Raw genomic sequence first — 93918 nt, 5'->3', positions numbered from 1 at the left:
CTTCCTCGGAATTCACGATACCGTAATGGCCCGAGTGGCTGCGGTGCACGAACGCCCGCGGCGAACTCACATCCTTCCCGTCGGAACCTGCCCCATGCGTGGTGGCATTCTCGAGGCGAACCAGCCCGTCACTGGCATCGCCCGCAGCCCACGACGAGATGCCGCCGGCCACGGTGTAATCGCGCGAATCGGTGCCCACAAGGTTGAAAATACGCTCGGGCGGAAAGTTTTTCACGACCGAGACGTCATCACCCTTAGGCACAGCAAGGTATGAGGCCATCTTCTCGCGATTGAAGTTATTGATGTCCCCGAACGAAAGCCAACCCGGCACATTGCGCACGATACGCATGTCAATGCCATTGTGAGGCGTGGCATAGGTAAAAACTTTGTCTACGGCGTTGCGCGCTTCCGCCGAGCTGAGTTTCGTATTTTGCAGAAAGGCCCGGCAGATCAGCCCTCCCATGGAGTGGGCCACGAGATACACCCGGAAGTCTTTGGGCGTGATCTTGTTGTCCTTGTTCGCACAGACCTTTTCGCGCAGGCGCAGAATGAGATTGCCCAGGCCTTTGGCGAAATGCTCAATGGGCGGCGTCTTGCCATCCCCGAAATCATTCGAGGCCTCATCGTAATAACGATAGATAATAATGGAGCGGTATGGAACGGCATAGTCGGTGCGCTCCGCAGCCACCAGATCATCACCATCCACGAAGACATCCTCATACTCGTGATCGCTCATTAACCGCACGAGCGGCGACTCGAAGTAAAAGCGCTTGACGTCGCCGGTCCATGCCACGCGGGACTTAGTCGAGCCGATATTAAACCCCATGTACGGGTCAGCCACCGTTTCCTCAATCTCGCTCTGAGTGGCGGCAAAGCCGCGGACGTAGATAATCGGGTGGTAAGGATGCTGCGCGGATGTGGGCATTAAGATTCCTCCGATGTTAGGGTTGCGCGAATGTCAGTTCAAACGAACCTGCTTTTTCGGATTGCCTCTAATCGCAGGCTCTGAAATGGACGAATGTTGATTTTTGGTCAATTGATGAGATTAGTCAAGTTGTGGATTCTGTGAAAGAGGAACAATCGGATCATCGTGAAATCAGGAAGATTTTGAATTTCTTCACAGTCCTTGATTGCGCATCAACCACGCATGGACCCTCACATGCTTCATCTCCACAGCCGATGGAATCCGATCAGGATTTTTTCTTATCCCCCACCCAACCACATGATGCCAATCTCCGCATTGAAAATGAGGAATTCCCCAGCGGGAAGGTTCAGATCTTGGAACAGGCAACAGCCATCCGTTATCAGATGCCGTTAGTCCATGACCACCTGGGCGAGATTTTCACTTACGAATTTGATGCCCAGCCCAATGCCAGTGCATTTGGCAGTTTATATTGGAACACGATCGGCAATCTGGAAGAAGATCTCTTTTATTGTTTTGTGGAAGATCTCATTCGAGAACAGGTCCATCGTGGGCAGGATGAAGAGGAGACCTTGCTGGAAGTCTTGATGCGCCCCTTTGGCCAACAACAATTCTGCCGGAGGTCGAGGCCCTCCCTCGGCACCCGTCCAACAACGCGCCAGGATCAATATCATCCAGCAACTAGGGCAAGGGCCGTTTCATACACCTGAAGCGCAGGATGCGCTTATGGACGACCGCCAAAAAGCGCAACCCAATGAACGGGGAACAGCCCTGACTCAACTTGCAAAATTGGCGATAAGGGAAAACTTTGAATGTGCATAGTCATCCTTTGTAGCCCAGCCCCTACCAACAATCATGCTTCAAACGACCATAGACGCCAAGCTCATCTTTTCCTGAACTTCCCGCCCTGCAGGTTCCACAGTCGATTCAGGAATTCACCCCGCCCGCCTCAACAGATAATATCCTGCAGCCCCACCGACCAGGGAGGCCATCAGAATTCCCAACTTGGCTTGGAGGATTAATGCGTCATCGCTGAAAGCCAGCCCGGTAATGAACAGGGACATCGTAAATCCCACCGAGGCCAGCATCGCAGCACCAAAGAGGTGCCTCCAGCCTGTCTGTTCCGGAAAGGAGGCCCACTGAAAATGGATCAGGATGTAGCAGATGGCCATGATGCCGAGCACCTTTCCACCCAGCAGTCCGAAGGCCACACCTAATGTGACGGGACGGATTAATTGATCCAGGATGTCTGGTGGAAAGCTGATCCCCGAATTTGCCAAGGCAAAGACCGGCATCACCACAAACGCCACGAAGGGATGCATGGCGTGTTCCAATCGTTGCAGCGGAGTCAGTGCCTCCCTGGCCACCGCGCGAATGTCTTCCAGTATATGAAGTTGTTCATCGGTTACCAGGGTCACGTTATTGCTTTTTGCGTCCTCGAACCTGTCGCCCAAGGCATTGATGCGTGAAACGAATCCTTTGTCCGAGATCTTCACATTGGCAGGAATGGTGAATGCAGCCAGCACGGCGGCAATGGTGGCATGCACCCCCGACAAGAGAAAGGCCAGCCATAGGCCCCCGATTCCCAGCAGTCCATACCACAGAATGTTGCGGACCCCCAGCAGGTTGGACGTCACCAGCAGGATCATGAATCCCGCACCAGCTGCCAGATTTATGAAGTCGATGTGTGATGTATAAAAAACCGCAATGACCAGCACGGCACCAAGGTCGTCCGCGATGGCCAGGGCAGTGAGAAACACTTTAAGCGATAATGGGACCCTGTTGCCCAAGAGGGAGATAATGCCGAGCGCAAAGGCGATATCGGTCGCCATGGGTATGCCCCATCCGTCGCTCGCGTCGCCTGATGGATTGAACGCCAGGTAGATCAACGCCGGCACAACCATCCCGCCTACCCCCGCAGCGATCGGGAGCAGAGCATCACGAGGGTTCCTCAGTTCACCCGCCATGATCTCGCGTTTTAGTTCAAGCCCGATCACAAAGAAAAACACGGCCATCAGCCCATCATTGATCCAATGATGCAGTGTCTTGCTGATAAGAAAATCATTGAAACCGACTGAGAATTCGTTGTGCCAAAGATGGTGATAGGCATTCGCAAATGGTGAATTGGCCAGAACTAGTGCCACCAAGGCGGCAACAAACAGCACTATGCCACTGGTGGTCTGCCTGCCAAGAAAGCTGGTAAGCGGGTCCGTCACCCAAATGTCGATAGGAGTTTTCTTCATATTCCGAAACTGCCAGGAAGAGCGGGAATGCGAAAGCAGATGCCTTACCGATAGTTTGTGACACCGGTACCGGCCCTAGGCCTTGCTGATTTCCTTGAGCGAGAAGTCTATCACCAGGAACAATGGCATCATCTCCCACACCCATGGACAAGGGACACGATACAAGCAACCCGGACCGTGAGTATTCAAATCTGCGATGGATTTAATCTCAGATTGAGAAACCTGAGACTCAGCAAGATTTTTCCCCCTCTTAGTTGTCTTTATAAACTTCCACCTTCTTCCCTGCTATTGCCCCATATGAGAGGGAAGATTTTTCGGTAGGAGATCTTTTTTGACGTAGCCCTTGGGAGGATCAAATTCCTCCACCGATACCGATTTTTCCTCCACTCCAGTCAACCGGCTTTCTGTGACAATGGTTCCATTGGAGAAAATTCTCGTCAATACCGGGTAGCCTTCGATCTTGCCTATTGATTCCAAAAACGACGCTGGGCCTCCCCCCCCTTTGAATGCCCCCTGCCATACCTCCTGAGAAAAGGCAGCCATATCAAGAAACACGCCTCGAGCTTCCTGACTACCGGGAACCTGTTTCCAATCGCTCACGCAATGTTCTGCGACTTTTTCCTTTTCCCGCCAGGTTTCATATTTCACACAGGGGTAGCCATTAATGGTTTGACTTTCGCTGGTTTTTTTTACCTGCATCTCGACCTTCCCGCCCATCATGGCCGGATTGATCCCCTGACCGGCAAACATCTTCTCCATCATCGCTCGTCGCTCGGGTGGCATGCTCTTTAACATTTCCTGCATTTTTTCCATGGCCGGGTTGATCTGTTGACCAAGATTGACCATCGTGGCCTTGTCCATAGCACGCCAGGTGCGATCTCCATGATTGATCAGCAGAATTTCCTCCCGATCGCCTCGATAAATGACCGTGGATTGAGTGTTCCCTTCATCATTTATCGTCATCTTCAGTTTCTTCCCGTCGACCGTCATCGCGTCGTTTCTGGAAGGCACTTCTGCCCGATTGGGAAAGGTCGTCTCGACATGAAAAACCACGCCTGCACAGACCGTCGTCTGGATACCCAGCACCAACCCGCTCACAAGAACAAAAACCTTCACCATATCAACCTCCTTACGCATGACAGATGGAACAGCCTGTTGCTTTAACATGGGGGAAACGCTGAGTCCCGTCAATCTCTCAAAATTCAACCCAATTCACAAGTCTTTTTCGTGCTGAGGATGCCTCATCGACCCTGTCCCCCTACTACTTTGGTCCCACCAATAACCATTTTTACTGAGGGGAGCTAGGAATTGGTTTACCATTCCTGGTAAAAGAACTATGGACAGGAAACGCTCGTTAGGCGACCACCCCACATAACCGACAGGCAGACATCCCTCAAAAAGAGTCACGAGTGGTCGTGACCTTTCACGGTTTCGTCATCATGGTCAGGGACCATATGCTGCCCGGCGCGACAAGACCAACGGGTCGCGGGGTAGGACAAAGGTAAGAAGGCCCAGTCTCTTTAAGGTGAGGCCATCCAGCCCAAGGAAGCCGGTTCAATCAGAACCATCCCTTCTTCTCGTCTTTAACGAACATCACATACCGACAGACCGGCTCAAGTCGGCCTACACACAACTCAGGACCGCATCCAGAAAGGTTGCAAAACCGTCATGAAACACGACACGTCCAATCCACCCACAGCTCCTACTATGAAGGGCTTTTCACCAGGTTTTGCCGCTCTTGGCCTTGAAGCGGCGCTGCTGACCACGCTCGAGGCGTTAGGATATGAAGAGCCCACCCCTATCCAACGCGAAGCCATTCCACCGCTTTTGGCGGGAAAGGATCTCCTGGGGCGTGCCGCAACCGGAACTGGAAAAACCGCTGCCTTCACCCTTCCCCTCCTCCAGCGCCTGGCCCATTCGGCCAAGCAGCCGAACCCTTCAGCCCTTATTCTCGTGCCCACACGCGAATTGGCGATACAAGTCTGCGAGGCTGTCCAGCGTTATGGGAAACAGCAACACATCGCCATCCTCGCCGTCTATGGTGGACAGGCCATCCGCCCACAGCTCATCGCATTGAAACGCGGGGTCGATATCGTCGTGGCCACTCCAGGACGGGCACTGGATCATATCCGACGCAAAACCCTTCAGCTCAAGGACCTTCAGATTGTGGTGTTGGATGAGGCCGATGAGATGCTCAATATGGGCTTCGCCGAGGATCTGGATGCCATCCTGAAGCAAACGCCCTCAACCAGGCAGACCGCACTGTTTTCAGCGACCATGCCTCCCCGCATTGCCTCAATCGCACGCCAACACTTACGAAATCCCATTGAGATTCAGATCATTAAGGAACCGGTAAAGGCCGGGGTGGCCCCTCGCGTGCATCAGACCGCCTACCTCGTGGCCAGGCCACATAAAGTGGCAGCACTGGCCAGAATTCTGGATATGTCCAGTCCAAAGTCCGCGCTGGTGTTTTGCCGAACACGCTTGGAGGTTGATGAGTTGACCTCTATGCTTAATGGCCGGGGGTACCGGGGAGAAGGCCTGCATGGCGGTATGAACCAGGCTCAACGCGATCGGGTGATGCAATCGTTCCGCGCCGGTAAAACAGAGTTGCTTGTCGCCACAGACGTAGCGGCCCGAGGGCTTGATATTCCGCACGTCTCACACGTGGTGAATTACGATGTTCCGTCCTCTCCCGAAGCCTACGTCCATCGTATCGGGCGAACTGGACGCGCCGGACGGGCCGGTGAAGCCATTACACTCGTCGAATCACGCGAACGCTGGCTGCTGCAAAATATTGAGCGCCTGACCAAATCAAAAGTCGAAATGGGCACACTCCCGACGGTGGCCGACCTTCAAACTAAGCGGCTGGAACAGATCGGCGATTCCATTCAAGATATTCTCAAGGCCAAGGACTTTGAACAATTCCGAGCCGTGGTCAATACCCTCACTGAAAAATTTGACCAGGCGGATGTCGCCGCTGCCGCGATTCAATTGGCCTACGGGTCAAAGACGGGCGATCGAGTTGAAGAGGACATTCCTGCCATACGGGACCGCGCACCTGACACATCCCAGACGGCCAGACGGCCAAGGCGAGGACCATCCGATTACCCAGAGGCTCCAAGAGCCCTCAGAGGCGGAGGAGGTGGCGGTAGGCCGGTCGGGAGACGAGAACGCCACAGTCAATCCACAAGCATGGCGACCTTGCATGTCAACGCCGGTCGAATGGCAGGAGTCCGGACAGGAGATCTGGTCGGTGCCATTGCCAACGAGGCCGGGATCAGTTCAAATGTGATTGGCCCCATCAAAGTCTCCGATCAATTCTCTCTGGTCAAAGTGCCGGAAGAGCATGTCCATGGGATCATCAAGGCTCTTGGCCGAACCAGAATTAAAGGGCAAAAAGTCACCATTCGCCTCTACAAAGAATAAGAGCAACCGGCAAGGGATGGCACGGACATGGCGTCATACCTATCGCTCTGAATTGAGTACATTTCATGCCTAACGGAATGACCATTCTTGATGTGCGTGACCGGATAGCCATGGCCCGGTCAGTCACGGTTCTTACCGGTGCGGGAATTTCCGCAGATAGCGGCGTGCCGACGTTTCGGGGACCCGAAGGCTTGTGGAAAAATTTTCGGCCTGAGGAACTGGCTTCACCTGAAGCCTTTGCCCGGGACCCCAAACTGGTTTGGGAATGGTATAACTGGCGACGTGAATTGGTCGCAACCAAACACCCGAATGCGGCACATGAAACTCTCGTTGAACTTGAACGACGAATTGAACACTTTTGGCTTATTACGCAGAACGTCGATGGGCTTCATGCCCTGGCCGGCTCCCAACGTCTTTCGGAAATCCATGGCAACATCTGGAAAGTGCGTTGTACACAATGCAACCGGATTTCGGCCAACCGCGATCTGCCTCTGGTCTATCCACCAAACTGCACGGACTGTTCGGGGTTGTTGCGCCCCCATATTGTGTGGTTTGGAGAGTCATTGGATCAGGAAGATTTGAACCGCAGTTATCAGGCATTGCGAACATGTGATATTCTTCTCATTATTGGGACTTCAGGCGTGGTCTATCCGGCTGCATCATTTGCTCCCATTGCCAAAGATGGTGGCGCCCTGGTGGTCGAACTGAATTTGGACCCGACGCCCAACTCCTCCGTTGTGGACGTGTCCTTTCAAGGCCGTGCCAAAGACTTGGTGCCACTCTTGCGCCAAGGCACCTGATCGCACCATTTCTTGACTCCCTTCGTGGGGGTTTGTTACGTTTTTTGTTTAGGGATTTTCAGTACTTACGTTTGGAGCATGGCATGCAATTGACGATCAATGGTAAACCCGAAACCCTGGAGGTTTCTACCGTGCTAGACGTCTTGAAAACCAAAGATATTGACCCGCAACTCGTTGCTGTGGAATTGAATACGCAGATGGTTGATCAGGAGCAACTGGGAACCACCTCACTGAAGGATGGCGATAAACTGGAATTTTTGTTTTTCATGGGCGGTGGCGCGTGAGTGCCGCATTTCTTCGGAATATTACGGATGGGATTGGGCATACTCCGTTAGTACGATTAAACCGGCTCTCCCCTCCGGGAGGAGCCCTCATTTATGGGAAGGCGGAGTTTTACAATCCCGGCGGCAGCGTCAAAGACCGCATCTGCCTGAATATGATTGATGAGGCAGAGAATAAGGGACTGCTCAAGCCCGGTGGCACCATTGTGGAACCGACCAGCGGCAATACCGGCATCGGATTAGCCTTGGTGTCTGCCGTTCGGGGCTATAAACTTGTTCTGGTAATGCCGGAGGGGATGAGCCTGGAACGGGCCAGCCTGCTCTCCTCCTATGGCGCGCAGTTGGTGTTGACTCCTGCTCGAGAAGGGATGCGAGGTTCGATTAAAGAAGCAGAAAGTATTTTGGAGCAAAATCCCGAATACTTTATGCCGAACCAGTTTTCTAACCCGGCCAATCCAGCCATTCATCGAAAGACAACGGCGTTGGAAATCTGGGAGGCCTTGGAGGGCAAGGTGGATGCATTCGTCGCGGCCGTGGGGACCGGCGGAACGATTACCGGCTGCGGAGAACTGTTCAAAGAAAACAATCCTTCGGTCAAGGTGATTGCGGTCGAACCAACAGGCTCTCCCGTGTTATCCGGAGGAGAACCCGGGCCGCACAGGATACAAGGAATCGGCGCGGGCTTCGTTCCCAAAGTTCTGAATCGGTCCCTCATCGATCAAATTATGACCGTGACGGATGAAGAGGCTTACCAAACCACGAAGCAACTTGCCAGGAAGGAAGGGCTCCTGGTGGGAATATCTGCAGGGGCCAATGTGTTTGCCGCGCAAAAGGTCGCGGAAGCCTTAGGCCCGAATAAAAATGTTGTCACCATTCTCTGCGATACAGGCGAACGATATCTGAGCATTGAGAAATATTTTAATATTTAGTGCATGTCCACGGAGCCCCTTCCATGAAGGAAGAATCAAGATGAGGCGGACAACTTCCCTCCCTCAACAAGAAAAGGATTACTGAGATGTGCAGGGCAAACGGCTTTCGGAGAATGATTCCCGGGTCAAATAATCATTTTTGAATATCAAGCTCACCTCATTCTCCTCGGATAGCGGGGATGAACCAATAAATAAGCACCTTAAAAGGTCAGAGGTCATATGAGTTTCACAGAAGACCAAATTACTCGATATAGCCGCCACATATTACTGCCGGAAGTGGGCGGCAAGGGCCAGAAAAAGCTGTCACAAGCGAAAGTCTTTATTGTCGGCGCGGGAGGCTTGGGCTCCCCGGTGGCCTATTACCTTGCTGCTGCCGGCATTGGCACCATTGGATTGATTGATAGCGATGTGGTTGATCTCTCCAACCTTCAACGACAAATCCTTCACCATACCCCTGATGTGGGACGGTCTAAAGTCGTTTCGGCCAAGGAAAAAATTCAGGCGATAAACCCTGATGTCCAGGTCAACATCCATGAAGAACGCATGACGTCTCGCAATGCTCGAGAATTGATTAACCAATATGATGTTGTCATTGATGGGGTCGACAACTTCCCCGCAAAATTTTTGATTAATGATGCCTGTTACTTGGAGAACAAACCGCTTGTCCATGGAGGAATTCTCCGGTTTGAAGGACGAGTCTTCACCATTATTCCGAATCAATCCGCCTGTTATCGTTGTGTGTTCAAAAATCCCCCGCCGGCCGGAGTCGTCCCTACTTGTCAGGAAGCCGGGATCATCGGGGTGGTTGCCGGACTCATTGGGACGATTCAGGCCACAGAAGCCATTAAACTCATCCTCAACATTGGAACGCCATTGACGAACCGCATCATGGATTTTGACGCACGCACCACCGCGTTTCGAGAAATTCGCGTCAAACGGAATCCCTCATGTGCACTGTGCGGCCCAAATCCTTCGTTGACGGAACTCATCGACTATGAACAAGAGGCGTGCCAACTTCAACCATCGGCTACAACGCTAACCAACGGATAAACCCCGCCGCGTAAAAGGGGAGGATGATGCTATGAAAAAAATGCTAGCTCTGGTGTGTCGGGAGTGCGGGAAAGAATATCCTACGCAGGATATTCATGTATGCGAATTGTGCTTTGGGCCACTGGAAGTCAAATACGATTATGCCGCCATTAAACAGGTCATGACGCGTGAAAAAATTGCATCAGGCCCTCACAGCCTTTGGCGATATGTGGATCTGCTGCCCGTGGAAGGCACGAATTTCATCGGTCTTCATGCCGGATTTACCCCGCTGGTTCATGCCAAAAACCTGGGGGCATTCCTCGGACTCGACAACCTGTACATTAAAAATGATTGCGTCAATCATCCGACGTTGTCGTTTAAGGATCGCGTGGTGGCCATCGCCTTAACTCGGGCCAGAGAACTTGGATTTGAAACCGTCGCCTGTGCCTCAACCGGCAATCTGGCAAATTCCGTGTCGGCCCATGCAGCTTCGGCAGGAATGAAATGCTATGTGTTCATTCCCGGAGACCTGGAAGCTGCGAAGGTGCTGGGTAATCTGATTTATCGTCCAAATGTCGTGGAAATTGAAGGAAATTATGATGATGTCAATCGGCTCTGCAGCGAAATCGCGGGAGAACGTCACTGGGCCTTCGTCAACATCAACATCCGCCCCTATTATGCTGAAGGATCGAAAACGTTGGCCTTTGAAACTGCCGAGCAATTAGGATGGCGGGCTCCGGATCAAGTCGTGGTGCCCATGGCTTCGGGATCATTGCTGACAAAAATTTGGAAAGGCCTCAAAGAATTTGAGAAATTGGGCCTGATCGATTCAGTGAACACCAAGGTGAACGGGGCCCAAGCAGAAGGCTGCTCTCCCATTGCCACGGCATTTCGAGATGGCCGGGATTTCTTTAAACCGGTGAAACCACACACCATTGCCAAATCGCTGGCCATTGGGAATCCGGCGGATGGATACTACGCATTAAAAACCGCCGCGGAAAGCCAAGGGGCCATGGACGCCGTCACCGATGATGAAATAGTGGAAAGCATTAAGCTTCTGGCTCAAACTGAAGGGATTTTTGCTGAAACCGCCGGAGGGGTCACCATTGGTGTCCTTCGCAAATTAGTGAAACAAGGGCGCATTCAAAAAAATGATGTGACCGTGGCCTATATTACCGGGAACGGACTGAAAACTCAGGAAGCGGTCGTCGATGCCGTCGGACGCCCCTTTCGCATCCCACCCAGTCTCAGTCACTTTATTAAGACTTTTGCCATAGAGGAGTCAGCATGATTAAGGTCAGAATTCCCACTCCCTTGCGCCCCATGACCGGGGGAAAAAGTGAAGTGGAAATCGCAGGGAACACGGTGTCGGAAATAATTGACAACCTGGGCTCTGCCCATCCCGGCATTAAGGAACGGGTCTATGATGAACAGGGAGAGGTTCGCCGATTCATCAATATCTATGTCAATGAGGAAGATATCCGGTTTTTAACCGGCAAAGACACCCCACTGAAAGACGGAGATGAAGTCTCCATCATTCCCGCAATCGCAGGAGGTTCATGATGGCCAAACTACGCTTTCACATTCGCTATCCCGAAGATAAAATTCCTTCTCCCATTCTGTATGAGATCGGTCAGGAATTTCAGGTCGTGCCGAGTATTCGACGGGCCGATGTCCGTGAAACCACCGGATGGATGGATGTGGAATTTTCGGGAGAAACTGATGAAATAGACCGGGCTATTCAGGGTCTTCGGCAAAAAGGCTGCATGGTTGATCCGATTGAACTGAACGTCGTCGAATAAGGATTTCGCTTCTCATGGAATTTACTGAATCTCAAATCCAGCGTTACAGCCGTCAGATTATTCTGTCGGAAGTGGGCGGTAAAGGACAGAAAAAATTGCAGGATGCCAAAATCCTGGTGATTGGGGCAGGAGGACTTGGTTCTCCGGCAGCTTTATATCTCGCTGCGGCCGGAATCGGAACCTTAGGTCTGACTGATGGCGATGTCGTGGACTTATCCAATCTGCAACGGCAAATTCTACATACCACCGACCGTATTGGTGTTTCAAAGGTTGAATCCGGCGGGACATTATTAACAGCGCTCAATCCTGAAATCACTCTCAATCTTTACCCGGAACATGTCAGCGTCACCAATATCCTTGCCCTAATTGAGGCCTACGATATCGTTCTGGACGGATCCGACAACTTCTCCACGCGGTTTCTCGTCAATGATGCCTGTTTCTTTGCGAAAAGGACCCTGATTTCCGGGAGCATTTTTCGGTTTGAAGGGCAATTAGCCACGATTAAACCCCATGAAGGCTTTCCCTGTTATCGCTGTTTATATCCGGAGCCTCCACCCGCCGGCCTTGTGCCAAATTGCCAGGAAGCTGGCGTATTAGGCGCCTTAGCCGGGACCATTGGTGTCTTGCAAGCCAACGAGGCCATTAAGGAAGTCCTCGGACTTGGAGAAAGTTTGGCAAAACATCTTCTTCTCTACGATGCCCTGGATATGACATTCCGAAAGGTTGGTCGTCCAAAATCTCCGGACTGTCCTCTCTGTGGACCTCATCCCACCATCACCAAACTTGTGGAACAGGAAGTTTCCTGTACCATCTAGGCCCATGCTTGCCATTCCGTCCAGCATTGTCAAAATCATGATTGCCCATGCGCGGGAATTAGCACCTCATGAATGTTGTGGGATTCTGTCAGGAACCGAAAGCACCATCACCGAATGCTATCGCATTACCAATATTCTGGCTGAGTTATCCGAACAAGAACTTACACGCTTTGACGGAGCAAAATTGTCTGACCTTCAACGGTTATCGCCGGAGGAGCGAGCGGATATCGCCTTTCAGATGGACGCCAGAGAAATGGCCATGGCTCAGCGGGACATTCGTTCGAAAAGTCTCGACCTTTTAGGATTTTATCATTCCCACACATTTAGTCCGGCCAGGCCCTCCCAAACCGATATCACCATTGCCATGGAATTTGAAAGCTACCGGGCCAAACTAAATTTTCCGGAACCATTTCACCTGATTATTTCCTTAGAGCATATGGAGCAGCCGGTGGTCCGAGCCTACCGAATCCAGGAATCCAAGGCCACAGAAGTTCCCATTCACACCCTGCCCTAGCTCTGGCCATCCCAAACATGCCTGCAACTTTTTGGTGGGAACCCCATAGACTTTTTGCCAAGAATATTGCGATAATGAGAAAGGCTTCTCAAAGTAACAACAGGAGAAATTTATGCCAATCCTCCATCACCTGTTTGCTTTTCTGCTAGGGTTGATTGTGTTTTTTCAGCCTGGATCACAGGTGTATGCCGAAGCTTCAACCTCACTCCAGAAGTTCAACAGTCCCATTATGAAAATTGAATCGGACAAAGGCGTATTTTTGATTACGACCGATTCTGGTATTCAATGGGTTCAGGTTGAAGAAGAGGCAAAGATTCAACTGAAGACTTTGGATGTAGGAGATATCATTGACGTGATTGTCGAAATGCGACCAGACCCTACTCCACCATTGGTTAAATCCTGGAAATTAGCCAGAAGTGGTTCTTCCTGTAAAGTGTTCAATGGCAGAACCTGCAGTCCTTAATCCTTTCTCAACGGTAGAATTCTAACCGCCACTTTCCCACGACCTCACTTGAGGCCTATTACCTCAATGAGCCATAGCCCAAAACACCAATTCGTGACAGCTTTTCCGAAGTAGTAAATATTGCCATAACCCATGACCCTCTTTTATAGGGATACATGGTAAGAGCCGGGAACATGATGCTGGGACAGCCATACCTCAATTTCCTTGAGAAAGCTGTGGTATGTTGCAACACCGTAACCCATCTCCTGACCTACCCGAGAGGATAGGAGGAGACACCGAGTTACCAATGAAGAATTTTTCCGATTTCGGTCACCGTGTATCCCCCAAGTGATTCGATTTCCCGCCTGAAGGAGTGACTGACCATCGCATCAAGAAATTGAGACATAGCGGGGTGGGATTTAAGAAATTCGCTACGCATAATCAAGTCATACTGTTCTTCTCGAAGCGGAATGAAACCAAGACCAAAATGACGGGCTGCGGCTTCCACTCCAATGCCCACGTCAGCCATGCCATCTCGAATCAGACGAGCCACTTCGAGATGAGACGGCACTTCGTTGTCATACCCCAGTAACTTTTCTCCGGTTAATCCTGATTTCTGAAGTAGGGTATCCAAAAGAAATCTGGCTCCTGCTCCCACTTCCCGATTGACGAGACGAAGCCCCGACTGGCCAAAATCCTCAACACTACGAATGTGCTTAGGATTTCCCGGGTGAATTAACAGACCTTGAACCCAGGAAGCAAACCGCACTCCGACAAAATTTTGACCGGAAATATGCCGTTTCAGGTAAGGAACATTACTTTGTCCGGATTTCACATCCACAAGATGCAAGCCCGCCATGTGAACTTCTTCCCGTTGAAGCGCACGGAGCGCGTTCGCGCTTCCCATGGTCCAATTCGTGATACCCGCCATGGCGTTCACCTTGCGGACATGCTCCCCGGCGAGAAATAACGCCGGATCGCATCCGGCAATGAGAATCCCCTTTTTGATGACTTCCGGGGAATTCAATAATTGCACCCGTACATATGGCCTTTTCCGGCTGGAAGTTCGCTTCGTCTGCTCCACAGCTACTCCGTCAGCTGGCATCACAAAATTCAACACATCGCCCAGTTCGGCCATCGGCCTGGCCAGTATCCGTGATCCAACGTATGCCAGCTTTACCCTTGCCGGATGACCCAGCGTCGTTGTGCCACTAATGAACTCAGCTTCAACTATTTCTTCTTGATTTAAAAGGATAAAAATATCCTCAACTCGGCACTTCAACGCACGAGCGAACCGTAAGGCAACATTGGTGCTTGGCAAATATTGATTGGCTTCTATGGCATAGACCGCTTGTCGTGTCAGGCCCACGAGGGCCGCTAACTCCGCCTGTGAAATCCCCTGTTTTTTTCGTATATCTCGCAAGCGATTACACACGGATTCTTGAGGCGAGACCTTCGCCCGGACAGAAGCTTTGAGACTTTTAGGGACATTTTTTCTCATGATCGTATTATTCTCATCGAATACTTCCGGGATGACCCATGGTCTCCATAATCTGCTAAAAACTTAGGGATTATCCTTCATCCTCTTTATACCCAACCTCATTGCTAATGACCCAAAGATCTCATTTCCGCCCCCTTACATCCCCTACCGGTCAATTCATGAACACACGCTTACATTTTCATCATCGACAATCGGGAAAGATCGAGAACGATCTCGCCGCTGTGTTCATCTCCCAAAATAGTCTCCCAAATCTTTTTCTCTTTTGGCATCACCGTCTCTTCTGTCTCATAGAGTAAATCCACATCAAGGGGAGCCAGAGAAAACAGTGGATACCGCCGATCATAGATCAGCCCTGCAGGGGGAATTTCATAGCTTGTGCGATGATTACTGATAATGACGTGGAGATGCCCATCCCTCACAAACATCCCTCCAGAGGTCACTTCCCGTTTAGTGGCATTTACCGGGTGGCTGAGGTAAAAGGTGACCAGTTCCTGTGGCACAGCTAATCCTAGTCCCTCCAGTAATCGTGGGGCTAACAATTCAATTTCCTCTTTCATGAAAGCTGGCTCAGGATCCGCAAGGCCACGAAACCACCGGATGGGGCCGGAACGATACTCACGCACCCGCAATCCGTTCAGAGCCTCGATCATTTGACGTCGAGACATGGTGGCAGGATGCTCGTTCAAAGTCTGAGGAACATCAGGGTCGACCCAGGGGGAGACCTCAAGTCGAACAAACGATGTGGGATTTTCATAGACCAGGTAGGAATAGAACGGTGGAGCAACACAGCCCGCGAATAGCCATCCAATAAGTACGCACCAAGGCCAGCCCCACCACCATTTCTTAGGCATTCGCTTCAGGGACACTCATGGTCATTTCAATCCGGTCAGTAGGATTATCATTACCATCCCGCTTGGCATTGACGATTCGATCAACGGTCTCCATGCCACTCACCACCTCACCAAACACCGTATATTGACCATCTAAAAAACTCGAATCCGCTACACATATAAAAAATTGGGAGCCCGCGCTATTGGGATCTTGCGATCTCGCCATCGAGAGCGTCCCTCGTTTATGAGGCTTGGAGCTAAATTCCGCATTGACCCGATAGCCCGGCCCTCCCATTCCATGGCGTGACCGATCCTGATCCTTACTATTGGGATCTCCCCCTTGAATCATAAAGTTGGGGATCACCCGATGAAAAGTCGTGCCGTCATAAAACTTGTCTTTGGCTAGTTTCAGCATATTCTGAACATGATGGGGCGCGACATCCGAGAAAAGCCTTAAGTGGATGTCACCCCAGGACTCGCCGTTCACCTGAATGTGAATAGTGGTTGCCTGATCTTTCTGAGTTGCGTCGCTCATCTCCCGTCCTTTCCGTTACCAGGATTTATTCATAAGGGCCCTTGGGAACCAACTGGATACCCAACCCTTGGCTAATATTCGTCCAATGCGCACCCCCGTCTTGACTTCGGAATGCTCCACTACTGGTTCCGGCATATAACTCACCGGCATCCGATATCGTGAGACTTTGAATAGCCAGGTTAGTCAACCCGGTATTCATGCCCATCCATTCTTGCTGATCAGTCTTCCACCGAAAAATTCCGTTTCCGGTCGCCACAATAATATCTTTATGATCCGGGAGAATGCTTCTAATTGAATCATTGGGGAGATTCCGACTGAGAGACGACCAAGATTGGCCACGATCCGTACTCCGGAAAATCCCCCCATCCTGTGTTCCTAAAAAAATATGTTGCGCTTCATTGACGGCAATGACTCGAAGATAGCGATGTGGCAACCGTTCCCGTGGATCGACAAATATGGATTGAGAGTCCACCCATTTAGAGGGAGAAGCGTGTTGAGTCTCCAGATGAAAGAGACCTTTGCCGGAAGTCGCCGCAAAAAGTTTCCCATCATCCATGATCGCAAGACCGGGAACCAGAATCCGATCCAATCCGGCTCCGACGATAACCCACTGTTGTTCGCCTTCTACCCACCGGTACACCCCGATTCCTGTTCCCGCATATAGGGCATCCCCGTGAACCAAGAATGATTTGACTTCCGCCTCATTTAATCCTGTTCCAATCGATTCCCACGTCGTACCCTTGAGCCCAAGACGATATACTCCGCCACGCATCGTCCCGGCATAGAGGTGCTTCCCGGGAATCACGGCAAGACAGAGCAAAAATGGGTCCGTCAAGCCTCGATTCAACGCCTCCCAGGACTTCCCCTTATCCTGGCTCCGAAATAGCCCCATTCCAAATGACCCGGCATAGACCACTCCGTCTGGAGTCACCACAACGGTTTGAATACTAGGGGCAAACCCTTTGTGGGTATTTTCAGAGTCATCAGGATGAAGAGAGGGAATATTTGATACCGGATATAGCGACGATAACGGAGGACGGCTGTCTCCAAGTCCGGAAAACCCCATAAGCCAGATCGACGCAACCGTGCTGAAAAGACAATTCCATAGAGGCCCCTGCATTCGTGTCCATCGGGTACCTGACCCCATCCGTTTAGTCTTTTTCTTCATCAGCCACTTCCTCATTCCCCTCAGTCGTTTGACTTTTTTCCCCCGCCGGCTGAGAAACACGTCCAAAGACCTTTGCGCCTAAAATGCCTATTTCATACAGGAGGATCAACGGGACAGCCATTAACAACATGGTGAACATTGTCGCATCCGGCGTGATCACGGCTGAAAGTATCAACGACACCAGAGCAGCATGCTTGCGAAAGCGAATGAGGGCAGACGCCTGAATGACCCCGGCACGAGACAGAAGAGAAATGACCAGTGGAATTTCAAACGCAAAGCCAAATGCCAGGAGAAACTTGACGTTAAAGTCGACATAGGTTCCGACGGCTAATTCTGGAGTAATCGCCCGATCCATGCCAAACGTCACAAAAAAGTCGATGACCAACGGCAGGATCACCATATTGCAAAAGGCCAACCCCAAAAGGAAAAATCCCAACCCCAGGAAGAAAAGCGGCACCGCCCATCGTTGTTCTTTCTGAAGCAATGCGGGCTCAATAAATTTCCAAAATTGGTACAGAATGATAGGGACACTGGCAATCACCGCCGCCATAAAAGAAATTTTTATGGAGGCAAATAATGCCTCAGCCGGGGCGTAAAAAATCAGATCATCTTCAAAGGGCCGCTTGAACCAGTCGATCAGAATGGAAGAATAGGAAAACGCTATAACAAAAAACACCATGATCGTGGCTCCCACGATCAGTAACCGGCGTTTAATATCACGAATGTGGCGCTGAAGGGGATGCACCACCGCATTCATGGCCATGGTAGGGGAAAAAGCAGCCATTAGAAAGTGGGGCTTAGCGTGCGAAGCAACCGTTCGGATTATCCAGATGTTTTGGCATTATCACATGAGGCACGATGTTCACGAATAAGAGCAGCCATTCGATCTTTCTTGCCAAGTTTTTCTTTTTGCAAATGTTTTTTAAGAATTTCTTCCTGAGGAGTCAACACATGGTGTTTCAATACCTGCTGGAGTTCCAGATCCAACCGGTGATGGGATTCCTCCAACTCCTGATACTCCACATTGGATGCCCGCAAATTTTCGGCGATTTGTTCGTCCGTCACTTTCGGTGCCCTCCTGTGTTAGTAGTGAATATTGAACTGGTAAGCGTCTCCTCTTTGCATTAGACCTGGACTTCCTCTAGATCATTTTCGACAGAAATTGGCCTGGAAATAGGCTCCAGGATCATAAGGATAGCATCCTCGCTAGGATTCGTATAGTAGGAGCTTCTTCTGCCATATTCCTTAAATTTAAAGAACTCATAGAGTTGTTTTGCCATCTGATTGGAGTCCCGAACCTCCAACATCCCCCGACAACATCCTTGAGCACTCCCAATGCATAATGCTTGTAGAATTAACTGTTTACCCAACCCATTTCTACGAAAATGAGGGTGAACCGCCAGATTTAAAAAGCGGATTTCTTCAAAGATCACCCACACGCAGATATAGGCCAGCAAGGGAATTTCCGGTTGTTCCTTTGGACCCGGAATGACAAGAATTTGGCTGAAGGAATTCCCGTGCAATTCAGCTTCAAAGCTTTTTCTTGACCAGGGAACAGCAAAGCAGGACTCTTCCAGACTCACCAATGCGTCCAGATCAGCCAATGTGGCCAATCGAATGGCCTCAATGTGAAATGGATCAGTATCCACGACACGGTCCTTTGTGAACATCCTTCACTCCTCTATGTCACACGAACAGGTACCAAGAAGTCTCACCCGATGGGATTCAAGCTTTTAGTGTTTGATATTTCTGCATACGATGGCTGAATATAATGTGGGGTGCAGCCTTGAGGAAGGAGAACCCCTCGTTCCAGCAATACCCGTCCTGCCATGCCGGTCCCTTTGGCCGATGGCCATTGCTCCTCAGCAGGAGCTTCGGCAAAAGAGAACCCTTTTGAAAGGAGAGTCTCCCGGTTCTGTATCCACCCATCTCCGAGCACAATGGTCGGTTCGGACAGGGCACCACAGACGTCAATGATGTCCCCGATTTGAGACTCTTTCACGCACACGATCTGTTGATTCTCCCAACGGAACAGTGCCCAATACACTACTCCCTGGCGAATACCGATAGTGCTGAGCAGAGGGAGATCGGTAACAGGATGATTCCAGGCAAGCCCTTCGAGTGTGGAAACTCCAACCAAAGGAATCTGGAAAGCCAGCCGAAAGGCTGTCATTGTCGCTAGTCCCACTCGTAATCCGGTGAAAGTCCCCGGACCAATAGACACCACCAAACCTTCAAGATTTGATAACTGCAAAGAGACCGAAGATAACAGCCTATCGATTGTGGGAATGAGTTGTGGGGTCAGAGGCCGCCCTGACTCACAGTCCAGACTGCCTAACAGCTGTTGGTCCCGAAACACGGCCACACTCTGATGAGAGGTGGCGGACTCTAGAGCTAAAAACAGCATAGAGGTTCTTGACTCCCAACATGCTGATTAGTGGTGGCTTGACGCATAAGGACAACTAGGAGGCCGCATTGACGATAAATTCCTTGAAATGCAGGGTAATGGATCCTCCGCTGGGTCGATAGTCTGTCGCCCGAACCAGAAACGGCAATCGAACCGGTGAGCTCTCTTCGGCAGTGGTAACTGGCACCTCTCGATAATCTTCACATTCCACGGATACGACGATATCATCAAACGAGCGTCGATATTCAATCGATATCAGGTCCATGGTCTGGGCATCCACCCAGGTCCTGACGGTAAAATCGTCTGGAGATGCCGTGGCTGAGGATGGGTTTTGAGGCAGATCGATGCGGTAACGTTCGTTACTTTTCCACACGCGGGCTTCTTTACTTGATCCCCCGGAAATCTTTCCCAACACGGCATCCAGGGCACGAATACTCAGCATCACAGTGTGATCCCATGCTGTACGCTCCTGGGTTTCCTCCATTTTTCCGGTGACCACCTTACCTTCAGCGGGAAAATTCAGTTCATACTCGTTCCCCTTGCGATGAAAATCCATCACGGGCACACCCATTCGAATAAAGCCTTTCAAGTCCAAGACATCGGGTCGCACGTACGAAACTGTCCCAAGAATATTTTGGGAAAAAGGAACGCCGGAACCGGAAATTGACCCGTGAAATAATCCTCGTAGAGTGAGAATGGTCAACTCCTTTTGACGCAAGGATTGAAGTACCTGCTGCTCTTGCCCGTCTTCAAGCGGTCGTAACGATTCTTGTAACATTCCGGCGCATCCGACGAGCAACACCACCGGCAACAGAGCCCATCGACTTGCAGCATTCATCGTAAATAGTCCGCCTGCACGCGCCATTTATGAGGCATGACTGACAACCGTTTCCCAAATGTCGCCAATGTCACGAATCCCCACGACTTCCATGCCAGCCACAGGTTTCCATTGGTTCAGATTCGGCTCAGGCACCACGCAACGTTGAAACCCCAATTTCATCGCCTCACGAATACGCAGGTCCGCATGCTGTACCGGCCGGACTTCTCCGCCTAACCCGACCTCTCCCATCACAACCAATCTTGGGTCCAAGGCCAATTCTCGAAAGCTCGAAAGCACAGCACAGACGATGCCCACGTCCACCGTTGGCTCATCGATCCGAAGCCCCCCCACCACATTCACGTACACATCGTACCCGGCAAAGTGCAACCCGAGTCGCTTTTCCAGAACGGCCAACAACAACGACACCCGATTCACTTCTACACCTTTGGCCATACGTTTCGGCATAGGATAGGTCGTCTCCGCCACCAGTGCCTGCAACTCCACTAATAAAGGCCTAGAGCCTTCCACGCTCGACACGACAACAGATCCGGCGCCATGTCCGATTCGCCCCGTCAAAAACAGTTCTGATGGATTCCCAACCTCGGTCAGCCCCTCATCCTTCATTTCAAAGACCCCGATTTCATTGGTCGGCCCGAACCGGTTTTTCACCGCTCGAAGAATACGATAGCTCTGTCCTTTATCTCCTTCGAAATACAACACCGTATCGACAATATGCTCCAGTAGCCTTGGCCCGGCAATCACGCCTTCCTTCGTCACATGCCCGATAATAAAGATAGGGACATGCGTCCGCTTGGCATACCACATCAGGCGACAGCCAACCTCCTGAACCTGGCTGACACTACCGGGCGCTGATGTGAGTTCCTGAGTAAAGACCGTTTGAATAGAATCGACGACGATGACACCGGGATTCACCTGCTCAGCCACTTTGAAAATTTCTTCCAGGGATGTCGCAGCAGCCACATACAGGTTGGGCGATTGAATACCTATGCGATCCGCCCGCATTTTAATTTGCTGAGGAGATTCTTCTCCCGATACATACAACCCGACCTGTTTGGCCGTTCCCAATGAGGCCAGGGTTTGGAGCAGGAGTGTCGTTTTACCAATTCCAGGATCGCCTCCAATCAAGATCACCGATCCTGGAACCACTCCCCCACCAAGCACTCGATTCAATTCCTCAATACCAGCCTGAAGACGAAACTCCTGTGTCTGCACGATGGAGCTGATGGGAACAGCCTCTGGTGTTCCCCCGGCGACACTTCGCTGTTGGAGAGTTGAAAGATCTCGATCAACCTCCTCCCGTAAGGAATTCCATTGCGCGCATTCAGGACACCGTCCGCTCCAGCGGACGCCTTGATGTCCACATTCCTGACACACAAAACGGGTTTTAGGTCGTACGGCCTTCACCAAAACATCTCCCCTACTATTTATCACATGAGCAGAAAATTATATGGCATGGCGAAATATAAACCTTCATCGTCGGACCATTCGTCCGTCTGCAATTTGCTGAATGTCTTCATCAAAGATGCCGTCGGACACGTGACCAATCATTGAGGACAATGGCCCTGCGTGGAAACCGATCCTCTGTCTGTGGTAGGGGTAAAATCACGGTTTGTAAGCGATTTTGAACGAGAACCTCCGCAAAATCTGCCGTGCGCCCAATGCCACCACTTACTTTTTCCCAACCCTCTGTTTTCAGATCGTGTATGAGATCGATCAATGCCGTGGGCGTCTTCGGAAGGATTCTAATCATTCCTGGGGAAAATTGATGTTCGCGCAGCCAATCCTGAATATCTTCAAGATGCCCTCGCCCGGTCAAGTCCAGATAGACAAGGTTGTAATAAAATTCAGCTAGCTTGCCCAATTCTGCCGCAGCTGCGGGATGGGCATCTCCTAATATTAGCCCGGGATCCTCATAGAGTTCAGGCGGAGGCTGATCCGTGACCAGTTCCCCTTCCACTAACACCGCCAGGTCAATCAGCAATATGGGGCGGCGGCGTTCCCAAGATAAGAGGACCCCTTTTCCTTCGATGGCATCCACTTTCGATGACGTCACTACTTTTACAATGATTGGTAAATTCCCCCGCATACTGGGAGCAAAGTCAATCCGAGCCCACCCTTTCGCGTCGGTATTCGCCTGGCCCACTGTCCGGCCATGAACAATAAATTCCAGGGGCTGATCCGGCAAACCAATTTCCCCTTCTGCCTCAGAATTAGTTAAGCGTGCCTGTAATTGAATGGGCTTTCCTGGAGATGTGAGTAAATCGGTCACTGATAAATTAGCCGCCTGAGCCAACGAGACCTTCAAACCTGTCACGGTCACCAAAAGACTCAAAGCCAAATTTAATATCACAAAGATAACCAAGTGACGATCGCCTTGCTTCATTCTACGGTCTCCATATACCTAGCAGATGTTAAAACAATCCTCTCCCGCGCTTACCAAATGCAAAAGCATCGAAGCCAGCAAAAATGGCAAATTGCATGTAAAATAACCACCCTGTCGGCCAGAAAAGCTTGGAAATGATCATTAAAAGAATCCCACAGACAAGGAAAATATTCCCGCGTTTGACCCCCAAATACAGATGACCGATCCCCGGTAAAATGGAGAGGGTGGCGGCTCCAAGAGCATGCATGGTCTTTTCACGATTATTCATCAAGATCCCCTTACCAAACCATACCATTGGCCTTCGGGAGAGTTCCAGAGATAAGAATCTGCGCTAAAAAAGGATTGAGGCACACTCACAGAACATAAAAAATCTGGAGGGGGGGGGAAGAGGAATTTTTCAGCTTAGGTTCCGCTTACGTAATTCTTCCTGGTAGGTTTTTTGATAGAGGACATCCCACTCTTGAGAACCTTCTGGAATCTGCCGTGCATAAGATTGCAATCGACTCCGAACCTTTTGAACCAGTTCCTCCTCAGCTTTCATGTGCTCGGCCAGCACGCGCTTCACTTCACGAAGGGCGTGAGCAGAATCGCCTATGATCTTCACCTCGGACATTCCTGCGACATTGGTCAAAATCACATGTGCAAGATGTGTCTGTTTTTCGTCGCTAAGGATGGGAGTATTCATCGTCAATCCAGTCGTACGGGCCTCAGATTACATTCTTCTGTCTGCCCTATAAAATAACCCCGCGTTCTTTGATGAGCTTTTGTTTCACCATCGTAAACATTTTCTGATAGTCCGCTCGACCTTCTGAAAACTCTCGTTCAAATTGTTTCAACATGTCCCGAACATCCGCATTCAACCGATCTTCCACCTGCAACTCGGATACAATGGCTGATTCCAATTTTTGAATGACCACTTCAGGTTTTCCCTGAATTTCCAGCAATCCACTTGACTGTAATCGTTCAATAACTGAGACGGCCATCTGATGCACACGAACTTTATTGAGACGCATCAGGTTCCTTCAGGGAGCCGTTCCACTTTCATAAGGGACGCCCCTGTGGCCTCCATCAACACTCTCGGATCACCTATCACTTTTCCAATGACATTCACCCGATCAGCAGGAACCGGATCATCGCCGAGACTCATGGGAGTACGCCCAAAAAAGACGGCCAACATTCCCCCCATTCCCCAAAAAGCCACATCTCCAACTTTGACCTGTGTGGTGGCAACCTCCCGATAATCTTTGACCCCAGGCATGTTGCAATAAAACTCTTCTCCCCATTGATTCACGGGCACCTCAACAGGGAGAGCATCCACCACAGCCTGAGCAGTTCGATTCGGCTTCAGTTGTGCAATGACCTGTATCCCACCGATGGTCATTTTGATTTTCTGTGGACTGAATTCCATATATTCCCGCTTAGGTTTCGAATGAAACACGATCTAAAGATTGCTTCGAATGTAGCTTGTCCTCCTGATGAAATCAAGGTTAGAATTAAGCTCTTTTCCTGTTTAGACTCATGTTACAATCCACATTTCTTTTTTTATCTGGCATTGGAGAATCCACCGAACGCCTCTGGTGGGAGGATGGGATTGGCACATGGGACGCTTTTCTCGAGAAAACTATCGCTCCCCGCATTTCTTCGTTTCGTAAAGCGCAATACGATGAGACCATTCTGGAAGCGCAAAAACAGTGGAAGGTGCAGAATTCCCGTTTCTTCACCCACATCTTGAAAGCACGCGACCACTGGCGCCTTTATCCTAACTTTCGATCTCAGGCTGCGTTTCTGGATATTGAGACAAATGGAATCCCGTTGCCCGATGGCGAGATTACGGTGGTGGGCATTTACGGAAGAGGTCGCATGACAACCTTCATTCAGGGAGAAAATTTATCCGGGGAGCGTTTGCAAGCCGAATTTGCCTCATACGATCTTCTCGTGACCTTCTTTGGCTCAGGCTTTGACCTGCCATTTTTGAAGGCCAAATATCCAGACTTGATGCTTGACCATCCCCATATCGACTTGTGTTTTGCGGCCAGACGCCTTGGATTAAAAGGTGGACTGAAGGCGATTGAGACGGAAATAGGCTGTTATCGCCCGACTTCGCTTGAAGGACTCACGGGGTGGGATGCAGTCCGTCTGTGGGAAGAATGGCAACTCGGACAAGCGGACTCTAGAGAAGTGCTTATCCAATATAACGAAGCAGATTGCAAAAATCTTGAGCCTTTGGCCGACCTTATTTACAACCGTCTGGCTCAACGTCAGGGACTCCCGGAATTCATTGCATCCCTATGACATCAGCGCAACAATCTGACAAGTGGACTGGCATAGGACTGACGGATATTGGTCTGGTTAGAAAACTAAACCAGGACGCTTTTTCGATCGATAACACCCTACAACTATGGGTATTGGCAGATGGAATGGGTGGACATGCCGGGGGAGAATTGGCCAGCCAAATTGCAGTTAAAACCATTCCCGATGTCATTCGAACCCAACTCGCGACTGAAACCTCTGTATACGTTCAACCTGAGAAATTAGAATCGCTGCTGAATCAAGGCCTTGAGTCCGCGAATGAAAGTATTCGACAAGAAGCTGCGGAACATGAACGACTGAAGGGAATGGGGACAACCATTGTCGTGGTGGCAATCAGTCGTTCCCCGAGAGGGTTTCAGGCAAGTGTAGCTCACGCGGGCGACAGCCGGGCCTATCTCTTCAGACAGGGTTCGCTCTCGCTCTGGACAAAAGATCATACCCTCATGGAGGAGCGGTTGGCCCTCAATCTCATCACCCCTGAACAGGTTCGCACACACCCTCTTCGTCATGTGTTGACCAAAGCCCTGGGAATCGATCCTGAGGCACAACCCACCGTTCAGACCTACCCGCTTGAACCCTTAGATCTCATTCTGCTTTGTTCAGACGGGCTCACCAAAATGCTGACTGATCAGGAGATTCAAACTATTGTCGGCCAGGAAGCTCCGCACGCTGAAGCCATATGTCGAACACTTGTGGCGACTGCCAACCAATTAGGTGGAGAAGATAATACGACGGTGGTGTTAATTGGGTTGCGCTGAGGAAGAATATGGAACCAACCTTTAACGGTGAGGTTTTCGAAACATGGCCGACCATCCAAAATATCCCACCGCATCTTTCATATTCGAAAACCACCGTTGGGCTACCCCCATTGACGGATTCGTGACGTATTGAAGCGTAAGCACAATCCGCTCTTCCCCAGCCCCAAGCGGCGTCACGGCATGATGCAATTTATCGCCATTAAAGAAAATATATGTGCCGGGGTCAGTCCTGAGGGATAGTTCTTTAACCTCTCGACCCTGTTCCTTGGTATGGAGACGGCAGACCAGTCGACTGCTGGATTGATCCTGCAAACCCAGTAATACCGTAAATCGTTCGCCCTTGTAATATGAGGTGTCATAATGATACCCGATATGATCTCCCGCCTCGGTATAAAAATACAGCGCACAGGAATGGGGATCCTCTTCAGGACACAGCATTAACGGAACTCCGGCAATCTGGCTCAGGAGGTTGATCCATCCCTGATGCTGATAGAACGCAAGAATTGCGGGAGCAGATTGCTGCAGAAGATAAAAGCTGACACTTCCCCCCTTTTTATGCCCTGGTATAAAGTTTCGATTGATCTGAGGCCGCACGTGCTCGACTTCCCGCATAAACTCCTGAACAACCTGAGTGGGCATGAAATGCTCTAAGACTAAAAACTCACCCTGCTCCCAATACTGAGGCGTGACCTCCTCAAGCTTGAGAGTCTGAATCGTGTCGGTCAACAGTTGATCAATGTCATTTACCGTTGGATTGAGCATATGCAATCTCCTTCATTCCTCCACTCTCCAAACTTTACGCCTATCCCTTTCTTCACTGCCATAATTAACCATAGTTTAACATGACTTCCGCCACATTTTCACGAAACGATAAAACAATAACTTCGGCATCATCCCACACTGACCAACGTTTTGCGGTACATCATACCCTGCATCCAAGGCATCGAGGGAACGCGCTTTGCCTTGATGGAAGACCAGAATCTTCGGATTAAACGGATCGAGGTCCACGATACTGAGAGGACCGTCGCCGTCGATATCGTGGAGAATGTTGTTCACCTTTTTACCGCTTGCATCATCCCAACGAATTACTTTTCATCCATTTTGTTACCGGGTTTTTTGGCTGGGACTATGCGTTAGCTTCAAAGCTAATGGTTGTGGTGGTGTTTTTTGAAAGCCGGATTTTAACAACTCTCTAATGCAGACAATAAGCTATCCACCCGTTCATAAATGGCTACCTGTATGTACCGGCTCATTCGAAATTAGTTAGGTCTTGGCAGGCTTCTTTTTTGGCTTCTGGAGACTGGCGCCCACGTGAGGGCTGCTTCCTCGATCCAGCATTTCACCGGCGGTTTTTCTGATGGTTGGAGTCAGCGTGCCACCACCCAACATGCGAGCAATTTCAGTTTCCCGATGAACTCCAGTGACTTCGTGTACTTTCGTCAGCGTTCGGTCATCTAGCGTGGTTTTCTCAACCACAAACTGTGCATGAGCCTGCGAGGCAATTTGTGGGAGATGAGTGATACAACACACCTGATGAAATTGAGCCAATTGACGCAAACGACTCCCCATGACCATTCCCGCTTCCCCACCAATACCACTGTCAATTTCATCGAAAATCACGACGGGAGTCTGATCATTTTCCGCAAACACGGTTTTTAAGGCCAACATGATTCGAGACAATTCTCCACCCGATGCAATTCGGCCCAATGGCATGAGCGGTTCTCCCGGATTGGGAGCCAGGAGGATCTCAACACGATCCATTCCTGTCAAACCAAATCGATTATCCCCATTGGCCATTTCAATATTACCTTCCACCTCCATTGTCGACATTTTCAGAGCCGCTAATTCCCGCTTAATCTCCTTGACCAAATGCTTCGCAACGGTTTTCCGCCGGTCCGACAATTCTTCAGCCAAGGCCTTCATCGATTCATATCGACTGGTCACTTCTGCTTGCAAATGCGCCACTTGCTCTTCTCCATTTTGGAGTAACGCCAAGTCTTGCTTCAGGATTTGGGTAAGCTCCACTAAATCTTCGATCGGCTTTCCATATTTCTTTTTAAGCCGCTGAAGACCGGCCAACCGACTATCAATCCGATCCATTCGCTCCGGGTCATACTCTATCTGAGTCCGATAATCCCGAAGGTTATCAGTCACCTCACGCAACGCCACCGTCGCAGCTTCCACCAATGGGACCCATGGTTCACCTTGCGCATCTATTTTCGCAAGCTCTTGTACCCACTCCGTCACTTCACCCAAGTGATCCAGAACCGATCGCTCTCCTTCATGTAACGCAGTAAAGGCTTGATTCGATAACTCTCCTAATCGACCGCTATGTTTCAGCCGATGGTATTCCTGGCTGAGCGTCTCTTCTTCTCCAGACTGCAACTGCATCTTGACCAACTCGTCATATTGATATTGAAGGATGTCCTGCCTATTGGCTTGATCCCGTAGCCTCACCACGTATTCATCCAGAGCCGCCTTTTTCTCGAACCATTCCCGGTGCATCTGCTGATAGCGATCTACGACATCCTCAAGATTACCAAACGCATCTAGCATTTTGAGCTGGGTCTTAGGGGATAGCAGTGATTGCTGGTCATGTTGACCATGGATATCTACCAACTGCGGACCGATGTCTTGAATCGTCTGAAGGGAAGCGAGTTGTCCATTGAGGAAATTGCGGTTCTTTCCGGACCGCGACAACATCCGACGAACGATAAGGTCCTGTTGATCGGGTAGGAGGTATCCGTCCCGTTGTAACCTGATCGTAAGAGGGTGAGTGGGGGAGATAATAAAACAGGCTTCTAGCAGGGCTTCGTCAGCACCAAAACGAATATGCTCAGCAGAGGCTCGTCCGCCGGTGAGTAGCACCAGAGCATCAATGAGAAGAGACTTTCCAGCTCCGGTCTCCCCCGTCAAAACAAGAAACCCAGGGGGGAGTTCCAGATGGAGTTGATCGATGAGGGCAAAGTTGGAAATACGCAGCTCGGTCAGCATAACACCGAGTCATCAGCCCTGCTGATCAGGCAGGGGAAGTGGATTGAGCCAGGAGCGAGTCAATGATTTGTTTAAATTGTTGCTTTGGTCTTGCACCAACAATTTTTTCGACAACTTGACCACCCTTGAAAAAGAGAATACTGGGGATACTCATGATTTGATATTGTCCCGCAACTTCTGGGGCATCATCGGTGTTGAGCTTCATGACTTTAAGCTTGCCTTGATATTCCTGTGCGAGCTCATCGACGATTGGGGCCACCATTTGACAGGGTCCACACCAGACTGCCCAGAAATCCACCATCACCACCTCTGAAGATTTCAGCACTTCCCCATCCCAGTTAGTTGCATCGGCTTTGGCCACTAAATCAGACACTGACTGCCTCCTTGGATAAATACGACAAAATGCCCAGGCTATGCTGGCATCCTAAAACCGCTCTTGTCGGACTGTCAACTCACTCATACACGGTTAGCTGGCTAATGAGGGCTCCCCCTGTGATCTGCTGGACCTCTCCACTCCCAAGAAAGGCAGGAACAGAATTCACCACTGCCATTCATCCGGTGCGCCTGTCCACCAGGAATCAGGCTTCAATTCACGCCACCGGGTTTGTTGTGCCCACAATTCATCCGTCCTAGTCCGACTCAATCGATTGGCCATCGCTGCGGTCAAGTCAAATTGTTGCCGAAGGCCTTCATGAATAAGCTCCTGCGCCATACGTGGCATGACATTGGGCGGATCAATGAGATCAAGGATGTTCCGTGTGGTCAAATTCAGCGCCAATTGCTCCACTTTTACATAATCCTCCTGCTTCGCTAATGATCCTAAATAACCATCAATTGCCTGATAAACGTAGGCCAAATAAACATACGCTTCAACCGAGGGATCGCGGTCAATATTTTTTTGGCAAGCCTCCACCGCCCGCCGGTAATCTCCGGCCATCAAATACACTTTAGCGTGAGCGAGAGGTTTAATAGGCAGGATAGATATCTGGTCTGACTGAGCCCAACCATTGGAAAGCGGTAACGTAACCAGAAAAAATACTCCCACTCCGAAACGAACCATCTTTTCCCATGCTCTTTCGCTCGCCGACGAAACCCTCATGATCTCCTCCATCACTAAAATCGTGGAATAGGCACCATCCTCTATAGATTCCCGGGTCGTTCAGTCCATATTTCGCTGATTCGCTTAACCCAGTTTTAAAATTGTCAGATTTTTGATCAGTACGAGCATCTCGAAATCTTCCTGTTTCCAATGCCTATATCAAAAAACCCGTTTTATCTTGTCTTTGATGTCCCGGAACCACGACACAATGCTGAATGGAGGCCACCTGTTATTTATAAAAACACAAAAATCCTAACACCAAACTCCCCCCTACAACACAAGACTCCCATAAAAACAGGCCAATGAACAATCTAAAACATCAATGGCATATACATTGCGAAAGACCTAGTCCAAGAAGCGTTTCATTGAACTTGTCACCTTCATTTTACCAAAAAAACAACAAGCAATAACTTTAAACCCATCACTACCAAAAGGGATAAAATGAAACGAAACCAAACACTTTTGTCTTTTATCCTCATCATCGGTATTGAAACCTTCTCCTTATGCTTAATCCCTGTCTCACCTACTCACGTAAATTCGGCTGATATCGCATGGGTTCTTTCGTCTTCTACGCTTGGATCACCATTACCGCTAGAAATGACCCACTTAAAAGATTCCACCCACAGCGACGACACATTAGCCGCCCTAACTATCTACCTGGAAGCCCGTGGGGAAAGTTTTGCTGGAAAGTTAGCCGTGGCAGCCGTCATTCGGAACCGGATGACTCACAAATACCACAGCGATGGCACGGTTAAGGGCACGGTTCTTCGTGCCAAACAGTTTGAACCATGGATGGGGCGGAATCCAGAGGAAGTGAAATTTGATCAAACGAATCGAATCATGCAAGAAAGTTTGTTAGCCTGGAGGCTTGTGCAAGACGGTCGGAAGGTGGTGGATGGGGCTGTGCTGTTTTATAATCCCCAACTAGTCAAAACTCCCCGTTGGGCTCAGGTCAACCGCAAAGTCGCCAAAATTGGCGGACACGAATTCTTCAATAAGCACACCATTTAACTAGTCATCAGCTACACGCGTTTTTCGTAAATTCTTAGGACGAGGGGCACTGGGTCCCCCATCCTCAATACGTTTCAACTCTATGCGTAAATGTCGGAGTGCACCGGAATGCACCCGACAGACGCCAGATTCAGTAAGACCCATTTGGTAACCAATTTCTTTCATCGTCAATCCGTTGTGATAATAGGATTGAAGTACCTCTTGCTGGCGTGCCGATAATGTCTCAAGCGCCGCTGCCAATGCCGCCTTCATTTCTGCATCCGCACAGGCCACAAAAGGGTCCAGATGGTTAACATCCGGCAAAACATCACGAAGCGTACATTCATCTTCCCCCTGACCAACCGGCTCATCCAGACTAATTAAACGAGGATCACACCCTCCCACTCCCTCTATTTCATCAATAGGAACGCCCAATAGCGTGGCCAATTCCTGTGTAGTCGGTGGCTTACCGTTTTTCTGAAGATGCTCTTCAACAATCTGTCGCACTTGATCTCGGCGAGATCGAACGGACCGAGGAACCCAATCCATGGCCCGAATTTCATCTAACATCATGCCACGGATTCGATATTCGGCAAATGTTCGAAATTTGACATCCCGTGTGGGATCATAGCGCTTTAACGCCGACAACAGACCCATAGCCCCTGCGCTCGTCAAATCCTCGACATCCAGGGAAAAGGGATTCTTGAACGCCATGATTCCAGCCATCCGGCGAATGGTCGGGAGAAACTCCAATAAAATCCGGGTAACATGTTCCTGCCCGAGCTGGTCCTGTACCTCCGTCTGTTCTTCTTTGGCATATCTAACTGAGCCAAGACAAGACGAGTCGAGTTCTTCGACACCAACTGCTGGCTCTGTGAAATGTTGCGCGTCTTCGTTCATATTTCGGCCTTTCCCTTGTGACCAAAAAAAAGCGCCCGATTCCAGGGAATGGGCGCATGAACGAACGCATGGACCTACCAACACAGTTCGGTAACCAGACGAACCCTGACACAACCACGCTCTCAGGGTTTCTTGGCTTTGCGCCCTACCCTCACGGATAGTTTGCCCTTGTCACCTGTTAAATTTTTTATCCGATAACCACAACCTTATGTAAGTGATGAGTTTTGGGAATTTTCCTATCAACTGACTGCCTGGCTGCTTTGGATCGCTCTACCCTTCGAACTCCATCTCTGTGCAGATGTTATCGGATCCAAGTCAGGGGGAGTTAAGAAATAACCTTGCGTGTTCGTGAGAATATTTGACAAATTCATACATTGCACAGCATCAAAAACAAACACTAATGGTAGCGAGCAACCGATGACAAAATTCCCAATCACGCATTCATTGGATCGATCTTCAAGGAAATCGCGAATCCCTCATTTTAGCTTTAAAAAAAGATTAATCCCGATGATCAAAAACATGGCTGTGGCAATCCAGCTACCAATGATCGGCAACACCGCTCCATTGCGTCCTAAGACAATACCCACCGAATGCGCCGCCCAGAAGAAAAACCCAATTGCCAGAGTTTGCCCAAGCCCCTTTGCGACTCCAACCCCACGCTCACCACTTCCTCGAAGACTTACCGAGATCCCTAGCAGTGTCATCACCAGAGGAACGAGGGAGTAGGCAAAACGAGCCCAATAATCAGTTAAAAAACGATGAGGACTATGGCCATCTTCAATTACTCGCTGAATATAGTCATGCAATTGATACAACGACATATGCTCTGGAGACTGAGATAGCCAATTCTGAAAATCTTCAGGCGTGAGGGAAAGGGACAACACCTGCCGTGGCCTCCCCTTCACTTGCATGCGATCTTCCCCTTGAAATGTTCGCTCAATCACATGCTCTATCACCCATTCCTCATCGACAAATGCTGCCCATTCCCCTTCAAGGATTTCCTTGAGACTGAAGCCATCATCAAGTGTGTACTGATGAATACCATTCAAACGAAATCCATCCTCTGTCACCGAATCAATACGCAAAAGGTGATTTCGTCCCACTCGGAGCCACAAACGTTCAGGAGTGAGTAAGAGGGGCTCTGGTTTATTTTGGATCAAGACCGATTGGACATATTCGGCTTTGATATTGGCCAGGGGAATCAACACAGCCGTCAAACTCAGACCCACGACACTCACGAGCGCACCAAAGACAAAAAAGGGAATGGCAATTTGATAAAAACTTAAACCACAACTACGCATCGCCGTGATTTCACGAGTCCGATTCAGCCCACCAACGGTCAAAATTGACGCCATCAGCGCTGCCAGTGGGGCCAGTAAAAAGGCAATTTCAGGAATTCGATAGACAAAAAAGCTGAAAATAACCGTTAAATCTGCATCATATTTCAAAAACTTTCTTAATTTTTCGAAAAAATCCACGACGAGATAAATCGTCAGTACGGTTACAAGACACATCAGGAAAGCCCGGCTGAATTTCCCAAACACATACCAAGAAATTTTTTTCATGATCGAATCTGTTTGAAAAAAATCTTGATCATTGTTTTCGGGCTTGAACAAATAAAAATCCTGTCAGGCAGGCCAGGACGATGTTAGGCATCCACGCGCCGGCAAATGGAGAAATCACCAAAGTCGTCACGAGAAACTCTCCCAACACATTTAATAGATAAAACCCGATGACCACGAGAACCCCAATCGCAAACCCTCCTGCTTTGCCCGACCGCTTCGACACAATTCCGATTGGGACGCCCAATAACCCCAGCACAAAGGTGGCGACCGGAAAGGCCGTGTCTTTATGAAACTCTATTAATCGACGAAGGGCACCAGCATCCGATCCACCTGATTCTTCCAATTGTTGCGTGAGGTCTTCGTAGGTTTTCCGTTTGGTCTTTTCTTTCACTGACGTAAATGGTGAAGAAAGCCAAAAATCATAGGTATCAAAGGTGACCCGATGAAAACTATTGGCATCTTTGGGGATTTGATGGATAGCCCCCCTAAACAGGCGAATGCCAAACTGCTGACGTTCGCTCTGTTTCAACATTTGAAAATTCTCCGCCACAATAATCAAGGGTTGCTCCCGATTACGCTGATCAGAAATAAATACGCCCTTATGGCCGGAGGCATTCTCCGAGTGAGGCACATACACCATGAGTCCGGGAATCGGTTCATTAAACACACCCGAATCAACAGCAAGAGTCAACTCATCTTCGATGACACTCAGGGCCAAAGTCTTCAATGAAACATTGGCCCACGGTTGGCCCCATTGAGAAAGATACACGGTTAAGAGAAATACGATACCGGAAAAGACCACTACAGGAAGGTTGATTCGCCAGAAACTGACCCCAGCGGCTCGAATGGCAATCACCTCATTATCAAACGACAGGCGATTAAATGCCGAAATTGAGGCAATCAAGCAGGCAATTGGTAAGGTCAGGACTAAAAAGGAAGGAAGCAAATGCAGCACAATTGAACCCAAGGCGGCCAAGCTAATCCCTCGGGATACCACTAAGTCCACCAGCCGTAGCATTTCCTTGGTAAAAATGATGAAACACAATCCGGTCAGGCTGGTCAAAAACGGGGGGAGCAACTCAAAAAAAATGTACCGATCAAGTAGTCTGATCAACGGCTTGGACAATACAGATAAATAAAAAGTGATAAAAAATATTGGATGACCAGCATGGCCCCCTCGGCCATTATCAATTAAATATCTGAGACAAATACCCTACAGGCGAGATAGTAGGGAATGAATTTCCTTCTGTCATTTATTGACAGATTCTTCAAACTGTGCTACATCATTCTCGTTTTGGTATATGGGTAAAGAAGTGAGAAGAATATTACGCCGTGAAGCCGAGAGAGGAATGGACTCCTTTTTCGGCTTTTTTTTTAGGCATGCACAATTTCCTACAATATATATCCACAAGTACTTTAAGGAGGAGGGCCATCATGAGAAGTAAGGGAACGGTAAAATGGTTTAATGATCGAAAAGGTTTTGGATTCATTCAAGTTGAAGGTGGGCAGGACGTATTTGTCCATTATTCTGCCCTTCAAGAAGACGGATTTAAATCCCTAAAAGAGGGAGAATCCGTAGAATTTGACCTGGTAGAAGGAGCTAAGGGTCCGCAGGCTGCCAACGTCACAAAATCCGGAATTGGCCAACCCTCTTAAATGCTGAATTTCTGTCGCATTCTTACCTTTATATTTGCTGATGATAAAATGGGTGTAAAGTTTTTTGGCCACTATGGCTCAATTTTTCTTCAAAAAGAATAAGGTAAGAGTATTCATTGATCTGCATCCCTTACCATATGACTTACTGTCAAAGAATGTTAAGAGGTAAATAGCCTGCTAAGCTCTCCTTGACTTCCCTATTTTTCTCCTGGTAGACTTTTCTCGTAAGTCATTGTATTTATTGCAAATTTTTCATATTCAACACAACTGACTCATCAATTTCAGGGGAACAGCATGACAAAACTTCTCGATGCCTTATTTTATGAATATCCGCTTTCTCGAAACATGTTGACCGTAGAAAGTGGGGGGGAGGACTGGGGAGCAGGACAAGACCAGGATGCCAATATTCCACAGGCACCAGACAACTTACGTGCTATCCCTGATCATACGCGCATTACTCTCACATGGGATCCTGTCCCTGAAGCCCTGTACTACAACGTGTATTTCATGACAACCAAAGGCGTTCAAATTAAGCCCAATGAGCTGACGAGACCAGTAGCAGGACATGAGGATTTCATCCCAAAAGTTGGGATTACAAAAGAAAAAGCCAATTATATTGAAGGAGCGATATCTCCCTACGAACATAACGACTTGGCCAATAACTTCTGTTACCACTATGCCATCTCTGTGGTCACAGAAGAAGGTGAAAGTCTATTGTCCGAGGAAGTGATGTCCATTCCCTCTCCCTACCTCTCCGTCATGCAAATCGGGTGTGAAGGTGTCGACGATGGAGAATTCAAATCACCAACCGGCATTGCTATTGATAAAGATGGAAATATTTATGTCGGCGACACAGACAATCATTCGATTCAGAAATTTGACCGATCGGGAAAATTTCTTGCACGTTGGGGAGACGAACCCGACTCAACCGAAGGAAAATTTTACTACCCACGGGGCATCGCCACCTCACCAGAAGGAGAGGTGTATGTGGCCGACAGTGGGAACAATCGCATCCAAAAATTTGATTCCGAAGGAAATATTATCAACGCATGGGGAAAATTTGGTTTTGCCTGGCGGGGGGCCGAAGCAGGGAAGTTTGATGTCCCTTGGGGTATTACCACGGATTCTCAAGGCAATCTGTTTGTCTCTGATACCAGCAATGCAAGAATTCAAAAATTCCTGCCAAACGGCTCCCCTGTGCTTAAGTGGGGCCGTGACGGGGGATATGACGGCGCGTTCTTTTATCCTCGGGGCCTCGCAGTTGACTTTGTCGGGAATATTTATATTGCCGATGAGGGGAACCATCGGATCCAAAAATTTGATGCACGTGGGAACTTTCTTTTGAAGTGGGGAAAGGAAGGTAATGCCCCAGGCCAATTCAAAGCCCCATGGGGAGTCGCCTGCGACCCGTTGGGATATGTCTATATTGTCGACAGCGGAAATCACCGCGTCCAAAAATTTGATTCTAGCGGAACTTATCTAACTTCCTGGGGAAATCGGGGATTAACCGAAGGGCAGCTGAATTTCCCGTCAGGAATTGCAGTAGACAAAGAGGGATATGTGTACGTGATAGACAGCGGCAACCATCGTTTAACCAAGTTTGCCCCAACAGAAGAAGAACTCAATCGAGGCAAACAAGAAAAACGGGTTTCCAGCGATCTTACCGCCCCCATCAACCTTGCCGTTAAACCCGGAGATACGGAAAACATCCTTAGTTGGCTCGAAGTTCCCAATGCCATCAGTTACAACCTCTATTTCAGTACCGAACCACATATATCTACAGATACCTCCACAAAGATTGAAGGCGTGACCACCCCCTATATTCATAGTGGCCTCACGAATGACACGGCATATTTTTATGCCATGACCTCAGTCACTGAAGAAGGAGCAGAAAGCCGGATTTCTGAAGAACAAACCGCTATCCCGGTTCTGATCGACATTTCTGCACCTCAAAATCCTGACATCGTCATAAATCATGGGGCTTACATGACCAATAGTCCTGACATGGTCGCCACCATCTCAGCTAAAGACGTAGATAGCGGAGTGGCCGCCTACTTCATTTCTGAAAATCCCATGACCCCAAGCGGGACCATGCCTGGGTGGGTTGAGGTGGAGCCGGAACAAAAATTTGGAGCCACGATTCCTTTTACCACCTCTCCAACCGATGGCACAAAAACCGTCTACGTTTGGTTTAAAGATGCCAACAATAACGTTTCTGTTCCTGCCAGCACCCATATCCTTCTCAACACGTCCGGGTATATTTGTGCCACAAAGTGGGGAAAACCAGGCCGTGGAGCCTCGCTACTCCATGGAGGAGAATTCATTAGTCCTTTATACGGGCTGACGATTGATCGCCAAGGATCATTGTTTGTGGTTGATAACGGAAACAACCGAGTCCAGAAATTCGACCGTAATGGCAATTTCATCCTACTATGGGGAAGTTTCGGTTCCGCTAATGGCGGTTTCAATAACCCAACCGGTATCGCATGTGATGCGAATGGCAATGTGTATGTGGCAGACACTAATAACCATCGTATTCAAAAGTTTGATGGGAAATTAGGGCATTACATGATGAAGCTCGGATCCCGTGGTAATGGCGAAGGACAGTTTAATGCTCCATGGGGTGTAGCCGTAGACCGGGTCCGCGGGTACCTGTATGTCGTCGATAGTGCGAACTTTCGGATTCAAAAATTTGATGAAACCGGGGAATTTATCATGCAGTGGGGAAGCTTTGGGAATGGGGACGGGCAGTTTTATTTTGCGCGAGGTATTGCGGTGGATCAAACCGACGGAACCGTCTATGTGGTTGATATGGGTAATCATCGGATTCAAAAATTTGATACCAGCTCAAACGTCCTCCCCCAATTACTCACCAAGTGGGGCGGCGGCATTGGGCCTGGCCATGCCAGCAGCGCTCAGGCACAAGAACCGGGACAATTCCGATCGCCCTGGGGTGTGGCTGTAGACGAATCAGGCGACGTATTTATCAGTGATACCGGCAACCAACGCCTCCAAAAGTTTGATCGAGACGGTAACTTTATTACCCAATGGGGCGGCTTCGGCTCCCAGGATGGCCAATTCAACTTTCCCTATGGAATAGGGGCTGACTCCAGAGGACACATTTATTCCGTTGATAGCGGCAATATGCGAGTTCAGGAATTCATGCAGGCAGAGGAAGCCGAAGATCATTTCCAAGAAGAAGAAACGATGGCCTTTATTCCTGAAGCAGCGGAATAGCCACATAGTTCTAGTAGGATCCCCAGGAAACAACCACCCACATTGACCATAGATGCCAACGGGAGGCCCTGTACCCTTTGGCATCTATCTAAGGCCGCACCCGATTTCTTGGCTTGGAATACAGCTAGCTGCTGATCCTGGGTGGTGTGTGTTCTCCCAACCCCATCTGGTATACCAAGAAGGACATTGACTGACTTTTAAAAGAAAATTATGATGAAAGACTTTTCCGCATACCCAATTCGGCAATGGACAGGATACAAGGCCTAACTCATGTTGGAAAAACAATTACGAATAGGGCTCACGTTTGATGACGTGGTGTTGGTGCCACGCCATTCAAATATCATCCCCTCTGAGGTTGATCCCTCCACACACCTCACTCGAAATATTCGAATCAATATCCCCATTTTAAGCGCCGCCATGGACACCGTAACCGAAGGGCGATTAGCTATTGCGATAGCACGTGAAGGCGGGATTGGAATTATTCACCGTGCACTCTCCCCTGACATGCAAGCATCTGAAGTCGATAAGGTCAAAAAATCAGAAAGTGGGATGATCCTTTCTCCGATTACCATCTCCCCAGATCATACAATTCGCGATGCCCACCATCTCATGTCGACCTATCGCATATCTGGAATCCCTGTGACCAAAGATGGCAAATTGGTTGGAATCTTAACGAATCGGGACCTTCGTTTTGAAAACCGTCTGGATCTCAAAGTTTCCCAGGTTATGACTAAAAATAACCTAGTGACTGCTCCTGAAGGCACCGGATTAGACCAGGCCCAGGCAATTCTTCATGAGCATCGCATTGAAAAACTTCCCGTAGTGAATGATCAATTTGAGCTAAAAGGATTGATCACCATTAAAGACATTCAGAAAAAAATCAAATATCCCTTTGCCTGCAAAGATACGCACGGGCGTCTGCGCGTTGGCGCGGCCGTCGGGGTCGGACCCGATGTAGACGAACGGCTGGAACGGCTCACAAAAGCTGGAATTGACCTCATCGTTGTCGATACCGCTCATGGGCACTCTCAAAGCGTCCTGGACAAAGTCAAAGACATAAAATCCCGCTATCCAACCCTGGAGCTGATAGCAGGAAATGTCGCAACTGCTGCTGCCACGCTGGATCTCATTAAGGCCGGAGCAGATGCGGTTAAAGTTGGAGTCGGGCCAGGCTCAATCTGCACCACCAGAATTGTTTCAGGGGCCGGAGTCCCTCAATTAACCGCCGTGGCCGATTGCGCCACCATCGCCAAGAAACACCAAATACCCTTGATTGCTGATGGAGGTATCAAATATTCGGGAGATCTCACCAAAGCCCTCGCGGCCGGAGCCTCTTGCGTGATGATCGGATCACTCTTTGCAGGAACCGAAGAATCTCCAGGTGAAACCGTGTTGTATCAAGGCCGAACCTACAAAGAATACCGGGGGATGGGATCACTGGGAGCCATGGAACGAGGAGGGAAGGATCGCTACTTTCAAGAAGGTCGCGAATCCTCCAAATTAGTTCCTGAAGGTATTGAAGCCAGGGTTCCCTACAAAGGAAATCTCGCCGTCATGGTCTATCAATTAGTCGGAGGGCTGAAGGCAGGAATGGGGTACTGCGGATGTCGAACAATAGAAGAACTCCAACAGAATGCTCAGTTCCTTCAGCTCACCTCTGCAGGGCTGCGAGAAGCCCACGTTCATGATGTGGTTATTACCAAAGAGGCCCCAAATTATCGGGCTGACTAAGATCTGGTTCTGCCCTACAGTCAGTCAGTTCCCGCGTTGACAAATTAACTCGCAGGCTCATGCACTCGCAACACGATACCATTGTCATTCTGGATTTTGGATCGCAGTATACGCAACTCATCGCACGGCGGATACGCGAATTCCACATTTTCTCTGTCATCCTCCCCTCGCAGGCGACGGTTCAGGATATCCTTGCCTACCACCCCAAAGGGGTTATTTTCTCCGGAGGACCGGCCAGCGTTACTCAGGCCCATGCCCCGAAAATAGACAGCCAAATTTTTGACCTTGCCATACCCATTTTGGGCATCTGCTACGGCATGCAATTACTCGCCCATCAATGTGGCGGAACCGTCAACCCCACACCCCATCGTGAATTCGGTCGAGCCGATCTGACCATTGACGACAACACGAATTTATTTCTTGGCCTTGATCCGTCAACCGCATTTCCTGTCTGGATGTCTCATGGGGATTCCGTTCAACAACTTCCACCAGGATTTCATGCGATCGCCCACACGGCCCATGCCCCGATCGCCGCGATGAGATCCTCCCAAAATACACAACAGCTCTTTGGGATCCAGTTTCATCCTGAAGTCATCCATACCCTTCACGGGACAACGATTCTTCAAAACTTTGCACGTCATATCTGCCGCTGCGAGCCAACTTGGACCATGGGATCATTCATCGAACAAGCCGTGACAGACATCCGGGAGACTGTCGGCAGCGGGAAGGTCATTTGTGCACTCAGCGGGGGAGTGGATTCCACAGTGGCCGCTGTCCTGGCTCACCGGGCAATCGGAGACCAATTGACCTGCATCTTCATTGACAATGGCCTTATGCGAAAGAATGAAGTGGCACAATTACAAACGACTTTTGATTCCGCCTATCATCTGAAGGTTCGCATTGCTGACCATGGAGACACTTTTCTGTCAGCACTGGGACGCACAACAGACCCGGAACGCAAACGAAAAATCATTGGTCGTCAATTCATCAAAGTTTTCGAACAGGAAGCGGTCTCTTTAGGCACGGTCAGATTTCTCGTTCAGGGGACACTGTATCCTGATGTGATCGAAAGTCTGAGCGTGAAAGGGCCATCGGCAACAATCAAAACACATCATAATGTCGGTGGCTTACCGAAACGCATGAAATTCAAACTGATTGAGCCTTTTCGAGAATTGTTCAAAGATGAAGTTCGTCAATTGGGATTGGAATTAGGTCTGCCGGATGACATTGTTTGGCGACAACCCTTTCCCGGTCCGGGCTTAGCAATTCGCATCATTGGTTCCGTGACCGCCCAGCGCCTGGCCATTCTTCGTGAGGCGGATGCCATTGTCCGTGATGAAATCGAACGAGCCGGACTATCAAGGATCATCTGGCAATCGTTCGCTGTCCTACTGCCAATCCAGACTGTGGGCGTCATGGGCGACCAACGGACCTACGAATCGGTGGTCGCCATTCGTGCCGTCACCAGTACGGACGGCATGACTGCGGACTGGGGCGTAATTCCCCCAGAGGTATTGGGCAAAATGTCCAATCGAATTATCAATGAAGTGCAAGGGGTCAACCGTGTGGTGTATGACATTAGCTCAAAACCCCCAGCAACGATCGAATGGGAATAGCTATGGCTCAGGCAGAGAAAACAGTTCGTTTACAAAAAATTATCGCCCGTTCCGGCTTCACCTCCAGACGCAAGGCTGAAGAACTTATCCAACATGGTCTGGTCACCGTCAACGGGGAAACGGTCATGACGCTAGGGACCAAAGTCGATCCTGCGATTGACCACATCAAGGTCGAAGGACGCCACCTGAAGTCCCGCCCTCCCGATATGTTTCTCATGCTCAATAAGCCGTTGGGATATATCTCCACGTTACATGATCCCGCGGGTCGCCCTACGATTAAAGCCTTGGTTCCGAAACCTTCCATCCGGTTATTTCCCGTCGGACGTTTGGACTATGATAGTGAAGGCTTGCTCCTGCTTACCAATAATGGTGATATTGCACAAGCCTGCCTTCACCCCGCACATCATGTCCATAAAACATATCTCGTGAAAATCAAGGGTATCTTAGAAGAACCAGAAATTCAAAACCTTCGACATGGACTGATGTTGGAGGACGGGCCCACAGCTCCCGCAAAAGTAAAAAAAGCTGGAAAAGCGGCAGCCAATTCCTGGGTAGAAATTACCATTCATGAAGGACGTAAGCACCAAGTCAAACGCATGTTTGAGCAAATTGGCCATCCCGTGATCCGGTTAAAACGTGTTCAGTTTGGGCCTTTGAACCTTGGAACCCTTCCTCCAGGTCAGACGCGATACTTGACAGATAAGGAAGCGAATGACCTGCGCCATTTACTCATCGCACCTGAATCGCCACGTCCGGCTATCCGGCAGTCGATTAAGAGAACCGAAAAGTTTCCGGCATTCAGACCTGCAGGGCAGTTACGGCCACGTTCGGCAATCACGAATTCCATGAGAAGTAACAGCACCCCATCTCCTTCGGAATCGACGGGGAAATCTCGGCCATGGCTCTCCACTCGTCAGCCTATTCAGAAAGTTGAAAAAGCCCCTTCATCCAGACCGACGGCCAGACCGACAGCTCCTTCACGGCCACCCTCACCAAACCCGGATTCCATCAGAAGGAAGAGCACGCCAGCGCCCGTGGGAACGACCGGCCAAGGAAAGCGCCACGAATCCAAAGATCAGCCGATCAAAAGAACGGAAAATTTGCCTAAATCGGGACCTGCTGGTCAGTTTTGGCCGCGCCAGGGAAATCCAAAACCCACCAGGCGCAAGAAGACGATTTCGACTTCTGGCACAACAAGCAAGGCACGGCCTCGTCGACCAGGCGTCACATCAAAAAGTCGATTCAAGTTTAAAACTTGAGCTTCAGTATTCTTGTTTTCATGTTCTCCCATCACAAGCTGACAGGTGTTGGAAAGGATCCTACAGTTGAAACGATCACATCATTGCGGTGAACTCTCCTTGGATCACGTGGGCCAAACCGTTACCTTGGCCGGCTGGGTGGCCAGCCGTCGCGACCATGGCGGAGTGAGGTTTATTGATCTTCGCGACCGCTACGGACTCACACAAATCGTGTTTGATTCGGAGCATGAGCCCAAGGTACATCAACTAGCCGATCGTCTGCGCAATGAGTACGTTGTCACCGTCACCGGTGAGGTGACGCTACGACCTGAGGGATCAGCAAACCCCCACATCCCGACCGGTGCCATAGAAATACGAACAACATCACTCATCATTCTCAATGAAGCCAAACCCCTCCCCTTTGCACTTGACGATACCATCACCACCTCAGAAACCCTTCGTTTAAAGCACCGGTACCTGGACCTTCGACGGCCAAGGATGCAAGAACTCCTTCAACTCCGCAGTCAGGTGTCGCATCTCGTACGACAATACCTTCACGCCAATCAATTCATAGAAGTCGAAACGCCGATTTTAACGAAAAGCACGCCAGAAGGCGCACGAGATTATCTCGTACCGAGTCGAGTCAACCCAGGCGAATTTTTTGCCCTTCCCCAATCGCCGCAACTCTTCAAGCAGATTCTCATGATCGGGGGAACGGATCGCTATTATCAACTGGCCCGATGCTTCCGCGATGAAGACCTTCGGCTGGATCGACAACCCGAATTTACGCAAATTGATGTGGAAATGTCGTTCGTGGATCAGGAGGATATCATGAACCTGATCGAACAGATGGTCAGACTGGTCTTTAAAGAGACCAAGAGCATTGATCTCCCCACCCCACTGCCTCGGCTGTCCTTTGAAGAGGCCATGGGACGTTATGGAACGGACAAACCGGATCTTCGCTTTGATCTTCAGCTGCAAGACCTGAGTCAATTTGCCGCGACCTGTGATTTTAAAGTCTTTCGGAGTGCAGTGGAAAACGGGGGGATAGTGAAAGCCCTCATCATTCCTGGGGGAAACGCCTTTACCCGAAACCGGATAGACAATCTGATTGATACGGCAAAAGAATTCGGGGCCAAGGGATTGGCCTGGGTCAAAATTAATGAAGAGGGCAATCTGGATTCCTCAATTGCCAAATTCTTCAAGGCTCAAGCCTTACGTGAGGCCCTTCCATCGGCCCATCCCGGGGACCTGCTAATATTTATCGCGGATATGGCTACTACCGTCCATCAAGTCTTGGGCCGACTTCGCTTACTGCTGGGAGAGGAGCTTCAATTGATTGACCGAAACCGGTGGGAACCTTTGTGGGTCATGGATTTTCCCATGTTTGAATATGACGATGCTGCCAAAAGGTATGTTGCCCTGCACCATCCGTTTACGGCTCCTCACCCAAAGGATATCCCGCTTATGGAAACCGATCCTCTCCAGATTCGAACGCAAGCCTATGACCTGGTTTTGAATGGCTTTGAGTTAGGAGGAGGGAGTATTCGAATTCATGCGCCACAAGTTCAGTCAAAAGTCTTTGACTTACTCAACATCTCCAAAACGGAGGCTCGTGAAAAATTTGGATTTCTCCTAGATGCCTTGGAATCAGGGGCACCGCCGCATGGAGGCATCGCACTGGGACTTGATCGATTAGTGATGTTACTCGGCAAGACGGAATCAATTCGGGAAGTGATCCCGTTTCCAAAAACACAGAAGGCTCAATGCCTCATGACCGAAGCGCCATCCACAGTCACACCAGAACAACTCCAGGAACTCGCTATTCGCACAACGGCTAAAAAGGCTGATAGCCCGCTTTAAGCGTTCAGCACATCCAGTATAATGGAATGCAAACCCGTCGCGCCAGCCGGTTGGGGTCTGGTAATTTCCGAAGTTTGGATCCTTCCTTTTGTATCAATAGCCCTGACAAATACCATGTGTTTACCAGGCTTTGGGGGACTCCAATCATAATTCCAGATCACCCACGTTAAAGGAGACAGGGGTGGTTCAATTTCGGCAGACACCCAGGTTTTCTCCTGATCAAAACTCAGTTGAACCTCACTAATGCTCTCAGGTCCCCCGTAGGCAATCCCCCGCAAGCGTTGTCGAAGCCCTTGTAAAGACTGATAATGCCCCGGGCTATCAATGCGGGAAAATACATGAATGGTCCCGTCATCCGTCCAACCTTTTTGCTGCCAGTAGCCCAGGTAATCCCCGTTATAGACTTCGATTTCCGTAATCCACTTCACATTTTTAATCCCGTAGAGACCTGGAACAATCAGGCGAACGGGAAAGCCGTGATCCTTAGGAAGTTTCTCCCCATTCATCAGATAGGCCAACATGACATCATCTTCCATGGCCCTGGCAAATGGAATACTGTCGGAATACCCGTCCGCCGCTCGAAAAATCACATCACGGGCGGTGTCTTCATCAACTCCGATATCTTGCAAAAGTTTTTTGAGGGAAATCCCTCGCCACATGGCGGTCCCCAAGCTACTCCCCCCTGGAAGCGTATCAATGCACATCAGGGTCACAGCCTGATCAAAGGATTCCCGGTTGAGCAGATCACGCCATTTCATGACCACAGGGCGTTCCACCTCCCCTTTGACCACCATTTTCCATTGCTCCACATCCAGGTCACGCGTAAAGTTGTAGGAAGCATCCATGAAATTCACGGTATAAAATTTGTCGTTCGAGGTAAAATACGTGGTCTCCCGTGGAGGAACGGCAAACATCGAACCCATATCGCATCCAGGAAGTCCTAGGCCGAGGGAAGCCAGTCCCCCAAGCTTGAAGAGAGCCCGACGAGTCAGAGGAAAAGAAAAGGGAGAATCGTTTGAAAAGGGCATAGACATTACCCTATTATCTTATACTCTTGCAGCCTTGGACAAGATGTCCCGTTCATTCGATTACACAAATTCACAAGTATAGAGGGATAAATCGCATGCGGATATTCATAACCGGAGGCGCCGGATTTCTAGGAAGCCATTTATGTGAAACGCTGATTCTTCAAGGACATACAGTCATTTGCCTGGACAATCTCCTTACCGGACGTACAGAGAATATCGGTGCACTCATGGGCCATCCGAAGTTCTCATTTATTCACTACAATGTCTGCGATTACCTTCATGTCGACGGACCAGTCGATGCTGTCATGCATTTTGCATCACCGGCGAGTCCACAGGACTATCTGGAATTTCCCATCGCCACAATGAAAGTCGGCGCGTTAGGCACGCACAAAGCCCTGGGCTTAGCCAAGGCGAAACAGGCGCGATTTCTCCTAGCCAGTACTTCAGAAGTGTATGGGGATCCACTGGTCAACCCACAGCCTGAAACCTATTGGGGAAACGTCAATCCCATTAGTCCGCGTGGCGTCTATGACGAAGCCAAACGATTTGCGGAGGCATTAACCACGGCCTATCACCGGTTTCATGGTCTCGATACCCGAATCGTCAGAATTTTCAATACCTATGGTCCACGGATGCGCCCAAAGGATGGGCGGGTGGTTTCCAATTTTATCGTACAAGCGTTACAAGGCCATCCATTAACTGTATATGGCAATGGGTCTCAGACCCGTAGCTTTTGTTACGTCGATGATCTGGTCACGGGAATTATTGCTCTCCTCCACGCCCCGGCAGACGAACTTCGTAAGAATCAAGAATTTCAGGACTCAGTACGTTTCGGATTAACTCAAGCTAACCTCGGATCTATCCATGACCCAGTTAACATCGGCAATCCCCAAGAGCTCACTGTTATGGATATTGCAGAAACAGTGATCAAACTCACCAACTCATCGAGCACGATTACGCAACACCCTCTTCCAATCGACGACCCTAAAGTGCGCCGACCCAATATTGAGAAGGCAAAAACCCTTCTCAAATGGGAACCTCAGATTACACTGAAACAAGGCCTTGAAAAAGCCATCGCCTATTTCCGTTTTCATTTCGACCTTGCCAAGTGAATCACGGATCATGAGGTTGATCGATTTCGCGAAATCTGTTCCCCCTTACATGTCCTCTCCTGATCCTGTTCGGACACATCAACGGGGACTCAACAAGTCCACATATCGCCAAAGCTCCGAACGCAACTAATCTGGGAGAAGTGGACAGAGACACCTTCCCACCATAAAATAAAAACATGCAGAACATTCGTCATGACCACATACTTGAAGGCATTTTAGTCACGCTTCGCGGCTCCCTAGCAGCTTGTCCAGAAGTGGCCGGATCAGAAGTCATGACTTCAACTCTTATCGCAAACTTTCTGCATTCCTATGCACCGGACAAATTATTGACCCATCTCGGTGGCTATGGGATCGCAGCGGTGTATGAAGGACAACATCCTGGGCCAACGGTGATGATACGGTGTGAACTGGATGGCCTTCCTGTAGAAGAAGCAGACAAAAATCAATGGCTCGTTCCCGGAGCCAACATCGCCCACCGCTGCGGGCATGACGGACATATGGCCATCGTAGCGGGCCTGGCACCACTGCTTCATCGCACGTCGCCAAGCTGTGGCCGAGTGGTGCTATTGTTCCAGCCCGCAGAGGAAACAGGGGCAGGCGCACGGGCGATTATCGATGATCCAAATTTTGAGAAGATCCGGCCGGACTACGCCATAACTCTGCATAATCTACCAGGCTTTCCCAGGGGACATATCATCTATCGACGGGGGACATTTGCCAGTGCATCTGTCGGAATGAGAGTTCGTCTCCTTGGGCAAGCGTCCCACGCGGCCGAGCCTGAACAAGCTCGGTCTCCTGCCAATGCGGTAGGACAGCTACTAGCTGAGCTTCCCAGATTGAGCAGAATCACGGACAATCCCTATTGTATGCTCACGCTGACCCATGCCCAGCTGGGGCTTATGTCGTTTGGGCTTACACCGGGAGAAGCGACCGTGTGTGCCACGCTGCGTGCAGCTTCCGCGGCAAGCCTTCGAACCTTGCAACGCGAAGCTGAACAGTGTGTTCGCGATTGTGCCGCAGCGGAACGACTCTTTGCAGAAGTCGAGTGGGTGCAGGATTTTCCGGCGACTGTGAACGATGATGCCTTGGTGGATACCTTGGAGCGCGTATGTCTGGATACGGGAATTGTGGCCATTGAAATTCCCAAACCTTTCCGCTGGTCAGAGGACTTTGGGCATTTTGCCGATATTTGCCCCATCCTTCATTTCGGACTCGGCATTGGTGAGCATGCACCAGGCCTCCATCAGCCGGATTATGAGTTCTGCGACGATACGATCCTGGTTGCCGTGAGTGGCTTTTATGAAATGGTCAAATCGCTGTTGATTGGATATGGAAATCGAGAAGAGAATACCGCGACCGGTACCTGACCAAGTTCGAGACGATCGCCGAAATTACTGGCACAAAACCGATAATTCCAGAGACAACTCTATTCAATACCAAAATCCGGTGGAGGGATCCCCGAGCCGTTTAAGGGTTCGCCTGGAACCCCTTTCCCATTCTTTTGTCACTCCGCCATCCATTTAAGAAACCAGTCCGAAGTGAGGACTGAAGCAATAGACCTTTACCAGATGGATGAGCCGACTATACTGTCCCCCCTTGAAAGTGAGACCACCTTTAAGACCTAACCCAGATCTTAAAGATGGATGGATCCGATGGCACAACGAGGAGCGACCCCATCAAGGGTTGCAATCCCTGAATCATTATCAATATTAGGGGAAACAAGGCTCATTGGTGGCTTGATTTCGGGGGAGCACTACACGACAGCAAAAAGGGGGGAAGCTTGCACGACCATTTCCATTCACCTTCTTAATGTATCTTGCTAATTAGACGGTTCTTCAAGAAAAAAGCGACAAGGCAATCCTCATCGAATCTTCAGGGACTTGGGGGGTGTTGGAGGGGTTGGTGGGGTAGGTAAAATGGTCTCGACCATACCTGTCGATGGGCGAGGAGGTCCTATATCAAATTTTTTTGTTAATGCTGGCGAATCAGTACTTTTCAAGGTTTGAGCAAGACAGATTTGCAGTTGCGCGATTGCTTGTATAGTAAGGGTGGTAGGATCGTCGGCATAATCCGTGGCCAACTTTCGACAAATGGCCCCTTCCACGGCTTCTTTGACTTCGAACAGATCGGCCAAGGCCGGTCCCGTGAAGACCATCAACCCAAATATAAATCCAAAAAACACCGCCCCTGTTCTCATGCGTTATATTCCGGATCAAAGGTGATGAAAAATGTCCATCCCCTACCGTTTTTTTCAACTTAATCCAAGAATGATTCCAACATACAGGGCTCTTATTTCCATCCGCCGCCTAATGCCTTGTAGATTTTCACTGCCGCGATACGAAGTTGCTTGGCAAAATTAATTAATTCGAGATTGGATTGCAGGGCATTCCGTTGTGCAATGAGAACCTCAAGATAGCTTGCCCTGCCATATCTATAGAGTAAGTGTGATGTTTCAACAGATTGTTGCAATACTTCGTTTTGTTGCTTTTTCAGAGTATTGATTTTTCGCAAGTTATGAATATTAGAAAGTTCATTGGCCACTTCAACATAGGCGTTCAAAATTGTTTTCTGATACTGATACATGGCAGTCAACTGATTGGCTTCGGCATTATTGAACTGTGCGTGTAACGCGTTTCTATTAATAAGTGGGGCGACCAACGTGCCTACCGCGGTATAGGCAATTGAGGAAGGCGCCACAAATAAAAAATCGGGATTGAATGCCTGAAACCCAAAACTTGCTGTGATATTAAAGCTTGGGAAAAAAGAGGCCTTGGCTACTTTCAAATCGAACTTACTGGCCTTGATCTGAAATTCGGCTTCACGGACATCCGGGCGGTTTGCCAATAATTGTGAAGGAACACCCGATGAAATCTCATGTAGAATTTCTGTGAAATATTGGCCTTTGGTCCGTTCAATGGGCTGTGGAAAGCGCCCTAACAGAAAGTTAATATGATTTTCAGTGACAACAATTTGTTGAAGGACCTCTTTTTCCAAAATACTGGTATTGAGCACTTGAGCCTTGAATAGCTCCACGGCTAATTCAGTTGCCCTGCCGGCTTCCTTCTGCAGTTCAACCACCTCCAACGATTCGTACTGTGTGTGAAGGGTTTGCCTGATGATATCCAACTCATTATCCAAAGCCCGCAATTCGTTGTAATAAATTGCTACATCGGCAACAAGATTTGACACGACAAAGCTCGTCCCTTCGATACTGGCCAGGAATTTCGAAATGGCTGAACTGCGCTGATTTTGCAACTTGCCCCAAATATCAACTTCCCATGATGACTGTAAGCCCACAAAAAGATCCGGTAAATTAGCGGGAATGGTTTGACCGGATTTAAAGTCGGTCGTCGCGTTCCCTGCCCCATCCATGGTGTAGTCTCCGTATCGGCGAATAGCGGTTCCTACACCCAAACCCATCGTCGGCATCAGGGCACCGGTTGCTGCTCTGACACTTGAACGCGAATTTTCAATTCGCTGCAACGCCATTTGCAAATCAAGGTTATTCTCTATGGCGGTATCAATTAATTTATGGAGGAGCGGATCGACAAAGTAATCTCTCCACTGGATGTCAGCAATATTCGTGGTATCTGTTTTGTCCTTAAAGGTTGTTGGTATTTCGTTTTCCGGAATGGCCAAGTCGGTTTTCAGGCCTGTGCAACCACTGAACGTGACGACAATAACAAAAACAACAAGGTTAGAATACAGTTTATTGTTCATGGGATATGAGCGAAGGGCTGCTAACGTTCGTTGAAATTTGATGGGGCTCCCTGACGATTTCGAGACTATTGGAGTTTTGCCAACCTGCGTGCAAGTTTAAACCGAGACTTGAAACTCAAACGGGAAGCTTTCCCTGTTTTTGATCTTTCCTCACGTTTTTGAGTCTCACCCATGGTTGCAAATACCACATATAAACCCGGGATAAGAATCACGCCGAAAATTGTCCCGAAGAACATACCTCCCGCCGCCGCCGAGCCAATGGTATTATTTCCAATCTCACCTGCACCCGAGGCAAACATGAGGGGAAGGAGACCGGCAATAAATGCAAACGATGTCATCAATATAGGGCGCAAACGAAGCGCCGCCCCTTCAATCGCCGCTTCATACGGTGTTTTACCTATTCTACGCTGCAATAATGCGAATTCGATGATCAAAATGGCATTTTTGCCGAGAATGCCAATTAACATAACCATCGCGATTTGAGCATAGATATTATTTTCCAAGCCCATAATCAACAGAAAAAATAAGGCACCAAATATCCCAATTGGTAGAGAAAGAATTACCGCCATGGGCAGCAGAAAACTCTCATATTGTGCGGCCAGGAGGAGGTACACGAATAATAAGCAAATCAGAAAAATATAAATGGCCTGATTTCCCATGTTAGCCTGATCTCGGGATGACCCTGCCCAATCGTACCCAAACCCTTTCGGCAATTTACTGGCAGCCACCTCTTTGATGGCCGTAATAACCTGCCCGCTGCTGTACCCTTTGGCAGGCTGCCCATTGATCATGGCTGAGGGGTACATATTGTAACGGGTCACCTGCTCAGGACCATAAATTTTTTCAATGCGAAGAAAAGAGGAAAAGTGAACCATTTCCCCTTCGTCATTTTTGATATATAACTTCATCAGGTCGTCAGGTTCCGCACGAAATTCGGGAAGCGCCTGGACCATGACTTTATACATCTGGCCGAAGCGGGTGAAGTTGGTCGCATACACACTGCCAATCAGTGCTTGAAGGGTATTCATCGCATTCTCAGCAGTGACTCCCTTCTGACCGGCCTTATCGCCATCAATATGGAGCATAAACTGAGGAAAGCGTGCATTGAATGTGGTAAAGGCATTAGCGATTTCCGGCCGCTTATTGAGGTCATCGACAAAGTCATCCGCCGTTTTTTGCAATTCCTCAAGGGTGCCCGAACCGGTTTTGTCTAACAACCGCATTTCAAAACCGCTGGAATTCCCATAACCCGGCACAGGGGGAGGGGTAAAAAATTCAATGCTGGCATCTTTAATATGTTGGGTTTTTTCTTCAAGAACCCTGATAATTTCATTATCAGAAGCCATTCGTTCATTCCAATTTTTCAAACTGATCAGATTCATTCCATAGACGGCACCCGTTCCTTCAGACAGGATGCTGAACCCGGCCAGACTTGAGACGGAAGTAACAGTCTCTAATCCTGATGCAATACGTTGCACCTCATCGACAACTTTTTCCGTACGTTCAAGAGTCGCACCTGTTGGAGCAGTGACATTGGCATAGATCGTCCCTTGGTCCTCATTCGGAATAAAACCCGAAGGAACAAACGCCCCGATCAAACCGGTGCTCACGGAAAAACCAAGCAGGATCCCAAAAGTGATCATCCTTCTGTTCGCTATCGCGCTAATAAGTTTTTTATAATTACTAGAAAGTTTGTCATACCAACGATTGAATCCATCAAATAATTTCTGAAGCCGCGATTGTTGAGGATGTTGGCTGTTGTGGGTATTTTTAAGAAACACGGCACAAAGGGCGGGGGTCAGAGTGAGGGCCGTTACCCCTGAAAGAACGATAGAACAGGCCATAGTCAAAGAAAACTGCCTGTAAAAAATTCCCGTTGGGCCATCCATAAAGGCCACGGGCAAAAACACCGCCGACATGACCAGGGTAATGGCCACAATGGCTCCGCTAATTTCATGCATGGCTTGTTCCGTGGCTAGTTGGGCTCCAATTCCTGAATCCTCCATTTTGGCATGAACGGCTTCAATCACCACGATCGCATTATCGACAACAATCCCGATGGCAAGAACCAACGCAAATAGCGTGATGAGATTCAGGGAAAAACCCATCATATGCATGAAAAAAAATGTACCGACCAGCGAAACAGGTACGGCCAGAATGGGAATGATGGTGAGCCGTACATTCTGCAAAAAGATAAAGACCACCAGAGATACCAGAAGAAATGCCTCAAGCAGGGTTGTCAGAACTTGGTCAATGGACGCATCCAAAAACTCAGAAACATCATAACTGAGGCTGAAATCCATCCCTGGAGGAAATGACGCCGATTTAATTTCCTCCATTTTCTCCTTGATCCTATTGATCACCTCCTGGGCATTGCTGCCCGGGCGCTGTTTTAACACAATAGCCGCAGAAGCTTGCCCGTTCTCCTTAGAAAGAACTCCATAATCCTGGGAATCGAAATCAATCTCCGCCACATCTTTGAGTCGTACAATTTCCCCATCATCCGTACTGCTTAACACAAGTTCTTCATAGGCTTCTTGTGTATTGTGTTTGCCGGTATATTTCAACACATACTGAAGGGCCTGGGCGTTCTTATCCTTACCTGAGCTTTCACCAATTTTACCCGGCGCGGCCTCTATATTCTGAGCTTTTATTTTTTCGATGACCTCAAGAGCTGAAATGTTGTACATAACCAATTTATTGGGCTTCAGCCACACACGCATGGCATATTCCCTTGACCCCATAATCTCCGCAAAACCTACACCATCTATTCTTTTCAGCTCTTTCAGGATATTAATATCGGTGAAATTGTAGAGAAATTTTTCGTCTATCGTCGGATCCAGACTGAGTATGTTGATATACAACAACATACTGTTTTGTACCTTCTCGACGATCACTCCGGATTTAATCGCCTCTGGGGGCAACTCGTCCAACGCGGAAGCCACTCTGTTCTGAACATTCACAGCGGCGATTTCCGGGTCGGTCCCGGCCTTAAAAATAATCTGGATAATGCTCTTCCCATCATTGCCGGAAACGGACGACATGTAAGCCATGCCAGCGACACCATTCACGGCTCGTTCGAGTGGCGTCACAACCGCCTTGACCACAGCTTCGGCATTCGCACCAATAAAGTTTGTTGTCACAGTGACTTCGGGAGGAGTAATCTCGGGAAACTGGGTAACAGGAAGCTGGGTAAAGGACAACAAGCCCAGCAATGTGATGAACAGAGATATAACAATGGATAGAACGGGACGATGAATAAATATGGCCGTCATAGGGATCTCATGTACCTCAATCTTGACTGATTCACGGCATGGCCTTGGCCATCTCAACATGAACAGGATGCACCTTGTCCCCATTCATCACATTCTCTACCCCCTCGAACAGAATTTGTTCGTCCTTTGATAATCCGGACTCCACCACGTAAAAATTTGGCAATCGCATTTTATAGACAATATTCCTTTGCTCTAACACACTTTCTTGATTCACCACGTACACATACATTTGATCTTGAATTTCAAATGTTGATTTTTGAGGGATGAGCAAGGCATTTTTCAGGATTTTATTGACAATGACTTTCCCATTGGCCCCTTGCTTTAACAGTCCATCAGGGTTGGGGAATCTGGCCCTAAACGCAATATTCCCCGTCGAACTGTCAAATTCACTTTCAATCATTTCTATGGTCCCTTCATACCCATACAGGGCATGGTTGGCGAGTTCAAAGTTCACCACATTGGTCCCTCGTTCGCCAGAGGCAATGTAATTAAGGTAATCGACTTCCGAAAGATTGAAATAGGCGAAGACCTCCCGATTATCAGAAAGAGAGGTCAAGATGTCTCCTTCGGCTATCAAGCTTCCCACCTTGTTTGGAATACGGTTAATAAAGCCGTCATAGGGGGCTCGTATCTTTGAAAATGAAAGATTTAAGGCTTGCTGCTCTTTGTTTGCCATCGCTTCTTCCACGTCGGCTTTCAAGGCATCAACCTTTGCTTGAATGACATCCAGCTCCGTTTTGGACACAATGGTTTTTTCTACCAGCACTCTCACGTTTGCCATTTCAACTTGCGCAACCTTTAAATCTGCCAGTGCACTTCTATACGCCGCATTCGCTTTTTGCAATTCTTTTTCAAAAACGTTATAGATCAGAGAAAACAGCAACTGCCCTTTTTTGACCGGCTGCCCTTCATCCACATAAATTTTTTCAATATACCCTTTAATTCTGCTTCGTATCTCCACATAATTGACCGATTGAATTTGGGCGACATATTTGCTGCTATACTCCGCGTCTTCTACGACTGGATAAATCACCTTATGAGTATCAATAATTTCAGTTTCTTTTTTATAGGTGCAGGCTACCGTGAGTAAACAGACTGAAATAAATAGTACTGGGCTAATTTTCATTTTGAGTACTTTTTCCAAGTGAAATTTTGAACAATGGATCGAAGTGTGCTCACATTTTTCAGTCGATTACAGATGATGACTTTCCATCCAGAGATACTCTTCAGCGTCAAAAAAAATCGTGGTACACACCAAATACCACCTTTGATAGGAAGGAACAGAACCCAATCCTGTTAAGTTAAATAAGTGGAAGAGGTCGGTTATCCCATAACTTAAAGAATACAGGCGTTGATATATTTTGGGTACAGATATGGAGAGCTCAGCAAGAAAAAAATCAATTCCTCAAATTAAAACCATGTCGATTTGAGTACAGGGAGGCATATCCATTCCTAACTACCGGAGTCCCCAAGAACGCAATAGCGCTCAATGCTAGGAATTTATTCCGCACCGGGACCTGCCTTCCTGAACGTGAGTCCAAAAAAGTTTCTGCAATGACAGACAACGGGTTATCTCTGAAATAAAAGAAAGCCCGCTTGATGACAAAACGTAGGCGTCATAGAATTCATCCGGATTGACAGTTACCAAATTCTCTCTGGAAATTCTGTCCTCCCAGCCCTAGTCACAGAATAGACCTATAAGTCTATTCGGTCCATAAAAACAAAGTCCTCAGTTATCTTCGTTTAAGTTTCGAATTTCTGAAAGCCTGGGAGAGCACAAACACCCTGCCTCATCCATTGTTATCTAAAATTATGCCTTCCCAGGCCTTTCCTAGGCAATACAGTACAAAAAGAAGGAATTCATCCCCGCCTAATAGATCGCAAATCATGAAGCAAAGGTCTAATCGGCGGGTTACTTGAAATTTCCAATAAAGCGACTGAAATTTTGGGACGTCTTTTCAACAACAAATCTTTGTGCCGGAATGCCACGATATAACACGGGTATCCGCCACGAAACCACGAAAAGATGAGACTCTAGAGATATTAGGTTGTCACTTGGAGTTACAATTCTGGAAATTCAGGTAGTCTAGAGCTGATTTCGTTTGAAAAAAGTTTTGATTCAACTATACATTTGTCCATTTGACTTCCCCTATTAAGTTAAAATTATCCCTACTGGAAAACGGCAGACTGAGTCACCCGGCTATACTCGCTCCGAGCATTAGGTCTTTTGTTTATTAGGGAGGGATTCCAGGGAGGGGCGAGAGGACCATTCTTTGCAATAATCGCGGCTTTCCTGCACATAGCTGCGAAAGGGATCGGCCATGACAAAAGCCGGACTTCCCTGAAGTTGCAAAACCGACCAATTGATGACATAGGGGGGGCGACGCGGATCATGATGGCCGGACGCCTTCTCTAAAAAATCCGCCCACCCTTCCCTAACGACATGGCGAATGACTTCGGATCGCCCAAATGCACGGGTATTTCGTGGTGGTTGACCTTTCGCCAACTCGACCAGTTCATTCGTCGTAAAGCGCGGCGCATCGCCTTCCTCTGTCATGCCATGATACAGCCCTGCGTGTGGATCGACATTGTGATATTCCAAATCCAGACTTTTTAACCAGGGATCGTCCCAATCTAACTTCTCCGCTTCCCGAAAGGCTTCCAACAACGAAAGCTTAGAAGCCCAGTCAACCCGGCCAACCACGGCATGATAACCTTTTCGTAAATCCTTCACTACCGATTCCCAATGGGCTAGGACCCAGTCTGTTTCCTCATCCTGTCCGGCATACTGTTTGTTCGCGGCTTCCCAAAACTGCTCTTGAATATCCAAGGCTGAAAAGCGCCGGCCGGTTGATAGGGTAACCATCCATTTTTGCTGAGGGTCGTGAGAGATGGCGCGTAGGGTCTGGACGGGATCATCGAAATCCAACCCTTGCGGAGCATAGCCTTCTTCGATCAACTGGAGAACCAGCCCGGTCGTGCCCATTTTCAATAAGGTCGCTTCCTCGGCCATGTTCGAATCGCCCATGAGCAGGTGCAACCGCCGGAATCGCTCTGGATCAGCCAGGGGTTCATCCCGGGTATTCACAATAGCCCGGTTGTGCTGGACCCATTCGAAAAAATCGTTGACGATGTAATCCGGGCGCTGGGAAATTTGATAGATCACCCCCTCTCCCACTGATCCCCGTGACCGGTCTCCCCCACGTCCTTCAATATCGTCCAGGCTAATCCAGCCGTCCACGGAACGCGCCATCCCGATTCGGCCGGCCCCGGTAAAGACCTGGCGTGTCACCAGAAACGGCATGAGCAACCCCAACCCTTGGTAGGTAAAGGGAAAATCCCTGGTGACCAGGTAATTTTCATGGCAGCCAAATGTTGCGTCTGTCTCATGATCAATATTGTTTTTAATGATCGACACCTGTTCTGAGAGGCCAAGCTCTTCTAAACAGTCCTGCAACAGCCAATCTCCTGCACGGTCCACAGCCACTAAATCCCACAACAAATGGCATTCCGGCGAGGCATATTCAAGATGCCCCATATCCACATACATCCGGCCTGCATTGAGCAAAAATCCTCCATTGCCTGGAGGTTCATCATGCCCACGATAATGCCAATCAATCACGCCATGTTTTTTCTGTCCAAATAAATGTTCAATGATCCGGCGTGCAACCCAGGGAGGAGACACGTCCGGTTGATCGGCCTTTATGAGCAGGCCATATTCGGTTTCAATGCCGAAGATTCGATTATGCATGGGGACCTCACTCTGCCAGGAATTAGGTGGCAGGTTGAAACACCGAAGGAATGAAGGACTGAAGTTCCGACGGACTCAGAGCACGATAGGTTTCCATCTTCCCGCTCTCCCGATCCAGCAACACACATTCCAGTGATTCTTTGGACAGCGTTTCACGAATTCGTGAAGCAATCGCCTCATCGTCCGGAATGGTGGACATGGAAGTGGCTGGTAAAGAGGTGGTTCCTTCCTCTTCCGTATCGGGAGAGGGAGTCGAGGTTTGGAGATGACTCGCAATCCCCCACAGTCGGAGACTCACCTCCACCGCAGACTGCAAAGAAGAGAGAGGACTATGGCTTTTCCATTCCTGAGTGAGAAGCCCACGGATGGATGGGGAGGCCGCCAGCACCCCGAATTCCCGTTGTTCCTCGAACATGCCATCATAGTTGATGCTGAACAAACGGTCACGATCCTGAGTAGCCCCGACTTCTGCCAGCAAAATTTTAGCAATGTACGGTGCCTTGAAAATTTCTTCAAAGGCCTGTTTAATGGCAGGGGCTAGACCATTTTTCATCAGGCGGGAAGCAGTGACATCCGCCGGTGACCGTTGAAATCCTTCGACGTGAGCCATATCCAATAAGCTATACCGTAGCTTCTCCAGATCCGCCGGATGTCCCATGCCTCCTAAGGCGATGCGATCGTAAATTTCATAGATCTTTTCCGTTCCCCGATTAAAGGTCAACAGAAGAATCCCTTGCGCAAAGGAGACGCCGACTAACGGATTGCCTTGCGTAAATTGATCGTCAAGATAATTTCGCCGATTGGCGACGGCTTCAATCCATCGATAGGGTTCTTCATACATGGTTCAACACCTTTTCTGAAAACAGCGACTTCAACCGTTCGGCCGGAATGGTTCTCACCCCCTCGGCTGAAATGCGCTTGACGACTGGATACAGTTGGGCCTGGGCGTCCACTCCACCGGTGGCGGAATCGAACTCTGCCGCACTGGTCATAAGACGGAGCACGAATGTCAGGGCGTCTTCTTCATTCATCTCGGCAACGGGACCATTTCCCCACCGATTCATATAAAACAAAATCCCCCGAATCGTGGAAGATCCCGAGCCAGAAACCGCATATTCCACCGCCTCAAACTCAGCTCCTAAGATATCGTAGAAAAAAATCTTTCCGCATCCTTCAAGTTGATCATACCCTGCAAAAACTGGCGCCACGGTTCCCGTTCCTGCCAACGCTGCAGGTGCATTGTTTTTCAACAACGTGGATAAAGCTCGTAACTTTCCCTCAAAACTCAAATCCTGCAATTGGCTTCTCCGGTAATACTTAAAGGAATGCTCTAATATTCTGGCCATTTCAAACGCGGTAGCAGGAACCCCTGCAATGGCTAACACGGAAAAACGATCCAATTCCAATACCTTATCAGTCCGATCATACATCACGACATTTCCGGCCGTTGCCCGGCGGTCACCAGCCACAAGCACGCCATCCGCATACTTGATAGCAAAGACCGTCGTGCCGCTGGTAATCCCTATATGGCCGGATGGCACGCTGCCATTGATTGACTGACGAAGGTCGTCAACCGCATAACCACGTTCTCGGAGAACCTGAAGGAAATCTCCCTGTTGTCCCATCCTATTCCCCGGTCCGTTGACGATACTTTTCCGCCTGCTTGGGATCCACCTTTCGCATGCGTTTCATGAGATTATCACGGGATGGGGAATCAGTTTCCGGTCGTTTAGGACCTGATTCCTGGTCACCAGGTCCCGATGGCCTGGAAAGTGGTTCAACCGGCCGCTCTTTTCGTTCAAGCCCTCCACCCGTTTGGATATACTCACATTCGTTTCTCATAAATCTCATCCTCCACATAAGCTTTTTGGCTTTCTGGCCGAAATAGAATGATTTGGTTAAAGGGTATTTTGACGTTCGAAATTGCAGAGCTTTCTCTATTACACTTTTCTTAAATAAATACCTGTTTGAAAATTCCCACCATAAACGGGATAGCAGGACAGAATGACCTCTAACCCTAGCTTCATTAACAAATCATCAATCCAACCGGGGTGGTAGCAAACAGCAGTTAAATCATTATTATTTTGCTTGCCACCGTTAGCAGGTAAATCACTATTCTCTAAAAAAATATAATTTGGTGTAAATTCGGGATTGTGTTTTGCCTCATATCTGCTAAAACATGTAAAAAAAGCAAAACCATTTTTTACCAATTTATCAGAAATGAGGCTCATATACATTTCAAAATCTTTTATGTCCAGATGAGAAAAAACGCTCCATGCCCAAATCAAATCATATGAATCGCCTAAAAAGTCAAAAACGGGCTCCTTTGTCGAAGCGTTTGGGCTGTACATTTTATTCATATAATCAATATGGTTAAATGTGAATCGTTTATCAAACTGAAAGAACGTAATGTTTTCATGAATGTCATTTTGATCCACATCAAAACCAGAATATTCGAATTCGACATTAATATGTGAATCTTCAACCAATGTTCTTGGTACGCGCCCCTTACCACATCCTACATCAAGTATTTTTATTTTTTCCCTCTGAAGGTCCTTAATGAGTGCGGTGAACCGTTGATACTCGTATATCTTTTTTTCATCAGAAAGCCAGAACCCGCCATCAGTGAGTCTAACAACTCTATTCTTTTCAAGGAAGGTAAAGGAGTTAGGCATTACTTCCTTTTTTGTTCTTAGATCAACTAACAATTCTCAAAATTCCCTTCTTCCTTTTGTGAAATTCGGGGCGGCTGCCCTTCGTTCATTTCACCAACACCAACTTATTCGCCATAAAGATCACCAACCATTTCATGGAGAAATTGCTCCTAAGCTGGCATACGAATCAAACCAAAGATTTGATGAAAAAATTTCAAGGTGAAGGTAAGATTTCTCTCAAAATGAGAAGACTACCCCCTAAGGGAAATTCTCCACTTTCATGGATTCCATTAGATCAAAGGGAGTCTTGGCATGCTCAATCACGGACCGACATTGAGCTACCGACACAGGCTCAAGGTGATCCAGCAGGTCAAGATGCAGTCCTCCATTGTGACCCTGGAAATGAACCCCTTCCCATTGTATCGATGTAATGTCTTTTTCAAATCGTTGCACACACAATCCCCGAATCCCTCCACGCGTATCGATCGGTCCATGCTTCATGGCTTTCTGAATCTCCTGCTCCTGACTCACCCGGGTTGTTCGCCCTTCAGCTTCTAACCCGAAAAACAGACCGCGCTCGGGATCCAGATTATGATATTCCAGATCCAGGCTGGCCAGCCAAGGATCGTCCCAGCCGATGTGCTCGGCCTGTCTAAATGTTTCGAGTAACCACCATTTTGTCACCCAATCGATTTTCCCCACAAGCTGCAATCGATCCCGTTCGAGAAGGTCTAACGCATGCTCCCATTCTTGAAGAATCCAGGTCGTCTCTTCATCCATTTCGATGAAAAATTTCCCGGCCAGATTCAAATATTCCCGTTGAATATCCAGCCCGGAAATCATGCCCCCAGCTTTCCGCTTCACAAGTGTGTTCAATTCAGGATCACGGGACAGCGCCTGAATCGCCTGCACCGGAGAGTCTAATTCACAGGGCAGCAAGAGCCCTCCCGCAATCATATCCAACACCACCCGTGTCGTGCCTATCTTCAAGGCTGTGGCATACTCACACATATTGGCATCGCCCACGATGAGATGGAGGCGTCGATAGCGCTCGCGATTCGCATGCGGTTCGTCTCGTGTGTTGAGAATGGGGCGGTTATGCATGGTATCTACGCCCAACTCGGCCTCCATAAAATCTGCGCGTTGGGACAATTGAAATCCACCCGGCACAAACCCGCGCTCTTGCGCTTCCCGACCGACCTTGCCTGCGCCGGCAATCAATTGTCGGCTGACCAGAAAAGGCATGAGTCCACGAGTCAAATTTTCAAAATTGAGTGCGCGCGAGACCAAATAATTATCATGGCAGCCATAACTATGCCCATGAAAATCCGTGTTGTTTTTATACAGCTGAACCATTGGGCCACCAAGATCTTTGTTTCGGCGTTGCGCTGCCATCCAAAGGATTCGTTCCCCAGCCCGGTCATGCGCGACCATATCCTTGAGAGACCGGCATTCCGGCGTAGAATATTCCGGATGGGTGTGGTCATTATAAAATCGTGCACCATTGGGGAGGACAAGGTCACTTTTCATTTCGTGGAATGAAAAAGGCCGATGGGCATCCTGCTCCGCGAACAGGTCCTCTTCTTTATCCTGAGCTAACTCGGTCACACGAAACCCCCGTTGATCTTCATGGGGATGCTCGCCTCGATAATCCCAGCGTCGGGTAAAATGTCCGTCAAGATAGGCCCGCACCAACTCCATGGACTCCACCACAGGATCGGCTGTCACGACATCCTCCCGCGCAATCCCGTACTCGGTCTCAATACCAAAGAGGCGAATCGGGTTCATATCTTCCAGTCTTTCAGCTGAGGGTGCCCCATTTGGTAAAGCTTTCGAGAAAGAGAGGTTTAAACAATTTGAGAGGTCCGATGCTCTTCTCCGTCCTTTCCTGACTGAAGGGAGGACACTCCGACAACCTGGTCCGGGTGATAATCCAAGAGTTTCAACCATTCCTCAGCTGAATCATCTGGGGGAAATATTTCACTCTCCTTGAATTCTTCATTGGTGGCAATGAGTAAATCATCAAGACTCAGCCCCGATGGTTCCTGGTCACCCGCTTGAATCGCCCGTTCAATGGCCCGTTCTTTGGCACGACGGACGATTCCCGCCAACACCGCTCCACTCAATAAATCCCGACGGTAGAGAATATCTCGCCGTCCGTTACGCAATCGAATAGCCAACACTCGATTCTCCTGGCTCCGCTGAAAGAGATTCTCTAACAGTCCGTCGATGATGCGCGACACCGGCATCCCTTCATCTTCTATGCTGCCAGTACCTTTCTTCGTTTCGTACGGAAGATCAGCCGTCAAATAGACACGCAAAATTTCCCCAACATCATTTCGCCCAGGTCGGCCAACTTTAATTTTTCGATCAATTCTTCCAGGACGCAGCACTGCCGGGTCAATCATATCCGGACGATTCGAGGCCAAAATCACCACCACCTGGGAAAGGCTTTCAATCCCGTCGAGTTCGGCGCAAAACATCGGCACCAGGGTGTTGGAGACATTGTAGGATCGCACCGCCCGTCTCGTCCCTAAAATGGATTCCGCTTCATCGATAAAAATAAACGGTAACTTTCCGGCCTGTCGTTGTTGCCGGGCTTGGAGAAATAAATCCCGGATGATTCGTTCTGATTCCCCGACCCACATATTCAGGACTTCCGGACCTTTAACATGCAGAAACACCCCGCCCTCGATCGGTGGAAGCTGTGAAAGAGAATCTTGCCCCTGATTCCCAACAATGGGCGTGATGGTATCGCGTTCTTGCGCTAAGAGTTGCCCAAGGCTTGCAGCCGTGGCTTGACCGATCAACGTTTTTCCGCACCCCGGGGGGCCATACAGCAGAAACCCCTTGGGTTGCTGAAATTGATACCGTGAGAATAATCCTTCATGCAGGAGCGGGTATTCTATTGACCGGCGAATGGCCCCAATGGCTTCCTGCTGGCCACCAATATGCTCCCACCGCACAGTTGGCAACTCCGCTAAAAGATGCGATTGGCCTTGGGAATTCTCCAAACGTTCAATGGCAATCCTGTGAGTCGGGTCCAATCGAACCTCGTCGCCAACCTTCAGGTCCGCAGAGGCAAGATCATCAGCCCGTTGAATAAGAATGCCTTGTCTGCCAGCCTCTTGGTCAATACGAAGACGCCCATCACCTAATATCTCGCGAACTTTTACGATCGGGCCACTCCGGTCATACCCGAGAGACCGGATGACGACATACGCCTCATTCACCAAAATCTGATGTCCAACCTTAAAGCCATCCCTCTCGAGCCTCGGATCGACATTGGCATAGTATTCCGCCCCACCAACCATGATTCTGGCTACGCCCTTATCAGGCTGACCCAACAACGTCCCGATTCGATTCGCCGGGGCCGTTAGTTTTTCAAGCACCCCCTGGAGTTTTTTCATGTCGGCTTCCTGTTGTTGGGAAACCGTCGTTTGTTCAACAAGCCGGTGTCGAAGTTGATAGAGCAAGGGAATTCGTTGATCCCCTTCAGGCAAAGATGCCAAGCATTGGTCAATGAGTGCTAATGGAGAATCCCCGGACTGACGGGATGATTTTGAAAATGAGGAACCAGCCGACGGAGAAGAATCCTGGGAGTAAGAAAATTCTGAAGAATCGCTCATCGTATATGTCATTCCATTCTAGTTCAATTGGAACATGAAAGCCGTGATACACATTAAAACCACTGACGAGTCATCTTGGGCGACAGTTGCCATTTCATTCTACAATGTTTCCTGACCATTACCCAAGGTATAAAAAAAGCAGGGGATCCGTTACCGGATCCCCTGCTTCTATTGAAAAGTAACCTTTAGTGACTTAGTGAGTTACCAACGGTCTCCACCGCCACCACGGTTTCCGCCGCCGCCACGATTTCCGCCACCACCGCCACCACCAAATCCGGTTCGTGGCGCTTGGGGCTTTGCTTCATTGACCGTCAGGGTACGCCCTCCCATTTCGGTCCCGTTCAGCGCCTCGATCGCGGCCTTGGCTTCAGCATCTGAGGCCATTTCCACAAAACCAAACCCCCGAGACTGCCCGGTGTACTTGTCCGTAATAATTTTAGCCGACGTCACGGCGCCGTGCTGCCCAAAAAGGTCAGCCAATTCCTGCTCCGCCGTGGAATACGGCAGGCCACCCACATAGATCTTTGAACCCATCGGGGTCCCTCCTTCTAAATGCGATATTGTTTTGCATGGTTCGAAGAAAAGAGAAGGGAAGGAACGGCCCGAGAACGCAAACCAGATGGCGACTTAGGACTAACTTCCAATCAGACTCCTTGCGGATTCCTTGGCAAAACAACATCAGTGATGGGCCCGTCACTCAAACATCCACCACGTGGCCCGAATGTCGTGATGAATTTCTTTTAAGTAGCATAAGTCAGAATGGGAAAGAATGCAACAGACCCCAGGTGGGAAACCACTACTCTAGAGCATTATTTTCAGGAAATTAATTGGGGAACACCCTTTCCATCAATGGCGTCTTCGGTAATCACAACTCGCTTAATGTCTTTCAGGGCTGGAACATCATACATCAAATCCAGCATGACTTCCTCCAGAATAGAACGCAATCCCCTGGCTCCGGTTTTCATTGACGAGGCTCTGGTGGCAATGGCCTGAACCGCCTCAGGGGTAAAATCCAACTGCACCCCATCTAATTGAAATAACGCTTGATATTGTTTCAGCAGAGCATTTTTCGGTTCTTGTAGGACTCGAACCATATCCTCCACGCGCAAATCATTCAGAGAGGCCAGAATCGGAAACCTGCCCACAAATTCAGGGATGAGTCCATACTTCAAAAGATCCTCCGGCTTGAGTTTTCCCATTAATTGATCAGAGGTCAATCCCTGACCATTAGTGGAAACTGCCCCAAAACCCATTCGCTTCTGATTGGTCCGTTGAGCAATAATATCCTCCACTCCGACAAACGCACCGCCACAAATAAAGAGAATATTGGTCGTATCCACTCTAAGAAATTCCTGCTCAGGATGTTTTCTACCCCCCTTGGGAGGCACATTACATAATGTTCCTTCCACCAATTTTAGCAATGCCTGTTGGACACCTTCCCCAGAGACATCCCGCGTAATAGATGCGCTTTCAGATTTCCGGCTAATCTTATCAATTTCATCGATATAGATAATGCCCACTTGGGCTCTGGCCATATTGAAATCGCACGACTGCAACAACTTCAAGACTACATTTTCCACATCTTCGCCGACATATCCCGCTTCCGTCACCGTGGTGGCATCAGCAATGGCAAAGGGCACATGCAAAATTTTCGCTAGGGTTTTTGCCAGTAAGGTCTTGCCGGTTCCAGTCGGCCCGATCAACATCACATTCCCTTTTTCTAATTCCACATCAGGCAAGTCTTTGCCGCTAAACACACGTTTATAATGATTGTGGACGGCGACCGACAAAACTTTTTTGGCACGGTCCTGTCCAATCACATACTGGTCAAGCACCGCTTTGATTTCAGGAGGGGTCGGCAAGGGACCCGCTGGCGGCTCTATGGCGGACTGACCTTCGGTATGGCCTGATAAAAACTTTGAACATTGTTGGATGCAATCCGCACAAATCAACACCGACCCTGGTGCCTGACATTGCGTACAGGCCAGTTTCGTCGGGGCCTGGATCAAATTCGTTGCTCCAGGTTTTGCCCGACCACAAAATGAGCAGACCGCATCCGCACGATTTCGTCCTTGCTTCGAATCCCAAAAAGCCACAGCAGTTACCTTTCCTTACTCTTCGTCAGATATCAATCAAATAGGTGCGTTCACTCATCCATGATAAGGAAGATCTTAATCTTCAAGAGGAAGGATATCAAATCATCCCCCTTTCAGGATAAACTTTCCAGGGATTCCGCCACAACCAGCGGCACAGCCTTCCATGACATTCCTCGGTCCACCGTCCGAAAAAGTCCTTTTCCATTCGTGCCCACATAGAGCATATCGGAATCGACCGCACTCATAGCTAAAGCTCGAATATTAACATTCGTCAAGCCCGCACTTCGAGCTTCCCAAGTTATTCCTCCATCTTCACTCCTAAAGACGCCGTCACGATTGGTCACATACACGACATGGGGGTGGGTATGATCGAGAATGAGATCGCTCAACATTTGATCGGAGAGCGTATCTCCAATGCGAGTCCAGGCTTGACCTCCATCCTTGGTGACGTACAATCCACTCAGAGTCGCAGTATACACCGTATCGGATTCACGAGGGTCAACCTTGATTCGAGTGACCCCCAATGCCCTGGAAGATTTCAGCACGTCAGAGGCCACCAACCCATTATTGACCATCCTCCAGCTGCGGGCGCCATCAATGGATTTATAGACTCCTCCACTTGTTCCCGCATAAAGCGTTTGGGGCTGACGGGGATCGCAATCAAGCGTCACCACCATAAGAACTTCTTTCATGCCCTCCATCCGTTTGCTCCAAGTTTCCCCGCCATCGTCTGATTCAAACACGCCTAATGAGGTGGCGGCAAAAATATGGGCACTGGATCCTGGAGCAAAGACCAATTGATGGACCACCGAAGAAATCGTCACATCATCCAATCCCGTCCGTCGTGATACCCATCGTTGGCCACCATCATAACTTTTATACACCGCATCCCCTTTAGTCCCGGCGACAATATTGGCTGGAAACAAGGGATCAATGGCCAGGGCAATGACGCGAGAATGGGTCATACCTGCAGACATGTTCTGCCAGATCATTCCTCCATCCCGGGATTTATAAATATAGTCGTTGGTAGCCAGGTAAATAATTTTGGGGTTTGTGGGATGAAGGGCGATTTCCACCACCGCCTCACTTTTCCCACAGCCAGCCAACATCATGCAGGCAACCACTGTTGGCCAAAATAGACCGAGACTGACGATCATACCGTGCATTGAATTACTATTTACCGGCTTCTCAGGAAAAGACAGAGAGACTTGAAGACCAATTTGGGCACTTTTCACAATCTCTATTGACGGAAACGAGCCCCGTTCGGTTCTTGTGAAGTACGTTGAGCAGGAGAAGGTTTAATGAAGGGCAGATTGAACACAGGTGCCTTCGAAGCATTTTCATACAGAACCATGGCCTCAGGCATCCATTTCGTGAGATCGGCAATCCGGGTTTCATGCGCTGGATGGGTGGATAAAAATTCCGGTGGAGCGCCATCAGAAGTCGCTGCCATCCGTTCCCAAATATGAATCGCTTCCCGTGGATCGTACCCCCCATCGCCGGCAAGCAAGATGCCGATATAATCGGCTTCTGATTCGTGTTTTCGGCTAAACGGTAGCAGAACTCCTGTCTGCACCCCAAGCCCCATCGCCTGCATAGCTAACGCGTTTAATGCCGGATTTTGACCTTGGGTCGAAAGCACAATCGCCGCTGCGGTCATTCCAAATTGAGCCACCAGTCCCTGGCTCATCCGTTCACCTCCATGTTCCGCCAATGCATGAACCACTTCATGCCCCATAATGGCCGCCAATCCTGCCTCATTTTTGGCCATGGGGAAAATTCCGGTATAGACCGCAATTTTGCCTCCAGGCAGAGCCCAGGCATTCTTCGTATTGTCATCTTTAATGACGGTCACTTCCCAATCAAATCCTTTCGCCACATCCGCGTATTTAGAACGCTTGGCCGCCTCAATAATACGAGCTGCGACCCGCTTAACCGGCTCAATTTCTTTGGGATCTTTGGATATGATGACCTTTGGGTCCTGCAAAACGTCACTATACTGGGCAGCCCCCATTTGACTCATCTGCCCTGACGGCATCAGTAGCAATTGAGAGCGATTCGTATAGGGATTGGTCTGGCAACCTGAGACCAGAATACTCAGGAACAGTGCACAGAATACGCCCGTGCGCACTCTGATGGCCCACCACAATATTAGCATGTCACAACCTCTCTGAATTCAGCATAGAGCACAAAGAGGCATCCAGCTCCTGCTACATGCAGCGGACCATCTACATTCCGGCAGAAGGCTCTGGAATGCCGATGTCCAATTCCTGAATTTTCTCGTAGCGAGCCAATGCCGGTTTGGTGCCTGCACGGGGGCCCACCACCAGAATCGCAAACTCCTTCGGTCGCAAATGTTTTTGTGCAGCCATTCGGATTTCAGCCGTGGTGACCTTGTCAATGCCCTGGCGAAATTCTCTCAGCCAGGACGAGGGATAGCCATAATATTCGTATGTGAGGTATTTACCAAGTACTTTCGTGGGAGAATCCACGGAAAAGACAAAGGAATTTAAAATGCTGGCCTTCGCGCTCGTTACTTCTTCATCCGTAGGAGGCTCAGCGACCATATTCCGAGCTTCAGCAATTAACGCATCAATTCCCTTCCCCGTCGTTTCCGTTTTAGTCGACATCGAGAGCATGGCCATGCCTGGATAGTCCCATTGCAAGCCAACGCCACCGTGCACATCATAGGCCAGCCCTTGCTTGGACCGGATGTTATAAAATAATCGGGCACCAAATGACCCCGAAAGAATTTGATTGACGATCACCAATGGATAATAATCGGGATCGTCCCGACGAATTCCCAAATGTCCCATAGCAATTTTTGCTTGGGTCATATCGTTTTTTTCAACATAAAACACACCAGCCGGAATCTTTGCCTGAATGCCGACGGGAGCATCCGGTACCTCCGGACCTTTGGGCCAGTCACCAAAAATCGATTGAATGAGCGCCAGCGTCTTTTCTCGCTCAAAATCGCCACTCACACCTACAATGATGCGATTAGGATGAAAGTATGTCGCATGCCACCGGATCACATCCTCTCGCGTGATAGATCCCACGGAGGCGTAAGTCGGCTCCCATGTATAGGGTGATTCTTTCCCATAAATTAACTTCTTAAACTCTCGTGACGTAATCTCATCGGGATCATCGTTTTGACGCGAAATCCCCGCCATCACCTGATTTTGAGCAATCTTTAACTTCTCAGGGTCAAACACCGGAAACCGCAACACATCCCCGAATATTTTCAACACATCCGGAAAATCTTCAGCGAGAGAACCCATCGATGCGGTTCCTGACGAGTCCCCAATATGTGTTTCAATCGCGGCAGCCTTCCCCTCCAAATACTCATCCAGCGCATCTCCACTCAGACCTTTTGTCCCGCCTGTGCGAAGCACGGTTCCCGTTAAGGAAGCCAACCCAATCGTTTCCTGAGCATCCAATCGGGAACCCGTTTTGATCATGGCTGATACACCCACCAACGGTAACTCATGGTCTTCCATCAACAAGACCACCAGTCCATTATCCAGAACCACGCGTTCAGGTTCAGGAATGACCAGTTCCGGCAAGGGTGGAAAATGCAACTCCTCGACTTTAGTCACTTGCGCCTGCACCCAAACTGGTACACAAACCATGACGAAGACGACCAATCCCATTCTCAGGATTGACCATCGGGCTCCTCCACACATCGCAGGCTGATGAGACATGATGCGATTCATGATTGACCCTCCCCGGAAGTGACTGGTTGAGGACTACCGGCAGGAGGCACCGTTTCAATCATGCCCACGATTCGGTTCGTCGATTGAAACATCGTGTTGGCGACCCGACGAATTTCGGCCTTGGTCACCTGATCCAACCGATCAATGGACCGGAATAACTCGCGCCAATCTCCAAACAACATCTGATAATCAGTCAGGTACATCGCCATGCCCAGGTTATTATTCAAGGCCCTGACAAGCCCGGCTTTCGCCCTGGTGCGAAATCGAGCCAACTCCTCATCGGAGACGTCCTGTGTTTTAAGCCGGTCAAATTCTTCTCGTAAGGCCTGTTGCACCGTCTGATTCGTCACGCCCCGGCCGGGAACAGCATAGGCCATCCACACATGCGGATACTTGTCACCAGGATATTCCCCATAGGCTCCGACCGATACCGCGATGCGTTTGTCCCGTATCAGCGATCGATACAACCGGGACGTCCGCCCGTTCGTCAAAATATCGTCGATCGCATCGTACACCGGTTGATCGGCATGAGTCACAGGGGGCTTATGATAACCCTCGATATATAACGGTTGGGAAGGATCCTGCAGCTTTACAATTTTTTCTGCGATGGAGGGAGGCTCAACGATTCGAAGCGGTGGGGGCGAGGGTGCAGAGGGGATTCGATTAAAATATTTTTCGAGAATCGGAATAACCGTCTCCGCTTTCACATCCCCGACGATCGCCGTCACCAAATTGGTAGGAACATACTGCGCATCATAAAACTTCTTCGCATCGGTCATCGTGTAGGATTGGATATCGCTGGCAAAGCCAATCACCGGATGATGATATGGATGAGCCATATAGGCCGTCGCGACAAATTGTTCGAGCAACCGGCCGAAGGGTTGGCTTTCCGTCCGCATTCGACGCTCTTCCATGACCACGTCCCGTTCCTCATAAAATTCCCGAAAGACCGGGTGCAGAAACCGCTCAGACTCCAGATAGGCAAACAATTCGACTTTATTGGCCGGAAGGGCATAAAAATACCCGGTCACATCAGCGCCGGTGAACGCGTTTAAGGCTACCCCACCTTCCCGTTCAATAATATCACCAAACTCATTTTTCACCACATAGGCAGAAGCCTCTTGTTGTCGTTCTTTAAAAACGGTATACAGGCGATCCACCGTCTCCGGATCAGAGACGGAAGCAAACTTTTCCTGTTGATAGGCCTGGTAAGCCTCTTCCAATGCCTCTAGCGCAACCTTTTCTGCATCGTAATCGGTCGTTCCAATGTGAGGTGTTCCTTTAAACGCCATATGTTCAAACATATGCGCCAGTCCCGTTTGCCCCATGATTTCCTGAGCCGATCCCACATTGACTCGCGTCATGAAGGCAAAGACAGGGGCCACTGGACGTTCCACAATAATGAAGGTCCACCCGTTCTTTAACGTATGCCGGGTCACACGTTGCTCAAAGGAGGCCAGATCCTGACCAAACACTATCCCTCCGCTGACGAACCACACCAGCCCCACAAGTCCGAGGGTCTTGCTCCATCCCATCATTCGTTTACCGATTCCCATTATTCACCATCCTGTTTAAGCAACATCTCTAATCCGAACATTAAATAATCCTACCCAGTAAATGAGAATTCTGGCAAGCAACCCACTCTTGAATCCGGAAATTCCATCATTACGACACCTGCCCATGTGAAAAGGGATTGCCAAACGTGTCTTGAGACTTGCGGCAAGAAAGACTGGTCCTCATCTAATCAAAAAAAAGCGTTTAACAATTGGACCGCCGCCCGTGCGATGGAGATTTCTGTGCACAACCAAGGAATGAAAATGCTGCTGGCATTCTAGGAGCCTGTCGGACTTAGGGGATCGAGAGCGAAAAAGCGGCTGAGCGAGGCCAGATTTTGACGATTTCGCTGGCCCATAGTGGGACTATGGTCCAAGAAAGCGGCGAAATATGGACCGCTTAGACACTTTTGCAGCCGATTCATCCTAAGTCCGACAGGCTCCTAGCTCAACCCTCCCCCTATTCAAGAACGATCACCGATGAGGGCTCTTCCCTCATCTCCATCCCAAGCCCGGACTCTTCCCATGGCTCCAAGACCGATCCCTTATACGCATACCCGCCTTGAACCGGATCATCTGACAACAGGAGCGGCATATCAAGATCTAAAAATTCAAATCCTCCCAATCCCAACACCAGACTCCAGGAACAGCCCATCGCCACACGACTTTCTACCATGCCACCAATCATAAGCCTGAGTCCTGAGGCGCGGGCCAACCCGGCAATATCCATGGACTCCACCACCCCGCACTTCGTAATTTTGAGATTCAACACATCCACTGCATTTTGTTCAATCAATCGTCGGGCATCCTCGACGGATCGAACCGATTCATCAGCGGCAAGAGGAATCGTTCCTGTCCGTCGCAAGGCCACAAATCCCTCAACATCCTCCCGGGCGACCGGTTGTTCGAATAACATCACAGGTAGATGCAATCGCTCTATTGCTCTTATGCACTCACTTGCCTGCTCCAATGAAAAACCTTGATTGGCATCAAGCACAAGCTTCGTATCGGGACATGCGGCACACACGGCCTCAATTCGCCGGATATCCTCATCCACCTCCAAACCGACTTTCATTTTAAATATCCGGAATCCCCTCGCATACCATGCTCGGGCGGTGTCAACAACCTGGTCGAGTAGTCCAATAGGCAACGTGACATCGGTTTGCTGTCGTCGCACATCCGCCCCTCCCCACAGTCCCCACAATGGAATACCCATGCCACGACACCACGCATCAAGGAGGGCCGTTTCAAGACCACATCGAACAGCAGGAGTCTGGGTGGCCACCTCACGAAGCTGCTGTGCTATTTTCCTGAAATGAGTGGCAGATTGTCCCAGACATGCCTTGGCTGCAAGAGGAAAGACTCGCAAGCAACTCGCCTGATCCTCACCTGAAATATCAGGAAACGGTGCCATTTCCCCAAAACCGTACGCCCCGTTGCGAAGCGTGACACGGACAAATACATTGTGAGCCACCGTCATGGCTCCTGATGCCACGACAAACGGGGCCAGGAGCGGCAAGGCGATTGGCCACGCTTCAACTTTGGTAATACAAAAAGGATCACGCACCGGAATAACTACAGGGAGAATGCACAGAAAAGAAAGGAAAACGCTTGATTACAGGAAGCCGAACCTCACGCTCAACCATAACGATCGTTGTCCCATGGAAGCGCGGTATTGGAATACCCCCGCACTTCCCAAAACCCCTTTTGGTCACACTCGGAAAAGGTAATTTTTTTGACCCACTTTGCCCCTTTCCATCCGTAACGTTTGGGAATAATCACCCGTACCGGACCACCATGATCTCTGGTCAATGGCCTCCCGCTCCAATGGGTGGCCAAAAGCACATCATCATCATTGCAGACCTTAAGAGAAACATTGGTCGTATATTCATCAAAGGCTTCGAATAACACGTACTTCGCCTCCGGCAAGGGACGAACCAAATCCAACAGATGTTGAAATTTCACACCACCCCACTCATTATCCAGCATGCTCCAGGACGTCACACAGTGAAAGTCAGCGGTCAGCTGCACCTGGGGTTGTCGTTGAAATGCCTCCCAATCCCAGGTCAACGGATTGGCCACGCATCCATCAATACTTAAGGCCCATTCCGCCAACACGATCTCCGGCTTACAGCCTAAATCAAGGACTGGAAAATTATTCACCACATGTTGCCCGGGCGGAACACGGTCATCCTGAGGTTCATCCACCTCCCGACAGGAGAACTCCCGCCGATGTTGGGAGACCTGTTGTTTCGCTTTCACCATCCGTTCGTTGGGTTCCATTTTGGGCCTTTCCTCCTCCGGTCCAAGAGAGAAATCTTAAAGGGAACTAAACATCCTACTCGCAAACGAAAGATCACGACAAAACACTGTTCGGCCTAGTATAGCGAGGTTCCCAGGCCAGGAATAGTCGAAGGAGGAGAGCCAGGCTAGGAGGCTCCCCCGAACCATCCGACTCTCTGGTCTTCCTCAGTTCACAACTTTAGAGGTTTTCATGAATCTCAGCCATCTTTTTCCCCTAGCAGCAGAATATTCCCTGATCACATAGCCAAGAAAAAAAATTTCTGATAGATTATTGCATTCGTTCACCAACAGTCTGGAAGCAAACGGTTGTTCCCCATCCCGTTCTAAACCGCCCCCATTTCCAGCCAACTGTTATATCAGCAATAATTTTTGCGGAGGATCAGTCTCATGGCACTGCATGTATTGGCTCGGATTGTCTGTTGCTCCTTGTTGGTGGCCTCAGGAATGGCCGCATCTGCACAGGCAGAATCACAAGAGGGAGGCTCACCCATGACCGTTTCCGAAGGAAAATCCATCTCGATGGAGTATACCTTGACGTTGGAAAACAAAGAGGTGCTTGACAGCAACGTGGGCGGAGAACCGTTGACATTTACCCAGGGATCCCACCAAATCATTCCTGGACTGGAAACTGCCCTGGATGGCATGAAGGCGGGCGAAAGTAAACAGGTGAAGGTTTCCCCGGAAGAGGGATATGGCACTATCGACCCTCAGGCCATCCAAGAAGTCCCTATTGATCAAATTCCCACTGATGCACGAAAAGTCGGAGTAAAATTACAAGGAAAAGATGGCCAGGGGCGAATGGTCACCCCGACCGTGACGGAAGTGAAAGAACAAGTGGTCGTCTTAGACTTCAATCACCCCTTAGCGGGAAAAACACTCTACTTTGACGTAAAAATATTGGACGTTAAAACTGCCCACTAAAGTTACGGGAATATCACAAATAAGAACCCCGCCCATTCAGGCGGGGTTCTTGTTTCCCCGGCCCACCATCACCTCTCCCAGAAACATCCTGCAGAGAGCCCCTTCAATAATACCCCGATGAGGGCGTCACTTCATTACTTTCTTTTATAGGGATCATTCCATCAATTTCTTTTAAATGCATTGTGGCAGATTTGGCATGATCGGTCGCCACATCAGCATGGCCGGCTTTGCCATGGGTAATGGCCTCCCCTAACTCGGTAATCGCCGCATCAAGGTGAGGATTATTCATGTCGTTTTTCGCGGCCTGCGCATGTTGAAGGGAAGCTTCCGCATGCGTCACAATCACCTCGGCATGCCCCATGCCACCATGATCTACCGCTTCCTGTGCATGCGTTAATGCTTCCGCCACATGTGGATTGACCGTACCAGTTGAATAGGAAGCACAACCCGCCATGAGCCCCATGCACAATAGGGCAATAGTGAGCCGAGAGATCCAGGATGGTACACGCATCGTCACCACCTCCATAGATAATGTTATGAAAATATTTCACTACCACCGAATTCTAGTGCAAAATGGATGGTTTCGTCCCCATTCTTCAATAATCCAGGACACAGGCCCTTCCCAAACGGCCATTATTCGACATGGAGAGCTTCGACCGGGTTAATCCGGATCGCGCGTCGAACACAAGTCACACTGAAAAGCAAGTTGGTCGCGATGGCTACAAGAAGACCAACAAGAAGCTATTGCTCATCAACCTAAACCGGAAACCCCGAGGACGATCTTTAGCAGCTACGCTCCCGGGACCCCAAGATCACGCCAAACCCTCCTCCACATATGGCACGAATCATTGATTCAAATAGAAAGATTCGAAAAGGCCTGCCTCCGATGGTGCGCAACAAGTTTTTTGTTGCATATCGCTCTTCCATAGTGATCCCCCATAAGGGTCCGAATATGGGTACCTCCTTCTAGCTAACTCGCGATGAGCAAAATCTTTGCATTGCCTGACGCGTAGACCCGATTGGCACCCGCATAAGGTCATCTAGCACCTTCAATTTGGCTGGATAGAGTGGTGAAGATAAAATCTTTCGTTTCCCGATGCTGGTTAGTGAGTAACGGCCTGATCTCAACGACCACCAGGGCACCACCTGGACCGAGTCATGAACCACACCAATTTCAACCACCTCGTCAACATTAAACATCTCCATCCCCTTCGCCACCGAAGCATACACGGAATCGTTAAGGTCAAAACCTAACACCTAAGCTTGAGATTCCGTGACACCCCGACCCGAAAGCGATACCCACCAATTCTGACCACTTGTCCAACAGAATTTCGAACGCCGAACAATTCACGTTTCACCTTTGAGCCCAGAACCACGATCGCCACAGTGCGAGGCACAACCTCTGTAATTTTTCATACGGGAAAAGGTAACGCAGGTCTTTATCGAATCAGCCAAAAATCCCACGAACAACGTGGAGTCATAACCTGGAATAAAAGGAGAAGGAAAGGGATATGGAGAGACAGAGACCATTTAAAAACAAGGAAGCCCGGACCAAAAGATCCGGGCTTCAAGAAAAACCCGCGATGCCCTTTATGAAGATAAAGAGGCTACGTGTGAGGGGTTAGGAAGCTAAGGTGGATGGACGCGGTCGGCGGCCAGCCGGTCGGTCATGCCGAGCCGGGCTCCCAGATCGTGAAGCGCCAAAGCCCCTCCCTCCCGAATTTGGCCGAGGCCCACGTCTCTCGGGTGAAGTGGCCGGCATTGGCGGCCGGCTTCCAGGGGCGCAGGGAACCGCCTTCCCCAGCAACTTTTCGATCATTCGTAATGAACGGTTATCCTCACCGGTCACAAAACTGGTGGCCCAACCTGTGGTATTTTTACGCGCCGTCCGACCAATACGATGGATATAATCTTCCGGCACATGAGGCAAATCATAATTAATCACGTGTTGAATATTGTCCACGTCTAACCCACGGGCCGCAATATCGGTCGCGACTAAGATTTCAAAACGTCCACGGCGAAACCCTTCCAGCGCGGCGCGGCGTTGAGGCAGCCGTCGTCCGGCATGCAACACCGCAACACGACAACCGACCTTTTCCAGAGTTTCCCCGATCCGGTCAGCTCGATGCTTGGTCCTGGTAAACACGAGGACCGACCCTTCTGTCTCCTTTAAAATAGAGAGCAGGAGGGAGGTTTTATCCGAATTGGCCGTGTGATGCACGGTATGGGTGACCCCTTCAGCCGGTGTGGCCGATTTCGCCACCAAGGCTTTAAACGGATCGTTGAGAGACATGCGCGCCAAATCCGCCAAGTTACTTGGCATCGTGGCCGAGAAGAGTAAGGTTTGCCGGGTTTCCGGTAAGGCCTCAATGATCTGATTGAGCTGAGGGGCAAACCCCATATCAAGCATCCGATCGGCTTCGTCCAGAACCACCATCTGAAGCTTGGCAAAGGAAACCGTTCCCTGCCACATATGATCAAGCAGACGACCCGGCGTGGCCACGATGATATCCGGACGCTGCCGTAACCCGCGGACCTGCGCATGCATATCAGCGCCACCCACAAGGGTGGTCGCAAAAATCCCGCGCACGCGCCCATACTTATCAACTGTTTCTTGAATTTGAAAAGCCAATTCCCGGGTTGGCGCTAAAATCATCGCACGCGGATGGCCCTTAAGACCATCTGCCAATCGTTCAATTATCGGAATGACAAAGGCGGCAGTCTTTCCAGTGCCGGTTTGGGCACAACCCAGTATATCCCGACCTTCCAAAGCCGGGGGAATGGCCTGGACTTGAATCGGAGTCGGTTCAGTTATACCGAGTTTATTCAAAACCCCAACCAAGGTAGCAGACACACCAAGCGCACCAAACTGTGACAACGCAGTTGCAGACATAAAAACTATTCCTTTTGTTACAAGGATCGTATATACACGGGGTCAGAAAACCGAGTGAAGCAGAAGTAGGTGGGTAGTCCGCTCCGAGCAGGATCTGGTCGCGATACGATCGCGGGGCCCGAAGAATTGTAGGATGTTCCCGTCGTCGGACCGAATCGACATGAACAGACCACACATTACAGGACAATCCATATCCTGTCAAATTTGCCTTCACCATAACATCGCATGGCCAAACCTATATCCAAATGATACGATCTCGGACCAATGAACCGAGTAGAGTGAAACACTGCCTCATTTCAGTCACTCGAACTCCATAATGTTAAAGGAACAAAACCCATGAGCACCATTTACGACATCTCCTGCCAGAGCATCCAGGGAAAGGATGAAATCCTTGCCACGAATAAGGGCAAGGTCTTACTGATCGTCAATACGGCCTCCAAATGCGGGTTCACCCCTCAATTCCAGGGGCTCGAAGATCTCTATCAGAAATATCAGGCCCAGGGCCTGGAAATTCTTGGATTTCCTTGCAACCAGTTTGGAAGTCAGGACCCGGGGGAGAACGAAGAAATCCTCACCTTCTGCCAAACACACTATGGAGTAACCTTTCCCATGTTTGCCAAAGTGGACGTCAATGGGCCGGATGCCCATCCCCTCTTCAAACATCTCAAAGCCGAGGCACCGGGAGTGCTTGGATCAGAAGCCATCAAGTGGAACTTCACGAAATTTCTCGTGGACCAAACCGGTGCAGTCAAAGAACGCTATGCCCCGGCAACGAAACCCTCAGACCTCGAGTCGGCCATCAAGGCACTTCTGAATACTCCGGCAAAGCCGGCATAAGTTACTGAGACCCTTCCGGCTAATCTAACCTCCATTGACAGCCCTTGGCTTGCGCGCCAGGCAACAGCCAGTACGAAACCCATTCCTTCCATCCGGGCCATTTGATATCATAGTCCCCCATGCTTGATATCTATACCATGATCCTTGCCGGTGGTCGCGGCGAACGACTCCTCCCGCTCACCCAACACCGCGCCAAACCTGCAGTGCCCTTTGGAGGCAAATACCGCATCATCGACGTGACCTTGAGCAATTGCCTCAATTCGGGGCTTCGCAAAATTGCCGTGCTCATTCAATATAAATCCCACTCATTAGACCGCCACATCCGAAGAGGCTGGTCGATTTTCAACCCGGAGCTGGGGGAATTCATCTTTTCCATCCCACCGCAACAACGTATCAGCGCCGAATGGTACCGGGGCACAGCCGACGCAGTCCATCAAAACCTGTTTCTGCTGGAACAGGAACGCCCGAAGTTTTTATTGGTGCTGGCCGGAGATCACCTTTACAAAATGAACTATGCTGACATGCTCAGGTTCATGCAGGAGACGGAGGCGGATGCCGTCGTGGGCGCGCTTGAATGGCCGGTCGAAGAAGCTCGGCAGTTCGGGGTCCTTGGGGTAGACGCATCCAACCGTGTCACCAGATTTGAAGAAAAGCCGGCCAACCCGTTTCACCTACCTGAGAATCCAACGCATGCGTTTATTTCCATGGGCATTTACCTTTTTCGCACAGACCACCTCTATGAGGAATTGCGAAAAGATTCCGAAATGGCCACGGCCCATGACTTTGGGAAAAACATCATTCCCAACATGATTCAAAACAACAAAAAAGTTTTCGCCTATAATTTTGAAGATAAAAACAAAAAACAAGTCAAGTACTGGCGGGACATTGGTACCCTGGACGCTTACTACGAAGCCAACATGGATCTCGTCGGGGTTGATCCCCACCTCAACCTCTATGATGAGGCCTGGCCAATTCGCACGTATCAGGGCCAATACCCGCCAGCCAAATTTGTCTTCGCCGATGACTTCACGGGAGGGCGCAGAGGCATGGCACTGGATTCTATTGTCTCAGGAGGCTGCATTATCTCCGGAAGTCTGGTGCAAAATTGTGTGCTCTCACCAAATGTCCGCATCGAGCCTCATGCCGAAGTCCGCGACTCCGTCATCATGGAAAATGTCAAAATCGGCGAACGGTCCCGTATTCGCCGGGCCATCATCGATAAGGGCGTCGTCATTCCTCCCGATACCACCATCGGTCACGATCTCGAGCACGACAGTCAACGCTTTTCTGTCACCGAAGACGGCGTGGTCGTCGTCACACAGGATTCACCCAGAAAGTAATCGGGCCCAGCCGGAACAAGGATATTCCAATATCCGACAATCCATCAGGTCACAATCAACACCCCCAGTCCACACACAATCAAGCCGATCCCGGAAACCCCTCCCAAGGCTCCACTCCAGATGCCCTGCGGCAATACCTTTTCTAAAAAAACAAAGACTGTGATCACCGCGATCCAGAGCACATTCATCACTCCACCCACAAACAACAACCCCATCAAGGCCCAACAGCAGCCCAGACAAAACGCACCATGATGAAGCCCCAAGCGAAACGCGCCACAAACGCCTGGTCGCCAATGCTCGGTAATAAAATGAGCAGGTGCCCGACAATGATCTAAGCACGCAGCCTTCCACGGGGTCATTTGATATAGGCCTGCGACGATCAACAGCGCGGCTCCTACGACCTGACTTTTGGCCTTCATCATGGGCGAAAGCATGGCCATTTCATGCAATCCCCATTGCACGAGAGTCGCGGCCACACTAAACACACTCCATAGAGCCAAATAGCCACCAACAAAGGCCCCCGTCGGAGCCATGGGGGTGCTCTGCCGCTCGGCCTTACGGACCATACCTGCATACAACAAGGTCATCGGGACAGCACCCGGCAACATCATCCCGACCATCATGACGGCCCACATCAAATACACAAACACAAAGTCCACCGGTATCCACGGATGCAACTGCAGGATGGCCTCAGGCGCGTCAGCATTCATCATGGGCATCTTTGCCCAGAGATACAGGACATACGCCCAGGCTAAAGTAATCACCCCAATCAGGGCTGAGAGAATTGTGATTCGATCACGCTTGGGTAACAAAGAAAAGGAAGGCGCAGGAGAGGGGCTCATGGAAATGGACTATAAGAAGCCCTGAAACAATCAGCAACTGACAGGTATGTTGAAAAACCGGAAGGAGGACACCAAAGAAAAAACGCGCATGGAGCCAGTGCATTCAGTTCCACAATCCCTAAATCTCACAGCCCTCAATGAGAATCCCGCTGCTAAGGACCTGGCAGCAAGAGCGTGTCGACTCGTGGGCAACAACAAGGTCTTCCCTGAGCCAAACAGCGAGAACGTAAACGACGTGGGCAAAACTCCGCCAATTCAATTTCCAAAAAAAAACGATGGGCAACGAAAAAGTCCCTGACAGGGGTGAACGCCTCGCTCAAAATTTCAGACCCTGATCACTCCATCCTGATTCATGTGAAGAATATTAAATTGCCCGTAACTATTAGACAGGTTCAACGCAATTCCAGCTTGGGCCTTCGTCGATCCATTACCCACTTCGGCCACGGTGTATTCAAATCCCTCCGGTAAATTAATCCTGGCACGATGGTCTCTTCCGGTATGAGGATTGGGAATGGGTGTACCCATCGATTCGACCAAGCCCGGCACATTGACGGTGGCCTTTCTCCCGTCGACATCTATGGAGAGATCAATAGGAACAAACTGCGGTTCCAACACGTTAGACATCGTACTATTGAACACAAAAAAGTGAGTAGCACCCGGGGTGGTCGCCTCGCCATGTAATATTTTCCGGAGGGCTTCACGTTGCGAGGCATTCGCACGTGCATCGATCAAAACCTGCTGCGTTCCATTTCCCTGTGCAATTTCCCCGGGCCATTGCAAGAGCATGACGTAATTCAATCCATCCAAACGGATGTTATTGAAAAACCCCTCTTCAATATACCCCGAGCCCATCGCTTCACAAAATCCATTCGTCGAGGGGGCATTAAACTGGCACCCACACCCATAGGAGCAGTTGCAATTGGAAAACTCGACACCACGCAGCATCCATTGATCAGCCATCGTGCGCTCCTTTAGAAAGCCATGTCGGACACCCTCTCAATTATTCCCATCTTTTACCATGCAGCCCATTCACGTTTCCACCGGCACCATGAACATGTGCCATCCACCAGAGGTCTCCGTCCAGAACCTCTCCTCCCCTTTCATTTACCTACACATTCCAACTTTCCACATCACGCCATCTATACTTTTTCTCCCGAGTTCGCTACCATTCGCCTCCGAACGGCGCAGTAAAAAGGCCGCACCACTTACAACACAAGGAGCACACCCATGGGCAAGAACCAGGACGCACGCAAAGAAACCAAAAAGAAGCCAGCTAAAACCATGAAAGAAAAGCGGGCCGAGAAAAAAAGCAAAAAATAGCTCCGGGCATTCTGGCCCAATAGGCGAAGACCCACGAGTTGACGAGGCGGAAGCAAATACCCCCTCGTCAACGCTCACAAGCTCCCCTGCAGCAGCCGCAAGCCTGATGATTGCAAACCACCCGGCATTTCCTTACTCTCCAATGTATCAATAGGGACGAGGGCCCCAAAGAATCACTGCCGCTCCTACAAGGCACAGCCCTCCCCCGAGCAAATCCCAACGATCCGGTTGCATCCGCTCAACACCCCAGAGCCACAAGAGAGAGGCCGCGATATACACTCCGCCATATGCCGCATAGGCTCGCCCTGCAAATGCGGCCTCCGTTCGGGCCAATAACAGGGCGAACACAATCAAACTCACAATGCCTGGCAATGTCCACCACCCCGAACGTCCAAGTTTTAACCAGACCCAGAAGGCAAAACACCCGCTAATTTCGGCCAGCGCAGCACCGGCATACCAATACACGGCATTCATATATTCTCCTTATTCCGTGAAAACACCGTCCACGATTATCCCCGTTTCGGATGAAGAGTATCCGGATTCGGGACGACAAACCCGAGCAGGGCGTTAGCCTTCATGACCGCTACACTCAGAAAGGTGGCTGACAGACCGAACTGGTCCCAGAGGAAACCTGTCAGCACACTTGCACAGAGGAGTAACTCCCAGCTTACGAAACTGAATACACCAAACGCGCGTCCGCGAAGTTCAGGCGGTGAGGCTTCCGTAGTGAGAGTGGCCAGGAGGCCTTGCGTGAGGCCCATATGCAGGCCTCAGATTGCGACCCCAACCAACACCATCCCCACATCGCCGGCTACAGCAAGAATCACATCAGCTATGATTAAGACCAAACAACCGGTGATCAGGATAGGACAGCGACTCATCTTATCCGCAAGCCTGCCTGAGGGATAGGCCGACGCCGAATAGGTCACACTCATCACAACCATCACTATTGGAATAAATGTCACCGATAACCCGACATGTTCTGCCCGTAAAACAAGGAACGCTTCGCTAAATCTGGCAGGGGTTAACAACCCTCCAAACAAAACAACCCACCAATAGGCAGGACCAATCCGCTACAGATCACTCAGCCGAATACTCCTTCGAAGCCCTCCCTCAGGATGAGGAGATGAAGGCTCCTGAACACCGACAACAAGAAGGACCACGGCCAGTACTGCGGGGATGACGGCAACCCACAATACGGACCGAATACCATTAGCAAGCAGAACCATCAATCCCATGGCCATCAACGGACCAAGGAACGCGCCGACGGTATCGAGCGATTGGCGAAGCCCGTAACAGATCCCCCGCAAATTCGGCGGCGCCAACTCTCCAATAAGCGCATCACGCGGCGCCCCACGAATGCCCTTCCCTATGCGGTCCAGAAACCGCGCGAGAAAAACGGTGGCCAAACTGGACGCTAACGGAAATACCGGCTTCGTGACTGCAGCCATGCCATAGCCAATTACCGTTAGCTGCATGCGTTTATCCCAATAATCACTTAGCACGCCGGAATAACATCTTGGACAGTAAGGCCGTGGCTTCAGCAAATCCCTCAATGAGGTCAACCGGGAGCAGGCGGTGAATCAGCTCTCAAGACATATCCATAAACAAACTCACCAAGACCAGCGCCCAAATACTTTTTGGGATAACCGGTCGCCCTAGGGGAGAAGGAGGGGGTGAGGATACCATGTCGGGCATATCAAGTTATTGGGTGACCTGCTGCACACAGTGACCGTGTTCAAAAATCATGGCCGTCTCAGGATTTTGCGATGAGAGGAACGTGGGGAATCATACCGGCATCCGGAAGGTATTTAACCAGATCTCAGTTCTAACTGTGTCAAGATATACAGATGGTGAGCACAAGCAGCTCTGCCCCTAGCGTTTGCGAAGGGCAGGTGTATATCCCACCGGAGGAAGCGTAGATTCCTAAGAAAAAATTCCTGTTGCGTGGAGAGGAGCCATGTTATAGGCCAAGGCGTGATCGGTAAAATTACGGACATCAGGCAACCAACACAGTCTTCAGTTCATCATGGTCATGCCCTACCCGTACCGGAGCTTCAGAATAAAAATCCAGCCAGCCAGAAACAACGTCACCATATTAGCGATGACTAATGGCCAGTCATGATTGATCAATCCATACACGCTCCAGAGAATTAAGCCTAAGGTCAAAATCGAATACATGCTCAGGGAAAGATCTTTGGTATGTTTCGTTTTCACGATTTGAATCGCCTGCGGAAGAAACGACGAAGTCGTACATGCCCCCGCGACATACCCCATCACGGTTACCCAATCCATGTTGCCTCCTATGTTATTTTCCAATGAGCCAGTGCTGGTGTTTCCGTGAAGCACCCTGCTCAACTGACTGCTAATGCCGTACACTCTACACATTGATAGGACCAACGAGGTTACAGGTTTTTGATTGGCAAAAACATTGAACCGGAAGAGACGCCAAATGTTTCCAGGATCATGCGGACAGTTGAGTCCCGGAAAGAAAATGACGTATGTTGGGTGGCGATCATTCAAGAATGTCCAAACGAAAGGATTCTCAGTACCATGACATTGCACGCTCATGCGGAAGCACTGTATACAGGCATTCAATCATTACTGGGACAGCATGACGCGAACCAGGTGCAAGCTAAACTGGAACGTGACCTGCGCCACGTGGTTCCGACCTGGAGTCATACAACACCTGACTGTCCCGGATGGTATTGGTTTAAAACGCCGGGCGTGAGTGAACCCCGACTACTGTTTGTTGGTCATGGCAGGATTGACACCAAACTGATGGCTGATCTGGGTCCGCCGAATAATCTTGTGGATGTTCAGCGTGTTAAAGGGCAATGGGCGGGTCCTCTCCTTCCACCAACCTAAAAGGGCTTGTTCTCAAGAAATCCTCACTCCATTTCATCCAACCCCGTTCTCCATTTCAAATCTGACTGAAGTCCAAATATTTGTGGACAACGCTCACCACATCCCGCAGCTTCTTCATCTCCTGTGAGTTATCGTAAATGAGCCAGAGCCGGTCCTGGAGAGTGCTAATCAGCTTTACTGTTGGTTGATGATGAATGGACCCGACAGCCCACACGACTTCCGTGAGCACAGGAAAGTCGATATCCGAGGAAGACCTAATCTCCAACACAGCATGGGACAGATACTCCTGCAACATCGTCATCACCTCAGCATCCCCATCGGCTCGCAAAATTCTTCCCAAGCCCTTGGCAGCGGCGGCTCGAATTGAGACCGGTTTGTCCTGACATTCAAACAGGTGTTGCAGATGCGGAACCACCTCGTGCCCCAGCCCGGATAGAGCAGCAATGGCTTCATCAGGAGACCGCCCCTGTTCAATTCGTTCCAGGAGAGAAGGAAGGGCCTCCCTATCCGGGAACTGACGGAGCATATCAAGAATGACCAATTGACGGGTTTGGGGTGTCTCAGGATCGGTGAGCAAGGCCACCAGTCGATGCGTCTGTCCCCATTCACTGAGTAGCATCACCGGAAAATCAAGCCCTTCAAGTTCACGGGCGAGTTGTTCAAAAACGGAAGCTCCGGTGTCTACGGCCTGCGCCTCTCGCGGAGGAAGGGAATCCTGCTCAATTGAGGCGCGCACTTCTTTGTGCCAACCAAGGTCCTTCCTGTCCAGACGATAAGATAACTGGCAGGCCGGGCCATGCCAGAGCCGGTCCGGCGTATGGGTCAGCTCAGCATCACCGCCATAGCGTGCGACGCGCTGTTGGTGCTTACGCTCTTCACAGATAACGTGGAATTCCACATCATGCGGTTGGGTGGCATCCGTGACAACCTGGAATCCCAGCTCTTCGAACCGCCGCTGGACCACGTTGAGGATACCCTCGAACGACACAAAGCCATCTTCGGTCAGCGCCAGAGTGGAAACCCGAATAGTTTGAATGCTGGAGAGCTGTGCTTTTTGTTCAGAAGTGAAAGAGGCGCGGCGGGCCAAACTGTCCGTAGGCCATACCAACATCAGAAGGATAACGAGATGCACCACCATTCCCATCATGGCAATCTCCCTTATGGTCAAGATTACCAGAGATGGGATTAATCGCAAACATTTTTTTGTGGAAGGAAGAATTTTGCGGAAAAGGGCTAGACACCCTCCGCTAATGCGTATGGCTTCACAAACAGAATGGGAACAGGTATTTCAAGCGTAATGACAGACAATTCCCGCCTGGACGAAATCATAAAGATGCAACCGGACACCACGATGGAAGGAAGGATTCAAACAACTGAGCATGGGAATAGACCCATCGTCCTCTGTAGCCACCAGAACTCAATCCCCAAAGATTTCCTTTGAGAAGTGGAAAACGATGAGACCGAACGACCACCGGAAAAAACGTTTCTATTCAGGCCTACCAGGTAAGGAGGCCATATCGATGACGAAACGAAAACGTACGTCGCCCCGCATGACCCGTTCATAGGCTTCATTAATCTGTTGGATGGGAATGACTTCCACATCACAAGTGATGCCATGCTCTCCGCAAAAATTCAGCATGTCCTGCGTCTCGCGAATCCCGCCAACCAGGGAACCCACCAGACGTCGCCGCCGCATTATAAGCTGAAACGCCCCAAGGGCAATGGGCTCACTCGGCGCACCGACAAGAATGTACGTGCCATCGGTTTTCAGTAATTCGAGATGAGCATTGTAATCATGCTGGCCCGAAACCGTATCAATGATAAAATCAAACTGACCCGCCAAACGCGTAAACGTCCCCTCCTGCGAAGTCGCAGCGAACGCTGTGGCCCCGAGACGTTCAGCCTCCACGCGCTTTTGGTCGGTGCGGCTAAAAACAGTGACCTCCGCTCCAAAAGCCTTTCCAAATTTTACAGCCATATGGCCAAGCCCCCCAAGCCCCACGACCCCGAGCTTATGCCCTTTTCCCACACCCCATTGTCGCAGCGGAGAATACGTCGTAATTCCGGCACACAATAGTGGGGCAACAGCTTCCAACGGGAGAGCTTCAGGGATGGTCAGCACATACTGTTCATTGACAACGATGTGGTGGGAATACCCGCCATAGGTGGGTTGGCCGTTTTTATCAAGCCCGTTATAGGTCGGAATCATTCCCGGTTCACAATATTGTTCCACACCCTGGGTGCATGCCGGACAGGTGCGACACGAGTCGACAAAACATCCCACTCCGACCGTCTCACCTTGACGAACTTTCTTGACGTCCGTCCCCACGGCCGTCACGGTCCCGACAATCTCATGGCCTGGGACCATGGGGAAAATCGATCCGCCCCATTCGTCACGCGCCTGATGAATGTCGGAATGGCAGACTCCGCAATAGTCGACCTTGATCAGGACGTCATTCGACCCGACCGGTCGCCGGGCAAAGCTGAACGGTTCGAGTGCGGCGCCGGCTTGCAACGCGGCATACCCTTTGGTGTTTCCCATGGGTGCGCTCCTTTCTTTGGTCAAAGCAATCCTGCCAGAGGGAGGAGCATTATGATGGCTGATTGAGAAATCTGGGACGATCCCTGACGGAAATCATTCGCATCAGATCCCTCACGGACAAAATTCCTACAATCACATGATTTTCCGTAATGGGCAGATGTCGAATATTTTTTTCGGCCATAAGGTCGCTGGCATCATGCACGGTCCGGTTGATATCTATATCGATCAGCGCTTGCGTCATCACGGAACCCGCCCTGGCCTGAGTCAGATCCCGGTTCTGAGCCAAACCTTTATAGATCAGATCACGCTCTGTGACAATCCCCACCATCTGGCCAGCCTGCGTCACCATGAGAGCGCCGATCCGCTTGTCGGTCATACGCTGGGCGACGGTGATGAGTGTGGATTCCCGATCGATCGTTTCAATGTCACGCCGCATCAGCACGCTGAGCGGCCGATACACATCATCAAGATCTCGAATCGGCCCCTTCTCAGCATACACAAAATGTTTCACCAGATCGCGAACGGAGATCAGCCCGACAACCCTTTCCCCTTCTGTCACACAAAGATGCCGAATGCCATTCTTCTCCATGAAATGGCTGGCATCCAGCATCGTTCGATCAGAGGGAAGGGAGAGTAACGGGCTTTCCATAATCTGCCCCACATTCGTTCCGGCCACAGTCAGATCTTTGGCTATGACCCGGCGGACGAGGTCGGTCTCTGAAATGAGCCCGATAATTTTTGTTTGCTGAGATTCCTGCCCTGACGGATGGACAACGAGACTCCCGATCCGTCGTGCCGCCATAAGACTCACCGCATTCCCCACAGAGGTGTCTTCGCTCACACCTTCAAGATCGCGCTGCATATTATGCCCAATGGTTTCAGGGATATTGACGCTCATAATTTTTCCTTCTTTATCATGGGGTAAATGCCGGCCCGGTCTCTCCTGCTGATTCGAATGTGGACCCTGCTCCAGACATACCGATTACGTACGCTCCTGTTCTTGAATAAACTGCCGCGCATTAGTCAGTTCATCATACAGGCAGAGTTGATTCTTTACTAAGAGATGCTCAATTGCGGCAATCCGGAACATCACTTCAGGTAGCATGATATCAAGGCGTTCATTGAGAGACTCAATCGTTTTGGCCATGCCTCCCGGTGCTCGAGCAGTACGGGCGGGTTGAGGCTGTGGCGATTTTCTAGAGGCCCCCACTTTTTTTCGAGTGGCTGTCCCTTTTTTGGAGGAGGCTGGTCCTTTTTTGCGAGAAGGCGTCGGCTTTTTGCCGGGAGAAGGAGTCCGTTTTTTGGATGCTTGACGTATCGACTTCTTTTTTAGGGCCATACTATCCTCCAATTGACCAAAAATGGATCTCACAACGAACAACCGGTCACAGAGATTTGCGTCCTTTTGTCCACGATTACGCTCAACGACTATACACCACCATGTCAGATTTTTTCGAGCACCCTCAATTCCATCGCCAATCCGAACATGGTCATGACAGGTTCTACCTGGTCACTTCAGATTTTTCAACTCCTTCTCGATGGTAACCTGACATTCGGGACAAACAACATGTGTCAGGTTTGGCATGATTCCGCCTCCAAGGAGATCAAGGCGGGAAATGGCATCTTCCAGCTCCACCCATTTCTGATTCCGGAGGCAGGCTTTTATACACCAGCTACAAATCCTGAGATATTGCTCCCCCCTCTTCACATCAGGGTCAAGCAAAGGAACAGGGCTCCGTGAGTCTTCACGAACGGGATGAGTCGAGAACATCAGTTCGCCTTCAGGGAGAGGAGACACGGTAAGGAGAAAATACCGCCGACATACTGGAGAATCGCAGCGAAATTTGAATTCTTGAACTCGTTGGTTGGCCCGCACTGTTTTCAAAATTAAACGATGAATCTGTCTGTTATCCTCCCCATCGATGAACTCCCAAAGCGACTTTCCGATGACATAGGCACGACTCAGGTGTGCTCCGTCATTTTGACAGGCGAACTGCAACCAGGCCTCATTGATAAACCGGATATGATCGGTGCTGTCGATGCTGTATTGAATCGACATGACCCTGCAGGACCTCCTGCTTGGATGAGACTTCCTACAACAATCGTGAAAGGCGGGTTCATCTTACGCCAAATGGTAAACCAGTTCAAAATCGGCATGGCGGACGTCTTGAGTATACAGTGCCCCAGACACCACACCCATTCCGCCGTTCGTGGTCCCCATCTTCTGGAAGAGGTTTCTGTGTTCTTGCTAAAGTGCGAAAAATCTTTCCCCCTGTGTCCCAAAAAAATTTATGAGGAGTGGCTGAATGAAATATGTCCATCTGGGTCGATCGGGGTTGAAAGTCAGCCGGTTGTGTCTGGGCACGATGAATTTTGGGCCGGAAACCACAGAAGCCGACAGTGGACAGATCATGGATACGGCGTTGGAACTCGGCATCAATTTTTTCGATACCGCAGACGTGTATGGTTGGGAGGTGGGGGAAGGCATTACCGAACAGATTATCGGGCGTTGGTTTGGACAAGGAGGCAACCGCCGGGAAAATGTCGTACTGGCCACCAAAGTATTCGGGCGGATGGGAGACCGGCCCAACCAATCCCGTTTGTCCGCACTCCATATCAAGCGGGCCTGTGAAGCAAGTTTGCGTCGGCTCCAAACCGATTATATTGACCTGTATCAAATGCACCATGTCGACCGGCATGCGCCATGGGAGGAAATCTGGCAGGCCATGGAACAACTCATGCGCGAGGGAAAAGTCTTATACATTGGGAGTAGTAATTTTGCCGGATGGCATCTGGCCCAAGCGCAGGAAATGGCCAGGCACCGGAATTTCCTGGGACTGGTGGCCGAGCAAAGTTTGTACAACCTGAATGACCGCATGATTGAGCTTGAGGTCATTCCGGCCTGTGAAGCATATGGAATCGGCTTGATTCCCTGGAGTCCGGTCGCGCGTGGCCTCCTGGCAGGAGCGCTTGAACCGGCAACGACCGGACGACGGGCCGATGAGGATCTGCGGAAGAAGGTGGAAAAATACCGGCCACGGTTGGAAGCCTACGAAACACTTTGCCGGGAATTAGGCGAAGCGCCGGCACATGTCGCCCTGGCATGGCTCCTTCACCAACCAGCCGTCACGGCACCCATCATTGGCCCTCGAACCATGGACCAGCTAAAGGGCACCATGCGCACCACCGAATTCACTCTCTCCAAGGAAGTGTTGAAAAAGCTCGATACCATCTTCCCCGGACCTGGCGGCCCAGCTCCCGAAGCCTATGCCTGGTGATGGCCATCGGTGGGTGTCAAATATTAATCGGGAGTGTTGAATATTAATAATTTCCAAGGGCATATTGACCCACAGGCACGTTGCATATCAGAGGCCTCGGGGCGGTTCAAAAAAGTTCGTCCAGCAAGGCCGCAGTCATTTTTGCGCGCAGAGCGTACTTCCAGTACGTGAGCACGGAAAAATGGCGAGAACGCCGCTGGCGGCTTTTTTCAACAGCCCCTTATAAATTGTGCAGAAATGGATAACCCATAGGCATAATATTGACGAGTGCGTCCTGCCCTCACCTGCCTCCTCCCCATTCTAATCCCTTACAACTCAATAGGTTGGTTTCCCTCGACACGAGACGAACACCAACGTCTTCTTTGGCATAGCAGTTGCTCTAAACAAGGGCTTAGGAAGCTCACACATAACAAGGTAGTCGGGCAAAGGGCCTCAAGCCAAGGAGGATGTCATGCGAACGACCATCCCCATTCACGCATTCGCCATCGGATTAGCCCTTGTTCTCGCTGGAGGAGAAATAGCCAAAGCCGAAATGCCGCCACTCGAACCGGATGAGGCGTACCTGGTCGACGAAGATATCAATATTATGACCGGCCTCTACATGCGGGAATACTCCCTCCGCAATGACGGAATCGTAGATTACAAAACTGCCCGTCAAATCCTCATCTCTGAATATAATGAACATTGGAATTCCGTCGTCGAAACCAACGAATGGCCGTTATTCTACTGGCATGATGTCAACCGGGATGGTCATTGGACGATGTATGTGGACCGAAAGGTCAATGGCTGTGCCTGCGATATCGTCCCCTACGAAGTGAAGACAGACGACACGATCGCGCAGAACGATCCTAATTAAAATACACTCGCCCTCGGCAAGCGTTACTCGACCCGACACAATCTCCCGCTCTACGGGACCAGTTACCACGCTCCCTCGCCTATGACTGGAACTCACCACGTTTCCTGCCTTCCTCCACACAAAAAAAAAGAATCGGTCGGAAGCCTGCTGTACGGTGAACCTTTTCATTTATGTGCCTGAGTACACTCTTAGGCTAATTTCTTGTTAATCTAGAATATAATTATTCATACGGTTGGAGCAGGATTTCAACGAAAGGAGACATTCATGGCGGACTCATTAGAACAGCTTCAGAAAATTGCCGATGATCTGAAACGCCAGCGTGACGAGCTTCAGGTCAAACTACACCTGGCCAAGGCGGATGCGCGTGATGAATGGGCGAAACTTGAAACACGGTGGGAAGACGTCAAGACCAAGATGGAAGCGGTCCGCAAGGAAGCCAGCCAAACAACAGGGGCAGTTTCCACCGGTCTGGGACTTGTGCTGGACGAACTCAAAAAAGGCTACGACAACATTCGCAAGACATTGTAAGCTCTGCATAGGCCAGATGACGCGCGACGAATTCACCAGAATCATTGACCATACGGCGTTAAAACCGGACACCACGAAAGACGGGATCCGACAGCTCTGTGAAGAGGCGCGTACGTTCGGCTTCGGGGCGGTCTGTGTCGCCCCGCTCTGGGTCCCGCTGGCCACGCGTTGTCTGGCGGGATCTCCAGTCCGAATTGCCACGGTCATTGGCTTTCCTCACGGCAACACCTTTCCGGACGTGAAAGCCTACGAGGCCAAATTGGCGATTGAAGCCGGAGCGCATGAATTGGATATGGTCCTCCAGATTGGCTTGCTTCGAGCAGGCAATCATGGAGCCGTCCTGGACGATATCCAGGGCGTCGTAAACGTCGCGCGGCGTACCCACTCTTCAAAAATCCTGGTCAAGGTCATTCTCGAAACGTCCCTCTTAAATAAGGAAGAACAACAGATTGGGTGTCAATTAGCCGAAAAAGCCGGAGCCGACTTTGTGAAAACGTCGACCGGATTTTCCGGTAGCAAGGTAACCATTGAAGACGTGGGATTCCTGCGTGGGATTGTAGGACAACGTCTGGGTATCAAGGCTGCCGGTGGTATTCGCGATCTAATTACGGCCGTGGCGTTGGTCAATGCCGGAGCCTCCCGCCTGGGAAGTTCGTCGTCCGTGGCCATCATGAAAATGTGGCCGGTATAAAGTTCGCCTTCATTGAACATTCAAAACAGCCAAAGGATGGAATGACCAGGGATCCTTTCCCTGCCCTTTCCATTCATCAATTCCGCCGGTCGTAGGCGGGAATCTAGTATTCCATGTTTTCTTTTCCGTCTAACAGTAGCCGATCTTCCGGAATGCCGGCTGGGCATGATATCGTCTCATCCGGCTGGGACTGGTGACGACAACCTGGAGTAGTAAATGGATACCGAAGCCACATCTGAAATGGGGAAAAATGCCCAACCTCATCCCCTCTTAGATGAGGTGATGAAACAGTTACTCGACCATCGCCAGGCCTTTCACGCCTTCCTCACCCGCCGTCTCGGCAATCCCGCTTTCGCCGAAGATCTCCTGCAACAATGCTTCATGAAAGCCTTGGCTCATTTCCATTCCATCAAACAGATGGACCGGATCATCCCCTGGTTCTACCAAATACTCAGACACGCCCTAATTGATTATTATCGGAGCAAAGAAACGGACAACAAGCGGCTCCAAGCTTTCCTTGACGAGAACGAGACTTTGGGAACGAATCAGGTCCCTTCGCTGGATGAGCTACAGCCGACGATTTGTGCCTGTCTGGATCGCCTCGTGTTGACCCTCAAACCTGAATATGCCGCCATCATTCGAAGGATTGATTTATCCGGAGAATCCCTACAATCCGTCGCCAAGGATTTACACATCACCACGAATAATCTCACGGTCCGTTTGCATCGAGCGCGTCATGCCTTGCGCAAGTCCCTGGAAGAATCCTGCGGGATTTGCAGTAAGCATGGGTGCTTGAATTGCACCTGCGAATAAGCCCTTACACTCCGTCTCCTCATTCTCCCACTCCCCACATTCATCCCTCCGCTCGCGAACATTGGCCCGCCGTTGGGTAACAAAGACTCATGCCAAACACCTAAGGGAATGTTCAAAAATGTCCGTCCAGCCCTGTCCTGAGGCTTCTCGAAGGAAAGGCCGCAGCCACTTGGACGAGCGGAGCGTACGGAGGAGTACGTGAGCACGGCCAAGCCGCGACCTGCCTGCGCGAAGCCGCTCCGGCGAAGGCAGGGAACGCCGCTGGCGGCCTTTTTCAACATTCCCTCACTGTAAGAATCGGCATTGGGCTCCGTCTATATAAGCAAACAGGGCGTGTCAGACACAGCAGCTGACATGCACCACACCAATACCCATTTCAACAAACGGAGGTTCCCATGGAAGATCTCACACTCACTATTCAAGGCATGAGCTGCGGTCATTGTGTTCAAGGGATTACCAACATTCTCTCCAACCTGAAAGGCGTGAAGGTGGATCAGGTGAAAATTGGGGAAGCCACCCTTGG

The 93918-nt window shown here is 49.8% G+C and carries 92 protein-coding genes and 1 riboswitch; of the genes, 32 read left to right on the top strand and 60 right to left on the bottom strand.

Annotation, left to right across the window (positions count from 1 at the left end; translation table 11 throughout):
* Positions 1 to 925: hypothetical protein (locus AAH187_RS02385; RefSeq protein ID WP_342346826.1), on the bottom strand; the 925-nt coding region annotated here is incomplete at its 3' end.
* A 131-nt stretch (positions 926 to 1056) separates the two neighbouring features.
* Here AAH187_RS02385 and AAH187_RS02380 point away from each other — a divergent pair.
* Complete coding sequence (locus AAH187_RS02380) at positions 1057 to 1632, top strand: hypothetical protein (protein ID WP_342346825.1); 576 nt, start codon at positions 1057 to 1059, stop codon at positions 1630 to 1632.
* A 225-nt stretch (positions 1633 to 1857) separates the two neighbouring features.
* On the opposite strand, the gene nhaA is transcribed toward AAH187_RS02380, so the two are convergent.
* Positions 1858 to 3165, bottom strand: a complete 1308-nt coding sequence (gene nhaA, locus AAH187_RS02375; RefSeq protein WP_342346824.1) for a Na+/H+ antiporter NhaA — start codon at positions 3163 to 3165, stop codon at positions 1858 to 1860.
* Positions 3166 to 3450: 285 nt separating this feature from the next.
* Positions 3451 to 4284: a DUF4412 domain-containing protein gene (locus AAH187_RS02370; RefSeq protein ID WP_342346823.1), complete on the bottom strand. Its 834-nt coding sequence runs from the start codon at positions 4282 to 4284 to the stop codon at positions 3451 to 3453.
* A gap of 549 nt (positions 4285 to 4833) precedes the next feature.
* Here AAH187_RS02370 and AAH187_RS02365 point away from each other — a divergent pair.
* From AAH187_RS02365 to AAH187_RS02315, 11 genes are all read left to right on the top strand, one after another.
* Positions 4834 to 6594 carry a DEAD/DEAH box helicase gene (locus tag AAH187_RS02365; RefSeq protein WP_342346822.1) on the top strand — a complete coding sequence of 587 codons (1761 nt, stop codon included), beginning with the start codon at positions 4834 to 4836 and terminating at the stop codon, positions 6592 to 6594.
* 65 nt (positions 6595 to 6659) lie between these two features.
* Entirely contained in the window at positions 6660 to 7394 is a 735-nt protein-coding gene (locus AAH187_RS02360; RefSeq protein ID WP_342346821.1) for an NAD-dependent deacylase, read from the top strand.
* An 83-nt stretch (positions 7395 to 7477) separates the two neighbouring features.
* Positions 7478 to 7678: a sulfur carrier protein ThiS gene (thiS, locus tag AAH187_RS02355; protein ID WP_342346820.1), complete on the top strand. Its 201-nt coding sequence runs from the start codon at positions 7478 to 7480 to the stop codon at positions 7676 to 7678.
* The gene (cysK, locus tag AAH187_RS02350) at positions 7675 to 8604 is read left to right on the top strand and encodes a cysteine synthase A (protein WP_342346819.1); all 930 of its coding nucleotides are present in this window, start codon (positions 7675 to 7677) and stop codon (positions 8602 to 8604) included. Before thiS ends, cysK begins: the two co-directional genes overlap by 4 nt.
* A gap of 219 nt (positions 8605 to 8823) precedes the next feature.
* Positions 8824 to 9654: a molybdopterin-synthase adenylyltransferase MoeB gene (moeB, locus tag AAH187_RS02345; RefSeq protein WP_342346818.1), complete on the top strand. Its 831-nt coding sequence runs from the start codon at positions 8824 to 8826 to the stop codon at positions 9652 to 9654.
* 31 nt (positions 9655 to 9685) lie between these two features.
* Entirely contained in the window at positions 9686 to 10924 is a 1239-nt protein-coding gene (thrC, locus tag AAH187_RS02340; protein WP_342346817.1) for a threonine synthase, read from the top strand.
* Positions 10921 to 11196 carry a ubiquitin-like small modifier protein 1 gene (locus tag AAH187_RS02335; RefSeq protein WP_312641811.1) on the top strand — a complete coding sequence of 92 codons (276 nt, stop codon included), beginning with the start codon at positions 10921 to 10923 and terminating at the stop codon, positions 11194 to 11196. Before thrC ends, AAH187_RS02335 begins: the two co-directional genes overlap by 4 nt.
* Positions 11193 to 11435: an NIL domain-containing protein gene (locus AAH187_RS02330; protein ID WP_342346816.1), complete on the top strand. Its 243-nt coding sequence runs from the start codon at positions 11193 to 11195 to the stop codon at positions 11433 to 11435. Before AAH187_RS02335 ends, AAH187_RS02330 begins: the two co-directional genes overlap by 4 nt.
* A 14-nt stretch (positions 11436 to 11449) precedes the next feature.
* Positions 11450 to 12250, top strand: a complete 801-nt coding sequence (gene moeB, locus AAH187_RS02325; protein WP_342346815.1) for a molybdopterin-synthase adenylyltransferase MoeB — start codon at positions 11450 to 11452, stop codon at positions 12248 to 12250.
* Positions 12251 to 12254: 4 nt separating this feature from the next.
* A complete protein-coding gene (locus tag AAH187_RS02320) occupies positions 12255 to 12764 on the top strand; it encodes a M67 family metallopeptidase (RefSeq protein ID WP_342346814.1) in 510 nt (169 codons plus the stop codon).
* A gap of 112 nt (positions 12765 to 12876) precedes the next feature.
* Positions 12877 to 13227, top strand: coding sequence for a hypothetical protein (locus AAH187_RS02315; RefSeq protein ID WP_342346813.1), 351 nt, complete (start codon positions 12877 to 12879; stop codon positions 13225 to 13227).
* A 280-nt stretch (positions 13228 to 13507) separates the two neighbouring features.
* Here AAH187_RS02315 and AAH187_RS02310 read toward each other — a convergent pair whose 3' ends face one another.
* The 15 genes from AAH187_RS02310 to AAH187_RS02240 all read right to left on the bottom strand — a co-directional run bounded on the left by AAH187_RS02310 (position 13508) and on the right by AAH187_RS02240 (position 24309).
* Complete coding sequence (locus AAH187_RS02310; protein ID WP_342346812.1) at positions 13508 to 14707, bottom strand: substrate-binding domain-containing protein; 1200 nt, start codon at positions 14705 to 14707, stop codon at positions 13508 to 13510.
* 170 nt (positions 14708 to 14877) lie between these two features.
* Complete coding sequence (locus AAH187_RS02305) at positions 14878 to 15558, bottom strand: hypothetical protein (RefSeq protein WP_342346811.1); 681 nt, start codon at positions 15556 to 15558, stop codon at positions 14878 to 14880.
* Positions 15551 to 16072, bottom strand: coding sequence for a peptidylprolyl isomerase (locus tag AAH187_RS02300; RefSeq protein ID WP_342346810.1), 522 nt, complete (start codon positions 16070 to 16072; stop codon positions 15551 to 15553). Before AAH187_RS02300 ends, AAH187_RS02305 begins: the two co-directional genes overlap by 8 nt.
* 25 nt (positions 16073 to 16097) lie before the next feature.
* Positions 16098 to 17240: a hypothetical protein gene (locus AAH187_RS02295; protein WP_342346809.1), complete on the bottom strand. Its 1143-nt coding sequence runs from the start codon at positions 17238 to 17240 to the stop codon at positions 16098 to 16100.
* Complete coding sequence (gene tatC / locus AAH187_RS02290; protein ID WP_342346808.1) at positions 17224 to 18024, bottom strand: twin-arginine translocase subunit TatC; 801 nt, start codon at positions 18022 to 18024, stop codon at positions 17224 to 17226. The genes AAH187_RS02295 and tatC overlap by 17 nt, the downstream gene beginning before the upstream one ends.
* Before the next feature lie 38 nt (positions 18025 to 18062).
* Positions 18063 to 18305, bottom strand: a complete 243-nt coding sequence (locus AAH187_RS02285; RefSeq protein WP_342346807.1) for a DUF465 domain-containing protein — start codon at positions 18303 to 18305, stop codon at positions 18063 to 18065.
* 59 nt (positions 18306 to 18364) lie between these two features.
* Entirely contained in the window at positions 18365 to 18910 is a 546-nt protein-coding gene (rimI, locus tag AAH187_RS02280; RefSeq protein WP_342346806.1) for a ribosomal protein S18-alanine N-acetyltransferase, read from the bottom strand.
* Between the two features lie 41 nt (positions 18911 to 18951).
* Entirely contained in the window at positions 18952 to 19647 is a 696-nt protein-coding gene (gene tsaB, locus AAH187_RS02275) for a tRNA (adenosine(37)-N6)-threonylcarbamoyltransferase complex dimerization subunit type 1 TsaB (RefSeq protein WP_342346805.1), read from the bottom strand.
* Between the two features lie 55 nt (positions 19648 to 19702).
* Positions 19703 to 20485, bottom strand: a complete 783-nt coding sequence (locus AAH187_RS02270) for a hypothetical protein (RefSeq protein ID WP_342346804.1) — start codon at positions 20483 to 20485, stop codon at positions 19703 to 19705.
* Positions 20486 to 20512: 27 nt separating this feature from the next.
* Positions 20513 to 21892: a DNA repair protein RadA gene (radA, locus tag AAH187_RS02265; protein WP_342346803.1), complete on the bottom strand. Its 1380-nt coding sequence runs from the start codon at positions 21890 to 21892 to the stop codon at positions 20513 to 20515.
* Positions 21893 to 22004: 112 nt separating this feature from the next.
* Complete coding sequence (locus AAH187_RS02260; protein WP_342346802.1) at positions 22005 to 22871, bottom strand: hypothetical protein; 867 nt, start codon at positions 22869 to 22871, stop codon at positions 22005 to 22007.
* Positions 22872 to 22899: 28 nt separating this feature from the next.
* Complete coding sequence (locus AAH187_RS02255) at positions 22900 to 23139, bottom strand: hypothetical protein (RefSeq protein ID WP_342346801.1); 240 nt, start codon at positions 23137 to 23139, stop codon at positions 22900 to 22902.
* 129 nt (positions 23140 to 23268) lie between these two features.
* Positions 23269 to 23556, bottom strand: coding sequence for a DUF507 family protein (locus AAH187_RS02250; RefSeq protein ID WP_342346800.1), 288 nt, complete (start codon positions 23554 to 23556; stop codon positions 23269 to 23271).
* 46 nt (positions 23557 to 23602) lie between these two features.
* The gene (locus AAH187_RS02245) at positions 23603 to 23884 is read right to left on the bottom strand and encodes a DUF507 family protein (RefSeq protein WP_342346799.1); all 282 of its coding nucleotides are present in this window, start codon (positions 23882 to 23884) and stop codon (positions 23603 to 23605) included.
* Positions 23884 to 24309 carry a cyclophilin-like fold protein gene (locus tag AAH187_RS02240; protein WP_342346798.1) on the bottom strand — a complete coding sequence of 142 codons (426 nt, stop codon included), beginning with the start codon at positions 24307 to 24309 and terminating at the stop codon, positions 23884 to 23886. The genes AAH187_RS02245 and AAH187_RS02240 overlap by 1 nt, the downstream gene beginning before the upstream one ends.
* Before the next feature lie 80 nt (positions 24310 to 24389).
* On the opposite strand from AAH187_RS02240, the gene AAH187_RS02235 reads away from it, so the two are divergent.
* Positions 24390 to 25163, top strand: coding sequence for a ribonuclease H-like domain-containing protein (locus AAH187_RS02235; RefSeq protein WP_342346797.1), 774 nt, complete (start codon positions 24390 to 24392; stop codon positions 25161 to 25163).
* Complete coding sequence (locus AAH187_RS02230; RefSeq protein WP_342346796.1) at positions 25160 to 25939, top strand: Stp1/IreP family PP2C-type Ser/Thr phosphatase; 780 nt, start codon at positions 25160 to 25162, stop codon at positions 25937 to 25939. Before AAH187_RS02235 ends, AAH187_RS02230 begins: the two co-directional genes overlap by 4 nt.
* Positions 25940 to 25960: 21 nt before the next feature.
* On the opposite strand, the gene AAH187_RS02225 is transcribed toward AAH187_RS02230, so the two are convergent.
* From AAH187_RS02225 to AAH187_RS02205, 5 genes are all read right to left on the bottom strand, one after another.
* Positions 25961 to 26701, bottom strand: coding sequence for a 2OG-Fe(II) oxygenase (locus AAH187_RS02225; RefSeq protein ID WP_342346795.1), 741 nt, complete (start codon positions 26699 to 26701; stop codon positions 25961 to 25963).
* 75 nt (positions 26702 to 26776) lie between these two features.
* The gene (locus AAH187_RS02220) at positions 26777 to 26995 is read right to left on the bottom strand and encodes a hypothetical protein (protein ID WP_342346794.1); all 219 of its coding nucleotides are present in this window, start codon (positions 26993 to 26995) and stop codon (positions 26777 to 26779) included.
* Between the two features lie 207 nt (positions 26996 to 27202).
* Complete coding sequence (gene recN / locus AAH187_RS02215; RefSeq protein ID WP_342346793.1) at positions 27203 to 28933, bottom strand: DNA repair protein RecN; 1731 nt, start codon at positions 28931 to 28933, stop codon at positions 27203 to 27205.
* A 25-nt stretch (positions 28934 to 28958) separates the two neighbouring features.
* The gene (gene trxA, locus AAH187_RS02210) at positions 28959 to 29306 is read right to left on the bottom strand and encodes a thioredoxin (RefSeq protein ID WP_342346792.1); all 348 of its coding nucleotides are present in this window, start codon (positions 29304 to 29306) and stop codon (positions 28959 to 28961) included.
* Between the two features lie 165 nt (positions 29307 to 29471).
* Complete coding sequence (locus AAH187_RS02205) at positions 29472 to 30032, bottom strand: hypothetical protein (protein ID WP_342346791.1); 561 nt, start codon at positions 30030 to 30032, stop codon at positions 29472 to 29474.
* A gap of 441 nt (positions 30033 to 30473) precedes the next feature.
* Between AAH187_RS02205 and AAH187_RS02200 the strand changes: the two genes are divergently transcribed.
* Positions 30474 to 31043 carry a cell wall hydrolase gene (locus AAH187_RS02200; protein ID WP_342346790.1) on the top strand — a complete coding sequence of 190 codons (570 nt, stop codon included), beginning with the start codon at positions 30474 to 30476 and terminating at the stop codon, positions 31041 to 31043.
* On the opposite strand, the gene AAH187_RS02195 is transcribed toward AAH187_RS02200, so the two are convergent.
* The 3 genes from AAH187_RS02195 to AAH187_RS02185 all read right to left on the bottom strand — a co-directional run bounded on the left by AAH187_RS02195 (position 31044) and on the right by AAH187_RS02185 (position 34601).
* Positions 31044 to 31922: a FliA/WhiG family RNA polymerase sigma factor gene (locus AAH187_RS02195; protein WP_342346789.1), complete on the bottom strand. Its 879-nt coding sequence runs from the start codon at positions 31920 to 31922 to the stop codon at positions 31044 to 31046.
* A gap of 86 nt (positions 31923 to 32008) precedes the next feature.
* Positions 32009 to 32099: riboswitch (cyclic di-GMP riboswitch) on the bottom strand.
* Between the two features lie 299 nt (positions 32100 to 32398).
* A complete protein-coding gene (lptG, locus tag AAH187_RS02190) occupies positions 32399 to 33487 on the bottom strand; it encodes an LPS export ABC transporter permease LptG (protein WP_342346788.1) in 1089 nt (362 codons plus the stop codon).
* Between the two features lie 28 nt (positions 33488 to 33515).
* The gene (locus tag AAH187_RS02185) at positions 33516 to 34601 is read right to left on the bottom strand and encodes an LptF/LptG family permease (protein ID WP_342346827.1); all 1086 of its coding nucleotides are present in this window, start codon (positions 34599 to 34601) and stop codon (positions 33516 to 33518) included.
* 320 nt (positions 34602 to 34921) lie between these two features.
* Between AAH187_RS02185 and AAH187_RS02180 the strand changes: the two genes are divergently transcribed.
* From AAH187_RS02180 to aspS, 6 genes are all read left to right on the top strand, one after another.
* The gene (locus AAH187_RS02180; protein ID WP_312641881.1) at positions 34922 to 35143 is read left to right on the top strand and encodes a cold shock domain-containing protein; all 222 of its coding nucleotides are present in this window, start codon (positions 34922 to 34924) and stop codon (positions 35141 to 35143) included.
* Between the two features lie 294 nt (positions 35144 to 35437).
* Positions 35438 to 38380, top strand: a complete 2943-nt coding sequence (locus AAH187_RS02175; RefSeq protein ID WP_342346787.1) for an SMP-30/gluconolactonase/LRE family protein — start codon at positions 35438 to 35440, stop codon at positions 38378 to 38380.
* Between the two features lie 270 nt (positions 38381 to 38650).
* The gene (gene guaB, locus AAH187_RS02170; protein WP_342346786.1) at positions 38651 to 40111 is read left to right on the top strand and encodes an IMP dehydrogenase; all 1461 of its coding nucleotides are present in this window, start codon (positions 38651 to 38653) and stop codon (positions 40109 to 40111) included.
* A gap of 59 nt (positions 40112 to 40170) precedes the next feature.
* On the top strand, positions 40171 to 41727 hold the full coding sequence (gene guaA, locus AAH187_RS02165) for a glutamine-hydrolyzing GMP synthase (protein ID WP_342346785.1): 1557 nt from the start codon (positions 40171 to 40173) through the stop codon (positions 41725 to 41727).
* A gap of 2 nt (positions 41728 to 41729) precedes the next feature.
* Positions 41730 to 42986, top strand: coding sequence for a pseudouridine synthase (locus tag AAH187_RS02160; RefSeq protein ID WP_342346784.1), 1257 nt, complete (start codon positions 41730 to 41732; stop codon positions 42984 to 42986).
* Between the two features lie 66 nt (positions 42987 to 43052).
* On the top strand, positions 43053 to 44828 hold the full coding sequence (aspS, locus tag AAH187_RS02155; protein WP_342346783.1) for an aspartate--tRNA ligase: 1776 nt from the start codon (positions 43053 to 43055) through the stop codon (positions 44826 to 44828).
* On the opposite strand, the gene AAH187_RS02150 is transcribed toward aspS, so the two are convergent.
* Complete coding sequence (locus tag AAH187_RS02150; RefSeq protein WP_342346782.1) at positions 44825 to 45856, bottom strand: molybdopterin-dependent oxidoreductase; 1032 nt, start codon at positions 45854 to 45856, stop codon at positions 44825 to 44827. The two genes, aspS and AAH187_RS02150, sit on opposite strands and share 4 nt — an antisense overlap.
* Before the next feature lie 95 nt (positions 45857 to 45951).
* Between AAH187_RS02150 and AAH187_RS02145 the strand changes: the two genes are divergently transcribed.
* Positions 45952 to 46968 (top strand): UDP-glucuronic acid decarboxylase family protein, encoded by a 1017-nt coding sequence (locus tag AAH187_RS02145; RefSeq protein ID WP_342346781.1) that lies wholly within the window; start codon positions 45952 to 45954, stop codon positions 46966 to 46968.
* A 176-nt stretch (positions 46969 to 47144) separates the two neighbouring features.
* Positions 47145 to 48335, top strand: coding sequence for an amidohydrolase (locus AAH187_RS02140; RefSeq protein ID WP_342346780.1), 1191 nt, complete (start codon positions 47145 to 47147; stop codon positions 48333 to 48335).
* 494 nt (positions 48336 to 48829) lie between these two features.
* Here AAH187_RS02140 and AAH187_RS02135 read toward each other — a convergent pair whose 3' ends face one another.
* From AAH187_RS02135 to AAH187_RS02045, 19 genes are all read right to left on the bottom strand, one after another.
* Positions 48830 to 49165 (bottom strand): hypothetical protein, encoded by a 336-nt coding sequence (locus AAH187_RS02135; RefSeq protein WP_342346779.1) that lies wholly within the window; start codon positions 49163 to 49165, stop codon positions 48830 to 48832.
* Positions 49166 to 49257: 92 nt separating this feature from the next.
* A complete protein-coding gene (locus AAH187_RS02130; protein ID WP_342346778.1) occupies positions 49258 to 50688 on the bottom strand; it encodes a TolC family protein in 1431 nt (476 codons plus the stop codon).
* A 65-nt stretch (positions 50689 to 50753) separates the two neighbouring features.
* A complete protein-coding gene (locus AAH187_RS02125; protein WP_342346777.1) occupies positions 50754 to 53963 on the bottom strand; it encodes an efflux RND transporter permease subunit in 3210 nt (1069 codons plus the stop codon).
* A 31-nt stretch (positions 53964 to 53994) separates the two neighbouring features.
* On the bottom strand, positions 53995 to 55089 hold the full coding sequence (locus AAH187_RS02120) for an efflux RND transporter periplasmic adaptor subunit (RefSeq protein WP_342346776.1): 1095 nt from the start codon (positions 55087 to 55089) through the stop codon (positions 53995 to 53997).
* A gap of 1092 nt (positions 55090 to 56181) precedes the next feature.
* A complete protein-coding gene (locus AAH187_RS02115) occupies positions 56182 to 57714 on the bottom strand; it encodes a proteasome accessory factor PafA2 family protein (RefSeq protein ID WP_342346775.1) in 1533 nt (510 codons plus the stop codon).
* Between the two features lie 22 nt (positions 57715 to 57736).
* Positions 57737 to 58555, bottom strand: coding sequence for a hypothetical protein (locus AAH187_RS02110; RefSeq protein WP_342346774.1), 819 nt, complete (start codon positions 58553 to 58555; stop codon positions 57737 to 57739).
* Positions 58548 to 59339: a proteasome subunit alpha gene (locus AAH187_RS02105; RefSeq protein WP_342346773.1), complete on the bottom strand. Its 792-nt coding sequence runs from the start codon at positions 59337 to 59339 to the stop codon at positions 58548 to 58550. The genes AAH187_RS02110 and AAH187_RS02105 overlap by 8 nt, the downstream gene beginning before the upstream one ends.
* A gap of 1 nt (position 59340) precedes the next feature.
* Complete coding sequence (locus AAH187_RS02100) at positions 59341 to 59556, bottom strand: ubiquitin-like protein UBact (protein WP_342346772.1); 216 nt, start codon at positions 59554 to 59556, stop codon at positions 59341 to 59343.
* A 98-nt stretch (positions 59557 to 59654) separates the two neighbouring features.
* On the bottom strand, positions 59655 to 60389 hold the full coding sequence (locus tag AAH187_RS02095; protein WP_342346771.1) for a methyltransferase domain-containing protein: 735 nt from the start codon (positions 60387 to 60389) through the stop codon (positions 59655 to 59657).
* 237 nt (positions 60390 to 60626) lie between these two features.
* Positions 60627 to 62156, bottom strand: a complete 1530-nt coding sequence (locus AAH187_RS02090) for a proteasome accessory factor PafA2 family protein (protein ID WP_342346770.1) — start codon at positions 62154 to 62156, stop codon at positions 60627 to 60629.
* Between the two features lie 59 nt (positions 62157 to 62215).
* Positions 62216 to 63997, bottom strand: coding sequence for an AAA family ATPase (locus AAH187_RS02085; RefSeq protein WP_342346769.1), 1782 nt, complete (start codon positions 63995 to 63997; stop codon positions 62216 to 62218).
* Positions 63998 to 64198: 201 nt separating this feature from the next.
* Positions 64199 to 64531, bottom strand: a complete 333-nt coding sequence (locus AAH187_RS02080) for an RNA-binding protein (RefSeq protein ID WP_342346768.1) — start codon at positions 64529 to 64531, stop codon at positions 64199 to 64201.
* A gap of 281 nt (positions 64532 to 64812) precedes the next feature.
* Positions 64813 to 66093, bottom strand: coding sequence for an ATP-dependent Clp protease ATP-binding subunit ClpX (gene clpX, locus AAH187_RS02075; protein ID WP_342346767.1), 1281 nt, complete (start codon positions 66091 to 66093; stop codon positions 64813 to 64815).
* A 113-nt stretch (positions 66094 to 66206) separates the two neighbouring features.
* Complete coding sequence (locus AAH187_RS02070; RefSeq protein ID WP_342346766.1) at positions 66207 to 67328, bottom strand: PQQ-binding-like beta-propeller repeat protein; 1122 nt, start codon at positions 67326 to 67328, stop codon at positions 66207 to 66209.
* 5 nt (positions 67329 to 67333) lie between these two features.
* Positions 67334 to 68251, bottom strand: coding sequence for a M48 family metallopeptidase (locus AAH187_RS02065; RefSeq protein ID WP_342346765.1), 918 nt, complete (start codon positions 68249 to 68251; stop codon positions 67334 to 67336).
* Between the two features lie 70 nt (positions 68252 to 68321).
* On the bottom strand, positions 68322 to 69809 hold the full coding sequence (locus AAH187_RS02060; protein WP_342346764.1) for a pitrilysin family protein: 1488 nt from the start codon (positions 69807 to 69809) through the stop codon (positions 68322 to 68324).
* On the bottom strand, positions 69806 to 71365 hold the full coding sequence (locus AAH187_RS02055) for a pitrilysin family protein (RefSeq protein WP_342346763.1): 1560 nt from the start codon (positions 71363 to 71365) through the stop codon (positions 69806 to 69808). The genes AAH187_RS02060 and AAH187_RS02055 overlap by 4 nt, the downstream gene beginning before the upstream one ends.
* Before the next feature lie 457 nt (positions 71366 to 71822).
* Positions 71823 to 72929 (bottom strand): dipeptide epimerase, encoded by a 1107-nt coding sequence (locus AAH187_RS02050; RefSeq protein WP_342346762.1) that lies wholly within the window; start codon positions 72927 to 72929, stop codon positions 71823 to 71825.
* Between the two features lie 71 nt (positions 72930 to 73000).
* Complete coding sequence (locus AAH187_RS02045) at positions 73001 to 73645, bottom strand: sulfite oxidase-like oxidoreductase (protein ID WP_342346761.1); 645 nt, start codon at positions 73643 to 73645, stop codon at positions 73001 to 73003.
* 408 nt (positions 73646 to 74053) lie between these two features.
* Here AAH187_RS02045 and AAH187_RS02040 point away from each other — a divergent pair, with 408 nt between their 5' ends.
* Complete coding sequence (locus AAH187_RS02040; RefSeq protein ID WP_342346760.1) at positions 74054 to 74587, top strand: peptidylprolyl isomerase; 534 nt, start codon at positions 74054 to 74056, stop codon at positions 74585 to 74587.
* 103 nt (positions 74588 to 74690) lie between these two features.
* On the opposite strand, the gene smbP is transcribed toward AAH187_RS02040, so the two are convergent.
* Positions 74691 to 75098, bottom strand: coding sequence for a small metal-binding protein SmbP (gene smbP / locus AAH187_RS02035; RefSeq protein ID WP_342346759.1), 408 nt, complete (start codon positions 75096 to 75098; stop codon positions 74691 to 74693).
* Positions 75099 to 76208: 1110 nt separating this feature from the next.
* The gene (locus AAH187_RS02030) at positions 76209 to 77480 is read right to left on the bottom strand and encodes a DEAD/DEAH box helicase (protein WP_342346758.1); all 1272 of its coding nucleotides are present in this window, start codon (positions 77478 to 77480) and stop codon (positions 76209 to 76211) included.
* 336 nt (positions 77481 to 77816) lie between these two features.
* Between AAH187_RS02030 and AAH187_RS02025 the strand changes: the two genes are divergently transcribed.
* Positions 77817 to 78317 (top strand): glutathione peroxidase, encoded by a 501-nt coding sequence (locus AAH187_RS02025; RefSeq protein ID WP_342346757.1) that lies wholly within the window; start codon positions 77817 to 77819, stop codon positions 78315 to 78317.
* A gap of 119 nt (positions 78318 to 78436) precedes the next feature.
* On the top strand, positions 78437 to 79657 hold the full coding sequence (gene glgC / locus AAH187_RS02020) for a glucose-1-phosphate adenylyltransferase (protein ID WP_342346756.1): 1221 nt from the start codon (positions 78437 to 78439) through the stop codon (positions 79655 to 79657).
* Positions 79658 to 79701: 44 nt separating this feature from the next.
* On the opposite strand, the gene AAH187_RS02015 is transcribed toward glgC, so the two are convergent.
* The 7 genes from AAH187_RS02015 to AAH187_RS01985 all read right to left on the bottom strand — a co-directional run bounded on the left by AAH187_RS02015 (position 79702) and on the right by AAH187_RS01985 (position 84114).
* Entirely contained in the window at positions 79702 to 80499 is a 798-nt protein-coding gene (locus AAH187_RS02015) for a DUF2182 domain-containing protein (RefSeq protein ID WP_342346755.1), read from the bottom strand.
* Between the two features lie 324 nt (positions 80500 to 80823).
* Positions 80824 to 81459 carry a DUF1326 domain-containing protein gene (locus tag AAH187_RS02010; RefSeq protein WP_342346754.1) on the bottom strand — a complete coding sequence of 212 codons (636 nt, stop codon included), beginning with the start codon at positions 81457 to 81459 and terminating at the stop codon, positions 80824 to 80826.
* A 507-nt stretch (positions 81460 to 81966) separates the two neighbouring features.
* Entirely contained in the window at positions 81967 to 82293 is a 327-nt protein-coding gene (locus tag AAH187_RS02005; protein ID WP_342346753.1) for a YnfA family protein, read from the bottom strand.
* Between the two features lie 35 nt (positions 82294 to 82328).
* Positions 82329 to 82580: a hypothetical protein gene (locus AAH187_RS02000; RefSeq protein ID WP_342346752.1), complete on the bottom strand. Its 252-nt coding sequence runs from the start codon at positions 82578 to 82580 to the stop codon at positions 82329 to 82331.
* A 9-nt stretch (positions 82581 to 82589) separates the two neighbouring features.
* Positions 82590 to 82862, bottom strand: a complete 273-nt coding sequence (locus AAH187_RS01995) for a hypothetical protein (protein ID WP_342346751.1) — start codon at positions 82860 to 82862, stop codon at positions 82590 to 82592.
* Between the two features lie 30 nt (positions 82863 to 82892).
* Positions 82893 to 83324: an MFS transporter gene (locus tag AAH187_RS01990; RefSeq protein ID WP_342346750.1), complete on the bottom strand. Its 432-nt coding sequence runs from the start codon at positions 83322 to 83324 to the stop codon at positions 82893 to 82895.
* Positions 83325 to 83859: 535 nt separating this feature from the next.
* Positions 83860 to 84114 carry a SemiSWEET transporter gene (locus AAH187_RS01985; RefSeq protein WP_342346749.1) on the bottom strand — a complete coding sequence of 85 codons (255 nt, stop codon included), beginning with the start codon at positions 84112 to 84114 and terminating at the stop codon, positions 83860 to 83862.
* Between the two features lie 258 nt (positions 84115 to 84372).
* Between AAH187_RS01985 and AAH187_RS01980 the strand changes: the two genes are divergently transcribed.
* Positions 84373 to 84687 carry a hypothetical protein gene (locus tag AAH187_RS01980; protein ID WP_342346748.1) on the top strand — a complete coding sequence of 105 codons (315 nt, stop codon included), beginning with the start codon at positions 84373 to 84375 and terminating at the stop codon, positions 84685 to 84687.
* 55 nt (positions 84688 to 84742) lie between these two features.
* Here AAH187_RS01980 and AAH187_RS01975 read toward each other — a convergent pair whose 3' ends face one another.
* From AAH187_RS01975 to AAH187_RS01955, 5 genes are all read right to left on the bottom strand, one after another.
* Positions 84743 to 85834 carry a hypothetical protein gene (locus AAH187_RS01975; RefSeq protein WP_342346747.1) on the bottom strand — a complete coding sequence of 364 codons (1092 nt, stop codon included), beginning with the start codon at positions 85832 to 85834 and terminating at the stop codon, positions 84743 to 84745.
* A 339-nt stretch (positions 85835 to 86173) separates the two neighbouring features.
* Entirely contained in the window at positions 86174 to 87229 is a 1056-nt protein-coding gene (locus AAH187_RS01970; RefSeq protein ID WP_342346746.1) for an NAD(P)-dependent alcohol dehydrogenase, read from the bottom strand.
* A 49-nt stretch (positions 87230 to 87278) separates the two neighbouring features.
* A complete protein-coding gene (locus AAH187_RS01965; RefSeq protein ID WP_342346745.1) occupies positions 87279 to 88127 on the bottom strand; it encodes a CBS domain-containing protein in 849 nt (282 codons plus the stop codon).
* A gap of 84 nt (positions 88128 to 88211) precedes the next feature.
* Positions 88212 to 88568 carry a hypothetical protein gene (locus AAH187_RS01960; protein ID WP_342346744.1) on the bottom strand — a complete coding sequence of 119 codons (357 nt, stop codon included), beginning with the start codon at positions 88566 to 88568 and terminating at the stop codon, positions 88212 to 88214.
* A gap of 171 nt (positions 88569 to 88739) precedes the next feature.
* The gene (locus AAH187_RS01955; protein ID WP_342346743.1) at positions 88740 to 89288 is read right to left on the bottom strand and encodes a PAS domain-containing protein; all 549 of its coding nucleotides are present in this window, start codon (positions 89286 to 89288) and stop codon (positions 88740 to 88742) included.
* Positions 89289 to 89535: 247 nt separating this feature from the next.
* On the opposite strand from AAH187_RS01955, the gene AAH187_RS01950 reads away from it, so the two are divergent.
* From AAH187_RS01950 to AAH187_RS01930, 5 genes are all read left to right on the top strand, one after another.
* Complete coding sequence (locus tag AAH187_RS01950; protein WP_342346742.1) at positions 89536 to 90507, top strand: aldo/keto reductase; 972 nt, start codon at positions 89536 to 89538, stop codon at positions 90505 to 90507.
* A 451-nt stretch (positions 90508 to 90958) separates the two neighbouring features.
* Positions 90959 to 91363 carry a hypothetical protein gene (locus AAH187_RS01945; protein ID WP_342346741.1) on the top strand — a complete coding sequence of 135 codons (405 nt, stop codon included), beginning with the start codon at positions 90959 to 90961 and terminating at the stop codon, positions 91361 to 91363.
* A 264-nt stretch (positions 91364 to 91627) separates the two neighbouring features.
* A complete protein-coding gene (locus AAH187_RS01940) occupies positions 91628 to 91891 on the top strand; it encodes a hypothetical protein (RefSeq protein ID WP_342346740.1) in 264 nt (87 codons plus the stop codon).
* Positions 91892 to 91907: 16 nt separating this feature from the next.
* Positions 91908 to 92582, top strand: coding sequence for a deoxyribose-phosphate aldolase (gene deoC, locus AAH187_RS01935; RefSeq protein ID WP_342346739.1), 675 nt, complete (start codon positions 91908 to 91910; stop codon positions 92580 to 92582).
* Between the two features lie 216 nt (positions 92583 to 92798).
* Positions 92799 to 93395, top strand: coding sequence for an RNA polymerase sigma factor (locus AAH187_RS01930; protein ID WP_342346738.1), 597 nt, complete (start codon positions 92799 to 92801; stop codon positions 93393 to 93395).
* Positions 93396 to 93918: the final 523 nt, after the last annotated feature.

It is taken from the genome of uncultured Nitrospira sp., assembly GCA_902500695.1.
In the GTDB taxonomy this organism is placed as follows: domain Bacteria; phylum Nitrospirota; class Nitrospiria; order Nitrospirales; family UBA8639; genus Nitrospira_E.
This window is presented reverse-complemented; position numbering and strand designations above follow the sequence as displayed.

Coding starts and splice junctions, on each gene's coding strand:
- nhaA (WP_342346824.1), bottom strand. CDS start 3,165: ATGAAGAAAACTCCTATCGACATTTGGGTGACGGACCCGCTTACCAGC.
- AAH187_RS02370 (WP_342346823.1), bottom strand. CDS start 4,284: ATGGTGAAGGTTTTTGTTCTTGTGAGCGGGTTGGTGCTGGGTATCCAG.
- AAH187_RS02365 (WP_342346822.1), top strand. CDS start 4,834: ATGAAACACGACACGTCCAATCCACCCACAGCTCCTACTATGAAGGGC.
- AAH187_RS02360 (WP_342346821.1), top strand. CDS start 6,660: ATGCCTAACGGAATGACCATTCTTGATGTGCGTGACCGGATAGCCATG.
- thiS (WP_342346820.1), top strand. CDS start 7,478: ATGCAATTGACGATCAATGGTAAACCCGAAACCCTGGAGGTTTCTACC.
- moeB (WP_342346818.1), top strand. CDS start 8,824: ATGAGTTTCACAGAAGACCAAATTACTCGATATAGCCGCCACATATTA.
- thrC (WP_342346817.1), top strand. CDS start 9,686: ATGAAAAAAATGCTAGCTCTGGTGTGTCGGGAGTGCGGGAAAGAATAT.
- AAH187_RS02335 (WP_312641811.1), top strand. CDS start 10,921: ATGATTAAGGTCAGAATTCCCACTCCCTTGCGCCCCATGACCGGGGGA.
- AAH187_RS02330 (WP_342346816.1), top strand. CDS start 11,193: ATGATGGCCAAACTACGCTTTCACATTCGCTATCCCGAAGATAAAATT.
- moeB (WP_342346815.1), top strand. CDS start 11,450: ATGGAATTTACTGAATCTCAAATCCAGCGTTACAGCCGTCAGATTATT.
- AAH187_RS02320 (WP_342346814.1), top strand. CDS start 12,255: ATGCTTGCCATTCCGTCCAGCATTGTCAAAATCATGATTGCCCATGCG.
- AAH187_RS02315 (WP_342346813.1), top strand. CDS start 12,877: ATGCCAATCCTCCATCACCTGTTTGCTTTTCTGCTAGGGTTGATTGTG.
- AAH187_RS02310 (WP_342346812.1), bottom strand. CDS start 14,707: ATGAGAAAAAATGTCCCTAAAAGTCTCAAAGCTTCTGTCCGGGCGAAG.
- AAH187_RS02305 (WP_342346811.1), bottom strand. CDS start 15,558: ATGCCTAAGAAATGGTGGTGGGGCTGGCCTTGGTGCGTACTTATTGGA.
- AAH187_RS02300 (WP_342346810.1), bottom strand. CDS start 16,072: ATGAGCGACGCAACTCAGAAAGATCAGGCAACCACTATTCACATTCAG.
- AAH187_RS02295 (WP_342346809.1), bottom strand. CDS start 17,240: ATGAAGAAAAAGACTAAACGGATGGGGTCAGGTACCCGATGGACACGA.
- tatC (WP_342346808.1), bottom strand. CDS start 18,024: ATGGCTGCTTTTTCCCCTACCATGGCCATGAATGCGGTGGTGCATCCC.
- rimI (WP_342346806.1), bottom strand. CDS start 18,910: ATGTTCACAAAGGACCGTGTCGTGGATACTGATCCATTTCACATTGAG.
- tsaB (WP_342346805.1), bottom strand. CDS start 19,647: ATGCTGTTTTTAGCTCTAGAGTCCGCCACCTCTCATCAGAGTGTGGCC.
- AAH187_RS02270 (WP_342346804.1), bottom strand. CDS start 20,485: ATGAATGCTGCAAGTCGATGGGCTCTGTTGCCGGTGGTGTTGCTCGTC.
- AAH187_RS02260 (WP_342346802.1), bottom strand. CDS start 22,871: ATGAAGCAAGGCGATCGTCACTTGGTTATCTTTGTGATATTAAATTTG.
- AAH187_RS02255 (WP_342346801.1), bottom strand. CDS start 23,139: ATGAATAATCGTGAAAAGACCATGCATGCTCTTGGAGCCGCCACCCTC.
- AAH187_RS02250 (WP_342346800.1), bottom strand. CDS start 23,556: ATGAATACTCCCATCCTTAGCGACGAAAAACAGACACATCTTGCACAT.
- AAH187_RS02245 (WP_342346799.1), bottom strand. CDS start 23,884: ATGCGTCTCAATAAAGTTCGTGTGCATCAGATGGCCGTCTCAGTTATT.
- AAH187_RS02235 (WP_342346797.1), top strand. CDS start 24,390: ATGTTACAATCCACATTTCTTTTTTTATCTGGCATTGGAGAATCCACC.
- AAH187_RS02230 (WP_342346796.1), top strand. CDS start 25,160: ATGACATCAGCGCAACAATCTGACAAGTGGACTGGCATAGGACTGACG.
- AAH187_RS02225 (WP_342346795.1), bottom strand. CDS start 26,701: ATGCTCAATCCAACGGTAAATGACATTGATCAACTGTTGACCGACACG.
- recN (WP_342346793.1), bottom strand. CDS start 28,933: ATGCTGACCGAGCTGCGTATTTCCAACTTTGCCCTCATCGATCAACTC.
- AAH187_RS02205 (WP_342346791.1), bottom strand. CDS start 30,032: ATGAGGGTTTCGTCGGCGAGCGAAAGAGCATGGGAAAAGATGGTTCGT.
- AAH187_RS02200 (WP_342346790.1), top strand. CDS start 30,474: ATGAAACGAAACCAAACACTTTTGTCTTTTATCCTCATCATCGGTATT.
- AAH187_RS02195 (WP_342346789.1), bottom strand. CDS start 31,922: ATGAACGAAGACGCGCAACATTTCACAGAGCCAGCAGTTGGTGTCGAA.
- lptG (WP_342346788.1), bottom strand. CDS start 33,487: ATGAAAAAAATTTCTTGGTATGTGTTTGGGAAATTCAGCCGGGCTTTC.
- AAH187_RS02180 (WP_312641881.1), top strand. CDS start 34,922: ATGAGAAGTAAGGGAACGGTAAAATGGTTTAATGATCGAAAAGGTTTT.
- AAH187_RS02175 (WP_342346787.1), top strand. CDS start 35,438: ATGACAAAACTTCTCGATGCCTTATTTTATGAATATCCGCTTTCTCGA.
- guaB (WP_342346786.1), top strand. CDS start 38,651: ATGTTGGAAAAACAATTACGAATAGGGCTCACGTTTGATGACGTGGTG.
- guaA (WP_342346785.1), top strand. CDS start 40,171: ATGCACTCGCAACACGATACCATTGTCATTCTGGATTTTGGATCGCAG.
- AAH187_RS02160 (WP_342346784.1), top strand. CDS start 41,730: ATGGCTCAGGCAGAGAAAACAGTTCGTTTACAAAAAATTATCGCCCGT.
- AAH187_RS02150 (WP_342346782.1), bottom strand. CDS start 45,856: ATGCCCTTTTCAAACGATTCTCCCTTTTCTTTTCCTCTGACTCGTCGG.
- AAH187_RS02145 (WP_342346781.1), top strand. CDS start 45,952: ATGCGGATATTCATAACCGGAGGCGCCGGATTTCTAGGAAGCCATTTA.
- AAH187_RS02140 (WP_342346780.1), top strand. CDS start 47,145: ATGCAGAACATTCGTCATGACCACATACTTGAAGGCATTTTAGTCACG.
- AAH187_RS02135 (WP_342346779.1), bottom strand. CDS start 49,165: ATGAGAACAGGGGCGGTGTTTTTTGGATTTATATTTGGGTTGATGGTC.
- AAH187_RS02130 (WP_342346778.1), bottom strand. CDS start 50,688: ATGAACAATAAACTGTATTCTAACCTTGTTGTTTTTGTTATTGTCGTC.
- AAH187_RS02125 (WP_342346777.1), bottom strand. CDS start 53,963: ATGACGGCCATATTTATTCATCGTCCCGTTCTATCCATTGTTATATCT.
- AAH187_RS02120 (WP_342346776.1), bottom strand. CDS start 55,089: ATGAAAATTAGCCCAGTACTATTTATTTCAGTCTGTTTACTCACGGTA.
- AAH187_RS02115 (WP_342346775.1), bottom strand. CDS start 57,714: ATGCATAATCGAATCTTCGGCATTGAAACCGAATATGGCCTGCTCATA.
- AAH187_RS02110 (WP_342346774.1), bottom strand. CDS start 58,555: ATGTATGAAGAACCCTATCGATGGATTGAAGCCGTCGCCAATCGGCGA.
- AAH187_RS02105 (WP_342346773.1), bottom strand. CDS start 59,339: ATGGGACAACAGGGAGATTTCCTTCAGGTTCTCCGAGAACGTGGTTAT.
- AAH187_RS02100 (WP_342346772.1), bottom strand. CDS start 59,556: ATGAGAAACGAATGTGAGTATATCCAAACGGGTGGAGGGCTTGAACGA.
- AAH187_RS02095 (WP_342346771.1), bottom strand. CDS start 60,389: ATGCCTAACTCCTTTACCTTCCTTGAAAAGAATAGAGTTGTTAGACTC.
- AAH187_RS02090 (WP_342346770.1), bottom strand. CDS start 62,156: ATGAACCCGATTCGCCTCTTTGGTATTGAGACCGAGTACGGGATTGCG.
- AAH187_RS02085 (WP_342346769.1), bottom strand. CDS start 63,997: ATGAGCGATTCTTCAGAATTTTCTTACTCCCAGGATTCTTCTCCGTCG.
- AAH187_RS02080 (WP_342346768.1), bottom strand. CDS start 64,531: ATGGGTTCAAAGATCTATGTGGGTGGCCTGCCGTATTCCACGGCGGAG.
- AAH187_RS02065 (WP_342346765.1), bottom strand. CDS start 68,251: ATGCTAATATTGTGGTGGGCCATCAGAGTGCGCACGGGCGTATTCTGT.
- AAH187_RS02060 (WP_342346764.1), bottom strand. CDS start 69,809: ATGAATCGCATCATGTCTCATCAGCCTGCGATGTGTGGAGGAGCCCGA.
- AAH187_RS02055 (WP_342346763.1), bottom strand. CDS start 71,365: ATGGGAATCGGTAAACGAATGATGGGATGGAGCAAGACCCTCGGACTT.
- AAH187_RS02045 (WP_342346761.1), bottom strand. CDS start 73,645: ATGGAACCCAACGAACGGATGGTGAAAGCGAAACAACAGGTCTCCCAA.
- AAH187_RS02040 (WP_342346760.1), top strand. CDS start 74,054: ATGGCACTGCATGTATTGGCTCGGATTGTCTGTTGCTCCTTGTTGGTG.
- smbP (WP_342346759.1), bottom strand. CDS start 75,098: ATGCGTGTACCATCCTGGATCTCTCGGCTCACTATTGCCCTATTGTGC.
- AAH187_RS02030 (WP_342346758.1), bottom strand. CDS start 77,480: ATGTCTGCAACTGCGTTGTCACAGTTTGGTGCGCTTGGTGTGTCTGCT.
- AAH187_RS02025 (WP_342346757.1), top strand. CDS start 77,817: ATGAGCACCATTTACGACATCTCCTGCCAGAGCATCCAGGGAAAGGAT.
- glgC (WP_342346756.1), top strand. CDS start 78,437: ATGCTTGATATCTATACCATGATCCTTGCCGGTGGTCGCGGCGAACGA.
- AAH187_RS02015 (WP_342346755.1), bottom strand. CDS start 80,499: ATGAGCCCCTCTCCTGCGCCTTCCTTTTCTTTGTTACCCAAGCGTGAT.
- AAH187_RS02010 (WP_342346754.1), bottom strand. CDS start 81,459: ATGGCTGATCAATGGATGCTGCGTGGTGTCGAGTTTTCCAATTGCAAC.
- AAH187_RS02005 (WP_342346753.1), bottom strand. CDS start 82,293: ATGAATGCCGTGTATTGGTATGCCGGTGCTGCGCTGGCCGAAATTAGC.
- AAH187_RS02000 (WP_342346752.1), bottom strand. CDS start 82,580: ATGGGCCTCACGCAAGGCCTCCTGGCCACTCTCACTACGGAAGCCTCA.
- AAH187_RS01985 (WP_342346749.1), bottom strand. CDS start 84,114: ATGGATTGGGTAACCGTGATGGGGTATGTCGCGGGGGCATGTACGACT.
- AAH187_RS01980 (WP_342346748.1), top strand. CDS start 84,373: ATGACATTGCACGCTCATGCGGAAGCACTGTATACAGGCATTCAATCA.
- AAH187_RS01975 (WP_342346747.1), bottom strand. CDS start 85,834: ATGATGGGAATGGTGGTGCATCTCGTTATCCTTCTGATGTTGGTATGG.
- AAH187_RS01970 (WP_342346746.1), bottom strand. CDS start 87,229: ATGGGAAACACCAAAGGGTATGCCGCGTTGCAAGCCGGCGCCGCACTC.
- AAH187_RS01965 (WP_342346745.1), bottom strand. CDS start 88,127: ATGAGCGTCAATATCCCTGAAACCATTGGGCATAATATGCAGCGCGAT.
- AAH187_RS01960 (WP_342346744.1), bottom strand. CDS start 88,568: ATGGCCCTAAAAAAGAAGTCGATACGTCAAGCATCCAAAAAACGGACT.
- AAH187_RS01955 (WP_342346743.1), bottom strand. CDS start 89,288: ATGTCGATTCAATACAGCATCGACAGCACCGATCATATCCGGTTTATC.
- AAH187_RS01950 (WP_342346742.1), top strand. CDS start 89,536: ATGAAATATGTCCATCTGGGTCGATCGGGGTTGAAAGTCAGCCGGTTG.
- AAH187_RS01945 (WP_342346741.1), top strand. CDS start 90,959: ATGCGAACGACCATCCCCATTCACGCATTCGCCATCGGATTAGCCCTT.
- AAH187_RS01940 (WP_342346740.1), top strand. CDS start 91,628: ATGGCGGACTCATTAGAACAGCTTCAGAAAATTGCCGATGATCTGAAA.
- deoC (WP_342346739.1), top strand. CDS start 91,908: ATGACGCGCGACGAATTCACCAGAATCATTGACCATACGGCGTTAAAA.
- AAH187_RS01930 (WP_342346738.1), top strand. CDS start 92,799: ATGGATACCGAAGCCACATCTGAAATGGGGAAAAATGCCCAACCTCAT.